General features: G+C 69.5%; 88 protein-coding genes and 2 pseudogenes (2 of these 90 cut by a window edge). 47 read left to right on the top strand and 43 right to left on the bottom strand.

All coding sequences use genetic code 11. The features are described from left to right. Together AC6CH2_RS09265 and AC6CH2_RS09260 are read right to left on the bottom strand one after the other, a co-directional pair. Positions 1-641: the 5' portion of an aspartate/glutamate racemase family protein gene (locus tag AC6CH2_RS09265; RefSeq protein ID WP_498268975.1), read on the bottom strand. Its footprint begins 73 nt before the window's first position; the window shows 641 of its 714 coding nt (coding positions 1-641); it begins with the start codon at positions 639-641; its stop codon lies beyond the left edge, outside the window. A 38-nt stretch (positions 642-679) separates the two neighbouring features. Next, complete coding sequence (locus AC6CH2_RS09260; protein WP_498268974.1) at positions 680-2,386, bottom strand: M20/M25/M40 family metallo-hydrolase; 1,707 nt, start codon at positions 2,384-2,386, stop codon at positions 680-682. Between the two features lie 429 nt (positions 2,387-2,815). On the opposite strand from AC6CH2_RS09260, the gene AC6CH2_RS09255 reads away from it, so the two are divergent. Then, on the top strand, positions 2,816-3,730 hold the full coding sequence (locus AC6CH2_RS09255) for a hypothetical protein (RefSeq protein ID WP_498268973.1): 915 nt from the start codon (positions 2,816-2,818) through the stop codon (positions 3,728-3,730). Here the strand turns inward: AC6CH2_RS09255 and AC6CH2_RS09250 are convergent. From AC6CH2_RS09250 to AC6CH2_RS09240, 3 genes are all read right to left on the bottom strand, one after another. Beyond that, a complete protein-coding gene (locus AC6CH2_RS09250; RefSeq protein WP_498268972.1) occupies positions 3,692-4,498 on the bottom strand; it encodes a transporter in 807 nt (268 codons plus the stop codon). The two genes, AC6CH2_RS09255 and AC6CH2_RS09250, sit on opposite strands and share 39 nt — an antisense overlap. Next, a complete protein-coding gene (locus tag AC6CH2_RS09245; protein ID WP_498268971.1) occupies positions 4,495-4,866 on the bottom strand; it encodes a hypothetical protein in 372 nt (123 codons plus the stop codon). The genes AC6CH2_RS09250 and AC6CH2_RS09245 overlap by 4 nt, the downstream gene beginning before the upstream one ends. 141 nt (positions 4,867-5,007) lie before the next feature. Then, positions 5,008-5,781 (bottom strand): rhomboid family intramembrane serine protease, encoded by a 774-nt coding sequence (locus tag AC6CH2_RS09240; RefSeq protein ID WP_435395812.1) that lies wholly within the window; start codon positions 5,779-5,781, stop codon positions 5,008-5,010. Positions 5,782-5,917: 136 nt separating this feature from the next. On the opposite strand from AC6CH2_RS09240, the gene AC6CH2_RS09235 reads away from it, so the two are divergent. After that, the gene (locus AC6CH2_RS09235) at positions 5,918-7,087 is read left to right on the top strand and encodes a class I SAM-dependent rRNA methyltransferase (RefSeq protein ID WP_031373977.1); all 1,170 of its coding nucleotides are present in this window, start codon (positions 5,918-5,920) and stop codon (positions 7,085-7,087) included. A gap of 1,430 nt (positions 7,088-8,517) precedes the next feature. Here AC6CH2_RS09235 and AC6CH2_RS09230 read toward each other — a convergent pair. Next, entirely contained in the window at positions 8,518-8,841 is a 324-nt protein-coding gene (locus AC6CH2_RS09230) for a hypothetical protein (RefSeq protein ID WP_435395813.1), read from the bottom strand. A gap of 255 nt (positions 8,842-9,096) precedes the next feature. Between AC6CH2_RS09230 and AC6CH2_RS09225 the strand changes: the two genes are divergently transcribed. Then, positions 9,097-10,440: a DNA recombination protein RmuC gene (locus tag AC6CH2_RS09225; RefSeq protein ID WP_498268970.1), complete on the top strand. Its 1,344-nt coding sequence runs from the start codon at positions 9,097-9,099 to the stop codon at positions 10,438-10,440. Positions 10,441-10,549: 109 nt separating this feature from the next. On the opposite strand, the gene AC6CH2_RS09220 is transcribed toward AC6CH2_RS09225, so the two are convergent. The 6 genes from AC6CH2_RS09220 to AC6CH2_RS09195 all read right to left on the bottom strand — a co-directional run bounded on the left by AC6CH2_RS09220 (position 10,550) and on the right by AC6CH2_RS09195 (position 15,129). Continuing rightward, positions 10,550-11,722 (bottom strand): MlaA family lipoprotein, encoded by a 1,173-nt coding sequence (locus AC6CH2_RS09220; protein WP_498268969.1) that lies wholly within the window; start codon positions 11,720-11,722, stop codon positions 10,550-10,552. Between the two features lie 130 nt (positions 11,723-11,852). Beyond that, complete coding sequence (locus AC6CH2_RS09215) at positions 11,853-12,152, bottom strand: STAS domain-containing protein (protein WP_498268968.1); 300 nt, start codon at positions 12,150-12,152, stop codon at positions 11,853-11,855. A gap of 2 nt (positions 12,153-12,154) precedes the next feature. After that, on the bottom strand, positions 12,155-12,814 hold the full coding sequence (locus tag AC6CH2_RS09210; protein WP_498268967.1) for an MlaC/ttg2D family ABC transporter substrate-binding protein: 660 nt from the start codon (positions 12,812-12,814) through the stop codon (positions 12,155-12,157). Continuing rightward, the gene (gene mlaD / locus AC6CH2_RS09205; protein ID WP_498268966.1) at positions 12,811-13,380 is read right to left on the bottom strand and encodes an outer membrane lipid asymmetry maintenance protein MlaD; all 570 of its coding nucleotides are present in this window, start codon (positions 13,378-13,380) and stop codon (positions 12,811-12,813) included. Before mlaD ends, AC6CH2_RS09210 begins: the two co-directional genes overlap by 4 nt. A 208-nt stretch (positions 13,381-13,588) precedes the next feature. Then, a complete protein-coding gene (locus tag AC6CH2_RS09200; protein WP_435397231.1) occupies positions 13,589-14,338 on the bottom strand; it encodes an MlaE family lipid ABC transporter permease subunit in 750 nt (249 codons plus the stop codon). Next, the gene (locus tag AC6CH2_RS09195; protein WP_435397230.1) at positions 14,338-15,129 is read right to left on the bottom strand and encodes an ABC transporter ATP-binding protein; all 792 of its coding nucleotides are present in this window, start codon (positions 15,127-15,129) and stop codon (positions 14,338-14,340) included. The genes AC6CH2_RS09200 and AC6CH2_RS09195 overlap by 1 nt, the downstream gene beginning before the upstream one ends. Before the next feature lie 416 nt (positions 15,130-15,545). Between AC6CH2_RS09195 and recC the strand changes: the two genes are divergently transcribed. The 3 genes from recC to recD are packed head-to-tail and all read left to right on the top strand — an operon-like array spanning position 15,546 to position 24,351. Continuing rightward, entirely contained in the window at positions 15,546-18,926 is a 3,381-nt protein-coding gene (gene recC / locus AC6CH2_RS09190) for an exodeoxyribonuclease V subunit gamma (protein ID WP_498268965.1), read from the top strand. Next, entirely contained in the window at positions 18,923-22,492 is a 3,570-nt protein-coding gene (recB, locus tag AC6CH2_RS09185) for an exodeoxyribonuclease V subunit beta (protein ID WP_498268964.1), read from the top strand. Before recC ends, recB begins: the two co-directional genes overlap by 4 nt. Then, positions 22,489-24,351 (top strand): exodeoxyribonuclease V subunit alpha, encoded by a 1,863-nt coding sequence (recD, locus tag AC6CH2_RS09180; protein WP_498268963.1) that lies wholly within the window; start codon positions 22,489-22,491, stop codon positions 24,349-24,351. Before recB ends, recD begins: the two co-directional genes overlap by 4 nt. A 1,170-nt stretch (positions 24,352-25,521) precedes the next feature. Here recD and AC6CH2_RS09175 read toward each other — a convergent pair. Further along, positions 25,522-26,676, bottom strand: coding sequence for a LysR family transcriptional regulator (locus AC6CH2_RS09175; RefSeq protein WP_498268962.1), 1,155 nt, complete (start codon positions 26,674-26,676; stop codon positions 25,522-25,524). A 421-nt stretch (positions 26,677-27,097) separates the two neighbouring features. Here AC6CH2_RS09175 and AC6CH2_RS09170 point away from each other — a divergent pair, with 421 nt between their 5' ends. The 8 genes from AC6CH2_RS09170 to folE all read left to right on the top strand — a co-directional run bounded on the left by AC6CH2_RS09170 (position 27,098) and on the right by folE (position 37,751). Next, positions 27,098-27,391, top strand: a complete 294-nt coding sequence (locus AC6CH2_RS09170; RefSeq protein WP_498268961.1) for a DUF2798 domain-containing protein — start codon at positions 27,098-27,100, stop codon at positions 27,389-27,391. Next, positions 27,388-28,329: an SDR family NAD(P)-dependent oxidoreductase gene (locus AC6CH2_RS09165; RefSeq protein ID WP_498268960.1), complete on the top strand. Its 942-nt coding sequence runs from the start codon at positions 27,388-27,390 to the stop codon at positions 28,327-28,329. Before AC6CH2_RS09170 ends, AC6CH2_RS09165 begins: the two co-directional genes overlap by 4 nt. Next, positions 28,326-29,543, top strand: coding sequence for an efflux RND transporter periplasmic adaptor subunit (locus tag AC6CH2_RS09160; RefSeq protein WP_498268959.1), 1,218 nt, complete (start codon positions 28,326-28,328; stop codon positions 29,541-29,543). Before AC6CH2_RS09165 ends, AC6CH2_RS09160 begins: the two co-directional genes overlap by 4 nt. 259 nt (positions 29,544-29,802) lie before the next feature. Continuing rightward, positions 29,803-32,970 (top strand): efflux RND transporter permease subunit, encoded by a 3,168-nt coding sequence (locus tag AC6CH2_RS09155; protein ID WP_498268958.1) that lies wholly within the window; start codon positions 29,803-29,805, stop codon positions 32,968-32,970. Beyond that, positions 32,963-34,414: an efflux transporter outer membrane subunit gene (locus tag AC6CH2_RS09150; RefSeq protein ID WP_498268957.1), complete on the top strand. Its 1,452-nt coding sequence runs from the start codon at positions 32,963-32,965 to the stop codon at positions 34,412-34,414. The genes AC6CH2_RS09155 and AC6CH2_RS09150 overlap by 8 nt, the downstream gene beginning before the upstream one ends. 356 nt (positions 34,415-34,770) lie before the next feature. Next, a complete protein-coding gene (locus tag AC6CH2_RS09145; protein ID WP_498268956.1) occupies positions 34,771-36,453 on the top strand; it encodes a GGDEF domain-containing protein in 1,683 nt (560 codons plus the stop codon). A gap of 150 nt (positions 36,454-36,603) precedes the next feature. Next, positions 36,604-36,945, top strand: a complete 342-nt coding sequence (locus AC6CH2_RS09140) for a hypothetical protein (RefSeq protein WP_498268955.1) — start codon at positions 36,604-36,606, stop codon at positions 36,943-36,945. A gap of 212 nt (positions 36,946-37,157) precedes the next feature. Continuing rightward, complete coding sequence (gene folE / locus AC6CH2_RS09135; protein ID WP_031371805.1) at positions 37,158-37,751, top strand: GTP cyclohydrolase I FolE; 594 nt, start codon at positions 37,158-37,160, stop codon at positions 37,749-37,751. Between the two features lie 274 nt (positions 37,752-38,025). Here folE and AC6CH2_RS09130 read toward each other — a convergent pair whose 3' ends face one another. From AC6CH2_RS09130 to gltB, 3 genes are all read right to left on the bottom strand, one after another. Beyond that, the gene (locus AC6CH2_RS09130; protein WP_498268954.1) at positions 38,026-39,555 is read right to left on the bottom strand and encodes an FAD-dependent oxidoreductase; all 1,530 of its coding nucleotides are present in this window, start codon (positions 39,553-39,555) and stop codon (positions 38,026-38,028) included. Further along, a complete protein-coding gene (locus tag AC6CH2_RS09125) occupies positions 39,552-39,776 on the bottom strand; it encodes a hypothetical protein (RefSeq protein ID WP_498268953.1) in 225 nt (74 codons plus the stop codon). Before AC6CH2_RS09125 ends, AC6CH2_RS09130 begins: the two co-directional genes overlap by 4 nt. 92 nt (positions 39,777-39,868) lie before the next feature. After that, the gene (gene gltB, locus AC6CH2_RS09120; RefSeq protein ID WP_498268952.1) at positions 39,869-44,338 is read right to left on the bottom strand and encodes a glutamate synthase large subunit; all 4,470 of its coding nucleotides are present in this window, start codon (positions 44,336-44,338) and stop codon (positions 39,869-39,871) included. A 531-nt stretch (positions 44,339-44,869) separates the two neighbouring features. Here gltB and AC6CH2_RS09115 point away from each other — a divergent pair. From AC6CH2_RS09115 to AC6CH2_RS09105, 3 genes are all read left to right on the top strand, one after another. Then, positions 44,870-46,135: a TCR/Tet family MFS transporter gene (locus tag AC6CH2_RS09115; protein ID WP_498268951.1), complete on the top strand. Its 1,266-nt coding sequence runs from the start codon at positions 44,870-44,872 to the stop codon at positions 46,133-46,135. A gap of 69 nt (positions 46,136-46,204) precedes the next feature. Further along, positions 46,205-46,441, top strand: a complete 237-nt coding sequence (locus tag AC6CH2_RS09110; RefSeq protein ID WP_498268950.1) for a hypothetical protein — start codon at positions 46,205-46,207, stop codon at positions 46,439-46,441. 79 nt (positions 46,442-46,520) lie between these two features. Further along, positions 46,521-47,585, top strand: a complete 1,065-nt coding sequence (locus AC6CH2_RS09105; protein ID WP_498268949.1) for a DNA topoisomerase IB — start codon at positions 46,521-46,523, stop codon at positions 47,583-47,585. A 296-nt stretch (positions 47,586-47,881) separates the two neighbouring features. Here AC6CH2_RS09105 and AC6CH2_RS09100 read toward each other — a convergent pair whose 3' ends face one another. Together AC6CH2_RS09100 and AC6CH2_RS09095 are read right to left on the bottom strand one after the other, a co-directional pair. Continuing rightward, a complete protein-coding gene (locus AC6CH2_RS09100; RefSeq protein WP_498268948.1) occupies positions 47,882-48,322 on the bottom strand; it encodes a barstar family protein in 441 nt (146 codons plus the stop codon). After that, positions 48,319-48,813 (bottom strand): guanyl-specific ribonuclease, encoded by a 495-nt coding sequence (locus AC6CH2_RS09095; RefSeq protein WP_498268947.1) that lies wholly within the window; start codon positions 48,811-48,813, stop codon positions 48,319-48,321. The genes AC6CH2_RS09100 and AC6CH2_RS09095 overlap by 4 nt, the downstream gene beginning before the upstream one ends. Positions 48,814-49,083: 270 nt before the next feature. Between AC6CH2_RS09095 and AC6CH2_RS09090 the strand changes: the two genes are divergently transcribed. After that, entirely contained in the window at positions 49,084-49,284 is a 201-nt protein-coding gene (locus AC6CH2_RS09090) for a KTSC domain-containing protein (protein WP_435394945.1), read from the top strand. Positions 49,285-49,362: 78 nt separating this feature from the next. Here AC6CH2_RS09090 and AC6CH2_RS09085 read toward each other — a convergent pair whose 3' ends face one another. From AC6CH2_RS09085 to AC6CH2_RS09070, 4 genes are all read right to left on the bottom strand, one after another. Continuing rightward, positions 49,363-49,785 carry an I78 family peptidase inhibitor gene (locus AC6CH2_RS09085; protein WP_498268946.1) on the bottom strand — a complete coding sequence of 141 codons (423 nt, stop codon included), beginning with the start codon at positions 49,783-49,785 and terminating at the stop codon, positions 49,363-49,365. Positions 49,786-49,904: 119 nt separating this feature from the next. Further along, positions 49,905-50,225 (bottom strand): I78 family peptidase inhibitor, encoded by a 321-nt coding sequence (locus AC6CH2_RS09080; protein ID WP_498268945.1) that lies wholly within the window; start codon positions 50,223-50,225, stop codon positions 49,905-49,907. A gap of 195 nt (positions 50,226-50,420) precedes the next feature. Continuing rightward, positions 50,421-51,515, bottom strand: a complete 1,095-nt coding sequence (locus AC6CH2_RS09075) for a ribonuclease H-like domain-containing protein (protein WP_498269111.1) — start codon at positions 51,513-51,515, stop codon at positions 50,421-50,423. 74 nt (positions 51,516-51,589) lie between these two features. Then, positions 51,590-54,109, bottom strand: a complete 2,520-nt coding sequence (locus tag AC6CH2_RS09070) for a DEAD/DEAH box helicase (protein ID WP_498268944.1) — start codon at positions 54,107-54,109, stop codon at positions 51,590-51,592. 167 nt (positions 54,110-54,276) lie between these two features. On the opposite strand from AC6CH2_RS09070, the gene AC6CH2_RS09065 reads away from it, so the two are divergent. The 3 genes from AC6CH2_RS09065 to AC6CH2_RS09055 all read left to right on the top strand — a co-directional run bounded on the left by AC6CH2_RS09065 (position 54,277) and on the right by AC6CH2_RS09055 (position 57,924). After that, positions 54,277-55,737: an Hsp70 family protein gene (locus tag AC6CH2_RS09065; protein ID WP_498268943.1), complete on the top strand. Its 1,461-nt coding sequence runs from the start codon at positions 54,277-54,279 to the stop codon at positions 55,735-55,737. Positions 55,738-55,911: 174 nt separating this feature from the next. Then, complete coding sequence (locus tag AC6CH2_RS09060) at positions 55,912-56,529, top strand: DUF938 domain-containing protein (RefSeq protein ID WP_498268942.1); 618 nt, start codon at positions 55,912-55,914, stop codon at positions 56,527-56,529. Between the two features lie 24 nt (positions 56,530-56,553). Continuing rightward, positions 56,554-57,924, top strand: a complete 1,371-nt coding sequence (locus AC6CH2_RS09055) for a hypothetical protein (RefSeq protein WP_498268941.1) — start codon at positions 56,554-56,556, stop codon at positions 57,922-57,924. Here AC6CH2_RS09055 and AC6CH2_RS09050 read toward each other — a convergent pair. After that, positions 57,834-58,454, bottom strand: a complete 621-nt coding sequence (locus AC6CH2_RS09050) for a YiiX family permuted papain-like enzyme (protein ID WP_498268940.1) — start codon at positions 58,452-58,454, stop codon at positions 57,834-57,836. The two genes, AC6CH2_RS09055 and AC6CH2_RS09050, sit on opposite strands and share 91 nt — an antisense overlap. 7 nt (positions 58,455-58,461) lie before the next feature. Beyond that, complete coding sequence (locus AC6CH2_RS09045; protein ID WP_498268939.1) at positions 58,462-59,004, bottom strand: GNAT family N-acetyltransferase; 543 nt, start codon at positions 59,002-59,004, stop codon at positions 58,462-58,464. A gap of 144 nt (positions 59,005-59,148) precedes the next feature. On the opposite strand from AC6CH2_RS09045, the gene AC6CH2_RS09040 reads away from it, so the two are divergent. Next, positions 59,149-59,976, top strand: coding sequence for a nucleotidyltransferase domain-containing protein (locus AC6CH2_RS09040; protein WP_498268938.1), 828 nt, complete (start codon positions 59,149-59,151; stop codon positions 59,974-59,976). Between the two features lie 157 nt (positions 59,977-60,133). Here the strand turns inward: AC6CH2_RS09040 and AC6CH2_RS09035 are convergent, their stop codons facing one another. The 3 genes from AC6CH2_RS09035 to AC6CH2_RS09025 all read right to left on the bottom strand — a co-directional run bounded on the left by AC6CH2_RS09035 (position 60,134) and on the right by AC6CH2_RS09025 (position 62,503). Continuing rightward, positions 60,134-60,760: a thymidine kinase gene (locus AC6CH2_RS09035; protein ID WP_435394933.1), complete on the bottom strand. Its 627-nt coding sequence runs from the start codon at positions 60,758-60,760 to the stop codon at positions 60,134-60,136. Positions 60,761-60,867: 107 nt separating this feature from the next. Then, positions 60,868-61,623 carry a hypothetical protein gene (locus AC6CH2_RS09030; protein ID WP_498268937.1) on the bottom strand — a complete coding sequence of 252 codons (756 nt, stop codon included), beginning with the start codon at positions 61,621-61,623 and terminating at the stop codon, positions 60,868-60,870. A 91-nt stretch (positions 61,624-61,714) separates the two neighbouring features. After that, positions 61,715-62,503, bottom strand: a complete 789-nt coding sequence (locus AC6CH2_RS09025) for a hypothetical protein (protein ID WP_498268936.1) — start codon at positions 62,501-62,503, stop codon at positions 61,715-61,717. 133 nt (positions 62,504-62,636) lie between these two features. On the opposite strand from AC6CH2_RS09025, the gene AC6CH2_RS09020 reads away from it, so the two are divergent. The 5 genes from AC6CH2_RS09020 to AC6CH2_RS09000 all read left to right on the top strand — a co-directional run bounded on the left by AC6CH2_RS09020 (position 62,637) and on the right by AC6CH2_RS09000 (position 68,539). Then, entirely contained in the window at positions 62,637-64,619 is a 1,983-nt protein-coding gene (locus tag AC6CH2_RS09020; protein ID WP_498268935.1) for a UvrD-helicase domain-containing protein, read from the top strand. Positions 64,620-64,923: 304 nt separating this feature from the next. After that, positions 64,924-65,949: a DUF4272 domain-containing protein gene (locus AC6CH2_RS09015; protein ID WP_498268934.1), complete on the top strand. Its 1,026-nt coding sequence runs from the start codon at positions 64,924-64,926 to the stop codon at positions 65,947-65,949. A 506-nt stretch (positions 65,950-66,455) separates the two neighbouring features. Further along, positions 66,456-66,956: a GNAT family N-acetyltransferase gene (locus AC6CH2_RS09010; protein ID WP_498268933.1), complete on the top strand. Its 501-nt coding sequence runs from the start codon at positions 66,456-66,458 to the stop codon at positions 66,954-66,956. Between the two features lie 56 nt (positions 66,957-67,012). Next, positions 67,013-67,501, top strand: coding sequence for a RidA family protein (locus AC6CH2_RS09005; RefSeq protein WP_498268932.1), 489 nt, complete (start codon positions 67,013-67,015; stop codon positions 67,499-67,501). Between the two features lie 126 nt (positions 67,502-67,627). Further along, the gene (locus AC6CH2_RS09000) at positions 67,628-68,539 is read left to right on the top strand and encodes an HAD family acid phosphatase (RefSeq protein ID WP_498268931.1); all 912 of its coding nucleotides are present in this window, start codon (positions 67,628-67,630) and stop codon (positions 68,537-68,539) included. Between the two features lie 266 nt (positions 68,540-68,805). Here the strand turns inward: AC6CH2_RS09000 and AC6CH2_RS08995 are convergent, their stop codons facing one another. From AC6CH2_RS08995 to AC6CH2_RS08980, 4 genes are read right to left on the bottom strand one after another with little or no spacing between them, the layout of a single operon-like run. After that, entirely contained in the window at positions 68,806-69,822 is a 1,017-nt protein-coding gene (locus AC6CH2_RS08995; protein ID WP_498268930.1) for a Csu type fimbrial protein, read from the bottom strand. After that, complete coding sequence (locus tag AC6CH2_RS08990) at positions 69,819-72,236, bottom strand: fimbria/pilus outer membrane usher protein (protein WP_498268929.1); 2,418 nt, start codon at positions 72,234-72,236, stop codon at positions 69,819-69,821. Before AC6CH2_RS08990 ends, AC6CH2_RS08995 begins: the two co-directional genes overlap by 4 nt. Further along, the gene (locus AC6CH2_RS08985; protein WP_498268928.1) at positions 72,187-72,939 is read right to left on the bottom strand and encodes a fimbrial biogenesis chaperone; all 753 of its coding nucleotides are present in this window, start codon (positions 72,937-72,939) and stop codon (positions 72,187-72,189) included. The genes AC6CH2_RS08990 and AC6CH2_RS08985 overlap by 50 nt, the downstream gene beginning before the upstream one ends. A gap of 13 nt (positions 72,940-72,952) precedes the next feature. After that, on the bottom strand, positions 72,953-73,453 hold the full coding sequence (locus AC6CH2_RS08980; RefSeq protein WP_435394922.1) for a Csu type fimbrial protein: 501 nt from the start codon (positions 73,451-73,453) through the stop codon (positions 72,953-72,955). A 324-nt stretch (positions 73,454-73,777) separates the two neighbouring features. On the opposite strand from AC6CH2_RS08980, the gene AC6CH2_RS08975 reads away from it, so the two are divergent. The 3 genes from AC6CH2_RS08975 (at position 73,778) to AC6CH2_RS08965 (ending at position 80,270) form a co-directional block, all read left to right on the top strand. Further along, positions 73,778-74,740, top strand: a complete 963-nt coding sequence (locus AC6CH2_RS08975; RefSeq protein WP_498268927.1) for a hypothetical protein — start codon at positions 73,778-73,780, stop codon at positions 74,738-74,740. A 384-nt stretch (positions 74,741-75,124) separates the two neighbouring features. Continuing rightward, positions 75,125-77,794 carry a glycerol-3-phosphate 1-O-acyltransferase PlsB gene (gene plsB, locus AC6CH2_RS08970; RefSeq protein WP_498269110.1) on the top strand — a complete coding sequence of 890 codons (2,670 nt, stop codon included), beginning with the start codon at positions 75,125-75,127 and terminating at the stop codon, positions 77,792-77,794. 1,174 nt (positions 77,795-78,968) lie between these two features. Continuing rightward, the gene (locus AC6CH2_RS08965; RefSeq protein WP_498268926.1) at positions 78,969-80,270 is read left to right on the top strand and encodes a hypothetical protein; all 1,302 of its coding nucleotides are present in this window, start codon (positions 78,969-78,971) and stop codon (positions 80,268-80,270) included. Between the two features lie 1,181 nt (positions 80,271-81,451). Here AC6CH2_RS08965 and AC6CH2_RS08960 read toward each other — a convergent pair. From AC6CH2_RS08960 to AC6CH2_RS08945, 4 genes are all read right to left on the bottom strand, one after another. Further along, positions 81,452-82,078 carry a hypothetical protein gene (locus AC6CH2_RS08960; RefSeq protein ID WP_498268925.1) on the bottom strand — a complete coding sequence of 209 codons (627 nt, stop codon included), beginning with the start codon at positions 82,076-82,078 and terminating at the stop codon, positions 81,452-81,454. Next, positions 82,075-82,704, bottom strand: a complete 630-nt coding sequence (locus tag AC6CH2_RS08955) for a hypothetical protein (RefSeq protein ID WP_498268924.1) — start codon at positions 82,702-82,704, stop codon at positions 82,075-82,077. The genes AC6CH2_RS08960 and AC6CH2_RS08955 overlap by 4 nt, the downstream gene beginning before the upstream one ends. Beyond that, positions 82,701-83,315, bottom strand: coding sequence for a hypothetical protein (locus tag AC6CH2_RS08950; RefSeq protein WP_435396715.1), 615 nt, complete (start codon positions 83,313-83,315; stop codon positions 82,701-82,703). The genes AC6CH2_RS08955 and AC6CH2_RS08950 overlap by 4 nt, the downstream gene beginning before the upstream one ends. Positions 83,316-83,407: 92 nt before the next feature. Next, a complete protein-coding gene (locus AC6CH2_RS08945) occupies positions 83,408-83,617 on the bottom strand; it encodes a YdcH family protein (protein WP_435396716.1) in 210 nt (69 codons plus the stop codon). A gap of 98 nt (positions 83,618-83,715) precedes the next feature. Between AC6CH2_RS08945 and ttcA the strand changes: the two genes are divergently transcribed. The 3 genes from ttcA (at position 83,716) to AC6CH2_RS08930 (ending at position 86,594) form a co-directional block, all read left to right on the top strand. Beyond that, positions 83,716-84,624 (top strand): tRNA 2-thiocytidine(32) synthetase TtcA, encoded by a 909-nt coding sequence (gene ttcA / locus AC6CH2_RS08940; RefSeq protein ID WP_498268923.1) that lies wholly within the window; start codon positions 83,716-83,718, stop codon positions 84,622-84,624. Positions 84,625-84,692: 68 nt separating this feature from the next. Beyond that, on the top strand, positions 84,693-85,604 hold the full coding sequence (locus AC6CH2_RS08935) for a recombination-associated protein RdgC (protein WP_498268922.1): 912 nt from the start codon (positions 84,693-84,695) through the stop codon (positions 85,602-85,604). Between the two features lie 198 nt (positions 85,605-85,802). After that, complete coding sequence (locus AC6CH2_RS08930; RefSeq protein WP_498268921.1) at positions 85,803-86,594, top strand: M48 family metallopeptidase; 792 nt, start codon at positions 85,803-85,805, stop codon at positions 86,592-86,594. 49 nt (positions 86,595-86,643) lie between these two features. Here AC6CH2_RS08930 and AC6CH2_RS08925 read toward each other — a convergent pair whose 3' ends face one another. Continuing rightward, complete coding sequence (locus tag AC6CH2_RS08925) at positions 86,644-87,510, bottom strand: alpha/beta fold hydrolase (protein ID WP_498268920.1); 867 nt, start codon at positions 87,508-87,510, stop codon at positions 86,644-86,646. Continuing rightward, positions 87,507-88,502, bottom strand: coding sequence for a ferrochelatase (gene hemH, locus AC6CH2_RS08920; protein WP_498269109.1), 996 nt, complete (start codon positions 88,500-88,502; stop codon positions 87,507-87,509). The genes AC6CH2_RS08925 and hemH overlap by 4 nt, the downstream gene beginning before the upstream one ends. A gap of 201 nt (positions 88,503-88,703) precedes the next feature. Between hemH and AC6CH2_RS08915 the strand changes: the two genes are divergently transcribed. From AC6CH2_RS08915 to AC6CH2_RS08890, 6 genes are all read left to right on the top strand, one after another. Next, positions 88,704-89,687 carry a hypothetical protein gene (locus AC6CH2_RS08915; protein WP_498268919.1) on the top strand — a complete coding sequence of 328 codons (984 nt, stop codon included), beginning with the start codon at positions 88,704-88,706 and terminating at the stop codon, positions 89,685-89,687. Between the two features lie 284 nt (positions 89,688-89,971). Beyond that, entirely contained in the window at positions 89,972-90,877 is a 906-nt protein-coding gene (locus tag AC6CH2_RS08910) for a lipid-binding SYLF domain-containing protein (protein ID WP_498269108.1), read from the top strand. 303 nt (positions 90,878-91,180) lie between these two features. Continuing rightward, complete coding sequence (gene tatA, locus AC6CH2_RS08905) at positions 91,181-91,414, top strand: Sec-independent protein translocase subunit TatA (RefSeq protein ID WP_435396723.1); 234 nt, start codon at positions 91,181-91,183, stop codon at positions 91,412-91,414. A gap of 49 nt (positions 91,415-91,463) precedes the next feature. Then, a complete protein-coding gene (gene tatB / locus AC6CH2_RS08900) occupies positions 91,464-91,958 on the top strand; it encodes a Sec-independent protein translocase protein TatB (RefSeq protein WP_498268918.1) in 495 nt (164 codons plus the stop codon). Continuing rightward, entirely contained in the window at positions 91,945-92,763 is an 819-nt protein-coding gene (gene tatC, locus AC6CH2_RS08895) for a twin-arginine translocase subunit TatC (protein ID WP_435396725.1), read from the top strand. Before tatB ends, tatC begins: the two co-directional genes overlap by 14 nt. Positions 92,764-92,774: 11 nt before the next feature. After that, complete coding sequence (locus AC6CH2_RS08890) at positions 92,775-93,494, top strand: RDD family protein (protein ID WP_498268917.1); 720 nt, start codon at positions 92,775-92,777, stop codon at positions 93,492-93,494. A 40-nt stretch (positions 93,495-93,534) separates the two neighbouring features. On the opposite strand, the gene AC6CH2_RS08885 is transcribed toward AC6CH2_RS08890, so the two are convergent. Then, complete coding sequence (locus AC6CH2_RS08885; RefSeq protein WP_498268916.1) at positions 93,535-94,467, bottom strand: BPSS1780 family membrane protein; 933 nt, start codon at positions 94,465-94,467, stop codon at positions 93,535-93,537. Between the two features lie 133 nt (positions 94,468-94,600). Continuing rightward, complete coding sequence (locus tag AC6CH2_RS08880) at positions 94,601-95,326, bottom strand: glutamine amidotransferase (RefSeq protein ID WP_498268915.1); 726 nt, start codon at positions 95,324-95,326, stop codon at positions 94,601-94,603. A gap of 101 nt (positions 95,327-95,427) precedes the next feature. Between AC6CH2_RS08880 and glyQ the strand changes: the two genes are divergently transcribed. The 3 genes and pseudogenes from glyQ to AC6CH2_RS08865 form a co-directional block, all read left to right on the top strand. After that, a complete protein-coding gene (gene glyQ / locus AC6CH2_RS08875) occupies positions 95,428-96,363 on the top strand; it encodes a glycine--tRNA ligase subunit alpha (protein WP_498268914.1) in 936 nt (311 codons plus the stop codon). 22 nt (positions 96,364-96,385) lie between these two features. Then, positions 96,386-98,257, top strand: a pseudogene (gene glyS, locus AC6CH2_RS08870) (glycine--tRNA ligase subunit beta); the annotation flags it as partial. Further along, a pseudogene (locus AC6CH2_RS08865) lies at positions 98,237-98,740 on the top strand (DALR anticodon-binding domain-containing protein); the annotation flags it as partial. The pseudogenes glyS and AC6CH2_RS08865, both read left to right, overlap by 21 nt. A 172-nt stretch (positions 98,741-98,912) precedes the next feature. Here AC6CH2_RS08865 and AC6CH2_RS08860 read toward each other — a convergent pair. Beyond that, the gene (locus AC6CH2_RS08860) at positions 98,913-101,813 is read right to left on the bottom strand and encodes a TonB-dependent receptor domain-containing protein (protein ID WP_498268913.1); all 2,901 of its coding nucleotides are present in this window, start codon (positions 101,811-101,813) and stop codon (positions 98,913-98,915) included. A 243-nt stretch (positions 101,814-102,056) separates the two neighbouring features. Between AC6CH2_RS08860 and AC6CH2_RS08855 the strand changes: the two genes are divergently transcribed. From AC6CH2_RS08855 to AC6CH2_RS08845, 3 genes are read left to right on the top strand one after another with little or no spacing between them, the layout of a single operon-like run. Further along, on the top strand, positions 102,057-103,979 hold the full coding sequence (locus AC6CH2_RS08855) for an autotransporter assembly complex protein TamA (RefSeq protein ID WP_498268912.1): 1,923 nt from the start codon (positions 102,057-102,059) through the stop codon (positions 103,977-103,979). Between the two features lie 30 nt (positions 103,980-104,009). Continuing rightward, a complete protein-coding gene (locus tag AC6CH2_RS08850) occupies positions 104,010-107,894 on the top strand; it encodes a translocation/assembly module TamB domain-containing protein (protein WP_498268911.1) in 3,885 nt (1,294 codons plus the stop codon). A gap of 60 nt (positions 107,895-107,954) precedes the next feature. Beyond that, the gene (locus AC6CH2_RS08845; RefSeq protein ID WP_498268910.1) at positions 107,955-108,491 is read left to right on the top strand and encodes a DinB family protein; all 537 of its coding nucleotides are present in this window, start codon (positions 107,955-107,957) and stop codon (positions 108,489-108,491) included. Between the two features lie 12 nt (positions 108,492-108,503). Here AC6CH2_RS08845 and AC6CH2_RS08840 read toward each other — a convergent pair whose 3' ends face one another. From AC6CH2_RS08840 to mutM, 3 genes are all read right to left on the bottom strand, one after another. Then, complete coding sequence (locus AC6CH2_RS08840) at positions 108,504-111,329, bottom strand: serine/threonine-protein kinase (RefSeq protein ID WP_498268909.1); 2,826 nt, start codon at positions 111,327-111,329, stop codon at positions 108,504-108,506. A gap of 111 nt (positions 111,330-111,440) precedes the next feature. Then, positions 111,441-112,013: an ECF-type sigma factor gene (locus tag AC6CH2_RS08835; protein ID WP_435396576.1), complete on the bottom strand. Its 573-nt coding sequence runs from the start codon at positions 112,011-112,013 to the stop codon at positions 111,441-111,443. 165 nt (positions 112,014-112,178) lie between these two features. Further along, positions 112,179-112,991, bottom strand: coding sequence for a bifunctional DNA-formamidopyrimidine glycosylase/DNA-(apurinic or apyrimidinic site) lyase (gene mutM, locus AC6CH2_RS08830; RefSeq protein ID WP_498268908.1), 813 nt, complete (start codon positions 112,989-112,991; stop codon positions 112,179-112,181). 64 nt (positions 112,992-113,055) lie between these two features. Here mutM and AC6CH2_RS08825 point away from each other — a divergent pair, with 64 nt between their 5' ends. Together AC6CH2_RS08825 and AC6CH2_RS08820 are read left to right on the top strand one after the other, a co-directional pair. Then, a complete protein-coding gene (locus AC6CH2_RS08825) occupies positions 113,056-113,949 on the top strand; it encodes a CHAD domain-containing protein (RefSeq protein ID WP_498268907.1) in 894 nt (297 codons plus the stop codon). Positions 113,950-114,226: 277 nt separating this feature from the next. Beyond that, on the top strand, positions 114,227-115,343 hold the 5' portion of the coding sequence (locus AC6CH2_RS08820) for a DesA family fatty acid desaturase (RefSeq protein ID WP_498268906.1). It continues 89 nt past the right edge of the window; 1,117 of the gene's 1,206 nt are visible here — the first part of the coding sequence; it begins with the start codon at positions 114,227-114,229; its stop codon lies beyond the right edge, outside the window.

Below are 115,343 nucleotides of genomic sequence, written 5' to 3'. Positions count from 1 at the left end.
ACATCGCCGGCGCCGATCAACAGGCCGATTTCGGTGCAGCCCAGGATCACGCCCTGGGCGCCGCGCGCGACCAGCCCGGCGATGACCTCGCGATAGGCCTGGCGCGACTCGTCGCGTATCCGCCCCAGGCACAGCTCTTCGTAAATGACCCGGTGGACCAGATCGCGGCCGGCCGCGTCGGGCACGATCACCTCGAGGCCGTGGCGCTCGATCAATCGCTGCCGGTAAAACTCTTGCTCCATGGTGAAGCGCGTGCCGAGCAGGCCGATCCGGCTCAGGCCGGCGGCGCGGATCGCCGCGCCGGTGGGGTCGGCGATATGCAGCAGGGGCAGGCCGGAGGCGGCTTCGACCGCATCGGCGACTTTGTGCATGGTGTTGGTGCAGATCACCAGCAACTGCGCGCCGCCGTCGCGCAAGCAGCGCGCGGCCTGGCCGAGCAGCACGCCGGCCGCGTCCCAGTCGCCGGCATGCTGCAGACGTTCGACCTCGGCGAAATCGACGCTGTACAACAGCAGCTTGGCCGAATGCAGCCCACCGAGGCGGTCGCGCACAGTCTCGTTGATCAGCCGGTAATACGGCAGGGTCGATTCCCAGCTCATGCCGCCGAGCAGGCCCAGCGTTCTCATCGCGATGTCGCTCATCGCCGCAGTATAGCCAAGCGGCCTGCGTGCTCGGCGACTCAGCGCGGCGCAGCGTCTTCGCCGGCCGCAGTGGGCGATGCGTCGAGAGTGCCGAAGCGCTGACCGAAGAAATCGCCGGCATTCCAGCGCGGCCGTTGCGGCGCGTCGGCGATCGACTGGCCGATGCGCGCGTTGAGCCGGGCCAGACGCGCGGCGTCGGCGTACTGGATCGGTTGGCTCGCGTCGTCGCCGGGCTGGTGATAGCGCTCGCGCAGGAAATCGCGCTGGTGCTTGCCGGCATCGACGCCCGACTGCTGCGCTTGCACGCCGCCGGTCAGGTACACCGCCGGCACGCCGGCGCGGATGAAGGCGAACTGGTCGCTGCGGACGAATACGCTTTCCTGCGGCGAAGGGTCGGGCGACAGGCTCACCCCGACCTCGGCCGCGGCCTGGTCGAGCACCGCCTGCAGGCTGGAATGCTCGACCCCGATCGGCACCACGTCGCGGGTCGGCACCAGCAACACCGGCATGTCCATGTTGACGTTGGCGACCAGCGAATCGCGCGGCACGGTCGGGTGCCGCGCGTACCACTCGGCGCCGAGCAGGCCTTTTTCTTCGGCGGTGACCGCGACGAACAGCAGCGAGCGTTTCGGCGGCGTTTGCGAACGCGCGAGCTGCTGCGCGGCTTCGAGCATGATCGCCACGCCCAGTGCATTGTCGAGGGCGCCGTTGTAGATCGCGTCGCCATGCACCGGCGCGCCGATGCCGATATGGTCGAGGTGGGCGCTGAACAGCACGTGCTCGCGCTTGAGCGTAGCGTCGGCGCCGGGCAGCACCGCGACCACGTTGCGCGACTCGGCCGGCTCGATCCGGGTCTGCGCCGACAATTCGATCGTGCCCGGCAGCTCGAAGCCGCGCAGCGTGCCCGCGCGCGCATCGCGGAACAGTCCCGCGGCGCTGCGGTCGCCGGTGTCGAGCAGGGCGCCGGCGCTGGCGGCGCTGACCTGGGCGATGACCTGCAATTGCGGGAAGGTGTCGAGCGGTCGCCCGTCGGCGTCGCGCAGGCGCATGCCGGGTCGAGCCCAGTTCTCGGCGCCGCGCGCCCAGGGCTGGCGCTGTTCCTCTTCGTCGGTAGACACGATCACCGCGCCGACCGCGCCGCGTTCGGCCAGGGCGGCGAATTTCTCGCGGAACGAGCTGTAGAACGCGCGCCGGTCGGTGTCGAAGCGCGGCGGCGCGCCGTGGAACAGCACCGCGATCTTGCCGCGCACATCGATGCCGGCGAAATCGTCGTGCTGCAGTTCCGGCGCCCGCACCGCCTGGCCGACGAACACCGCCGCCGCGGTCACGCGCGCATCGGTGCGGTCGAAGTTGAGCTGTGGCAGAAACTGCTCGCGGAACTTCAGCGCGGTGGCAGAGCCGTCGCGGCGTATCACCAGGGTGCCGCCGCCGTCGACGCGCTTCGCGCTCAGCATCGGTACCCGTTGGAAGTAGCGGCCGTCGTCGCCGGCCGGACGCAGTCCGATCGCGCGCAGGCGTTCGGCGACGTACAGCGCCGCCAGGTCGTAGCCGCGCGTACCGGCCTCGCGGCCTTCGAGCAGATCGTCGGCGAGAAAACGCAGGTCCGCTTCGATCCGTCGCGCGTCGGCGCCGGCGCTTTCGTCGTAGCCGTCCGCTGCCGGCGGCGCCGGCGCGGGGCGTTGGCAGGCGGCGAGGGCGGCGATCAGGCAGAGGCCGGCGACGGATCGGAAGGGCGAGTAGCGCATCGATTCCCCAAGCGATGAGGTCGCGGAGCCCCGCGACGGCTGCGCTTGCGACGCTATCACCGCAGGGTGGCGGCGCCAAGTTGGGGGATCGGGTCGTGGTTGGGGAGCGAGATAGCGCCAGAGCGAAGCAGAGCCGGAGCATCCCCTCGGCCGCCCTCCTCAAGGGGCTCGGTGCGTGCGGACTGCGGCCTCGGGGCACTCTGGAGCCGGGGCGTTTCTAGAGAGGCTATGACGATGCGATAACGGTCGCGAAAGTCGTGCGCCGGTGCGACTTGCAGCGATCGCGTTCGTCATGGCGCGGGGCCGAGCGTGACGCCCCGCGGAAGAGTGCGAAGGCGGTCGCAAAGACGCGATCTGCCGCGGAAAACCTGTCCGAGGGCAGCGCACGCCCGCGTTGGTCAGAAGGCTCACCCACAACAGGAGCCGATCATGTCCAACGCAAGCAAGCCCATCGTCGCCGCCTACTGCGAAGGCCTGTTCTCCAAGACCGGTGGCAGGGACTATATCGAGGGTCTCAAGGCGTCTGGTTTCAACACCGCGATCCTGGCCCTGGCGCATCCGCACTACCAGGACAGGTCGCCGCCGGCGCCGGACAAGTACAAAGGCGATCTGTACTACAACGATCTCGAAATCGTCTCCAACGGCCGGTACGTCGGTCCGCCGGAGTGGCTGCCGCTGGTCAATTCCCTGACCCTGGGCGCGACCGGCATCGAGCGCGTGTGGTTGTCGATCGGCGGCGGTGGGGTCGGCGACTACGGCAACATCCGCAAGCTGATCGCCGAGTTCGGCAGCGGCGAGAAGAATCCGCTGTTCCAGAACCTGGTCGCGTTGAAGAATACCTTCCCGGCGATCGAGGCCGTCGACCTGGACGACGAGGAGATGCAGGACCAGAAGCTGATCGTCGATTTCAGCCGCATGCTCGGCAAGGCCGGCTTCAAGGTCACCTTCTGCCCCTACTACAACCCCGAGTTCTGGGTCGGCTGCCTGGCCGAACTGCAGAAGACCGATCCCGGCCTGGTGATCGCGTTCAACCTGCAGTGCTATTCCGGCGGCGCCGGCAACAATCCCGAAGATTGGATCCAGGCGCTGCAAAAAACGTTTGGCAGCGGCTTCCCGGCCCGCTTCGTGATCCCGGGCCTGGCGACCGATTCCACCCCGAACCAGGTCCAGCAGCAGTTTGCGCAGTGGGCCAGCGACGGCATCGGCGGCGGTTTCCTGTGGACCTACGAGTCGTCCGGAACGCAGGCGCCGGACTACGCCTCGGCGATCGCCACCGGCCTCGGCACGGCTGCCGCCTTGCGCGGCTCAGTCGAAGTAGAACGACGCCCCCACCCCAGCCTGTAGATCGGGGCTGCCGCGGTCGAGGCCGAGGTCGAACGAGGCATCGAGCTGCACGCGCGGCGTGGCCATCCAGGTCACGCCGCCGCCGGCGACCGAAGTCGCCGACTCGCCGTCGGCTTTCGACACGCCGGCTTCGAGGTAGGCGCCGACGCGGTCGCTGAGCGCGAAGCTCAGGCTCGGCGACCAGGTCCAGGTGTCGCGGCCGTCGCTGCGGTCGAGGTTGAAGTACAGCGCGCCGGCGAGGCGCTCGTCGAAGTCGTAGCCGAGCGTGGTGCCGAGGGTGTACTGGGTGGCGCCGTTGCTGAAGTCGCGGTCGCCGCTGGCCGCGGTGACCGCGCCGAGCACCGCCCACGAGAACGCCTCGTGCGAAGCCGGCAGCGCCACCTTGATCGCCAGGCCGGTGTCGCCGGCGCCGTGGCGCGAGCGGCGGCCGTCGCCGTCGCGTTCGCGCAGCCGGTTGTAGGCCGAGGTCGCCAGCTGCAGCTCGACCCGGTCGCTCAGGCCCTGTCGCAGATTGGTGTTGGCGCTGTAGAGCCGGCTGCGGGCGCCGCCGTCGTCGTCGCGGACGAAATCCGGCAAGCCCTGCTCCCAGGCGAAAGCGCCGCGCGGCAGGGTGTCGGTCGAGAACGAGATGCCGGGCCGGTCGAACGAGGGCGGCTCGGCCGGCCCGGAGCTTTGCGCGATGGCCGGCGCGCCCGCGAGGGCGAGCGTCGCGGCGAGCGCAGCGTTCAGGCCTGTTCGTGCCGCGGCAGGCGCGGCGCTCGGCCTCACGGCTGGACCCACTGGCCGCGCTGCATCTCGCAGGCTTGCTTGATCCCGGCGATCTGCCTGGCGTTGCGCTTGTAGTAATAGATGCGCGCCTTGACGTTCATGGGCGAATCGCAGACCGCCACCGCGCCCGAGGGGCAGGCCGCGACCGGCCGCGCCGAGACCTGGCCGCCGATCTCCGCCAGGCCCGGCAGCGAGCTGTTGCATTGCGGCTGCCTGGCCTCGTCGGAAGCCGGCAGGTCGGTCTCGGTGCATTCGTTGATCATCTGGCCGAGGACCTGGCCTTCGATCATGCAGGCGCTCTTGGCGTGAACGAACGGCGAGGCGGCGAGCAATAGGCTGCACGCGAACGGGACAGTCAGGCGGCGCATGGTCGGCTCCAGGGAAGGGATCGCGGCGTCGCGCAGACCTGCCGTCGCGATGCCTGCGCCGATGCGGCCGCGACCGGACGGCCCGCCTGCGGACCCGGCGCCACTTTAGCGTCAGGCGGTGCGGAGCGCGTGGCGCGCAGCTCAGTCCTCGTGCCGCTGTCGCGACGGAAATTCCAGGACCACGCCGCGTTCGCCGTCGACCGGGCGGTTCCACAGCACCGGCACCCGTTGCGGGCTCGGCGGTTCCAGTTCGTCGTGGGCCGGCACCAGTTCTTCGTCCTCGTCCTCCCAGCTGTAGCGCTTGCGCGGCGGCAGCGGGTCGCGCAGGCGGAACAGGAAGGCGGCGACGACGCCGGCGGCCGCGCCGCCCAGGTGGGCCTGCCACGACACGCCGATCTCGCGCGGCAGCACGGTCAGCAGCATGCCGCCGTAGAGCAGGAAGGCGATCATCGCCGCGGCGATCGAGGGGCGGTCGCGACGCAGCAGGCCCAGGGTCAGGACCAGGAACATCAGGCCATGAGTGAGGCCGCTGGCGCCCAGGTGATAGCTGCCCGGATCGCCGAGCAGCCAGGCGCCGAGGCCGGCGCCCAGCCACAGGATCGGCAGCGCGCGCAGGGTCGCCTTCGGGTAGACCGCGCCGGCCAGGGTGCCGAGCAGCAACAGCGAGGTCGCGTTCGCGGCCAGGTGCTCGATCGAGCCGTGCAGCAGCGGCGCGGTCAGCAGGCCGACCAGGCCCTGCGCCGACCACGGCTGGACGGTGAAGGCGCGCACGTCGAACTGGCCTTGGGCGCTGAACACCGCCGCCAGCAGCAGGACGAAGGCCAGGCTGGCGTTGAGCGCCCGCACCAGACGGCTGCGGTCGGCCTTGCGCTGAGCCGGGGTGTCGGGGATCGGGGCTTCGGTGGGCAGGTGCATGTCACCGAGATTGGCACCGCCCGGAAGGAATACAAGCCGCGTTCGTCGGGCTGGTTTGTCCCGCCAGCGGGACGGCGGCCCGGGGCCGGGCGCGGGCCAGGCCGGGCAAGCGGCCCGGCCCCGGTAGAATGGCGGGATGAATAACGAACTCCCCACCGTACGCCTCAAGAACGCCTGGAAATCCACCCACCCCTGGATCTTCCAGCGCCTGGTCGACAAGCCGGCCCAGCGCCCCAAGCCGGGCTCGATCGTCAACGTGCTCGGCGTCGACGGCGACTGGATCGGCCGCGGCTTCTACAACGGCCACTCGCGCATCGCCCTGCGCATGCTCGAGAACGACCCCGACGTCGAAGTCGACGCCGACTGGTTCGCGCGCAAGATCGCCGCGGCCGTGTCGCTGCGCCGCGACGTGCTCAAGCTCGACGAGGTCAGCGACGCCTGGCGCGTGGTGCATAGCGAGGGCGACGGCCTCAGCGGCCTGGTGGTCGACCGCTACGGCGACCTGTTGGTGGTCGAGTACTTCAGCGCCGGCGCCTTCCGTCACCGCGAATGGATCTACGACGCGCTGCGCCAGCAGTTCCCGGGCTGCCGTTTCTACGCCTTCGCCGACGAGCACGTGCAGAAGCAGGAGAGCTTCGACTTCCGCGGCACCGAAGCGGTGCCGCCGGCGACGATCACCGAGTACGGCATCAAGTTCCGCGCCGACCCCGCCGGCGCGCACAAGACCGGCTTCTTCGCCGACCAGCGCGACAACCGCGAATGGCTGTCGCAGCAGGTCGCCGGCAAGCGCGTGCTCGACCTGTGCTGCAACACCGGCGGCTTCGGCGTGTACGCGAAGGTGCGCGGCGCCGAGGAAGTGGTCGGCGTGGACATCGATGCCGACGTGATCAACATCGCCAAGGCCAACGCCAAGCTCAACGGCGCCCAGGTCAAGTTCGTCCAGGCCGACATCTTTCCCTACCTGCGCGACGTCGCCAACGCCGGCGATCTCTACGACGTGGTGATCCTCGACCCGGCCAAGATGACCCGCGACCGCGAGCAGGTGATTCCGGCGCTGAAGAAGTACCTCGACATGAACAAGCTGGCGCTCGGCGCGCTCAAGCCCGGCGGCCTGTTCGCGACTTTCTCCTGCACCGGCCTGGTCAGCGAAGACCAGTTCCTCGACATGCTGCGCCGCGCCGCGTTCTATGCCGGGCGCACCGTGCAGGTGCTCAAGGTGTCCGGCGCGGGCGCGGATCATCCGTGGTTGGCGCAGGTGCCCGAGTCGCGGTACCTGAAGGCGGTGTTTTGTCGGGTGTTGGATTGAGTCGATCGACAGGCTTGTCGTATGGGGTCGGTGGTGCATGCCGCCGATCCGATCGATGGGCGATCCGGCGCGGTGCCGATTCGCGGCGCCTCGCGGCTTCACCTGTAGGAGCGGCGTAAGCCGCGACCAAGGGACGGATAGAAATCGCATCGCCGTCGTCACTCATCGAAGCCGTGAACCGTCGCGGGGAGTAGGAGCGACGCAAGTCGCGACCGCGCCGTATCCGGTTGCGGCGTTTCTTACCCAGGGCTTTGAAGCCACAGCAAGAGCAAAGCTTCCGCCCCCTGAAGGGTGCGGGTAACTTTCTCGTCCAAAGCAACAAAAGAAAGTCACCAAAGAAAAGTGCTTCTTCCTGCAAGGGCACCAGCCCGCACGATCGGTGCCGGCGCAGGGATGCTCCAGACAGGCCATCCTTGGCCTGCTTGCACACGGCCCGCATCCCTGCGGGCCGCCCTCCGGGTCTGCTTTTGACCGGCGAAGCGGCAAGCAAAGCCATAAAGCAAACCAGATCAAAATCTCGACAACGACAACGACAACGACAACGACAACGACAACGACAACGACAACGACAACGACAACGACAACGACGCCGCGTACCGACCACTGTAGGAGCGGCGTAAGCCGCGATCGCGCAATCCCAATCGCCTACGCCGCCGGCCGTAGATTCGCGGTCGCGGCTTGCGCCGCTCCTACCCTGCGAAAGCGTGCCGCTTCGATGGACGGCAATGGCTATGTCGTCTCGGCGCGTCCCTTGGTCGCGGTTCACGCCGCTCCTACAAGGGATGGCGCTGCGTTCCGATGCTCTACCGCCGGCTTCGGCTTGGCGCCGCCGCGCACTCGCGAAGGCCATCGCAGACCCGGAGGGCGGCCTGCTGGGATGCAGGCCGTTTTTCATCGGGACAAGGATGTCCCGTATGAAAAATCCCCGCGGATGCACCGTTCGTGCGGGCCTGTGATTCAAAACAAAGCATTTTTCTTTGGTTACCTTTCTTTTGTTGCTTTAGACAAAAGAAAGTAACCCGCCGCTTTAGCGGCGGAAGCGTTGGTTTGATCTTGATCCGCATTTTTCTGATCGAGGCGCCGCGAGATAAAAGCAACGATGTCGCGGCTTGCGCCGCTCCTACCCTGGCGAAAGGCATGCCGCTCCGACGAATGACGACTGCCTTGTTACCCCTGCGCGTTCCGCGGTCGCGGCTCACGCCGCTCCTACAGTTGGTTTGATCTTGATCCGCATTTTTCTGATCGAGGCGCCGCGAGATAAAAGCAACGATGTCGCGGCTTGCGCCGCTCCTACCCTGGCGAGAGGCATGCCGCTCCGACGAATGACGACTGCCTTGCTACCCCTGCGCGTTCCGCGGTCGCGGCTCACGCCGCTCCTACAGAAGGAGGCGACTCGTCGCGCTCCCAACGCAAGCGCATGCGCCCACGCCTCAATCCCGCCACCACAGCACCGCCGGCGGGTCGTCCGGCAAGGCGAACTCAAGGCGCTTCAGCGCGTCCAGGTCGAGGCCGGGCAGGTGCACGCTCATCGCGGTCGCGACTTCGCGGTAGCCCGGCCAGTCGGTGCGCAGTTCCAGGCTGTCGCCGCTGACGGTGCCCAGTTCGACGAAGATCAGCTTGCGGTCGACCACGTCGATCGCATAGCCGTCGATGCCGTCGATGTCGGTCCAGCGGATGCCGTGGACGCGGCCGGCGCCGTCGTCGCGCCAGATGCCGCGCGGGTCGGCGTAGAGCCGGGGAGCTTGCGGGTCCATGCATGCAGTCCTTGCGGTGGCCGGTCGGCGAAGCCGATCGGGGCGAATCCAGATTGGCACAGTTCCCTGGCACGGTTCGGTTCCGTACGGAACTCGGCGCCCCGGATTCAGTCGCGATCTGCGACCGGTTTCGCACTTCCTGGTCGGGCCCGGCCGCGGTTCCGACCGACGGCGGCGCAGATCGTGTGCGGTCTCCAGCGCGACCTAAGCGCTGGTGATCGCAGAGCCTGAGACTCACCCCGTTAGACTGGCGGCATGAATGACGTCTCTTTGTTGCTGATCCTGCTGCTGCTCGCCGTCGGGGCTGTGATCGTTCTATTGGTGGTCCTGCTGCTGCGCCGCCCCGAGCTACGCCTGGAGCAGGCCTTGCGCGAGGAGCAGCGCGACGGCCGCGGCGAACTGCGCCAACAGCTCGACAGCCTGTCGGCGCAGCAGGAAACCCGTATCGAGGGCTTCGGCAACCGGCTCGGCGATCTGACCGTGCGCACCGATCAGCGCCTGGATGCCTTGAGTCAGTTGCTGACCGAGGATGCGCGCAAGGGCCGCAGCGAGTCGGCCGAGCAACAGCAGCGCTTCGCCGAGCTGTTGGGCCAGCGCCTCAACGAGCTCACCCAGCGCAACGAGCAGCGCATCGGCGAATTGCGCCAGACCCTGGAAACGCGCTTGCGCGAGTTGCAGGTCGACAACGCCGCCAAGCTGGAGCAGATGCGCGCGACGGTCGACGAGAAGCTGCACGCGACCCTGGAGACCCGCCTGACCGAGAGCTTCGGCAACGTCACCCAGATGCTGGCCCAGGTGCACCAGGGGCTCGGCGACATGAACAAGCTGGCCTCCGACGTCGGCGGCCTGCAGCGCGTGCTGACCAACGTCAAATCGCGCGGCATCTTCGGCGAGGTGCAACTGGCGGGCTTGCTCGAACAGGTGTTCGCGCCCGACCAGTACGCCTCGAACGTCGCGACGGTGCCGGGCAGCAGCGAGCGGGTCGAGTTCGCCGTGCGCTTTCCCGGTCCGGGCGGCGAGGCGCCGGTGTGGCTGCCGATCGACGCCAAGTTTCCGCGCGAGGACTACGAGCGCCTGCTCGACGCGCAAGAGCGCCTCGATCTCGAGGGCGCGCGCGCCGCCGGCGACGCCCTGGAGCGCCGGGTGCGCGACCAGGCCCGCGACATTCAGAAGAAGTACGTGGCGCCGCCGGAGACCACCGAGTTCGCGATCCTGTTCCTGCCGACCGAGGGCCTGTATGCCGAAGTCCTGCGCCGGCCGGGCCTGGTCGAAATGCTGCAGCGCGACCTGCGCATCACCGTGGCCGGGCCGACCACCCTGCTCGCCCTGTTGACCAGTTTCCAGCTCGGTTTCCGCACCCTGGCGATCCAGAAGCGCTCGAGCGAAGTGTGGAAGACGCTCAGCGCGGTCAAGACCGAGTTCGGAAAGTTCGGCGAGGTGCTCGACAACGTCAAGGGCAAGCTCGATCAGGCCAGCAAGCAGATCGAACAGACCGGGGTCAGGACGCGCGCGATCCAGCGCCGCCTGCGCGAGGTCGAGGCGATGCCCGGCGATGCCGCGGCGCGACTGCTGGGGCAGGACAAGGACCTCGAAGAATAAGCCCGGTCCGCGTCAGCGGCCGGTCCTGCGAGGCATCCCAAACCAGAACGGCCCGGATTCGCATCCGGGCCGTTCGTCGTTGCGCGCTGCCGCGAGGCGATCGCGAACCTCAGCGCCCGCCGTCGGTCGGCATCACCGGCATCGCATCGGCCGGCACGCTCGGGTTGCTGTCGTCCTGCAGATATTCCGGCAGGGCGCTGTCGCCGTTCTTGTCGAGGCGGTCGCCGAAGATCTGGTAGTCGCGGCGTTGCGACCAGGAGTCGCGGACCAGGGCGTATTCGTCCTCGGCGCCGTCGCGCAGGCTGTCGAGCGGCAGCAGCTGGGCGCGCACGTCGACCAGTTGCAGGCCCTGCAGCGGGATCCGGATGCGGTCGCGTTCGACGTGGCGCAGCGGGCTCAGCGGCGCATCGCCGAGGGCGCCGAACGAGTCGCGCACGGTGCGCGGGCCGAAGAACGGCAGCTCGACATAGCGCGAGCGCTTCCACCCCCACACGCCCAGGGTCTGGCCGAAGTCTTCGCTGCGGTTGGGCAGCTTGGCGTCGCTGGCCGGGTCGAACAGGCCGCCGATGCCGAGGGTGGTGTTGAGCGCGAACCGGCCGAGCGCCTGCGCGGCCTGCTTGGGCTTGCCCTGCAGCAGCGCGTTGACGATCGACACCGGCTGGCCGAGGTTGTTGAAGAAGTTGCTCACGCCCAGGCGTACCGGACGCGGCACCACCTTGGAATAGGCGCGCGCGAGCGGACGGGCCACGCCGCGATCCACCGCCATGTTGAAGCGGTGCATCTTGCGGTTGTACTTCTCCCACGGGTCGAACGCGCCCGGCACCGAGGCCGGCGCCGGCAGGGTCGGGTCGGCGACCGGGTCGTACTCCTGCGACGGGGTGCCGTAGAGCGCATCGAAATCGCGCTCGGCTTCGGTGCGCTGGTCGTCGGCCGGGCCCGGCTCGACCGCGGCGGCGGCCGGCGGCGGCACGGCGGCTTCGACCGCCGGCGCATTCGGATCGGGCGGTGCCGATTGGACCTGGCTCGATTCGACCTGGGCGACGGCGTAGTCGAGAGCGGGCTCGGCCGTTGCAGCCTGCGTCGTATCGGCCGGCGTGGCCGCCGTATCGGCGAGCGCGAGCGCTTCGACGGATGGCGTCGCAAGCGCCGGTTCGTTCTGCGCCGTGGCGCTTACGGCGGTTGCTTCGGCGGCGGTCGGGTTCGCGTCCTGCGCGAAAGCCGGAACGGAATGCAGCGCGGCCAAAGCCAGGCCGAGCGAGAGTGAGAGTGCGTGGGGGCGCATGGTTGCAGTCTAGTCTTCCGGGACAACGGGTGGGGGCAGCCAGGCCGGATCCGTCGGCGTTGGCGACCGCAACAGGAGAGTTCTGCGACGGAGTTCGTGTATCAGCGACCGGAACTTGAGAGTCTGAAACTCAGCGACCGAAGCCGAGCGCGTCGTCGAGCCGGTAGGCCGCGCGCAACTCGCTCAGCCCGGCCGGCGTGCCGACCACTTCGACGCCTTCGACCTGCGCGGCCAGCTCGGCCAACAGCGCCAGGCCGGCGCTGTCGACGGTGCTCACCGCGCTCAGGTCGAAACGGCGCACGCCGCCGATCAGCGCGCGCGCCTGCGGCCACAGCATCGCCGCCGCGGCGCGGTCCAGCGCGCCGCTGAACATCAGCGCCTCGCCGTCCTTGCGCACGCCGGCGCCGTCGCGGGCCGTCGCTGCGCCCATGCTCAGTTGCCGCCCGCCTGGGCCTGCAGCTTGCCGGCCTTGAGGTCCTTGGCGACCTGGGCGATCGACTTCTGGCTCAGCGGGGTGTCGAACTGATTGCGGAAGGTCTGCACGAAGCTGACGCCTTCGACCATCACGTCGAACACCTTCCACTGGGCGCCGCTCTTGCGCAGCAGGTAGTCGACCGGAATCGGCTCGCCGCCCTGGCGCAGGAACTCGCTGGAGACCTTGACGATGGCGCCGCCGCGCAGCGGGGTCTCGGATTTGATCCGGACCTTGAGCTTGGTGTTGAAGTCGAGCAGGGCCGAGCCGTAGCGCTGCATCAGGCTGCCGGTGAGGGCATCGGCGAACGCGGCGACGTCGGCGTCCGAAGCGCCGCGGCCGTGCGTGCCCAGGACCAGGCGCGCGGCGTAGTCGCGGTCGAACACCTGGTTGAACTCGGTCGAGATGAACTGGCTGAGTGCGGCGCGGTTCTTGCTGAACTCGGCGCGGCGCGCTTCCAGGGTCGACAGGATGCGGGTGCTGTTGTTCAGCACCATCGCGCTCGGGGTGCCGGCGGCGGGGGCGGTGCCCGGCGCCGCGGTGACCTGGGCGAGGGCGAGCGTGGGAGCGCCGGCGAGCAGGGCCGAGGCGAGGACGATGGAGATCAGTGAACGCTTCATTGCTTGGTCTCGTCGGTGGAGGGGGCGGCTTCGCCCTGGAGATAGTCGGGAACGCCGGCGTCGGCGGGCTTGGCGGCCGAGTCGCCGGCCGCATTGCCGCCTTGTGCGCCACCGCCGCTGAACATGTACTTGCCGACCAGCTGAATCAGGTCGACGGCCGGCTGGGTCAGGTAGATCTCGTCGCCGGGCTTGAGGTTTTCCGGGTCGCCGCCCGGGGTCAGGCCGATATAACTTTCGCCGAGCAGGCCGCTGGTGAAGATGCCGGCGGCGGTGTCGGCCGACAGGTTCCGGTAGCGGTTGTCGATCGCCAGGGTCACGATCGAGCTGTACTTGACCGGGTCGAGCGAGATGTCGGCGACCTGGCCCACGGTGACGCCGCCGATCTTGACCGGCGCGTTCGGCCGCAGCGCGCCGATGGTGGTGAAGCGCGCGGTGATCTCGTAGCTGCTGCGGCCGAAGCCGAACTTGCCGTTGGTGGAGGCGATCGCCAGCACCAGCAGCGAAGCCAGGGCGAGCAGCAGGAATGCGCCTACGGCGAATTCGATGCGGGGACTGCGGACGGACATGGCATCACCTTGGGGATAAAGCCCGCGCGGTTCGGCGCGGCGATGTAACGGTTGGACTGGCTTGCGGGTCGATCGATCGGTGTACTGAGCAACAAGCAAAAACGGATCAATGAAGCCCTTCTCCCGCTGGGAGAGGGGGTGAGGGCGGTGCGCCTGCGCCGCTTCGACCTCGTCCCGTACCCTCATCCGGCCCTGCGGGCCACCTTACTTACTTGAACAGCAGCGCCGACATCACGAAGTTGAACATCAGCACCAGCAGCGAGGCGTTGACCACGGCGCGGGTGGTGGCCACCGAGGTGCCCTCGATGGTCGGCTCGGCGTGGTAGCCGACATACGCCGCGACCAGGGCCGCGGTCGCGCCGAACACCGCCGACTTCACGAAGGCCATCAGGAAGTCGTCGTAGAAGTCGACGCTGTCCTTGAGCACCTGCCAGAAGATCCCCGACTCGATGCCGATCACGTGCACCGACTCGAAATAGCTCGCGCTGATGGCCAGGCTGCAGAAAAAGCCGGTCAGCAGCGGCACGCACAGCACCGCCGCCCAGAAGCGCGGCGCCACCGCCTTGGCGATCGGGTCGATCGCCATCAGGCCGAGCGCGGTGATCTGGTCGGTCGCGCGCATCAGGCCCAGTTCGGCGGCGATCGAACTGCCGGCGCGGCCGATGAACAGCAGCGCGGTCAGCACCGGCCCCAGCTCGCGGTACATGCCCAGGCCGAGCATGGCGCTGACCTGGTTGGCCGCGCCGTAGGTGTCGAGCGCACGATAGCCCAGCAGAGTCACCGATAAGCCGACGAACGCGCCGCCAACGGCGATGATCGGCAGCGAACGTGCACCTATCTTGTAAATTTCGCGGGTCAGCTCGCGGAAGAAGTCGCGGGTCGGCTTGGACGCGCGCAACACCGACAGCGAGAACAGGCCGGCACGGCCCAGCGAGCGGGTCGCAGCGATGAAGGGCATCAGGCGGCCTCCGTGGTGGTGCGCGGTGCGGCGTCGAACCCGATCGGGCCGTCGGGTTCGCCGAGCAGGAATTGACGCACCAGCGGGTCCTGGCTGCGTTCGAGTTCGCTCGGCGTGCCCGAGAACACGATGCCGCCGTTGGCGATCACGATGGCGTGGTCGGCGACCGGCAGAGTCTCGTGGACGTGGTGGGTGACCACGATGCTGGTCAGGCCGAGGGTGTCGTTGAGGCGGCGCACCAGACTCATGACCACGCCCGAGGCGATCGGGTCCAGCCCGGTCAGCGGCTCGTCGTAGATCATCAGCGGCGGGTCCAGCGCCAGCGCGCGCGCCAGCGCGACCCGGCGCGCCATGCCGCCGGACAGTTCGCGCGGGAAGGCGTCGGCGGCGGCGTGCAGGCCGACCGCATGCAGCTTCATCAGCACCAGGCGCTCGATCAGCGCCTTCGGCAGGCGGGTGTGCGCGCGCAGCGGCAGGGCGACGTTCTCGGCGGCGGTGAGATCGGTCAGCAGGCCGTTGCCCTGCAGCAGCACGCCGATGCCCTTGCGCAATTCGAGCAGCTCGCGCGGGTCCTGCGGCACGCGCTGGCCGAACACCTCGACCGTGCCCGCGGCGGGGGCGAGTTCGCCGGTCAGGGCCGACAGCAGGGTCGACTTGCCGCTGCCCGAGGGGCCCAGCACCGCGACGATGCTGCCGCGCGGCACCGACAGATTGATCCCGCGCAGCACGCTGCGGCCGCCGCGATCGAGGCGGAGGTCGGTCAGGCGGACGATGGGCGGTTCGGTCGTCATGCGGTAAGACAGTCCGTGCGAGGGCGATGAGACGGTCGGACAAGCGCTGCAAAACGGCGCAGCTTGGCCCAGCCAGCCTGAACCGGGGTCGAGCGTCGGCCATTGTCGCAGGTTAGGCGGCCTCGCTCGCAGCGGTGGCGAGACGGAGCGTTCGGCCGTAATGCGGCCGGGCCAGGGTGGGCGCTGGGGATTAAGACGGTTTTAAGGGTGCTGGGGGGCGGGAGCCGGAGCGGGAGTGAGAAGCGAGGAGTGAGGAGTGAGGAGGTGAGGAGGGAGTAACTAGTGGGGAGGAACTAGGAACTAGATCCCTATCGGAGAGGGGGCAGGGGGATTGCTCTTGCGCTTGCGCGCTTGTCATCGCGCAACCGCCACAACCGGCGGCAGCGCTTCCGGCGCCCTTGCGGCAAGATGGCGGGATGCCCGCGCGCGCCGATTTCCGTCTCTACCATTCCAATGCGCTGGACGTGCTGGCCGGTCTGCTCGCGCAGGAGCTGCGCACGCCCGCGCCGGGGCAGCCGCTGCTGGCGCCTGACGTGATCCTGATCCCGCAGGTGGCGATGCGGCGCTGGCTGCAGGCGACGTTGGCGCAGGCCTACGGCATCGCCGCGAACCTGGAATTCCTGACCCCGGGCGAATTCGTCCAGCGTGCGCTCGACGCCAATGCCTCCGACGAGGACTTGGCCCATCCCGGCGAGGACCTCGACGCCCAGGCCCTGCGCTGGCGCCTCTACAGCGTGCTGTCGCAGCCGGCGCAGCTGCGCGAGCCGGCGCTGGCGCCGCTGCGCGCCTACCTCGACGGCGACGACCCGCTGAAGTCGTGGTCGCTGTCGGGCGAACTGGCCTCGCTGTTCGAGAAATACCAGGCCTGGCGCCGTGACTGGCTGCTGGCCTGGGACGCCGGGCGTGAGCGCGACGATCCGCAGGCGGCGCTGTGGCGCCGGGTCGCCGCCGGCCGCCGTTACCGCGCGCGCCGCATCGACGATTACCTGGCCCGGTTCCAGGGCGAGGCCGGCATCGCCCGGCCGCCGCGCGGGCTGCCGCCGCGGCTGTTCGCCTTCGCCACGCTCAATGTCTCGCCGGACGTGCTGCGGATGATCGCGACCCAAGCGATCGCCGGCACCCTGCATTTCTATCTGCCGACCCCGACGCGCAAGTACTGGGGCGACCTGGGCACCCTGGCCGAACGCCTGCGCCTGGGCGAGGACGCCGCCTTCGGCGACGACGACAACCCGCTGCTGCAGGCCTGGGGCGCGGCCGGCCGCGATTTCATGGCGGTGCTCGGCGGCTACGAGGTCGTGCACCCCTCCGGCGAAATCGCCGCCTACGCCGATCCCGAGGAGAGCCGCCACGACGACCCCTCGCGCGACAGCCTGCTGCAGCGCCTGCAACGCGACCTGTTGCATCGGCGCGCGCTGCCGGCCGTGCCGTGGCGCGAGCGCGTCGATCGCGCGGATGCCAGCCTGCAGGTGCACGCCTGCCACACCCGCTTGCGCGAAGTGCAGGTGTTGCACGACCAGTTGCAGGGCCTGCTCGATCCGAACTCGGCCGAGGGCCGGCGTTTCGACCCGCCGCTGCAGCCGCGCGAGATCGCGGTGCTGGCGCCCGACATCGACCCCTACGCGCCGCACATCGCCGCGGTGTTCGGCGGCCTGGCCGGGCGGCCGGGCTTCATTCCGTATGCGCTCGCCGACGCCAGCCCGCTCGCCTCCGAACCGCTCGCGGAAGTGTTCCTGCGCCTGCTGGCCTTGCCGGTGTCGCGATTCGGACTCAGCGAAATCCTCGACCTGCTGGCGACGCCGGCGATCGCCGACCAGGCCGGCCTCGACGGCGCCGGCCTCGAACGCCTGCGCACCTGGCTGCAGAACGCCGGCGCGCGCTGGGGCATCGACGCGGCTCACCGCAGCCGCCACAACGCCCCCGGCGACGACGCCTACACCTGGGCGTTCGCGCTCGACCGTCTGCTGCTCGGCCACGCCGCCGGCGACGGCGCCGCGGCCGACGAGATGATCGCCGGCATCGCGCCTTACGCCGAACTCGAAGGCGCCTCGCTGGATGCGCTGGATGCGTTGATCCGTTTGCTGCGGGTGCTGGCGCGCTTCGAGCGCGCGCTCGATGCCGAGCTGAGCCCGGCGCAATGGGCCGACCGCCTGCTCGGCCTGCTGCGGGCGATGCTGCCCGAACGCCCGCGCGACCCCACCGACCAGCGCACCCTCGAACGCCTGCGCAACCTGATCGAAAGCTTCGCCCGCGATGCCGGCAAGGCCGGCTTCGACGGCACGGTCGGCGCCGAAATCGTGCGCAGCCATTTCCGCGCCGCGCTGGCCGAGGCCGACACCCGCGCGCCGCTGCTGACCGGCGGCGTCAGCTTCGGCCGCATGGTGCCGATGCGGTTGATTCCGTTCCGGGTGATCTGCCTGCTCGGCATGAACGACGGCGACTACCCGCGCCGCGACCCGGCCGGCGGCCTCAACCGGCTCGCCGCCGAACTCGGCACCGCCGCGCGCCGCCACGGCGACCGCTCGCTGCGCGACGACGACCGCTTCTTGTTCCTGCAGTTGTTCGGCGCCGCCTCCGACACGTTCTATCTGAGCTACCTCGGCGCCGATCCGCGCGACGGCAGCCAGCGCGAACCCTCGACGTTGGTCTCGGAACTGCTCGACGTCGCCGCGCGCTATCACGCCGATCCGGCCGCGGCGCGCAACGAGTTCGTGGTGCGCCAACCGCTGCAGCCGTTCGCCGCGGCCGCGTTCGGCGCCGGCGAACGCGAGCCGGAGCCGCGCCGTTTCAGCTATCGCGCCGAATGGCGGCCGGCGGTCGATGCCGGCGCGCTGGGCCTGCGCGGCGAGATCGGCCCCTGGCTCCACGAACCGCTGCCGCCCGACCCGGACGCGGCCGACGACGGCAGCGTGGCCTACCAGGACCTGCGCAGCTTCCTGCGCGACCCGCCGACCGCGTTCCTGCGCCAGCGCCTGGGCTTGCGTCTGCCCGACGAGATCGACGCCGGCGACGACGTCGAGCCGCTGGTGCTGCCCGGGCCGGGCCTGTTTCGCCAGCAACTGCAGCGCGCGGTGTTCGACGACCTGATCGCCGGCGGCGGCCGGATCGATCGCGACCGGCTGCAGGCGAGCCTGCGTGCCCGCGCGTTGCTGCCGTCCGGCCCGCTCGGCCGACGCCAGCTCGATGCCTTGCTCGGGCAGGTGCGGCCCTACGCCGATGCCTTCGCGCGTTGGCGCAGCGGCGAGGCCGAGGCGCTGCCGTTCGAACTCGACCTCGGCGACGCGCGCCTGCTCGGCCGGCTCGACGATGTCTATGCCGGCGGATTGGCGCGGCTGCGTTTCGACAGCCTGCACGGGCCGTCGCAGATCGCTCATGGTCTGGATTGGCTGGTGCTGTCGGCGCTCGGCGACCGCCGTCCGCTGGCCCAGTTCGCCCAGACCGACCGCGGGCCCGGCCCGCATCTGCGCGAAGCGCTGGCGCCGCAGCAGGCCCAGGCGGCGTTGCGCAGCCTGCTGCGCCTGCGCGATTACGGCCTGCGCGCGCCGCTGCCGTTCCTGCCGCGCGCCGGCTGGCTCTGGTACGAAGCCGCGAGCCAGGACAAGGACGGCTGGGGCAAGGCCGAGAGCCAGTGGCACGGCAGCCCGCGCACCTGGGGCGAGGCGACCACGCCGGGCGCGCGCCTGGCCTTGCGCGGGCGCGATCCGTTCCGCGATCCAGTGTTGGGCGAAGAATTCCGCGAGATCGCCAGGCTGGTGTTCGGCGCCGTGGTCCACGGCCGCGACGAAGGCGGCGGCGCATGAGCGCGCCGCGCGATCCGTTCCTGGACCTGCCGCTCGACGGCCTGCGCCTGATCGAGGCCAGCGCCGGCACCGGCAAGACCTACACCCTGGCGACGCTGGTCACCCGTCTGGTGATCGAGCGCGGGCTGCGCATCGGCGAGGTGCTCGCGGTGACCTTCACCGACGCCGCCACCCAAGAGCTGCGCGAACGCCTGCGCCGCCGCCTGCTGTTGGCCGCGCGCATCGCCGCCGACGACCCGGCCCTGCCGCGCGACGGCGACGACGGCGAACGCGCGCTGACCCGCAGTCTGGTCGAGGCGCAGGCCGCGCAGGAAGGCGCCGCGCCGTTGCGCGCGCGCCTGGCGCGCGCCGCGCGCGAGATCGACCTGGCCGCGGTGGTCACCATCCACGGCTTCTGTGCGCGAGTCCTGGCCGAGCACGCGCTCGAGACCGGACAACCGTTCGCGCCGCCGGAGATGATCGGCAGCGAACGCGAACTGCACGACGAGATCGCGGTGGACCTGTGGCGCGCCTTCGGCAGCGACGCGACTGCGGCCGAACTGTTGTCGCTGCAATGGCCGGGCGGCCCGCCTTCGCTCGCGGCCGATCTGGGCCCGCTGCTGCGCACCGCACAGTTGCTGCCGCCGGTGCCGGCGATGTCGGAGGATCCCTTGCCGGCGCTGCAACAGGCCGCGCAAACCTTGAGCGCTGTGTTCGCCGAGCACGGCGAAGAGGCCTGCGCGCGGCTCGACGCCGCGATCGCCGCGAAGGTGCTCAACGGCAACAGTTACCGGGCCAATCTGCCGCGCGAGTTGTGGCTGCTGCTGAGCCAGTGGTGCGCGCACGGCGATGCCGGCCAGGCGCTGGATCCCAGGATCGAGCGGTTGACCCCGGCGACCCTGGCCGCGCGCACCAACAAGGGCAAGGAGGCGGCGACGCCGTCGTCGCCGCTGTTCGACGCCGTCGCTGGCTACCTCGATGCCGCCCAGCAGCGTGCGCAGTGGCTGGCGGCGCAGGCGGTGGCGCTGGTGCACCGGGTGCGCGAGCAGGCCGGCAAGCGCCTGAGCGAACTCAAGCGGGTGCGCCGGGTGCAGAGCTTCGACGACCTGATCGCCGACGTGGCCGCGGCACTGGAAGGGCCGCACGGCGAGACCCTGGCCGAACGCCTGCGCGAGCAATACGCGGTCGCCCTGGTGGACGAATTCCAGGACACCGACGCGCGCCAGTGGCGGATCTTCGAGCGGGTGTTCGGCGCGCGCGCGCTGTTCCTCATCGGTGATCCCAAGCAGGCGATCTACGGCTTCCGCGGCGGCGACGTGCACACCTATCTGGGCGCGGCCCAGCGCGCCGAGCAGGCGCCGCCGCTGGATCACAATTTCCGTTCGCGGCCGTCGCTGCTGCGCGCGGTCTCGGCGCTGTACGCCCAGGCTGGCGAAGCCGCCTTCATCGATGCAAGGATCCGCTTCCGCGAAGTCCGGCCCGGCGGCGCGGTCGCCGATGCCGACCTGCAGCGCGACGGGGCGGTCGCGCCGGCGCTGACCCTACGCCGGCTGCCGGCGCCCGACGACGGCCGCAAGAAAGCCGAATGGAATGCGCCGGAGTCGCGCGAACTGGCGACCCGCGCCTGCGTCGCCGCGATCCACGCCTGGTTGCGCGACGCACGCGACGGCCGCGCCAGCATCGCCGGCCGGCCGGTGCAGCCGGCCGACATCGCCGTGCTGGTGCGCAGCCACGACGAGGCCGCGCGGATCCAGCAGGCCTTGATCGCCGCCGGCATTCCGGCGGTCGCGGCGGGGCGGCGCAGCCTGTTCGCGACCGAACAGGCGCTGGACGTGTTGAGCCTGTTCGATGCCTTGCTGCACCCTGGCGACGGCGGCCGCCTGCGCGCCGCGCTCGCGACCGCTTTGATCGGCCTCGACGCCAGCGCGATCGCGCGGCTGTCCGAGGACGAGCCCTGGCAGCGCGACTGGCAGTTGCGTGCACTGGGCTGGCGCGAGCGCTGGCAGCGGCACGGGCCCCTGGCCCTGATCGCCGACCTGTGCGCCGAGCAGGCGCCGCGCCTGCTGACCCTGGCCGATGGCGAGCGCCGCCTGACCAACCTGATGCAGCTCGGCGAAACCCTGCAGGAAGCCGATACCCGCTCGCTCGGCCTGCACGGCCTGTGCGACTGGCTGCGCCTGCGCATCGCCGAGGCCGACGACAGCGACGAGAAACAGCAACTGCGCCTGGAATCGGACGCGCGCCGGGTGCAGATCCTGACTCTGCACAAGAGCAAGGGCCTGGAGTTCGGCCTGGTGTTCCTGCCGTTCATCGCGATCGGCCGTGAGCCGCGCGGCGGGCGCTTGTGCGAATACCCCGACCCGGAACTCGGCCGCGTGCTGCAGTTGCAGACCGAAGTGGTCGACCCGCACGCGCCCGACTGGGACAGCGCGCGCGAACGCGCCGCGCTCGAAGCGCGCTCGGAAGACGCGCGCCTGCTGTATGTCGGCCTGACCCGCGCGCGCCATGCGCTGTGGCTGGCGAGCGGGCCCTTGTACCTGGCCGCGGCCTCGCCGTTGCGGGCGATGGTCGCCGACCCGGAGGCGCTGGCCGCCGGCCAGGCCGACGCCATCGTCGTCGACGACGGCGCGCTCGAAGCCGCGCCGGCGCCGCTGTTGCCGGCCGCGACCGGTGCGGTGCCGCCGGCGCGGGTCGCCCGCCGCAACCCGGCGCGCGACTGGTGGGTGTACAGCTTCACCCAGCTCACCAACGAGGACAGCGGTGGCGAGGCCCCGCTGGTGGCCATGGACGAACGCGGCGCCGAGGACGAACCGGAGACCACGCCGGCCCTGCTGACTCCGGCCGATGCGCGCTTCTCCGGCAGCCGCTTCGGCAATGTCGTCCACGACGCGCTCGAACGGGTCGACTTCGGCGCCTGGCGCGGATGGACGCCGGACCGGGCCGAGCCGCCGGGCGAGGGCGAAGTGCTGGCCTCGGCTCTGCGCGCCGAGGGCTATACCGAGGCCGACCTCGACGAAGGGTTGCCGGTGCTGGCTTCGCTGGTCGGCCGGACCCTGACCGCGGCGCTGCCCGAGGGCGCGCGCCTGTGCGAGGTGCCCGAGCGCGAGCGACGCGCCGAAATGGAGTTCCACTTCGCGCTCGAATCGGCGCCGATCGACGCCCTGCTCGAGGCGATGCATGCGCACGGCTGGTTGCGCGAGCGCCATGCCTTCGGATTGCGGCGCCGGCTCGAGGGCCTGATGACCGGCAAGATCGACCTGGTCTACGTCCACGACGGCCGCTATTACGTGCTCGACTACAAGACCAACCGGCTCCCTGCCTACGACGCCGCGCACGTCGAGCGCGCCATGGACGAAAGCGAGTACACCCTGCAATCGCTGATCTACACCATCGCCCTGCACCGCTGGCTGCGCTTCCGCCTCGGCGAGGGCTACGACTACGCGCGCGATTTCGGCGGCGTGCGCTATCTGTTCTGCCGCGGTCTCGATCCCGAAGATCCGGCCGCCGGGGTGTACGCGCACCAGCCGGCGCGCGCCCTGGTCGATGCGGTCGATGCCTTGTTCGCCGGACGCGGAGGCGCGGCATGAGCCTGCTCGACACGCTGTACCGCGAAGGCGCCCTGCGCACGATCGACCACGCGCTGGCGCAGGCGCTGCGCCGGCTCGACCGGGACACGCCCGATGCGGTGCTGGCCGCGGCCGCGTTGGCCTCGCAGGCGATCGCTCACGGTCACGCCGCGTTCGATCCGTCGAGGCCGTGGCTGTTGAGCGATGCGGCGATCGACTGGCCGTCGGCCGAGGAATGGCTGGCGGCGTTGCGAGATTCGCGCTGGATCGCCACGCCGGCCGACGGCGCGCCCGCGCATCGCGATGCGCCCCTGGTGCTGGAACGCGGCCTGCTGTACCTGCGGCGTTATCGCGAATACGAACGCCGGCTTGCTGCCGGCCTGCGCCGGATCGCCGGATCGGCGCCGCCGGCGCCCGACCTCGCCGCGCTGGCGCCGTTGTTCGCCGCGCTGTTTCCGCAGGCGCGCGACGACGACCGCCAGGCGCGCGCGGCCGCGGTGGCCTTGCTGCAATCGCTGCTGCTCGCCACCGGCGGCCCCGGCACCGGAAAGACCACGACCATCGCACGCCTGCTGCTGTTGCTGATCGCGCAGGCGCGGCTCGAAGGCGCGCCTGCGCCGCGAATCGCGCTGGCGGCGCCGACCGGGCGCGCCGCCGAGCGCATGGCCGAGAGCCTGCGCGCGGCGGCTTTACGGCTGCGCGAGTTCGACGGCGTCGATGCGGCCTTGTGCGAGGCCTTGCCGGTCGAGGCGAGCACCCTGCACCGGCTGCTCGGCAGCGTGCCCGACAGCCCGCGCTTCATGCACGACGCCAGCCGGCCCTTGCCGTTCGACATCGTCGTGGTCGACGAGGCCTCGATGGTCGACCTGCCGCTGATGTGCAAGCTGGTCGAGGCGGTCGCCGACGGCGCGCGCCTGATCCTGCTCGGCGACCGCGATCAACTGCCCTCGGTCGAAGCCGGCGACGTGCTCGCCGCGATCGTCGATGCCGCCGGCGACGACGACGGGCTACCGCCCGCGCTGGCCGAACGGTTGCGGCCCCTGCTCGGCGAGGCGTTGAAGATCCAGCCCGACCCGACCCCGCTCGGCGCCTACCGCGTGCACCTGCGCCGCGGCTATCGCCAGGCCGAGAGCCTGGACCTGGCGCCGCTGGCCGAGGCCACCCGCACCGGCGACGCCGACGCGGTGCTGGCGTTGTTGCGCGGCGGCCGCCTGGCCGGCGTGCAGTTCCACGAAGACGTGCACGACCCGCTCAGCGGCCCCGGCCGCGAACTGCTGCTGCCGACCTGGCGCGCGCTGGCCGGCACCGTCGACCCGCTCGAAGCGCTGGCGCTGGCCGCGCGTTTGCGCCTGCTGACCGCCTTGCGCGACGGCGGCCAGGGCGCGGCGCCGTTGAACGCGCGCATCGAGGAAGCCCTGGCCGGCGCGCACCGCCCGCCGTACTTCCATGGGCGCCTGTTGCTGATCACCGAGAACAGCTACCGCCACGGCCTGTTCAACGGCGACATCGGTGTGTGCCTGCGCGCCGACGCGACCGCGCGACCGCCCGGCGCGCGCGAGCACGACACCGGCGCCGCGACCACGGTGGCCTGGTTCGCCGGCGGCAGCGACGGCGCACGCGGCTTCCATCCCTCGGCCCTGCCGGCGCATGGCGGTGCGTTCGCGATGACCGTGCACAAGGCCCAGGGCTCCGAATTCGACAGCGTCTGGCTGCAACTGCCGCGCCAGGACGCGCGTCATCTGTCGCGCGAACTGCTCTACACCGGCATGACCCGCGCGCGGCAATCGCTGCACATCGCCGCCAGCGAACCGGTGCTGCGCCAGGCCCTGTCGCGGCACGCGGCACGGGTGTCGGGATTGGCCTGGCGGCTGGGTGGGTGAGGGATTGATCGGACCTGTGTTGGTCTGTGATTGGGGGCGGGCCTCGAGATCAGGCGACTAGCCTTTCCTGCAAGTCGAGCGACTGGCTTTTGCCGCCTTTGAAAAAGACGGGCAGGGGATTTGCCTCCGCCTCCGCCGTTGTCATTGCCGTTGCCGCTGTTGCTGTTGCTGTTGCTGTGCGCAGCATCGCACTAGCGAAGGCTAAAGAAGATCCAAAGGGCGGCCCGCAGGGATGCGGGCCGTTTTTCATCGGGACAAGGATGTCCCGTATGAAAAATCCCCGCGGATGCACCGCTCGTGCGGGCCCTTGATTCAAAGAAAAGCATTTTTCTTTGGTTACCTTTCTTTTGTTGCTTATGACAAAAGAAAGTAACCCGCCGCTTTAGTGGCGGAAGCTTTGGGTTTGATCTTGATCTGTTTGATCCTGATCTTTCTTGAGCCGTGCGCCGCAAGACCGGCGCAGCGATGTCGCGGCTTGCGCCGCTCCTACCCCGGCGAAGGTACGCCGCTTCTACGCATGCCGACGGCCTCGTGGTTTCTGCGCGTCCCGTGGTCGCGACTCACGTCGCTCCTACAAAGGCCGAGCCTGCGACGCAATGCCGCGAATCCATCCCTGTAGGAGCGACGTAAGTCGCGACCGCGCCGCCACGATCTCGCGCCGATGCCGGCGGCAGCCCGTCAGGGTAGGAGCGGCGCAAGCCGCGACCGCGCAACCGGCGGCTGTTGCGCCTCTGGCTGCGGAGCGGAGAAGCAACATCAAGATCTAAAGCTTCCGCAAGGTCTAAAGCTTCCGCCCCCTAAAGGGTGCGGGTAACTTTCTTTTGTCCAAAGCAACAAAAGAAAGTCACCAAAGAAAAGTGCTTTTCCCTGCAAGGGCACAAGCCCGCACGATCGATGCCGACGCAGGGATGCTCCAGACAGGCCATCCATGGCCTGCTTGCGCACGGCCCGCATCCCTGCGGGCCGCCCTATGGGTCTTCATTTGACCGGCAAAGCGAAGTCGCAAAGCAAAGCCGCAATGCAAGCGGATCAAAATCACGGCAACGGCAACGGCAACGGCAACGGCAACGGCAACGGCAACGGCAACGGCAAGCTGCCGCCTGGATGCGGCATCGCGACGACGGCGCCGGTCCGGATCAGCTCGCCACCGCACTCACCCCAGCGCCACCCTCACACCAACGCCGCGTCCTCATCGCTCGGGGTGTCGTCCTTGCGCGCGACATCCCCGGTCGGCTTGGCGTTGCGCGCCGGCGATTTACTGCGTACGTCGACGGCTTCGGCGATCGCCTCGATCGCTTCCACCACCGGCACGGCGATGGTGCGCTGGTCGTTGGCTTCCTTGGCCAGGCCGTGGGCAAGCGCGGCTTCGGCTTCCTCGGAGGCCTTGCGGAAGCGCTTGGCGTCCGGGCACAGCACCTGCATGTAGTCGGCGTCGAAGTTCAGGCGCTCGACCAGGAAGTCGACGAAGGCCCGGACCTTGGGAGATTGCACCTGCCCGCGCGGGAACACCGCGTTGAACTCGTACTCCGGGCCGGTCCAGCCGGCCAGCACGCGCTGCACGTAGCCCTGTTCGGCGAAGGCCTTGACGGTGACGTCGGCGGCCAGCATCAGCGCTTCGCCGCACAGCAGGGCGCCGCGCAGCGGGCCCGGGTCGTTGGCGACCATGACCGGGTCGATCACGTAATCGACGTTGCGCTCGCCGTCGTTGAGGGTCCACACGTATTCGTTGTTGCGGCGCGACTTCGGCATCGCCAGGGTGCGGTGGTGGCGCAGGTCGTCGGGGTGCAGGGGCTCGCCGTGGCGGGCCAGGTAGTTCGGGCTGGCGTAGATCTGGGTGCGGAAGACCGCCAGGCGGCGCTTGATCAGGTTGGAGTCGGGCAGGTCGCCGACCCGCAGGGCCACGTCGATGCCCTTGTCGATCAGGTCGACGGTGTCGTTGCTGAGGTTCATCTCGACCCGCACTTCCGGGTGGCGCGCGTGGAACTCGCCGAGCAGCGGCGCGATCCAGGTGATGCCGACCGAATACGGCGCGGTGATGCGCAGCCAGCCGCGCGGGCCGCCCTGCAGCTGGCCGACCGCGCTCTCGGCCTCGGCCAGTTCGCGGGCGATGCGCTGGCAGTGCTCGAAGTACAGGTTGCCGGCCTCGGTCAGGCCGAGCTTGCGGGTCGTGCGATGCAACAGCTGCGCGCCGAGCCGGGTTTCGAGTTCCTGGACCTTGCGGCTGACCGTGGTCTTGGGCAGGCGCAGGACGCGGGCGGCGGCGATGAAGCTGCCGCTTTCGACCACCTTGACGAAGATCAGGGTGTCGTTGAGATCGTGAGCCATGGGCGATGGCCTCCGTAGGAGTGTGGATCGAACGGGAGCCTGCCGCGCGCCGCGCCTTGCATCGGCGTTGCGGGGTTCCCGTCAGTTCAAAAACTCGGCGCCGAAAGCTGGACGCCCAAAACACGACGCATATAGCAGGTGCGGTTGCGGGTGACGGCTGTCATGGCGCCTTGCTGACCCCGCCCACTGCCTGGGCGGAGCGGCGGCGGCGACAGTAACGGCATCGTCGCGGGCTGCGAGCAAGCTCGATCCCCGCGTCCCCCTCGGCCCTGCCGTCATGTCTGGGGCCGGTCACGGGGCATTCAAGGAGGCAGAGAGGGCATTGGCCCGATGTCGGGACAATTATTCCCTGAATCAGTGGCTAATCAAGTGCCGTCCGTCTCTCTACTCTTTGCCGCAGATCGACACGAGTCCCCCCGCCATGTTGACCCCCCGACAAGCCCGATTCGCATTTCTACCGCTGATGCTGGTGGCCATGTCCGTCCTGATCGGGCTGGCCGTGGTCGTGTTCCGTCAAGGCCTGGCGCAAGGCGCCGAAGAGGCCTGGATGCTGGCCTGGGTGCTGGCCTTCATCATCGCGCTGCCCTCGGCGATGCTGCTGATGCCGGCCGTCAGCGCGGTGCTCGCGCATTACACCCGAGGTCATTCCGGCAATGACACTCGTCATGGGATCATCCCGATGACGGGAGAGAAAGTCCCGGGAGCGGGACAATGAAAGCCCCTTTGGTTGTACTCGGTGCCACCGGCGGTGTCGGTCGCGGGGTCGTCCAGGCCGCCCTCGACGGCGGTCGGCCGGTCATCGCGGTCGCCCGTCAGGCCAGCGAACTGAAAGTGCTCAAGGCCGCCTACCCCCACGCCGACCTGACCACGATCGCCGGCTCGGTGAGCAACGACCCGGCCGGCGCCAAGCTCGCCCGCGCCCTGCGCAAACTCGGCCGTCCCCTGGCCGGGGTGGTCGCGGCGGTGTGCGGCAGCGCCGAACGCGGCCGCCTGCTCGACAACCCGGCCGAGTTCCTGCGCCGCAAGCTCGACGAGGATCTCCTCCCCCACCTCGCCGCAGCGCGCCACCTGCTGCCTTTGCTGGCCGAACACGATCGCGGCGGCACCTACGTGCTGATCGGCGGTCCCGGCAGCGAGCACCCCTGGGCCGGTTACGGCCACCGTTCGATCGGTGCCGCGGCCCTGCGCATGCTCGCGCGCGTGCTGCACGACGAAGCGCGCCAGCTCGCAGTGCGGGTGCAACTGCTCGCGGTCGACACGCCGGTGTGCACCGAGTTCAACCAACGCAATGCCTGCCCGGAATGGCCGAGCGCCCTGTCGGTCGGCCAGCGCGCGCTGGCCCTGATCGACCACGACCCCGACAGCGAGCCGCCGCACGCGGTGGTGCCGTACGCCTCGCGCGTGGCGCCGCCGCCGCAGTTGCCGCCGCGCGCCGCGCGCGTCCCCCCAGCGCCCGCCAGCCGCTCGCCAGCCGGTGCCCCCGCCTATCCCACCACCGTCCGTCCCACCCCTAAATCGGCTTCAACCGATGCGTGTTCGCAAGATCCGGACAGCACCGCCGAGGAAACCGCGCAACGCTGTCTCCAGGACGCGCGCGCACTGTTGAAGTCGTTGACCTCCAAGAATCCCAAACAGGAACCCACCCCCCGATGAGCACCAGCAACTACTTCGCCCGTTCCGGCCGCGCCGGCGTCGGGCTCTCCGTGCTCGCGCTGGCCGCGAGTGTCGTCATTGCCTTGGCCGTGGTCGGTTGCGGCAGCCAGGCCGCCACCCCCGAAGGCGCGCCGCCGCCGCCGGACGTCAGCGTCGCCCAGGTGCTGACCAAGCAGGTGCGGCAGTGGGACGAGTTCACCGGCCGCGTCACCGCGGTGGAATCGGTCGAACTGCGGCCCCGCGTCAGCGGCTACGTCGAGCGCGTCGCCTATGAGGAAGGCCAGGAGGTCAAGAAGGGCGATCTGTTGTTCGTGATCGACCAGCGCCGGTACCGCGCCGAGCTCAACCGCGCCCAGGCCGAACTGGAACGCGCGCGCGCCGAAGCGCGCCTGGCCCAGACCCAGGACAAGCGTGCCCAGACCCTGGTCGAGGCCAAGGCGATCTCGCGCGAAGAGTTCGAGACCCGCCGCGCCGCGACCACCCAGGGCAACGCCTCGGTCCGCGCCGCCGAAGCCGCGGTGGCCTCGGCCCAGCTCGATCTGACCTTCACCGAAGTGCGCGCGCCGATCAGCGGCCGCGCCGGCCGCGCGCTGGTCACCGCGGGCAACCTCGCCCAGGCCGACCAGACCCTGCTGACCACGCTGGTCTCGCAGAACCCGATGTACGTGTATTTCGAAAGCGACGAGCAGACCTACCTGCGCTACAAAGAACTGGCCCGCAAGGGCGAGCGCGCCGAGAACAAGAACCCGGTCCGCATCGGCCTGGCCAGCGAAACCGGCTATCCGCACCAGGGCACGGTCGACTTCACCGACAACCAGGTCGACCCGCGCACCGGCACCATCCGCGCCCGCGCGGTGGTCGACAACGGCGACCGCATCTTCACCCAGGGCCTGTTCGCGCGCGTCCAGCTCGAAGGCACCGGCGACTTCAAGGCCATGCTGGTCGACGACAAGGCCGTGCTCACCGACCAAGACCGCAAGTACGTCTACGTGCTCGGCCCGAAGAACGAGGCGGTCCGCAAGGACGTCGTCCTCGGCCGCATGATCGACGGCCTGCGGGTGGTCAACTCGGGCCTGGCGCCGACCGACAAGGTCATCGTCCACGGCGTGCAGAAGGTGTTCTTCCCGGGCATGCCGGTGGCGCCGAAGACCATCGCGATGGGCGCGCCGGCACCGGCGCCGGCCGCGCCGGGCGCGGCGGCCGGAGCCTTGTGACCGACCGATGACGGACGCGCCGCGGCATCCGCCGCGGCGACGCTCGAACACTAGAAACCACGAAACCCCCAGGCCGCCGTCCCGCGAATGCGGGCCTGCAGGCCTCCGGGCGAGAACGCTTGAAGTCTCCGGATTTCCGCCCGCGCGGCAACGACGGGCAAAAAACGAGCGCTCTCATCGGGTTTCGGCAATCAAGGCCCGCGTCCCCACGGCGCGGGCCGGGAATCATGCGGCTCAACGCCGCGCCAAGGAATCCGTCATGGACTTTTCCAAATTTTTCATCGATCGGCCGATCTTCGCCGCGGTGCTGTCGATCGTGATCTTCGCCGCCGGCCTGATCGCGATACCGATCCTGCCGATCAGCGAATATCCCGAAGTCATCCCGCCGTCGGTGATGGTGCGCACGGTGTACCCGGGCGCCAACCCCAAGGTCATCGCCGAGACCGTCGCCACGCCGCTGGAGGAAGCGATCAACGGCGTCGAGGACATGATGTACATCAAGTCGGTCGCCGGTTCCGACGGCGTGCTGGCGATCACCGTCACCTTCAAACCGGGCACCGATCCGGACGACGCGGCGGTGCGCGTGCAGAACCGGGTCAGCCAGGCGCTGGCGCGACTGCCCGAGGACGTGCGCCGGCAAGGCGTGACGACCCAGAAGCAGGCGCCGGTGTTCCTGATGGTGGTGCACCTGACCTCGCCCAACGGCAAGTACGACACCCTGTACCTGCGCAACTACGCGCGCCTGCACGTCAAGGATCAGCTCGCTCGCCTGTCCGGCGTCGGCGACGCGCAGATCTTCGGCGGCGGCGACTATGCGATGCGCGTGTGGCTGGACCCGGACAAGGTCGCCTCGCGCGGCCTGACCGCCGGCGACGTGCTGCGCGCGATGCGCGAGCAGAACGTACAGGTCTCGGCCGGCCAGCTCGGCGCCGACCCGATGCCCAACAGCGACTTCCTCACTCTGATCAACGCCAAGGGCCGCCTGCAGAGCCAGGAAGAGTTCGGCAACATCGTGGTCAAGAGCGGCACCGACGGCGAAATCGTCCGCCTGTCCGACGTCGCCCGCCTGGAACTGGGCGCCGGCGACTACAGCCTGCGCTCCCAGCTCGACGGCAAGAACGCGGTCGGCATCGGTATCTTCCAGTCGCCCGGCGCGAACGCGCTGCAGATCCAGGAGCAGGTGATCGCCAACATGGATCGCCTGTCCAAGACGTTCCCGGACGGCATCAAGTACGAAGCGGTGTACGACACCACCATCTTCGTGCGCGACTCGATCAAGGCGGTGGTCACGACCCTGCTGGAAGCCATCGCGCTGGTGGTGCTGGTGGTGATCCTGTTCCTGCAGACCTGGCGCGCCTCGATCATTCCGTTGCTGGCGGTGCCGGTGTCGGTGGTCGGCACCTTCGCCGCGCTGTACCTGCTCGGGTTCTCGATCAACACCCTGAGCCTGTTCGGGCTGGTGCTGGCGATCGGCATCGTGGTCGACGACGCGATCGTGGTGGTGGAAAACGTCGAACGCAACATCGAGGAAGGCCTGACCCCGCTCGCGGCGGCGCACCAGGCGATGAAGGAAGTGTCCGGCCCGATCGTCGCGATCGCGCTGGTGCTGTGCGCGGTGTTCGTGCCGATGGCGTTCCTGTCGGGCGTGACCGGCCAGTTCTACAAGCAGTTCGCGGTGACCATCGCCATCTCGACGGTGATCTCGGCGATCAACTCGCTGACCCTGTCGCCGGCGCTGGCCGCGCGCTTGCTGCGCCCGCACAGTGCGCCGAAGGATGCGCCGACCCGTTTGATCGACCGCCTGTTCGGCTGGCTGTTCCGTCCGTTCAACCGCTTCTTCGCCTCGAGCTCGCAGAAGTACCAGGGCGCGGTCTCGCGCACGCTGGGCAAGCGCGGCGCGGTGTTCGTGGTGTATGCGGTGCTGCTGGTCGCGACCGGCCTGATGTTCAAGGTGGTGCCGGCCGGCTTCATCCCGCTGCAGGACAAGCTGTACCTGATCGCCGCGGTGAAGTTGCCGGAAGGCTCGTCGATCGCGCGTACCGATGCGCTGCTCAAGAAGGTCACCGACGTCGCCGCCAAGATCGACGGCGTGCAGAACACCATGGCCTTCCCGGGCTTGAACGCGGTGCAGTTCACCAACACGCCCAACACCGGCGTGGCGTTCCTGCCGCTCAAGCCGTTCAGCGAGCGCAGCCGCACCGCGGTGGAGATCACCGCCGAGCTCAACCAGAAGATCGCCGGCTTCCAGGAGGGCTTCACCTTCGCCCTGATGCCGCCGCCGATCCTCGGCCTGGGCAACGGCGCGGGCTACCAGTTGTTCATCGAAGACCGCAGCAACCTGGGTTACGGCGCCTTGCAGAACGCGGTCAGCGCGTTCCAGGGCACGGTCATGCAGACCCCCGGCATGGGCTATGCGAACACCACCTACCAGGCCAACGTGCCGCAGCTCGACGCCGAAGTCGACCGGATCAAGGCCAAGGCCCAGGGCGTGCCGTTGACCGACCTGTTCGACACCCTGCAGACCTACCTGGGTTCGGCCTACGTCAACGATTTCAACCAGTTCGGCCGCACCTGGCAGGTGATCGCCCAGGCCGACGGCTCGTTCCGCGACAGCGTCGAGGACATCGCCAACCTGCGGACCCGCAACGACCGCGGCGAGATGGTGCCGATCGGCTCGATGGTCACGGTCAAGCAGACCTTCGGCCCCGACCCGGTGCTGCGCTACAACGGCTATCCGGCCGCCGACATCGCCGGCGACGTCGATCCGCGCGTGATGTCCTCGGCGCAGGCCATGGACGTGGTCAAGGACGTGGCCGCCAAGGTGTTGCCGCACGGCATGGAAATCGAATGGACCGACCTGAGCTACCAGCAGGCCAGCCAGGGCAATGCCGCCTTGATCGTGTTCCCGCTCGCCATCCTGCTCGCCTTCCTGGTGCTGGCGGCGCTGTACGAAAGCTGGACCCTGCCGCTGGCGGTGATCCTGATCGTGCCGATGTGCATGCTGTCGGCCCTGGCCGGCGTGTGGCTCACCGGCGGCGACAACAACGTGTTCGTGCAGGTCGGGCTGGTGGTGCTGATGGGCCTGGCGTGCAAGAACGCGATCCTGATCGTCGAGTTCGCCCGCGAACTCGAACTGCAGGGCAAGGGCATCGTGGAGTCGGCCCTGGAAGCCTGCCGCCTGCGCCTGCGCCCGATCGTGATGACCTCGATCGCCTTCATCGCCGGCACCGTGCCGCTGGTGCTGTCGCACGGCGCCGGTGCGGAAATCCGCTCGGTCACCGGCATCACCGTGTTCGCCGGCATGTTGGGCGTGACCCTGTTCGGCCTGTTCCTGACGCCGGTGTTCTACGTCGCCCTGCGCAAGCTGGTCGGCCAGAAGCTGGTCTCGCACGGCGAACACACCCCTTTGGAGAAAGTCCATGCGTAAGTTGACCTTGCCCGCGGTGGCCGTGCTGACGCTCGCCCTGGCCGCCTGCGCCGTCGGTCCGGACTATGTCCGGCCGACCCTGGCCACGCCGGAAGCGTTCGCCCGCGCCGACGCGACCGCCGCCACCGACGGCACCGCCGTGGCCGATGCCAACGCCGAGTTCTGGCAGGGCTTCAACGACCCGCTGCTGACCCGGCTGGTCGAGGAGTCGCTGTCGGCCAACCACGACCTGCGCATCGCCCTGGCCAACTACGACCGCGCCAATGCGTTGTTGCGCGGCGCCAAGTTCGACCGTTTCCCGACCATCACCGGCAGCGCCAGCGGCAGCGAATCGCGTTCGAGCTCCGACCAGATGCCGGGCGCCTCCAACGCGGCGCGCGACAACGAGAGCTACAGCGTCCAGGCCAATGCGAGCTGGGAGCTCGACCTGTTCGGCCGGGTGCGCCGCAACATCGAGTCCGAGCGCGCCGAAGCCTGGGCCGGCGCGGCCGACCTGCAGGCGATGCAGGTGTCGATCGTCGGCGAGGTGGCGCGCAGCTACGTCGAGCTGCGCGGCCTGCAGGAACGCCTGCGCGTCGCCCGCGTCAACGCCGACAACCAGAAGGAAACCCTGCGCTTGGTGCAGGCGCGCTTCGACGCCGGCCGCGGCACCGAGTTCGATACCTCGCGTGCCCGCGCCCAGCTCGAAGCGACTCTGGCCCGGGTGCCGAACCTGGAAGCGCAGGTCGCGGTCACCCAGCATCGCCTCGCGGTGCTGACCGGCCAGACCCCGGACGCGTTGATCGCCACCCTCGACGAGGCCGCGGCCCTGCCGTCGCTGCCGGCCCGGCTGGATGCCGGCACCCCGGGCGAGCTGCTGCGCCGTCGTCCCGACGTCGCCGCGGCCGAGCACCGCCTGCACGCGGCCACCGCGCGCATCGGCGTGGCCACCGCCGACTTGTTTCCTCGCTTCACCCTCAGCGGCCTGATCGGTTCGCAGGCGATCGACACCAGCGCCCTGTTCGAACGCGCCAGCGAAACCCGCCTGGTCGCGCTCGGCATCGACTGGTCGTTCCTCGACATCGGCCGCGTGCGCGCGCGCATCAAGGCCGCCGATGCCACCGCCGAGGGCGAACTCGCCCGCTATCAGCAGAGCGTGTTGCTGGCGCTGGAAGACACCGAGAATGCGTTGGTGCGTTATGCACGGGCGCGGGTCGAGGATCAGCACCTGGAACGGGCGGCGCTCGACAGCGCCAAGGCCGCCCAGCTCGCACGCGTGCGCTACGAGGCCGGCGCCGCCGACCTGTTCGAAGTGCTCGACGCCGAACGTACCCAGTTGCAGGCCCAGGATGCGTTCGCCGATGGCCGTACCCGCAGCGTCACCGGCGCGATCGCGCTGTACAAGGCGATGGCCGGCGGCTGGCCGGGCCGCGAGCCGGTGCGCGAGGGCGTGGCCCGGCGTTGATGGTTCCCCTTGACCGACGATAAAGCGGGCGCGGCGGGGCTCCCTTCCCCTCTCATTCGCCGTGACCCGTCGTCGGTCTTTTTATTCCGCTCCGGCCGGTCGCGCGACCGGCCGGGGTTTTCGTATGGGTTGCCGATGCTTTAGCTGGGCATTCCGGCCTTCGCGGGAATGACGGATCGCGATGACGGAGTGGCGGGGCGCGGGGTCTTTCACCGCCGGGCCGCCCATCGAACGTCGTCGCCAAGCCGCATCCGCCCCCGCCGGGCCCTCGACCGAGCGCTCCTCCGCGGCTCATGCAGCCCCGCGCCGACTCGGGCTAGACTGCGCAGCTTCATGGTGCGGGAGCGGATCCGGGTATGCGCATGGGCCTGTGGGCGCTGCTGATCGCGTTGGCCTGCGCCTGTCTGCCGGCCGCCGCGCAGTCGCTGAAAGTCGAAGTGCTGCTGACCGACACCGACCTGCAGGCGCCGCCGGTCGGCGCGCCGGTGATCCGCCAGCTGGTCGCCGAGCGGCCCGACGAATCGATCCGTTTCAGCCTGCCGCGCCGCGACGAGGGCTATTGGCTGCGCCTGACCAGCCAGCGCGCGATCGGCAAGTACGAAGGCCAGCTGCTGGTCCTGCGCGGTCCGCGCGCGATGGGCCCGCTGCTGTATTACCCGCCCGGCGCCGGTCCGCGCGAAGTCGAAGACGCCGAACACGGCGGCGTGCCGCTGATGCGCCGCGGCTGGGTGCTGGCTTTGCCCAACGGCTGGCCGCCGTCCTCGGTCGCCTACCTGCGGATCAAGGGCCGCGCGGCGATGAGCGAGATCCGCCTGTCGTTCGCGAGCATTCCCGAGCTGGCCCGGCAGGAGCGCGGCGACGCCCGCTTCATGGCCGCGGCCTTCACCGCGATGATGCTGATGGCGGTGGCGATGGTCGGGGTGTGGGTCGCGTTCCGCGACTTCGTCTATCTCGGCTACGGCGCCTACCTGGCCTGCATCGCCACCTATCTGCTGCTGTTGTCCGGCGACGCGTCCGAGATGTGGGGCCTGGCCGGGCTGGCCAGCGAACCGGCGATCGGCTGGGCGCTGGCGACCCTGGCGACGATCTTCCAGCTCGGCTTCAGCCTGCGCTTCCTCGACCTGCCGCGGCTGATGCCGCGCACCGCCTGGGTGCTGCGCGCGATCCAATGGGCCAACATGTTCTGGCTGCTGGTATTGGTGATCCTGCGCGAGCATTCCTACGGTTGGTGGTACATCGGCGGCAACCTGTTGTTGCTGCTCGGCGTGCCGTTGATGCTGGTGATCGCGGTCGCGGCCTGGCGCAAGGGAGCGCCGTACGCCGGTTATTACCTGCTGGGCTGGACCCCGATGCTGGTGTTCGCCGCCGCGCTCGCCGCCAACGCGCTCGGCCTGCGCGACGCCGAGTGGGCCGAACGCGGCCTCGCCCTGACCGCGGTGCTGGAGTCGGCCGTGCTCGCGCTGGCCCTGAGCCAGCACGCCGCCAACCGCCATCGCATCCTGCTGCTGGCGCGGCAGTCGGTCGAACGCGACCCGCTGACCGGCGCGCTCAATGCCCAGGTGCTGGAACAGATGCTCGAAGCCTGGTCCTCGCCGGGCAGCCTGAACGTCAATACCTACGGCCTGTTGCTGGTCGACCTCGACGGCTTCGGCGAGGTCAACGCGCGCTACGGCCGCGCGGTCGGCGACGCTCTGCTGCAGCAGGCCCTGTCGCGCATGCGCGGGGTGTTGCGGCCCGACGACACCATCGCGCGCATGGCCGGCGACTGCTTCGGCATCGTCAGCGAATGCGAACGGGTCGAGTGCGAGCTGCTCGCGCGTCGCCTGGCCGAGACCTTCGCCCAGCGCCCGTTCCGCATCGACGGTCACGAAATCACCATGAGCGTGAGCATCGGCCTGGCCATCTCGCAGCGCGGCGAGCAGGTCGCTGAGCTGTTCGAGCGCGTGCGCCAGGCCTTGCGCAGCGCCACCGTCGCCGGCCGCAACGCGGTCAGCGTGGCTCAGGGACGCGACGTCGCGACCGCCTTGCCGGCCGAATGATCCTCACACGGCGCTGACGCCGCTGAGCGCGGCGCCACCGGCATCTGAATACCGGCGCCTGCGCGACCGGTCTTCACCTGCATTGCATCGGCAAGGGCCTAGCGTGGTCGCCATGGACGCAGGTGGCGTCCGTGGAACCCGATCCAGGCCATGAAACATCACGATGCAAAGGGGGTCGGTGCGGCAGCGGCCGAGGCGATCGACCCTGGCGAATACCGCGAGCATTTCCAGCGCGAGTATCGCTTCGCGTCTTACTACAGCGCCGGCCGCGAGTGGCCCGATTACGAGCCGGCCTACCGCTACGGCTACGACAGCTACCTCGACCGCGGCGGCCGCCGCTTCGAGGAGGTCGAGGACGAACTCGGGCGCGAATGGGACCGCCATCGCGCCAGTTCGCGCCTGCATTGGACCGAAGCGCGCGAGGCCGTGCGCGACGGATGGCATCACATCGAGCGCAATCTGCCCCACGCACTCGACCGGTCGCTGCGCTGACGGCTCGCGCGATGACCACCGCTCCCTAGGCGCTCTCCCCCGGGGAGTCTACTGGTCGCCCCTCCGGGCGGCCTTTTTTTTGCCGGCCGTGGCGGTTCGCCGGCGCGCGGGCGCGGCGATGGCGGCCAAGGCAACCCGGCGTTGCGCCGGCGCACTCGGCGTGCGCGGCGCGGTGGAGTAGGATGCCCCTCCCACCTGCAAGAGGCCGGACCATGGCCGACAACGACAGCAAGCCGTCCCGCGAACAGGCCGAAGCCGCCGTCCGCACCCTGCTGAGCTGGGCCGGCGAAGATCCCGCCCGCGAAGGCCTGCTCGACACGCCCAAGCGCGTGGTCGAGGCCTACGGCGATTGGTTCAGCGGCTACGGCGACGATCCGCGCGAGTACCTGGCGCGCACCTTCGAGGAGGTGGCCGGCTACGACGAGATGATCGTGCTGCGCGACATCGAGTTCGAAAGCCATTGCGAGCACCACATGGCCCCGATCATCGGCAAGGCCCATGTCGGCTACCTGCCCAGCGGCAAGGTCGTCGGCATCAGCAAGCTCGCTCGCGTGGTGGAGACCTATGCGCGGCGTTTCCAGGTCCAGGAAAAGATGACCGCGCAGATCGCCCAGTCGATCCAGGACGTGCTGCAGCCGCTCGGCGTCGGTGTGGTCATCGAAGGCGCCCACGAATGCATGACCACCCGCGGCGTGCACAAGCGCGGCGTCAGCATGATCACCTCGAAGATGCTCGGCATGTTCCGCGACGACGCCCGCACCCGCGCCGAATTCCTGCGCTTCATCGACGTCGGTCCGGGTCGCTGAGTTCTTGAGGCAGGGGCTGATGCCCCTTGCCCTCATCCGGCCTTCGGCCCCCCTTCTCCCGCTTGCGGGAGAAGGAAAGCACGCCACTCCCGCTTGCGGGAGAAGGAAAGCAAGCGACTCCCGCTTGCGGGAGAAGGAAAGCACGCCACTCCCGCTTGCGGGAGAAGGGAAAGGTAAGCGCTGTGGTTTCGATTGCGCGGCGGCCGGTCACCCGCTTCCAGTCCCTCTCCCGTTGACGGGAGAGAGATTGGGGTGAGGGCGACCGCCGAGCCGCTCAACCCGCCTGGGCGAGCCGCTCGTCCCGGGCCGCCACCGGCGCCTGCACGCTCAACAGCGTCACGATCCCCGCTGCCGCCTCGCGGCCTTCGAACGCCGCGGTCACCACCAGGTCGGCGCCGCGCACCGCGTCGCCGCCGGCGAATACCTTCGGGTTCGTGGTCTGGTACGGCAGTCCGGTCGCGCTCTTGCGCCGCGTCGCACAGCTTTCGCTGGTCGCCAACACCTTGATGCGGCCGTTGTCGGTCAACTCGATGCCCTGCTGCGCCAGCCAGGCCGGCGGGTCGGGCTGGAAACCGAAGGCGATGATGACCACGTCGGCCTCGAGCACCGACTCGCTGCCCTCGACCACTTCCGCGCGCTGGCGGCCGCGCGCATCCGGCGCGCCCAGCCGGGTCTCGGCCACCCGCACCGCATTGACCGCGGTGCCGTCGCCGAGCAGTTCCAGCGGCTGGCGATTGAACAGGAACTCCACGCCTTCTTCGCGCGCGTTGCCGACCTCGCGCGCCGAGCCGGGCATGTTGGCCTCGTCGCGCCGGTACACGCAGCGCACCTGCGCCGCGCCCATGCGCACCGCGCTGCGCACGCAATCCATGCCGGTGTCGCCGCCGCCGAGCACGACCACGCGCTTGCCGCGCAGGTCGGGCAGTTCCAACTGGTCTTCCCAACCGGCGATCGGTTGCGAACGCACCCTGTCGCCTTCGCTGTGCACGACGCGGCCGTTCTGGACCAGGAACGGCAGCGCCGGCAGCACGTTGCGCAGGTCCTGGCCGGGCAGGCCGCCGTCGGTGTAGCGGTACGACCCCAGGCCCAGGAACACCGCGTCGAACTGGACGATCAGATCGTCCAGGCTCAGGTCGCGGCCGATCTCGACGCCGAGCCTGAACTGCACGCCCATGCCTTCGAGCACCTCGCGGCGCTGGCGCATCACCGACTTTTCCAGCTTGAAGCTGGGGATGCCGAAATGCAGCAGCCCGCCGATGTCTTCGTAGCGGTCGAACACCACCGCCTGGATGCCGGCGCGGGCCAGGCGGTCGGCGCAGGACAGCCCGGCCGGGCCGGCGCCGACGATGGCGACGCGCCGGTCGCTGGGCTTGACCGCCGACAGGTCCGGGCGCCAGCCGCTGGCGAGCGCGCTGTCGACGATGTACTTCTCGACCGCGCCGATGGTCACCGCGCCGAAGCCGTCGTTGAGGGTGCAACTGCCTTCGCACAGGCGGTCCTGCGGGCAGACGCGGCCGCAGATCTCCGGCAGCGGGTTGGTCTCGTGGCACAGCGCCGCGGCCTCGTGGACGCGGCCTTCGCGGGCGAGCTCGAGCCAGTTCGGAATGTAGTTGTGCAGCGGGCAGGCCCAGCCGCAGTAGGGGTTGCCGCAGTCGAGGCAGCGGCCGGCCTGCTTCTTGGCTTCGGCTTCGGCGAAGCGGCCGTACAGCTCGCTCCAGTCGCCGTCCAGGCGCAGTTGCAGGGGGATGCGCGCGGGCATTTCGCGCGGCGCATCGCGGAATTGGAAGACGGGCTTCTTGCTCATGCCGGCTGGACCCGTTGGCGTTGTCGACAGAGGATGGTGCGGTTCGCGTGAGCGGCAAGGGCCACCGCAAATTTCGCCTGGCTCCCCTTTTGCAAAGGGGGAAACCCGATCGGATGTTTCGTCTTCGAGCCGAGCCGCTCGGTCGGTTTTACCGTCGGGGAAGAAAGGCGCTGGCCCGAATGTTCAAAACGCGAAATGCCGATCGTCGCCGTACCCGTCATTGCCGTCTCCGTTACTGCCTTTGCCGTTCCCCCCGTCGCAAAAGGGGTGCAGGGGGGAGTCGCTCCCGCCGTTGCCGTTTCCCGAAGCGTCATCACGCCGCACTCCTCAAAGTCTCGGCCAGCGACTCCAGGCTTGCCGCCTTGGGCTTCACCAGCCAGAACTTGCCCATGTAGTCGCGCATCTCGTCGAGGATGCGCCGCGCCCAGGCGCTGCCGGTCAGGGCGACGTGGGTTTCGAGCAGGTCGTGCAGGTGCGAGCGGTGATGCTCGAAGCCGTCGGCGGAAATGCGCAGGATGTCGATCAGCTCGTGGTTGTAGCGGTCGACGAAGTCGCGCTCGGTGTCGAGCACGTAGGCCATGCCGCCGGTGAAGCCGGCGCCGAAGTTGAGGCCGGTGCGGCCGAGCACCGCGACCACGCCGCCGGTCATGTATTCGCAGCAATGGTCGCCGGCGCCTTCGACCACCGCGGTCGCGCCGGAGTTGCGCACGCCGAAGCGTTCGCCGGCGCGGCCGGCGGCATACAGCTCGCCGCCGGTGGCGCCGTACAGACAGGTGTTGCCGAGGATCGGCGTTTCGTGGGCGACGTAGCGCGCGCCGCCCGGCGGGCGCAGGACGATGCGGCCGCCGGCCATGCCCTTGCCGACGTAGTCGTTGGCTTCGCCCGACAGCTCGAAGTGCAGGCCCCCGGCCTGGAACGCGCCGAAGCTCTGCCCGGCGGTGCCGCTGAAGCGCAAGGTCAGCGGCGCGTCGCTCATGCCGCGGTCGCCGTGCAGGCGGGCGATGCGCCCGGACAGGCGCGCGCCGATGCTGCGGTCGGTGTTGCGGATCCTGTAGCTGTACTCGCCGCCGGACTTGTTCGCGATCGCGTCGGCCAGATCGCTTTCGAGTTGCGCCGACAGGCCCTCGGGCGCTTGCGGCGGGGCCGGCATGCCGCAGTGGCCGCCGTGGGCGAGCCCGGAACCGGCGAGCAGGGGCGCCAGGTCGAGGCGCTGCTGGCGCGCGCTGTCGCCGGCGCTCTGGCGCAGCAGGTCGGTGCGGCCGACGATTTCGCCGAGCGTGCGCACGCCGAGCGAGGCCAGCCAATGCCGCACTTCTTCGGCGAGCAGGCGGAAGAAGTTCTCGACGCGCTCGGGCAGGCCGGTGAAATGGTCGCGGCGCAGGCCCGCGTCCTGGGTCGCCACGCCGGTCGCGCAGTTGTTGAGGTGGCAGATGCGCAGGTACTTGCAGCCCAGCGCGATCATCGGCGCGGTGCCGAAGCCGAAGCTTTCGGCGCCGAGCAGGGCGGCCTTGACCACGTCGAGGCCGCTCTTGAGGCCGCCGTCGGTCTGCAGGATCACCCGCTCGCGCAGGTCGTTGGCGAGCAAGGCCTGGCGCGCTTCGGCCAGCCCGAGTTCCCACGGCGTGCCGGCGTAGCGGATCGACGACAGCGGGCTGGCGCCGGTGCCGCCGTCGTGGCCGGACACGGTGACCAGGTCGGCGCCGGCCTTGACCACGCCGGTGGCGATGGTGCCGACGCCGGCGTGCGAGACCAGCTTGACCGAGATCAACGCCTGCGGATTGACCTGGCGCAGGTCGTGGATGAGTTGCGCCAGGTCCTCGATCGAATAGATGTCGTGATGCGGCGGCGGCGAGATCAGGCCGATGCCGGGCATCGCGTAGCGCAGTCGCGCGATCAGCTCGTTGACCTTGTGCCCCGGCAACTGGCCGCCTTCGCCGGGCTTGGCGCCCTGGGCGACCTTGATCTGCAGCACTTCGGCGTTGACCAGGTATTCCGGGGTCACGCCGAACCGGCCCGAGGCGATCTGCTTGATCTTGGAGACCTTGTCGGTGCGATAGCGCGCCGGGTCTTCGCCGCCTTCGCCGGAGTTCGAGCGCCCGCCGAGGCGGTTCATCGCGATCGCCAGCGCTTCGTGCGCTTCCGGCGACAGCGCGCCCAGGCTCATCGCCGCCGAGTCGAAACGGCGCACGATGGCCTCGACCGGTTCGACCTCGTCGAGCGGAATCGCGGCGGCGGCATCGGTGTTGAGTTCGAGCAGGTCTCGCAGCGCCGCGGTCGGGCGTTCGTTGACCGCTTCGGCGTAATGCTGCCAGTCGGCCCAGTCGCCGCTGGCGACCGCGCGCTGCAGGCGGGTGACCACGTCGGGGTTGAACAGATGGTATTCGCCGCCCGGCGTGTACTTCAGCAGGCCGCCGATCTCGGGCAGGCGGTTGGCGTCCCAGCCCAGGTCGGCCAGGGTCTGGTTGTCCTGCTGCAGCAGCTCGAAGCCGGCGCCGCTGATCCGCGAGGGCGTGCCGGCGAAACACAGCTCGACCACCTCGCGGTCCAGGCCGATGATCTCGAACAGCTGCGCGCCGCGGTAACTGCCGATGGTCGCGATGCCCATCTTCGAGATGATCTTGAGCAGGCCCTTCTTGATCGCGCGACGGTAGCTGCGGCCGATCTGCGCGACCTCGCCGTGCTTGGTGCGCAGGATGCCGCGCGCACCGAGGTCGTGCAGGGTCTGGTAAGCCAGGTAGGGATAGACCGCGGTCGCGCCGAAACCGATCAGGCAGGCGAAGTGGTGCGGGTCGCGCGCGGTGCCGGTCTCGATGATCAGGTTGGCTTCGCAGCGCAGGCCGACCCGGACCAGGTGCTGGTGGATCGCGCCGGTCGCGAGCAGCGCGTGCATCATCAGGCATTCGCGGCGCGGGCGGCGGTCGCTGATGATCAGCAGCACGATGCCGTCGCGGGTGGCTTCCTCGGCTTCCAGGCACAACCGCTGGATCGCCGCTTTGAGGCCTTCCTCGGCGCTGTAGTTCAGGTCGATGTAGCGGTGCGACTGGTCGTACGGCGCCATCGACAGCAGCTGGCGCAGCTTGCGTTGCGCGAGCACCGGCGAATTCAGGTGGATATGGCCGACGTTGCCCGGGCCGTCGACGAAGACGTTGCCCTCGCGCCCGATCTGGGTCGCCAGCGACATCACGCAGTCCTCGCGCAGCGGGTCCATCGGCGGGTTGGTGACCTGGGCGAAGGCCTGGCGGAAGTGGTCGTACAGCGAGCGCACCTGTTGCGACAGCACCGCCATCGGCACGTCGTCGCCCATCGAGCCGGTCGCCTCCTGCTCGATCTCGGCGAGCGGGCGCAGCACTTGCTCGCGTTCTTCGCGGGTCAGCTGGAACAGCTTCTGGAAACCGGCCAGGGTGTCGTGGTCGAAGGGCTCGGCGGTCAGGTTGGGGTCGATCAACTCGCTGTGCAGGTAGGTCATGCCCTGCTTGAGCCAGCGCTTGTACGGCGCGCGGGCGCGGTTGATGCGGTCGATCGCCTCGGAGTCGAGCAGCTCGCCCTGGTACAGGTCGGCGGCGATCATCTCGCCGGGGCCGAGCTTGCCCTTGGCTTCGATCTCTTCGACCGGCAGTTCCCACACCCCGGCTTCGGAGGCGATCAGGAAGTGGCGGTCGCGCGAACGCAGCCAGCGCGCCGGGCGCAGGCCGTTGCGGTCGAGGGTGCAGGCGGCGTAGCGGCCGTCGCAGGTGACGATGCCGGCCGGGCCGTCCCAGGGTTCGGTGTTGAGCGCGTAGTACTCGTAGAACGCGGCGAGGTCGGCGTCCTTGTACTCCAGCGACTGGGTCGCCGGCGGAATCAGGATGCGCATCGCCTTGAGCAGGTCCATGCCGCCGGCCTGCAGCACCTCGAGCATGTTGTCGAGGCTCTGCGAGTCCGAGCCGTCGGTGCCGACGACCTGGTCGAACTCGCGCAGGTCCAGCACCGGCGTGCGCCAGGCGTGCGCGCGCGCCTGCGCCCAGGCGCGGTTGCCGGCGATGGTGTTGATCTCGCCGTTGTGGGCGAGCAGGCGGAACGGCTGCGCCAGCGGCCAGCGCGGCGTGGTGTTGGTGGAGAAGCGCTGGTGGAACACCACCGCGCTCGCGGCGAGTTCCGGGCGTTGCAGGTCCGGGTACAGCTGCATCAGCCGGTCCGGCAGCACCATGCCCTTGTAGCCGATGCTGGCCGAGGACAGGCTGACCACATAGAAGTCGCGGAAAGCTTCGGCGTCGGTCTGGCGCAGGCGCTGTTCGGCGCGGCGGCGCGCCAGGAACAGGGAGCGCTGGAAGCCGGCCGGGTCGAACGGCGCGGCGGCATCGACGAAGATCTGCTCGATCCGCGGCATGGTCTGGCGGGCGAGTTCGCCGCAGGCCGCCAGATCGACCGGCACCACCCGCCAACCGGTCACGCGCATGCCTTCGCTGCGCAGGGTTTCGTTGAGTACGTCGCGGGCCTGGGCGGCCAGCGCGGTGTCGCGCGGCAAAAACACCAGGCCGGAAGCGAAGTGTGGGCCCGGGCGGATGTTGGCCTCGCGGGCGATCAGGCGCAGGAAAGCGTCGGGATGGCGAATCAGCAAGCCGCAACCGTCGCCGCTGAGCCCGTCGGCGGCGACGCCGCCGCGGTGAGTCATGCGCGAGAGCGCCTCGAGGGCGCGGTCGACCAGGGCGCGGCTGGGGCGATCGTCGAGTTGCGCGATCAGTCCGAAACCGCAGCTGTCCCGCTCGTCGCGGGGGTCGTACAGACTTTGTTGCCTGGCTTGCATCGCATCTCCGGACCGGTGGGGTGTTCCGTGGATCGCTAGCTCGCTATCGCTTTACGTTGTGGTCTGACCGGGTCCTTGCGTCGATGTTCTAAAACTGGTCCCTGGAGGCGGTTCCCCAACGCGAAGCGATGTTCGCGATATCGATTGGTGGCTTGGCGGTGTTGCGGGAGGTTCGTGGTGCGGCATCGGTTCGACGCGTGGATCTGCTGCGCGCAGGGCGCATCCGCCACTGGCGCGGGACTGATCCCGCACCGGCAGTCTCAAAACCGAGCGTGTTTCGACTAAACCACAAATTGTGCGATGCGGCAATTCGCCCCGCGGCGCGGATTCTGACCCGCTGACACGCGCCCGCGGCTGTGAGCGCACGCGCTCACACACGATTTTGTAAGCCAATGATCCGGATGGAAAAATTCTCGATTCGCCGAGCAATTAGTAACGTACGAAACCATCGCGCGATGACAAACGTCCCTGCCGCGCATCCGCTGCCGCGCTAGACTGCGCCACTCGCAAGGCTTTCGCCCTCCGGCACCCATGACCTCTCCCTTCGCTCCTGCTTCGGGCGCGCGTCGTGCTGCGCTCGTCTTCATCTTCATCACCGTGCTGATCGACGTGCTGTCGTTCGGCCTGATCATTCCGGTGTTGCCGCACCTGATCGAGGACTTCGTCGGCGGCGACACCGCCAAGGCGGCGTACTGGGTCGGCCTGTTCGGCACCGTGTTCGCGCTGATCCAGTTCGTGTTCTCGCCGATCCAGGGCAGCCTGTCGGACCGTTACGGTCGGCGCCCGGTGATCCTGATCTCCTGCCTCGGCCTGGGCCTGGACTTCATCCTGATGGCGGTGGCCAACACCCTGCCGCTGTTGCTGATCGGCCGGATCATCTCCGGCATCACCGCGGCCAGCTTCACCACCGCCAACGCCTACGTCGCCGACGTCACCCCTCCGGAACAGCGCGCCAAGAGCTTCGGCATGATCGGCGCGGCGTTCGGCGTGGGCTTCGTGGTCGGCCCGGTGATCGGCAGCCAGCTCGGCGCGATCGACATGCGCCTGCCGTTCTGGTTCGCCGCCGGCCTGGCCCTGCTGAACTTCTTCTACGGCTGGTTCGTGCTGCCCGAATCGCTGCCGCCGGAAAAGCGCACCGCGCGCTTCGACTGGGCCCATGCCAATCCGTTCGGCTCGCTGATGCTGCTCAAGCGTTACCCGCAGGTGTTCGGCCTGGCCGCGGTGGTGTTCATCGCCAACATGGCCCACTACGTCTACCCGAGCATCTTCGTGCTGTTCGCCGGCTATCAATACCAGTGGGGCCTGGACCAGGTCGGCTGGGTGCTGGCGGTGGTCGGCGTGTTCAACATCATCGTCAACGTCGGCCTGATCGGCCGCGCCGTCGCCTGGCTCGGCGAACGCCGCACCTTGTTGCTCGGTCTGGCTTGCGGGGTGATCGGCTTCATCGTCTACGGCAGCGCCGACACCGGCCTGGTGTTCCTGCTCGGCCTGCCGATCAGCGCGCTGTGGGCGATGGCGGCGCCGGCGACCCAGGCCCTGGTCACGCGCCAGGTCGGCGCCCACGAGCAGGGCCGCATCCAGGGCGCGTTGATGAGCCTGGTGAGCCTGGCCGGCGTGGTCGGGCCGGCGATCTTCGCCAGCAGCTTCGGCTACTTCATCGGCAAGTCCGCGCCGATCCACCTGCCGGGCGCGCCCTGGTACATCGCCGCGGCCCTGCTCGGCATCGGCCTGCTGATCGCCTGGCGCTATGCGCGAGTGCCGGCGCAGGCGCCGGCCGCGGCCGACGCGGTGGCCTGAACCAACGACACTGGCGGGGCTGCGAGGCATCGGCGAAGGTCGCCTGCACCATCCCCACAGGAGCTTCGCATGCGTGTATTCACCGGCCTCGCCGTTCTGACCGCCGCCGCGATGCTCGGCGCCTGCAGCGGCGTCGAGTACCGCGACACCAACGCTGCGGTCGATGCGCGCCCGGAATGCGCGAGCGGCCCGACGCGTCCCGGCGAGACCCCGCCGGCCTGGTGCGAGCGCAAGCTCGAAGCGAAGTGGGACTCGCGGGGCGGGTCGGAAAAGGTCGACTTCAAGAAGCAGGACGACGAGCGCTGAGCCGCGTGTCTTCATAGCGTCGGCCTTCGGGCCGCGCGTCTTGGCGCGGCCTTGACGGTCGGCCCCGTATTGCTGGGGCATGAGCGAACGCGCACCGTCCGCCACCGTCAATCGCCGCGCCGCGCGCGCGGCCGGCCTGCGTTACGTCAACGACGGCGAACCCGGGATCGAGCGGCGCCGCGCCGGCCGCGGTTTCGCCTACCGCGATGCGCGCGGCCGCGCGGTGCGGGCGGCGAAGACCCTTGCGCGGATCCGCGCCCTGGCGATCCCGCCGGCCTATACCGAGGTGTGGATCTGCAGCGACGCGCGCGGTCACATCCAGGCCACCGGCCGCGATGCGCGCGGACGCAAGCAGTACCGCTATCACCCGCAGTGGCGGCAGCGCCGCGACGAGGGCAAGTTCGAGCGGGTGATCGCATTCGGCCGCGCCCTGCCGGCGCTGCGCCGCAGCGTGCGCCGCGACCTGAAGTTGCCCGGCTTCCCGCGCGACAAGGTGCTGGCGATCGTGGTGGCGGTGATGGCCGAGACCCTGCTGCGCATCGGCAACCACGAGTACGCGCGCAGCAACCGTTCGTTCGGCCTGACCACCCTGCACAACCGCCACGTCGAGTTCCTGCGCGACGGCCGCGCGCGCTTTCGTTTTCGCGGCAAGAGCGGGCTGGCCCAGGAGGTCGATCTCGACAACGCCAAGCTGACCCGGTTGGTGCGGCGGTGCCAGCAACTGCCCGGGCAGGCCCTGTTCCAGTACCGCGACGACGACGGCCGGGTGCAGCCGGTCGATTCCGGCGCGGTCAACGACTACCTGCAACGCGCGATGGGCAGCGATTTCAGCGCCAAGGATTTCCGTACCTGGGGCGGCACCCTGGCGGCGTTCCGTCGCCTGGCCGCGATGCCCCTGCCCGAGCCCGCGCGCGGCGGCGCGCCGAGCGAGCGCGCATTGGCGACGGCGCAGAACGCGGTGATCGGCGAAGTCGCCCAGGCCCTGCGCAACACCCCGTCGGTCTGCCGCAAGGCCTACATCGACCCGGCGGTGTTCGCCGGCTGGCGCGAAGGCCGCCTGGCGCGCTACGCCGACGGCGCCCGCGGCGAGCTGCAGTGGGAACGCGCCGCCTTGCGGTTCCTGAAGCAGGCGCGGCGCGGCTGATATCGCGGCCCGGCCCTAAAGGGTAGGAGCGGCGCGAGCCGCGACCGCGGACCCCGCAGCCGGCGGGCAGCGGCATCAGTACGGGCTATTACGTGGTCGCGGCTCACGCCGCTCCTACAGGTCACAGATCGCAGCGCACGTGCCGATCGCGACGCAACCAAAGGGTAGGCGCGGCGCAAGCCGCGACCGCGAACCTGCGGCCGGCAACGTTCGCGCGAGCGGCGGCGTGGCCGCGGCTCGCGCCGTCCTACTCCAAAGCAGTGATGTCGCCGGAAGCCGGCGGCATCAGGACTCGCTCACGGCGCCATCTGCTCGAGTTCGGCCTGCGGCAGCGGCAGCAGCGCCCAGAACGGCACCCGCGACTTCGCCCAATCCTGGGCCGCATCGTTGAGGATCTCGACCAGGGTCGTGGCGTCGTCGGCATGCCCGGCCTGCCAGGGGCCGGCGTGTTCGATCAGCAGCAGATAGCCCGGCGCCGGCCACCACGACAGGTCGTTGACGCAGTCGTTGAGCGCATCCCAGTTGTGACCGAACCAGGCCGGGAATCGCAGGCCCGCGGCGATGCGCGCCAGCGCGTCGTCCTTGCCCGTGCAACCGGCGAAGTCGACCCGGGCGACCGCGAACTCGAGTTCGGCTGCGGCATCGGCCAACGCGCGCGCGTCGCGCGCGTCGATGAAATAGGCGCCGGCCTGGGCCGGGTCGGCGAGCAATTCGCGCGGATCGATCGAGCCGCTCACCGTGCGCCCCCGTCGGTCCGCAGGTCGAAGCGGGTGAAGCTGCGGTAGTGATCGCCGGTGTAGTAGTACTCCGACGGCGGGCGGCCGCCGGTGACGATGCGGCGCGCCCCGCGGTCCGCAGAACCCGGCGTTTCCACCGTGTACTCGCGGTAATAACCGCGCGGTTGGCGCGGCAGGCGCTGTTCGCGGTTCTGGAACACGCCGCCGTCCTGTCGGTGCTCGAACGGGCCGCCGCTGGCGATGCGGCGCAAGGTGTCGTTCGCTTCCGGCGGCAGCGCGATCGAAGCGACCGGCAGGGCCTCGTCGTGGCCGCGGGCGGCGTCCTCGCGCCTGGGCTCGACGCGCCCGGCCTTGTCGCGCGCCGCGGGCTGCGAGTTCGCTACCGGTGCATGCGAGGGCGCGGTTGGTTGCGGCGACAGCAGGCCGCGTTGGCTCCAGGCCCACAGGCCGATCACGGCCACGGCGGCGATCAGCCAGAGATTACGGCGCATCGGAGACTCCTGGCGGACGACGCCGGCAGTTTAGGTCATGGGACCCGGCCGCGCTCGCGGCTTCGACAGGCGACACCCCGATGCGTGCGGCCGTTCGATCATCCATCGCGCTGCGCCCCGTCGCGGCCCATGCGACGGCCTCGTGGTCTCATGGTGGGGATCGAACGGCGCGCTCGACTCGCGTCCGGCGAACCGGGCGATCCACCCGGGCGATCCACCTGGACGATCCACCTGGACGATCAACCACTCACTCGCAAGGAGATGCAGGCAATGGAGATGATCCGTGTTTCTTCCTCGGCCATCGAGGCGATCGGCTACGACCTTGCCACCGGGTTGCTGAGGATCCGCTTCGTCGAGGGCCAGGACTACGATTTTCACGGCGTGCCCGAGAGCGTCAGCCTGGGCCTGATCGCGGCCACCTCGAAAGGCGGCTATTACCACGCCCACATCCGCGATCGTTACGCCAGCTGAGCAGCGTCGGCGCGCGCACGCCGGCGAACCGGATTCGCCGGCATGCGATGAGGCCCGGAGTCTAGGCAGCTACTGCGATCAACCGCAGCCGATGTCGACGATGACGTTGTTCTCGTCGACATGGACGTTGACGCGGCCGTCCAGGTACTCCTTGGTGATCATCTGGCCCGGCTTGAGCACCCGCACGGTGTGGCCGCCGGCGCTGGTCTTCGCCTGCTCGACGGTGGCCGCATCGGCGGTCTTGCCGACCAGGCCGGCCTTGGCGGGCGCGGCATTGCAGGTCGGACGCGACGGCATCGGAGAGGGCTCGCCGGAGGCGACGTTGCCGGGGTTCTGAGCGCCGGCGGGTTCGACCGCGGCGCTCGGCATTTCATCGGCGGCGCGGGGGCCGGCGCAGGCGGCCATCGCCAGCGGCAACGACACCGCGAGCACGGCGCTGGACAGCAGACGATGCAGGGGCAGGCGGTGCTGAGATTGCGACAGAGCGGTCCGGTTCGACATGGCCAAGTCCTTCGCTGGATGCGCGCGCGGCGCGATGGCCCGAGCCTGCCCCGGTACAGCTGTGCCCAGGGTTAACGCCGGCCGCGGATGCCGCGATCCGCGACCGCGCGCACAGGCCCTTAGCCGCAACGCAGGCCGGTGATGGCGCCGCGCTCGTTGACGTCGATGTTGAGGCGGTCTTGCTGGAAGTCCATCGTCGCCGCCATGCCCGGGGTCAGCACGCGCACGGTGCGGCTGCCGGTCTCGACGCGGACGCGTTCGACCACGTCGGCGCTCGGGGAGCGGCCGATGGCCCAGCGCGCGGCTTCGGCGTTGCAGGCGGCCGGGCTGATATCGGTCGGCGGGATCGGCGTGGCGCAGGCGGCGAGCGCCAGGGTCAGGGCGGCGCCGGCAATGAGCGAACGGAATCCGACGAGGCGGTCAGCGGGGTGCAGGGACATGGCGAGGCTCCGGGACTTGGTCGCTGGCAGAGTGCGACCGGTGGCGTGTGCGGCGTATGAAGGCCGCGGGCCGCGCAGTGTAGCCGGGCCGTTCGCAGCGCAGATGACGTCTCCTCGCCGATGCCCGGGGCGCGGACCGGCACGTCGCCGTCCTGTCGCCAGCCCTGCGTCAACAATGTCTTACACGCCCATCGCTCATACCGGCAAGGCCGCCTGCGCCTCGACCAGCTTCAGCATCAGCTGGGCCAGGGTCACCACGTCCTGGTGATTGTGCGCGGCGACGCGGTGCAGCAAGGCCGAACTGCCGCCGCGCAGGAACTGCAGCCACGCGGCCGGCGCCTGCGAACCGGGCAGATCGTCTTCGCGCACGATTCGCAACAGTTCGCGTTCGATGGTCGCGAGCTTGCAGTTTTCCCACACGCCGCGATACAGGCGCCGGGTCGGGAACAGCAGGTCGACATGGTCGAGCCCGGCCAGCGGGTTGGCGATGCGGGCGAGGCGATAGCGCGTATTGAGCAGCGGCGCGTCGTAACAGCGGCCGTTGTAGCTCGACAGCACCGTGTCCGGCCTCAGCCATTGCGCGAAGGCGCGCAGCATCGCCGGTTCGGCGGCGAGGGTGGCGATGGTGAGCTGGCGGATGCGCAGGCCGTCGCCATGCGCCTCGTGGCGATGCCAATCGGCCGCACCGATCATGAAAGCGCGGGTGCCCGTGCCGCCGGCCAGACCGGTGGTCTCGGTATCGAAAAACATCAGACGGCGCGGGTCGAGCGCATCGTCGGGCCGCTTGGCGAAGGCCAGCGACAGCGCGGCCTGCGGCACCGGCAAGCGCAGGTGGACCTCGGTGAAGAACAGGCCGGGCGAGATTTCACGGCCGGGCACCGAGCGGTCGGCGACGGCGTGCAGTACTGCAGGCCGCGACTGCGGCGAGGCTGCCTGCGGCGATGACGCGCCCGGCTTGCGCTCGCGTTGCGCGATCAGCCGGCGCAGCGCGTCGAGGTCGGGGCGCACAGAGCGAATCTCCGGCAACCCGTCTTTTCCGAACAGCGGCGCGCCGGCGTCGGAGGGGCCAGGGCGAACCGCTCCCGGCGCCTTGCCGTCATGAGGTGGGGTACCGGCCAAGGGCGTAGAGGGACGCGTGCCGTCGAAGCGCGAACGAGGCAGAGTTGCGCCGGCTTTCGATGCTTCGATAACCGCATCGTTCGTTTCCCGCGCAGCCGCTTCCCGCGCAGCGACGCGGCTCCCCGCTTCGAAAAACAGGGATTGGGGAAGATTTGCTTTACCTTCCGGCACGCCCGCATCGACCGGTGCCGCATCCGCCCGCCCGGCCTGCCGCTGCAGCATCCGCAGCTTGGCGATATCGATGCTCACGCGTCCCCGCTCTTGACGAGTTCGCTCTCGACGAGCTCGCCCTGATCGAGCTGGCCTTCGCCGAGCAGACTCAGCACCCGGCGCGCCAGCGATTTCGGCGTATTTTCGCTGCGGGTTTCGTCGACCGCCAGGATCGGGCCGACGCAGGCCGGGCAGCCGGCGCGGCAATCGCAGCGTTCGATCAGTTCGCGCGCGCGCGCCACCAGTTCGGCCTGGCGCAACCACAGCGGCTCGCTGAGACCCACGCCGCCCGGGAAGTTGTCGTACAGGTAGACCGTCGGCACGAACTGCTGCACCTCCAGCGAGGCCATCGAGCCGCCCGGCACCAACTCGTGACCATTGCCGCGCAACTGCCCGCGCCCGCCGGCGTCCTGGGTCGCGAACCAGGCGCCGTCGCCGTTGCCGACCGACTTCTGCAGGTCGCGCGCGTCGGCCATCACCGCGACCGTGGCGACCACGTGCAGGGCATGGGCGGCGCCGAGAAAGCCGTCCAGCGCGTCCTGTTTCGAGTCGAAGCGCGACAGCAATACGCCTTGCGGCAACTGCCACCACACCGCGGTCGTATGCAGCTCCTGGTCGGGCAGGTTGACCGGGCCGTAGCCGATGTTCTCGTGGGTGTAGTAACGGATTTTCTTGTAGCCGGCGACGCGCCGCACCACGTGGACCTCCCCGTGGTGGCTGTCGCCGCGCCCGGCTTCGCCGCCGTCGAAGCGGTCCAGCACCTTGAGCTTGGTGTAGTCGATCGAGTCGGTGTAGTAGTCGACGTGGGTGCGGGTGACGTAGGCCTTGCGGCCTTCCCAGTCGAGGCGCTCGACCTGGTAGGGCAGCGACTGGATCATGTGGATCGCGCCTTCGTACAAGGTCAGCGCGGCGGCCGAGTAATCGACCTCGGCGATGATCGCCTGGCGGCCGTCGCTGCGGTCGACCACGACGAAGTTGCCGTCGGCGACCGAGCGCAGGCTGACCGCATTGGCCGGGTAGCTGTCGGCGATCCACTCCCAGCGTTCGCCCTCGCGATGGACCACGCCGGTCTCGGCCAGCGCCTGCAGGTACACCTCCGGGTCGATCGGGCCGAACGACTCGCCGTGCTGGAACGGCAGCTCGAAGGCGGCGCAGCGGATGTGGTCGAACAAGATCAGCGGCTGGTCCGGGGCGATCCGCGCGTGCTCGGGCGGGGCGTCGGCGAAGAAGTCCGGATGCCGCACCACGTATTGATCGAGCGGTTGCGAATTGGCCACCAGCACGCCGAGCGAAGGCTGCTGGCGCCGCCCGGCGCGGCCGAAGCGTTGCCAGGTCGCAGCGACCGAACCCGGATAGCCGTTGAGCACCACCACGTCCAGGCTGCCGATGTCGACGCCGAGTTCCAGCGCCGAGGTCGAGACGATGCCGTCGATGCGGCCGTCGCGCATCGCCCGTTCGGCCTCGCGACGCTCGGTCGGCAGGTAGCCGCCGCGGTAGGCGCGGATGCGCGCGGGCTTGCGCGGGTCGTGGTCGAACACGTCCTTGAGGTATTTGGTCAGCACCTCGACCATCAGCCGGGTCTGGGCGAACACCAGGGTCTTGAGTCCTGCCTTGATCGCGATGCGGGCGATGCGGTTGCTCTGCGAGCGCGCCGAAGCGCGCAGGCCGAGGTCGGGATTGACCACCGGCGGGTTCCACAGCAGCACGTGCTTGTCGCCGGTCGGCGCGCCGGAATCGAGGATCGCGCGCACCGGCCGTTCGATCAGCGCCTGCGCGTGCGCCTGCGGGTTGCCGATCGTCGCCGAGCACAGGATGAACTGCGGCGCGACCCCGTAGAACGCGCAGATCCGCTTGAGCCGGCGCAGCACGTCGGCGACGTGGCTGCCGAACACGCCGCGGTAGGTGTGGATCTCGTCGATCACGACATAGCGCAGGTTTTCGAAGAACTGCGCCCACTTGGTGTGATGCGGCAGGATCGCCTGGTGCAGCATGTCCGGGTTGGAGACGACGATGTCGCCGTGCAGGCGGATCGCCTGGCGCGCATCGCCGGGCGTGTCGCCGTCGAAGGTGAAGGCCTTGACCCCGAGGTCGCCGGCGCGGTTGAGTTCCAGCAGTTCGGCGACCTGGTCCTGCGCGAGCGCCTTGGTCGGGAACAGATACAGCGCCTTGGCGCCCTGGGTCATCGCCGCGGCCACCACCGGCAAGGTGTAGCACAGCGACTTGCCCGAGGCGGTCGGGGTGACCACCGCGACGTGTTCGCCTGCCTGGGCCGCGTCCCAAGCCTCCGCCTGGTGGCTGTAGAGGCGTTCGATGCCGCGCGCGCGCAGCGCCGCCTTGAGCGGCTCCGGCAAGGCCTCCGGCAGCGGCGCATAGCGGCCCTCGCGGCCGGGCAGGGTGAAGCGTCCGGTGATGCGGTCGCGGTAACGGTGCTGCAGGCGGTCGGCCAGCGCGCCGCCGTGGCGTGCGTCGACGGCCTCGTCGGCGCGGGCCAGGGCGCGCTGCGCGGCCGCGGCCGGGACGAGGTCGCGAGGGGACGGATCGATCAGGGCGGACATATCGGGGCGGGGCGACGGCTGCAGGGACGGAGTCTCGTTGTACGTCGTCGTGGTCTCAAGCTATGAGACGGCGTTGAACCAGGAGGCCGATGCGGTGAACGATTCAGTTCAAAATCCTCGCCAGCCGGTATCCTCTTGCGCCGCCAGCACGCCCCACGCCTCGTCCCATGAAGATCGGTATCGATTTCGGCACCAGCTATTCGGCCGCCGCGGCCCTCGTCGAGGGCGAGGTCCGCACGATCCGGTTCGGCGAGGAGCGCCAGTTCCGCACCACGGTGTACTTCCCGGAGGCGGTGCCGGACCCGAGCCAGTTCGAGCTGACCGACGCGCTCGAAGCCGAGGTCGAGGCGCAGGTGCGCAATGCGCGCACCCAGCAGACCCGTGCGATCAACGAGGCGCAGGCGCGGCGCGAGCACGCCGCGCGCTTGCCGGTGGAGCAACGCGAGGCGGCGCTGGCGATGATCCCGACGCCGGCGCAGCGTTCCGAGCCGGACCTGCGCCGCGACGCCATCCGCGCGGTGCGCCGGCAGTGGCTGGAGCAGCAGGTGCGCGAGGCGCGCGCCTCGGCGGCCTCGTTGCAGAACGCGGTTTACGGCGAGGAAGCGGTCGAGGCCTACCTCAGCGAAGGCTTCGGCAACCTGGTGCAGTCGCCCAAGTCGATGCTCGGCTACCAGCTCGCGCCGCACGTGCGCCAGACCATCGTCGGCATCGCCGGCTACATCCTCGAACACATCCGCCTGACCGCCGGCCAGCAACTCGGCGCCAACGTGCGCCGCGCGGTGCTCGGCCGCCCGGTCCAGTTCCGCAGCTCGCTCGGCGCGGCCGGCGGCGACCAGGCCCTGGAGATCATGACCGAGGCGGCCGCCAGCGCCGGCTTCGACGAGGTCAGCTTCCTCGAAGAACCGGTCGCAGCGGCGCTGGGCTATCACGCCCAGAGCGCCGAACGTCACCGCACCCTGGTGGTCGACATCGGCGGCGGCACCACCGACATCACCCTGGCCGAAGTCGGCGGCCCGCAGGCGCCGGTGGTGCTGGGCTCCTGGGGCATCGCCCGCGGTGGCGTCGACGTCGACCTGTCGCTGAGCCTGTCGCGCTTCATGCCGCTGTTCGGCAAGGGCGCGACGCGGGTGCCGGCGCACCATTACGTCGAGGCCGCGACGGTCCACGACGTGGTGCGCCAGCGCGAGTTCCAGCGCCGCGACAGCTACCACGAAGTCGACGCGCCGTTCGGCCCGCGCCTGATCTCGCTGCAGCAGGCCGGCAACACCACCCGCCTGAGCCGGGCGGTGGAATCGACCAAGATCCAGCTGAGCGCGCAGGGCGACAGCCGGGCCGCGCTGGACTACATCGAGCGCGACCTCGCCCTGGCCTCGACCGCCGAGGACCTGGCCCGCGCCGCCGATCCTTTCCTCGGCAACCTGGCCGAACTGCTGCGCGAGGTCGGCGCCGAGATCGCCGCCGAGCACGGCGCGGCGCCGGCGGCGGTGTTCCTGACCGGCGGCATGTCGCGCGCGCCCTATGTGCGCGAAACCGTGCGCCAGTGCTTCCCGAACGCGCGCCAGGTCGCCGGCGACGCCTCGCTCGGCGTGGTCTCGGGGCTGGCGTTCGCGGCGGCGCGGGAAGCTTGAGCGACGAAGTCCGGCGCCAAGCCGGCCGACCGTCCTCGGAACACGCCCAGGCCTATGGCAAGGTAGGGGCACCGCGTGTGCCGCCGATCTCAACGATCGCCGCTTGATCCGCATTGCGATACGCAGCGAAGACGTGCTCGGATGGGCCCGGGTCAGAGAGGAAGGATCGCCGCCATGAAGCCCCATTCCCCCTCCTGCGACCGCAACCGCGATCCGATCCTCGCGGTGTTGCGCGAGCATTTCGCCGGGCGCCGGCGGGTGCTGGAGATCGGCAGCGGCACGGGGCAGCATGCGGTGTACTTCGCCGCGGCGATGCCGTGGCTGAGTTGGCAGTGTTCGGACCGCGCCGAGTACCTGCCCGGCATCGCGCTGTGGCTCGACGAGGCGGGGTTGCCGAACACGCCGCCGGCGGTCGGACTCGACGTGGCCTGGCCGCGATGGCCGGGCGAGGGCGAGGCGCCGCGCTTCGATGCGGCGTTCAGCGCCAACAGCCTGCACATCATGGGCTGGTCGCAGGTCGAGGCCTTCTTCGCCGGGCTCGGCCGGGTGCTGGCGGCGGACGCGACGGTCGTGGTCTACGGGCCGTTCAATTACCGCGGCGAATTCAGCAGCGACAGCAACCGCGAGTTCGACGGCTGGCTGAAGGCGCGCGACCCGCAGTCGGGGGTGCGCGACTTCGAGGCGGTCGATGCCCTGGCCGCGGCCATCGGGCTGCGTCTGGTCGCCGACCGGGCGATGCCGGCCAATAACCGTTGCCTGGTGTGGCGTCGGTCGCCGCCGCACAATGCCTGATCCCTCGGCTACCCGGCTCCGGCCATGACGCCTCGCCTGCCTTGCCTGGCCCTGTTGTCGTTGCTGTTCTTGCCGGGCTGCGGCCGTGACTCGGTGCCGGCATCGCCCGAGACTGCAACCCACCCCCCGACCCAGACCGCCGACGCGCCGTGGCGGGTGTCGGCCTGGCCCTTGCAGGTCGACGCGGCGGCGGCTCAACCGGATCTGATCGCCACGCCCGATGGACGAGTGTGGCTGTCGTGGATCACCGGCGAGGCCGGCAAGTTCGCCTTGCGCTACGCCGTCGCCGACCGCGACGGCGGTTGGCCGCGGCCGCCGCAGTCGATCGCGGTGGGCGAGGACTGGTTCGTCAATTGGGCCGACACCCCGCATCTGGCGGTGAGCGCGGACGGCGCGGTGTGGGCGCATTGGCTGCAGAAATCCGCGCAGGCGCCGTACGCCTACGACGTGGTGCTGGTGCGCTCGGCCGACGGCCGCGCGCCGTGGTCGGCGCCGCTCAAGGTCAATACCGACGGCGGCCAGAGCGAGCACGGTTTCGTCTCGATCTGGCCCGACGGCGCCGACGCGGTCGGCGTGGCCTGGCTCGATGGTCGCCACAGCAACAGCGGCGAGTCCGGCCACGGCGGCGGCCACGCGGCGGGCTCCGGCGCGATGAGCCTGCGCAGCGTGCGGATCGGCGCCGACCTGCATCGTTACGATGAGGTCGAACTCGACGCCATGACCTGCGATTGCTGCCAGACCGACGTGGCGATGACCGCGCGCGGTCCGCTGTTGGTCTATCGCGACCGCAGCGAGGGCGAGGTGCGCGATATCGCCGTCACCCGTCGCGACCGGAGCGGTTGGACGCAGCCGAAGCCGGTGCATGCCGACGGCTGGGTCATGCCGGCCTGCCCGGTCAACGGACCCTCGGTCAGCGCGCGCGGCGAAAGCGCGCTGGTGGCCTGGTACACCGCCGCCGGCGACACGCCGACGGTGCAGGCGGCCTACAGCGACGATGCCGGCGATCGCTTCGGCGCGCCGCTGGTGCTCGACCGCGGCGAACCGGTGCAGGGACGGGTCGACACCGCGCTGAGCGCCGATGCGGCGTGGGTGCTGTGGCTGCGCGAGGAGCGCGGCGGCCAGAGCCTGCAGCTCGCGCGCCTGGCGCCGGACCTGTCGCGGGTGCGCCAGCGCATCGAGGTCGCGCGCCTGCAGGGGCGCGGCCGCGGCACCGGGTTCGCGCAGATGGCGATGACCGACGCAGCGGTGCACGTGGTCTGGACCGACTATGTCGGCGGCGCGGCGGTCCTGCGCGGAGCGCGGGTTCAGCCCGAGGCGACGGTGGTCAGCAAGGGCGAATCGAACATCGCCGCCGGCGATATCGCCGGTTCGGCCAGCGGCACCCGTTCGCCGTAACGCTCGCGCAGCTTGGCCTTCACCGCCGGGTCGTCGAGTTTGAAGCTGCGCAGCGGCTGCAGCGCGCCGATGCGCACGCCCAGGGCGCGGTCGTACAGCTTCCAGACCAGCTCCGAGCAATAGATGCGCTGGTCCGACCACTCGAACGTCAGGTCGTAGCGGCGTCCGCGGAAGGTGTCCGCGGCATCGCGCAGCTGGCTCGCCTGCTGCGCGTTCAAGGGCGTGCGCAGGCGCTTGAGCACGTAATGGCCGCCTTCGCCGCGCGCGATCCAGCGCTGCAAGGGGGTGTAGGCGACCGGGTCGATCGCCTCGAACACGTAGGGCCGGCCGTCGCGATGCAGGATCATCCCCATGTGGCTGTAGCGCGAGCCGGTCGCGCGCTGGATCGCCTGGCTCTGCGAAGAGCGCGAGACGTGGAAGATCAGGTCGCCGTCGCGTACCTGCGGCGGCCGCGCCTCGGCGCAGCCGGCGCCGGCCAGGGCGAGCAGGGCCGACAGCAGCGCGCAGGCCACGGCAGGAAGTTTCGTCATCGCCGGCTCAGCCGGCCGTCGCCGGCGCGGTCGAGAACAGCCGCAGTTCCTTGGCGTCCTCGCTCATGCGGACCATGCCCTCGAAGCGCAGGCCCAGCCGCTCCAGCACTTTGATCGAAGGTTGATTGTCGGGGTCGGTGATCGCCAGCACCCGCGACAGCGCCAAGGCTTCGCGCGCATGGCGCAGCACCGCCTCGCCGGATTCCAGCGCATAGCCGCGCGACCAGTGGCGCGGCAGGAAGGCGTAGCCCAGGTCGGGGTCGGGCAGGGTCTCGCGCCGCAGCAGGCCGCACATGCCGATGACCTCGCCGCTGTCGCGCAGCTCCACCCGCCACAGGCCATAGCCGTTGCGCGCGTAGCTCTGCGACGGGCCGTCGAGGATGTAGCGGACGGCGCCGTCGAGATCGCGCACGCCGCGGTCGCCGATGTTGGCGATGAAGGAGGGTTCGTTGAGCAGTTCGAGGATGAAGCCGGCATCGTCCGGCGTGAGTTCGCGCAACAGCAGGCGTTCGGTCTGGATCGGCGCGGTGGACGGCATCTTGGGCTGCATCGGCGGCATCGGTTCGCTGGGGTGCGGCGCGCTCGTCGCCGCCGGGGTCGGTGCACGATACGCCAGCGCGTGGCCTCCGCGCAGCATCGGAACGCGCCCGGGTTTGCGCTACCCTGCCGGGCCACGCACCGGCAGGTCCCGACCATGGATTCCAGCGACGCGGTCCAGAACATCCACCCGGTTTCGGACGAAAAGCGGCGCGCGGTGCTCGCCGCCCTGGAGGCGGTCGAACGCGAGCACGACGTGCGCATCGTCTATGCCTGCGAATCCGGCAGCCGCGGCTGGGGTTTCTCATCGCCCGACAGCGACTACGACGGCCGTTTCGTCTACGTCCATCGCCGGCCCTGGTATCTGACGGTCAACGAACGCACCGGGCCGGGCGAGCCGCAGCGCGACGTGATCGAGCTGCCGATCGACGACGAACTCGACATCAGCGGCTGGGACCTGCGCAAGGCGCTGCGGCTGCTGTCCAAGTCCAACCCGACCCTGTCGGAATGGCTGCGTTCGCCGATCGTCTACCGCGAGGACGGCACGCTCAGCGCCGGACTGCGGACCCTGGCCGACGAGTTCTACTCGCCGGTCGCCGCCTGGCACCATTACTTCAGTCTGGCCCACGGCACCTTCCGCGCGCACCTGGGCGGCGAACACATCCGCACCAAGAAATACCTGTACGTGCTGCGCCCGGTGCTGGCCTGCCAGTGGATCGAACGCGAGCAAGGCCCGCCGCCGATGGCGTTCGAGGATCTGCTGGAACGCCTGTTGCCCGACGGCGAAGTGCGCGAGGCGATCGAGGCCTTGCTGGCGCGCAAGCGCCACAGCGCCGAGGTGTCGGCCGGGCCGCGCGTGCCGGCGATCAGCGACTTCCTCGCCGCGGAGCTGGCGCGCATGCAGGGCCTGGGGCAGGGCTTGCCGCCGGGCCATGGGCGGGCGGACCGGCTCGACGAGTTTTTTCGGTCGGCCTTGGTGGATTAGGCGAGGCTGCTAGGGGGCGCCGGCGGTCGAGGGTTCGCGGTCGCGGCTTGCGCCGCTCCTCCCCAGGAGCGACGCCAGCAAGGGTAGGAGCGGCGCGAGCCGCGACCGCGCCGATGCGATGACCGCGCAAGCTTCAGTGCGCGAACCGCTGGCCGCCTTACCTGGACAGCTGCAGCGACTGCTGCAAAGGCTCGATCGTGCCCTCGCCGCGCATGACCTTCTTGTACTCGGCGCGCGACACCGACACGTAACGGTCGTTGCCGCCGATCTCGACCTGCGGCCCGTCCTGCACGGCGCGGCCGGCTTCGTCGACGCGCACGGTCATGGTCGCCTTCTTGCCGGAGTGGCAGATGGTCTTGATCTCGGTCAGCTCATCGGCCCAGGCCAACAGATACTGGCTGCCTTCGAACAGCTCGCCGCGGAAGTCGGTGCGCAGCCCGTAGCACAGCACCGGGATGCGCAGGTCGTCGACGATTTCGCTGAGTTGCCAGACCTGCGAGCGGGTGAGGAACTGGGCCTCGTCGACGAGCACGCAATGCAGTTGCCCGTGCGCGGCGATGTCGGCGCGGATCAGCCGTTCCAGGTCGGCGTCGTGGCCGAAGGCGACCGCGTCGGCGCGCAGCCCGATCCGCGAGGCCACCGTGCCGCTGCCGGCGCGATCGTCCAGGCGCGGGGTCAGGATCGCCACGCGCATGCCGCGCTCCTGGTAGTTATGCGCCGACTGCAGCAGCGTCGTGGTCTTGCCGGCGTTCATCGCCGAATAATAGAAATAGAGCTTGGCCATGGCCGCAGTTTAGGGCGCGGCGCGGCGCCGCCACAGACTTGACGCGCGGCGCCCGGGCACTGAAGGGCGCGGCCCGCCCATTCAGTCGGGCCGCGCGCGGTGTCGCGTCAGCGGGGACGCGGCGGGTCGTTCGTGCCCTGCGCGGCGGGCGGCGGCGCCGCGGCGCCTTCCGGATACATCGCCTCGACATCGCCGATGTTGACCGTGCCGCCGAGTTTCAGCCGCCACAGCCGGTCCTGGCGCTGCCAGTACTGCTCGGCGTTCCAGTTGGCGTCGGCGTACAGCCCGCCGGTCGGGGCGACCGCGCCGGAGGCGTCGCGCTGCCCGGCCAGCACGCCGACGTCGGTGCCGATGCGGCTGCCGGTGATCTGGTTGCGCAGGCGTTGCAGGCGGCGGGCGTAGCGCGGCTTGACCGTCGGGTCGCCGTACTCGCGATACAGCGCCGGGCCCTGTTCGAGCGCGCGCTGGCGTTCGGCCGCGCTGAGCTGCGCCCAATAGCGTTCGCGCAGGCCGATCAGGTCGCGGTAGCCGCGTTCGGCGGCGAGGTCCATCCAGACATAGGCCAGGGCGCGGTCGGCCGGCACGCCTTCGCCCTTCCAGTACATCTCGGCGACCAGGCCCTGCGCGGGCTTGTCGCCGAAGTAGCCGGCGCGGCGAAAACGATCGAAGGCGATCGCGTGATGGCCGCGCCGATACGACTGCAGGCCGAGCTGGCGGTATTCGACGTCGGGATGCAGATGCATGTAGCCGACGTCGGCCAGCGCGGCATCGGCGGCCGGGTCGGGCCCGGTCGGCGTCGCCGCCGGACTGGCGCCCGCCGCCAATGAGAGAGCGAACAGCCCCACGATCAGACGTCCCGTCACGGCATGCGCTCCGGTGCTCGCGCCGGGCGGAGGGCCGGCGCGGCGGCGAGGGTAGCAATCCCGGGCCGAGCGCGCAGCCGCGTCGCGCGCTTCAGGGGCGCTGACCGCTCATGATCTGTTCCAGGGTGCCGACTTCGACGCTGCCGCCGCTTTGCCAGACCGCGTCCTCGACCGCCCAGTAGCGGCGAGTGTCCAGGCGCCAGTCGGCGTACATCGGGCGCAGGTCGAGCGCGTCGCCGGGGTCGAAAAGGTCCGAGCCTCCGCGCGAGGCGAACACGCGCAGGTTGCCGGTGCTCAGGCCGGCCGGGCTGCCGGTGATGCGGCTGCGGGCGCGGGCGACTTCGCGCTCCATGCGCGGCTTGGCGACTTCGTCGGCGTACTCGTCGAAGATCGCCACACCCGCCTGCAGGGCGCGCCGGCGTTCGCTCTCGTCGAGCTCTTGCCAGATCTTCTCGCGCAGCAAGACGAATTGCGGGTAGCCGCGCTCGGCGGCGAGGTCGGCCCAGGCGTAGGCGAGGGCGCGGTCGTGCGGCACCCCGAGGCCGTGCCAGTACATCAGGCTGAGCCGGTGCTGCGAATACTTGTCGGCATAGCGCGCGGCGCGGCGGAAGAAACGCGAGGCGTCCTGCCACTGCCCGTGGCCGGCCGCGTTGGTGCCGTACAAGCGCCACAGTTCGTTGGGGTGGGTCGCCGACAGGCGCTGGCGGGAATCGAACTCGCGGTGGCCGATGCGGTCGGTTTCGGCGCTGGCCAGCCGTTCCGGGGTCGCCTCGACCGGCGTCGAAGCGGTGGTGGGCGTGCCGGCGGGCGCCGCGCCGACGGCCAGAGTGGCCAAGGCCAGGCCGATGCCGGTCAGCAGGGCGACGAGATCACGGGTCATGGCGAGCTCCGACGAGGCCCGGTGCGGTGCGGGCCTGCGCCGCCCAGCCTACTCCAGCCGCCCGCTCCGGTCGTAGCGGCCGGGCGGTTAGACTGTGCGGCCTGACCGGCCCTTGCCGGCGATCCGATACTCCATGCACGGTCTCAATCCTCCCCAGCGCGCCGCCGTCCTCAACACCGAAGGGCCCTTGCTCGTGCTTGCCGGCGCCGGCAGCGGCAAGACCCGCGTCATCGTCGAGAAGATCGCCCACCTGATCGCGTCCGGCCGCATGCCGGCCAAGCGCATCGCCGCGATCACCTTCACCAACAAGTCCGCCAAGGAAATGCGCGAGCGCGTGGCCAAGCGGATCCGCGGCGACGGCGCCGACGGACTGACCATCTGCACCTTCCATGCGCTGGGGCTGAAGTTCCTCCAGTACGAACACGCCAAGCTCGGCCTGCGCCGCGGCTTCAGCGTGTTCGACAGCGACGACAGCAACGCCCAGATCAAGGACCTGCTGCCGGCCGGCAGCAAGCCCGACGTGATCGACGAGATGCGCAACCTGATTTCGCGCGCCAAGAACTCCGGCCTGTCGCCCGCCGAAGCCATGCGCGAATCGCGCAGCGCGCGCGAGATCGAGGCGGCGACGGTGTACGAGATGTACCAGGCGCGCCTGACCACCTTCAACGCGGTCGACTTCGACGACCTGATCCGCCTGCCGGTGCAGTTGCTCGAAGCCGACCCCGAGGTGCAGCTGGCATGGCGCGAACGCATCGGCTACCTGCTGGTCGACGAGTGCCAGGACACCAACGACGCCCAGTACCGGCTGCTCAAGGCCCTGGCCGGTCCGCGCGGCCTGTTCACCTGCGTGGGCGACGACGACCAGTCGATCTACGCCTGGCGCGGCGCCAACCCCGACAACCTGCTGGAGCTGGGCAAGGACTATCCGAACCTGCAAATCATCAAGCTCGAACAGAACTACCGCTGCAGCAACCGGGTGTTGCGTGCGGCCAATGCGCTGATCGCCAACAATCCGCACGAACACCCCAAGACCCTGTGGAGCGACCAGGCCGACGGCGAGCGCATCCGGGTCTGGGAATGTCGCGACAGCGCCCACGAGGCCGAGAAGGTCGCCGCCGAAATCCAGTACCTGGCGCAGAAGAACGAGGCGATGTGGGCCGATTTCTGCATCCTGTTCCGCGGCAACCACCAAAGCCGCGCGCTGGAAAAAGCGCTGCAATTGCTGCGCGTGCCCTATCACCTCAGCGGCGGCACCGCGTTCCTGGAGCGCGGCGAGGTCAAGGACGCGCTGTCCTGGCTGCGCCTGATCGCCAACCCCGACGACGACGCGGCCTTTCTGCGCGCGGTGACCTCGCCCAAGCGCGAGATCGGTGCGACTACCCTGGCCAAGCTCGCCGAGATGGCGCAGCACGCGCAGCTGCCGATGTCGCGCATGGCCGAATCGATCAACGCGATCAAGCAGCTCAGCCCGCGCGCCGGCACCGCGCTCGACGGCTTCGTGCAGATCCTGCGCTTCCTGCGCGCCGAAGCGCAGCGCATCAGCCCCGGCGAACTGGTCGGCGTGCTGGCCGAGCGCAGCGGCCTGCTGGCCTCGATCCGCGCCCAGTGCAAGGACGAGGCCTCGTTCCAGCGGCGCAAGGAAAACCTCGGCGAGCTTTCGGGCTGGTTCGACGGCGGCAAGGGCGCGGGCCCGGGCGAACTGGCCGCGCAGCTGGCGCTGCTGTCGCATGCCGACAAGGGCGAGGCCGGCAACCAGGTGCGGCTGATGAGCCTGCACGCGGCCAAGGGCCTGGAGTTCCGTTACGTATTCATCGTCGGCGTCGAAGACGGCAACCTGCCGCACGACGCCAGCCTCGACGAAGGCCGCCTCGACGAGGAGCGGCGGCTGATGTACGTGGGCATCACCCGCGCCAAGGAAGCGCTGTACCTGTCGCATGCGCGCGAAACCCAGCGCTGGGGCGAACGCATCCGGCTCAAGCCGAGCCGCTTCATCGACGAACTGCCCGCGGCCGAACTGCAGCGCGACGGCGCCGACCCGGTCGCCGACGCGGCGCGCAAGCACGAGCGCGCGAACGCGGGGTTCGCGGCGATCAAGGCGTTGCTGGAAAACGGTTGAGTCCGGGGCGTGCCGGAGCGCCGAGAAAGTCCCCTGCCCCCTGCTGGAAGGGTGGCGTGATGCAGGCAGCCCCCACAACGCCGAGCCGACCTAGCGACACGGCGACGGAACGCGCCGACACCTGGCCCCCTTTGCAGAAGGGGGCAGGCGCCTGCATCGCGCCGACGTCAGCCGCGTGGCGGCTGCCCGGGATTTGCGGTTCGCGCGCAACACCCGGCGGCCTGCGCAAAGCGCAAACCCCGCCACGCCGGCTGCGGTCGAATCGGCTAGTCTTTGCCGCACTCGTCCACGAACGCGCAACGACATGGCCCTGTTGATCAACGCCTACTCCACGCTCGCCGCGCCGCCGGCGCCGGATTTCCTCGCCGCGCCGCCGGCCTATCGCGACCGCAGCGATGCCGAACTGGTGCCGCATCTGCAGGGCTTCGTCGGCTACGTGCTCGGCACGCTTGCGGACGGCATGGACGCGCGCACCTTCGCGGTGATCCGCCATCTGCAGCGGGTCCAGAGCCATTACAGCTTCGAGGTCGAGGACGGCGCGTTCGAGGCCCTGGCCTCGTGGGCGCAGGCCGCGAACGCGGTCTGCTTCCTGCCCGACGGCTCGGTGCGCGACCCGGCCGGGCAAGTGCTGGTCAGCCAGGGCGAACCCGCGGTCGATGCCGATTCGGCGCTGCCGTATCCGGCCGACGCGCGCGAACGCAAGGCGCGCAGCGAAGCCGAATTGCAGGCGCTCGGTGCGACCGTGCCGGCGCATCTGCCGCCGGTGCTCGGCGCCGGCGAAGTGCGCCTGCGCACGCCGGAGGAGGCCATGCGGCGCATGCTGGCGCTGACCGCGGTCGCGGTGCGCGCCGAATCGCTGGGCAGCGACCCGCTGTCGGCGGCTGAAATCGCCCTCAAGCTCGGCCCGGGCGTCGCCGCGCTGACCCCGGCCGAGCGCGAATTCATCGATGCTCAAACGCCCGACGAGGAAACCTGGGCCAATCACGGTTGGCGCTACGAAAGCGCGGCGTTGCTGCAGTGGGCGCTGCGCCTGACCGAGACGCTGCCGCCGCCGACCGCGATCTGCGATGCCGGCGAGGTCGCCCAGACCGCGATCGAACACGCCGACGAAGCCCGGATCGCCGCCGCGCGGCTGCGCCCGGTGCCGGAACTGCTCGACGCCCTCGATGGGATCTATCGCCGTCATTGGCTGGTCCGCCAGGCCCGCCTCGACGAAAAAGCGCCGCCGGCCGACCTGCACCCGAGCATCGTCTACGAGCGCCATTACGCGCTCAACTGGCTGCTGCGATTCGACGAGCAGGAGTGGGACGAGGTGGGGACGCCTACTTGAGGTCGGGAACGAGTCGGGAGGAACGAGTAACGAGTCGCAGCAGTTGTCGCATCGCTCTCGTTACTCGTTGCTGACCACTCCTCAGGCGAGAAGTGAGCCAAGAGGAGTGAGTAGCGAGTGGAAGCAGCTGACGCTTCACTCCTCGCTATTAACTTCCAGTTCCTAGCCACTAGTTCCTGAGTTCCTCAGGCGAGAAGTGAGTGAAGAGGGGTGAGTAGCGAGTCTCAGCAACTGCCGAATCGCTGGTGCTCCGCCTTCGTTACTCGTTCCTGATCACCAGTTCTTCAGGCGAGAAGCGAGCCAAGAGGAATGAGTAGCGAGTCGAAGCAGCGCCCTCGTCGCTCCTCGCTACCAACTTCCAGTTCCTAGCCACTAGTTCCTAAGTTCCTCAGGCAAGACGTCCTCGCTCCTCTCACTCCTCACTCCTCTTGACTCACTTCTAGCTCCAGATTCCTGCCCCCTAGTTCTTCGGCCCCCACCCACCTCCAGCCCCCCAGCCCGCCGCCATGCCCCTCTACACCGTCCGCGACGCCACGCCCGCCGATCATCCGGCGGTGCTCGCGCTCAATCTCGAATCCGAGGCCTTGATGAGCCCGCTCGACGCGCAGCGGCTGGCCGATCTGGACCGGCAGGCGGTGTATCACCGGGTGGTCTGCGACGGGGACGCCGTCGTCGCGTTCCTGCTCGCGTTCCGCGAAGGCGCCGACTACGACAGCCCGAACTATCGCTGGTTCTCCGAGCGCTATCCGGCGTTCCTTTACGTCGACCGCATCGCCGTCGCCGCCAGCCACCGCGGGCGCAAGCTCGGCGGCCTGCTCTACGACGATCTGTTCGGCTTCGCCCGCGAACAGGGCTTCGACCGGGTCGTCTGCGAGTTCTACATCGTGCCGTTCAACGAAGCCTCCAGCCGCTTCCACGCGGGCTACGGTTTCGGCGAAGTCGGCACCCAATGGGTGGCCGGCGATACCAAGCAGGTCTCGCTGCAGGTCGCGCCGGTGCCGGCGTAGGCAACGAAGCCCGCCGAAGCCACTGTCCCAATCGAAACCCAACTGCCGGAGCGGTCATGCGCCTAGCCCTGTCGATCCCATTGTTGCTCGCCGTCGCCGCGCACGGCGCCATCGCCGGCGAAACCCGCAAGCCTGAGTTCCTGAACAAGCCCGAATTCCTGCGCTCGCCCGACCCGGCCGCGGCCAAGCTGCCGTTCTCCGAAGCGGTGCGCAGCGGCGACCTGCTGTTCCTGTCGGGCCAGATCGGCACCGTGCCCGGCGGCGATAACGCGCTGGCCCAGGGCGGCATCGCCGCCGAAGCCGAGCAGACCCTGCGCAACGTCCGCCAGGTACTCGAACGCCACGGCGCCTCGATGAGCGATGTCGTCAAATGCACGGTGTTCCTGGCCGACATCGCCGACTGGCCGGCCTTCAACGAGGTCTACCGCAAGCACTTCAATGCACCGTTCCCGGCACGCAGTGCCTTGGCCGCGTCCGGGCTCGCCCTGGGCGCGAAAGTCGAAGTGGAATGCATTGCCCAGGCGCCGCCGCGCGAGCGCCGCTGACCGGCCGGGCCGCGGGAGCGCGGAAGAGCTCCGCAGCGCCCTGAACCATCGCGGCCGAGCCGGCAATCGACAGGGTTTTGCCGCGGGGCCTACACTCCCCGCTTTGCCACGACCGAGCGCCCGCGCATGCAGATCCGCGCCTTGCCCCTGACCGTCCTCGCCTGCGCGCTCGCCCTGAGCGCGTGCAAACCGGCGACCCCGCCGGCCGCCCCCGCGGCTTCGGCGGACACCAAGCCCGCCCCGACGACCGCGCCGGCCGCGACCAGCGCCGACGACAACCTCAACGCGGTGCTGTGGATGCAGCGCTCGGTCGAATACCGCGCCACGACCGAGACGGTCTATCGCGCGGCCGCCGACAAGCTCGACACCGCGCTCAAGCAGCCCAACTGGGATGCGCTGGTGCCCGACGAGCGCGGCAACCCGGTCAAGGGCCTGAAGCCGGCCGTGATCATGGACGTCGACGAGACCGTGCTCGATAACTCGCCTTACCAGGCGCGCCTGGTGCGCGACGGCAAGGAATACGACGAAGTCACCTGGGACGCCTGGGTCGCCGAGAAGAAGGCCAAGCCGCTGCCGGGCGTGGTCGATTTCGCCAAGGCCGCGCAGGCCAAGGGCATCACCATCCTGTATCTGTCCAACCGCGCGGTGCACCTCAAGGAAGCCACCTTGGCCAACCTGCGCAGCGCCGGCCTGCCGGTCGCCGACGACCAGGTGTTCCTCGGCCTCGGCACGGTGGTCGAAGGCTGCGAGCAGAACGGCAGCGAGAAGAATTGCCGCCGCCTGCTGGCCGGGCGCCAGTACCGCGTGCTGATGCAGTTCGGCGATCAGCTCGGCGACTTCGTCCAGGTCGTCGCCAACACGGCGGAAGGCCGCGACGCTTTGCTGCAGCAGTACCACGACTGGTTCGGCGAACGCTGGTGGATGCTGCCGAACCCGAGCTACGGCTCGTGGGAGGCGATGACCTTCAACAACGACTTCAGCCAGCCGCGCGAGACCCGCCGCCAGGCCAAGCGCGCCGCCCTCGATCTGGCGCCGTGACGCGGTCTCAGGCGTATTGGCGACGATTTATTCATATAAATCAGTAAGTTACATCGCAACACTTCAGGTGTTGCATTAACTTTGGCGCGGCGTTAGGCTGCGCCCATCCCGGTGCCAGCCGGGGCCATGCCACAACTCGTAATCTTCCGGCGCAAGCCGGCTTGAAGGAGGCCTTGCGCCTCCTTTTTCTTTTCGTTTGCGCCGCGTGCGGCCACGCGCCGTGGGTATGTGCATCGCGACGCAAGGCCCATCCGTCGGCGATGCGCTCAGTACGTCACCGTCACCGTGACGGTGTCGCTGTAGCTGCCGATGCTCGGGGCTTGCGCGCCGACGCGGCCGTACACCGGCAGCGATTGCGCGCCGCCGCTGCCGGTGCCGGCCAGGGTGTCGCTGCCGAGAGTGTTGCCCCAGCGCAGGGTGCGCGTGCTGTTGCGATACAACTCGTAGACCACGAACTGGCCGGCGCCGTTGCGCATGCGCCGGGTCGTGCCGCTGGCGTACAGGCCGTTGTTGAGGCCGATCTGCCAGGGGGTGCGGCCGCTGCAGACCAGGCCGATCGAGGTGGTCTGGTCGACGTTCGAGGTGATCGGGCCGGGCACGTTGCCGAAGGCCAGGTTGGGCACCGGCTTGGGCGTCAGGGTGCAGCTGTTCGGCACCGACCCGTTGACGGTGAAAGGGAATTGGCTGGGAGTGCCTGCGCCGGTGCCACCCGCGATGCACGAGGCGGGCATCCCCGGAGTACCGAGCAAGGCTTCGGCATAGCGGAACTCGATCAGGGTGTCGGCGGCGGCGGTGAAGCGATTGACGTAAGTGCCGGCATTGAGCCCGGACTGGGCCGGGATGCGGCCGTACAGGGTCGCGTTAAGGGTCTGGCTGCCACCGAGCAAAGGCACGGCATAACTGAATTCCAATAGCAACGGATTGGGCACGGTGGCACTACCGCGCGAGCCCCAGATCGCAGTGCGCGCGGGATCGGTGTAAAGCTGCATATTCATCGGATCGCCGAAGCCGTTGATCATGCGGCGCGGATTGAGCGTGCCGCCGCCGTCGGTGCCGCTGCGGATGCTCAGGCACATGCTGACTTTGGCATTGGCGAGCAAGGACAAGCCAAAGGTGTTGCAGGTGACGCTTAAGGTGGCGGTCGCATCGGTGACGCCGCCGCTGGTCGGCGCGAAATTGAGATTGGTCATCGTGCCCGTGCAGGTCGTCGCCGCCGATGCGGGACGCGCGAACAGCGACAACACCAGCAACAGGCACAAGGCCGCGATGCGTAGACCATTCATGGCGACACCTGCTTCTGGCAGATCAGCGGGCCGATGCGCGGCACGCCGCCGCCGGCGGGATAGTCGAAGCGCACGCTGCAGGGCCCGTCGGCGGTATCGACGCGCACGGCGTTGTGCTCCTGCAGATTGTCGAAGTAGGTTTCGCCGTCGTAGCCGACCACTACGTTCGCGCTCGCATTCGAATCCGCATTCGCGCCCGCGTCGAGCCGCACGCGGCTGCCGACCGGCAAGGGTTCTCCGCGGGCATCGTGCAGCACCACCACCGCGGCGCGGATTTGCTCGATGCCGAAGCGCACCAGGGTGCCGGACCGGTCCTGGGGCGTGGCCTGCACTTCGACCCGGTCCAGGCGCAGGTCGGCCGGCAGTTCCATCGGGTCGATCGCGATGCGGTTGCGTTGCCAGGCATTGAGCGGCGTCACCAGCAGCATGCCGTCGCGGTCGGTGCGGCCGATCGGGCGGTTCTCGAGCAGCACCGGCACGTCGGCGCGGCCGTCGGTCGATACCACCGCGAACGCGTCGCTGACGTTGCGCGCGGCGAAGGCGTGGCCGCCCATCCACACCAGCGAGCCGCTGGCGCTGGCATAGCCGTAGTCGACATCGCCCTGGCGCGCGAGGCCGAGGCTGTAGCGCCCGAACGCGGTCAGCCAGCCCGCTTCGGCCAGGCCGCCTTCTTCGCCGTCGCCGCCGCGCGCCTGCAGGCGCCAGCCGAAGCCGCCGTCGCCGGGCATCGGCCGGCTCAGGTCGAGCACCGCCTGGTCGCGGCCGCGGTTGCGCTGCACCGAGGCGCTGAGCTGCAGGCTGCGATCGAAGTTCATCGAGAAGCCGAGGTAGACGTTGCGGTCTTCGGAGCGGTCGAGGTTCTGGTTGTAGGACAAGCTGAAGGTCGCGCCGCTGCGGAAGTTGCGCGACCAGGTCGCGCTGCCGTAGCGGGCCGGGGTTTCGCCGCGATAGAGCAGGCGCACGTAACTCAGGCCGATGCTGCCGAGCCGGGTATCGTTCCAACTCGCCACCGCGCGCTCGCTGACCCGCGGGGGAGCGAGGCCGTAGCGCGAGGCGACGTCGCGATACGCGCCGTGCGTGCGCTGGGTGTCGGCGGCGAGGTTGAAGCGTCCATTGCTCCAGTTGTAGGCGGCGGCGTACAGCCAGCCGGCCTCGTGGCGATGGTCGTGGCGACTCTGGCCGTGAGCGAGCGAAGCGCTGACCACGCCGGCGCGGCCGAGCAGCCAGATCCCGCCGAGGCCGCCGTTGACCACGCCGTCGCCGCCTTCGGCATGCGCCTCGACGGTGAATTCGTCGCTGACGCCATAGCGCAGGTCGGCGCTGGCGAGCGGCTCGTTGCCGTAGGCGAACGAACGCAGGGCGTAATCCTCGCGCGCCAGGCCCAGGCTCAGCGACCAATCCGACAGGCCCTTGGCCAACAGTTGTTGGGCGGCATAGAACGGGAAATCGATCTGGCGGGTGCGGCCGAAGGCGTCGGTGACGACCAACTGTGCATTGCCGGCGCCGGTGATGCCGGGAATGGTCGCGAGCTGGAACGGGCCCGGCGGCAGCTCGCCGCTGTACTGGCGGATGCCGTTGACGTACAGGTCGACCGCCGAGGGCACCGCGACTTCGCCGAGAAGAGTCGGCAGCGGCGTGGTGATGCGGTACGGCTGCAGGCCGAAGTCGCGGCCGATGCGCACGCCGCCCAGGCGCAGCGGCCGGGTCCAGTCGAGTTGGCCGCTGATCACGTCGCCGACGCTGACGCTGACCATCGAGCCCGGCGAGGACCAGCGCCAGCTGCTGTCCAGGCGCACCGATTCGGTTCGCCGCGATTCGCCCTCGCTGCGATGACTGCGGGTCACCGCGGTCTGGCTGAAGACGCCGCGGCCGAGGCCGAACGCACGCAGCTCGGCGAAGGCGCTGGTGCTGTCGCCGTGGTCGTCGCGGCTGCTGTAGAAATCGTAATTGAGCAGCAGGCCGGGTGAAGCGCTCGCATCGGGGACATCGGTGCCCGGTGCGTTGAGGCGGGTGGTGGCCAGCGACAACAGCGACAGCGGCGCGTCGATCGCGACGCGCTGCAGCGCCGCGTCGTAGCGCACGGCGACGCCGGGCAGGCTGTCGGGCGCCAGCGACTCGGCCTCGCCGCGGCCGTCGAGGACGAAGCCGATCTGGCGCAGGGTGGCGACACTGGCGAACAAGCGGCCGTCGCGCAGCTCGAACGGTTGCGGCGTGCCGTAGGCGGTCTGGTTGAGGCTGACTTCGAGATAGAGCTGCAGCGGTGCGCTGGCGGCGTTGCTCTCGCCGGCGCGGGCCAGGATCAACGGCGGCAGTTCCGCCGCAAGGCTCGCGGACGATGCCAGGAGCAGGCCGGCGGACACGGCTTCAGCGAGCCGGCGGGTCCAGCGCCAGCGTCCGCTCGGTCGATTCGCCATTGATCCTCGCCTTGAAGGTGCCCGGCGCGCGCAGCAACTCGGCCGGCGCCGCCAGCGTCCAGCGCATGCCTTGGCCGGCCAGGGCGTAACCCAACAGGCCCGACCCGATCGGATGGCGGCCTCCCTGTGCGTCGACGAAAACCAGATCGGCCAGTTGCGCGTGCTGGCCGCCGCGGTTGCGTACGCTCAGGCGCGGCTGTTCGCCTTCGAAACTTAGTTGCGCGCGCAGCTCCGGCGCGCTCGGCGCCTCGCCGCCCGGCGCGAGGAACACCGGCACCGAATAGCGCAGGACGAATTGCAGGCCGCCTGCTTGTTCGCGATCGCCGGGCGGCAGTTCGTCGACGATCAGCCGATAGCTTTCTTCGGCCGCGGGTGGTGCGCCGAGCCGGATCACCCGCACCAACTGGCGCGCTCCGGGCGCCAGTTCCAGCATCGGCGGGCTGATCGCCAGGGCACGGGTGGCCTCGAAGCGTTCTTCGTTGTTTTCCTGGACCCAGCGGAACACCCGCACCTGCGCCTGCAACGCTTTGCTGCCGGTGTTGCTGAGCCACAGGCCGTCGGCGCGCTGCTTGGCCTGCAGGGTCAGGATGGTGGGCGTGACCTGCAGCCCGGTCGCGGCGACCGGCGCCCATGCCAGCGCGCCCCATAGCGCCGCGGCGGCGAGAGCGGCGCGGACGGCATGAACGAGCCGGCGGCCGTTCATCGTCCGGTCCTGCTCAGTAGGTCACCGTGGCGGTCACCACGTCATTGTAAGTAGCAGCGGGAAAGTTCGCGCTCGGGGTCCTCCCGTAGACCGGCAGGTTCTGCGCCGCGCCGGTGCCGGTGCCCGCGAGGACGTTGCCGCCGCCGCCGGTGGTGCTGCCCCAGACGTCGCCGGCGCCGCGCGCGGCGGCGCGATACAGCTGGTAGGGCACTTCATTGGTGCCGTCGCTCATCGCGCGGCTGTTGACGTCGGCGCCGTTCTGGCCGTTGTCGAGCGCGATCGTATACGCCGTGCCCGGCGTGCAGTTCACGGTCAACTGGCCCTGCTGGTCGACGTTGGTCGCGGTCGAGGCGACGCTGCCGAAATTGACGTCGGTGGCCGCGACGGTGTGGATGTCGCAGCTGCTCGTGATGGTAATGGTGACGTCGAACTGGGTGGAGTCGTCGGCGGCGTAGGCGGGTGCGGTGCCTGCGAGAAGGAGGGCGGCGAACAGACGGGTCGAGGTAGGACGCATGGATCGGTGCTCCTGCGCTGATTGCGCTCTGACGTTCCGGCGTTTTGCCGGTCTGCCTGGTTAAGAACGCATAAAACATGCCATTCAGGGCAAAGTAGCCGGACATATGCGGACAAACGGTGACTCCGGTCACGCGATATGAGCTAAGGCCTATTCAGTAATATATTCGTGATGCGAATCACGTTTCTTCGGTGATGCCGCTGCCACGCTCGACCCGACGCAGCACGTCAACTAATGTGCTTCGTGGTCACTGCCGCGAGTGACGCTTGTGTCGGCCGGGGTGCGCCGCCAAGATGCCCGTCCGCGACTGGGGAGCCGCACCCGATGCCCAACGTCCGACGCGCATGTATCGCGCTGTTGTCGACCGCTGTCCTGTTGGCGGCGGCCGGCTGTGAGCGCGCCGCGCCGCCGACCGACCCGGTGCCGACCCTGCCGGCCCAGGCGGTGACCCAGTTGGTCGCCGACCTGCGCCGCAACGATCTGGCCGCCTACGCCCGCCATGCGGTGACGCCGGAGCTGCATGCCCGGCTCGAGACCGCCTGGAGCGAGGGCCGCACGGTGTGGCCGCTGACCGAGCTGCCGCTGGACGACCGTTTCCCGAGCTTCATCGCCGCGCTCGCCGCCCAGGACGCCGAGCGCAGCCTGGTCGCCACCTACCGCCGCCAGTTCGCCGGCGCCGACAAAGAGCTGCACTCGGCGGCCAAGACCATGGGCCTGTTCGCGATCCAGTACGTGCGCAGCGAGGCCGCCTACAGCGACACCGAGCGCGACCACCACGCGCAATTGATCGCCGCGCTCAGCGCCTGGGCGCAGGCCGCCCCGCTCGGCGATTCGGCGCGGGCACGGGTGGCGATTCCGCAGTTGGTTTCGGCGGCGCGCGCGACCGGACTGGCGGCGCCGGACGCGTTCGCACGCACCGGCATGGACCGCAGCCTGCGCCGGCTCGGGCCCTTCGTCGAGCGGCTCAAGCAAGTGGTGAACACGTACGGCCTCGACCTCGATGCCGCCCTCGCCAGCGTGCAGGCCACCCTGGCCGAACAGACCGGCGACCGCGCACGCGTGCGGGTGCGCTACCGACTCGCCGGCGAACCGGTCGATGCCTATGTCCTGGTCGAGCGCCGCGACGGTCGCTGGTACCTGAGCGACGTGCTGCGCCACGCCGAGAGCGAAGCCCAGGCGCCGCCGAAGCCGGCCCGGGCCGAGCCGGCGGCGGCCAAGCCCAAGTCGTCGCAGGCGAACGCCGCGGCGGCACCCGCGCACGCGGCTCCCCCCGTGCAGGTGCGCTGAGCCCCGTCCGGCCTGAGTTTCGCCGCATCGGCGAGGCCGGCGCAGGGCATATGCAGTCCGATCGGGCGGCCCGATCGGTCAGGCGCGCTCCGAGGTCGAATAGGCATAATGACCGGGATGCCGAAACAAACGCCCCTGCCTTTCCCCGACGCCGCTTCGGCCGAATCCGCACGTACGTCGGCCGATGGCGTCGACCCGGCGGCCGACCCGGCGACGGCCGATGCCGGGCCCGCCGGCCTGCCGCCGCACCGGGCGAGCCCGCCCGCCGATGACGCGGTCGAGCCGGCGTCCGCGACCGGACCGGCTGTGACGCCGCCCGCCGAGCCTGCCATCGAACCGCCCGCCGACGCCGCACCCCAGCCCGAACCTGTGTCCGAAACCGTAATCGAGCCCGTGACCGAATCCGCCGCCGACCGCGAGCCCGCCGCCGCGCCAGCGCCCGCCGCCGCCGCGGTCGAGCCCGAGCCCGCCCAGCCCGAACTGCCGATCGCCGCGCCGCCCGCGGCCGCCGCCGAGCCGCGCCCGCGCGCGCAGCCGGCGCACCGCCCATGGTGGGCGCGACTGCTCGGCAAGATCATGGCGCCGTGGGTGTCGCTGACGATCGAGCCGAAGGCGCCGTCCGAACACATCGCCGAGGAGTGGCACGGCCGCCCGGTCTGCTACGTGCTCGAAGACTACGGCCTGTCGAACGCGCTGATCCTCGAACGCGCCTGCCGCGAGAGCGGCCTGCCCTCGCCGCTGCAACCGTTGCCGGGCGACCCGCTCGGCCGCAAGCGCGCCTATGTCGCGCTGTCGCGGCGCCACGCCGGCACCCTGGCGCCGTCCGGTCCGCCTTCGGCCAAGACCCATTCCGGCTCGCTCGCGCGCCTGCTCGATGCGCACCGCGACGACCCCGCGCTCGACGTGCAGCTGGTGCCGGTATCGATCTTCGTCGGCCGTGCGCCGGACCGCAGCAGCGGTTGGTTCTCGGTGCTGTTCTCGGAAAACTGGACCCTGGTAGGCCGCTTCCGCCGCCTGCTCGCGATCGCCCTCAACGGCCGCCACACCATGGTGCGGTTCTCGCCGCCGGTGTCGCTGCGCGGCATCCTCGACGAAGGCCTGCCCTCCGAACGCACCGTGCGCAAGCTCTCGCGCGTGCTGCGCACTCACTTCCGCCGCATCCGCGCGGCGGTGATCGGCCCCGACCTGTCGACCCGGCGCATGCTGATCGACCGCGTGCTCGCGTCCGATCCGGTCAAGGACGCGATCGCCGACCAGGCCCGCCGCGACGGCAGCGACAGCACCGAAGCGTGGAAGAAAGCCCACGCCATGGCCTACGAGATCGCCGCCGACTATTCGCATCCGGTGGTGCGCTCGCTGAGCTTCATCCTGACCCCGGTGTGGAACCGCATCTACCGCGGCGTGCTGGTGCATCACCTCGACCAGCTCAAGCAGGACGCGCCCGGCCACGAAGTCGTCTACGTGCCCTGCCACCGCAGCCACATGGACTACCTGCTGCTGAGCTACCTGCTCTACACCAAGGGCATCGTGCCGCCGCACATCGTCGCCGGCATCAACCTCAACCTGCCGGTGGTCGGCACCATCCTGCGCAAGGGCGGCGCCTTCTTCATCCGCCGCAGCATTCGCGGCAGCGCCCTGTATTCGGCGATCCTCAGCGAGTACGTCGCCCAGCTGGTGTCGGGCGGCTATTCGATCGAGTACTTCATCGAAGGCGGGCGCTCGCGCACCGGCCGGCTGCTGCCGCCGAAGGGCGGCATGATCGTGATGACCGTGCGCGGCTTCCTGCGCCAGCCGACCCGGCCGGTGCTGTTCCAGCCGATCTACGTCGGCTACGAAAAGCTCATGGAAGGCAACAGCTACCTCGACGAGCTGTCCGGCAAGCCGAAGGAAAAGGAATCGATCTGGCAGTTGCTGTGGGGCATCCCCAAGGTGCTGCGTTCGAACTACGGCCAGGTCGTGGTGAACTTCGGCGAGCCGATCCGGCTCAACGACATGCTCGCCCGGCACGCGCCCGAATGGGACGGCCGTCCGCTCGACGAGGAAGACAAGCCGAGCTGGCTGTCGGCGACGGTCGATGCGGTCGCCGAGCAGATCCAGGTCAACGTCAACCGCGCCGCCGACGTCAACCCGATCAACCTGCTCGCGCTGGCCCTGCTGTCGACGCCCAAGCACGCGATGGGCGAGGCCGACCTGCTCGCGCAGATCGCCCTGTCCAAGACCTTGCTGGCCGAGCTGCCGTACTCCGACCGCGTCACCGTCACCCCGCACACGCCGCAGGAAATCGTCGCTCACGGCGAAGAAATCAACGTGCTCGAACGCATCGCCCATCCGCTCGGCGACGTGCTCGGCGTCGACGGCGACGACAAGGCGGTGCTGCTGAGTTATTTCCGCAACAACGTCCTGCACCTGTTCACCGCGGCTTCGTGGATCGCCTGCTGCTTCCAGCACAACCGGCGCATGAGCCTGGCCGGCGTGCTGCGCCTGGGCCGCAGCGTCTATCCTTTCCTGCAGGCCGAGCTGTTCCTGCCGTGGACCGAGGACGAATTCGCCGAGCGCCTGGTGCGCACGGTCGATGTGTTCGTCCGCTCCGGCCTGCTCGAACGGGTCAGCGACGACGACGGCGGCATCCTCGCCCGCAACGCCGGCCAGACCGACGAAGTGTTCCGCTTGCGCGCGATCGGCCACTCCCTGCAGCAGGCTTTCGAGCGCTACTACATCGCCATTTCGGTGCTGGTGAAGAACGGTCCCGGCACGATGTCGGCCGGCGAACTCGAAAGCCTGTGCCAGCTCGCCGCCCAGCGCCTGTCGCTGCTGTACGCACCGGCTGCGCCGGAGTTCTTCGACAAGACCCTGTTCCGCGGCTTCATCCAGAAACTGCGCGAGCTGCGCCTGGTCTGGCCCGACAGCGAAGGCAAGCTCGCCTTCGACCAGCGCCTGGACGCCTGGGCGAAGGACGCCAAGGTCATTCTCGGCCGCGAGTTGCGGCACACCATCGAGAAGATCAGCCCGGAGATGGCGGCGAAGCCGGCGGCGCAGGACCCGGCGAGCGCCTGAGGGCGTTGGCCGCTCCTCCGTATATCTCTGAAGGTCTCGTTTCCCCTGTGGCGGCGTAAGCCGCGACTGCGCATCCCCGTGGCCTGTCGATAGCGATGCTTCTATGTTGCCGTTGCCGTTGCCGTTGCCGTTGCTGTGCCGTTGCGGTTGCGGTTGCCGTTGCCGTTGCCGTTGCTGTGCGCAGCTTCGCGCTAGCGAAGGCCATAGAAGACCCGGAGGGCGGCCCGCAGGGATGCGGGCCGTTTTTCATCGGGACAGGGATGTCCCGTATGAAAAATCCCTGCGGATGCATCGAACGCGCGGGCCTGTGATTCAAAACAAAGCACTTTTCTTTGGTTACCTTTCTTTTGTTGCTTATGACAAAAGAAAGTAACCCGCCGCTTTAGTGGCGGAAGCTTTGGGTTTGATCTTGATCCTGATCTTTGATCTTTGATCTTGATCCCCGATGAGAGGTATGCCGCAAGACCGCCGCAACGATGTCGCGGCTTGCGCCGCTCCTACCCTGGCGAAAGCGCACCGCTTCGACGGATGACGACGGCCTCGTCATCTCTGCGTGTTCCGCGGTCGCGACTTACGTCGCTCCTACAAAGGCCCGGCCCTGCACGCAATGCTGCGTAGCGATCCCTGTAGGAGCGGCGTAAGCCGCGACCGCGAGGCCTCGATCTTGCACCGATGCCGACGGCAGCCCGTTAGGGTAGGAGCGACGCAAGTCGCGACCGCGTCGTCACGCGCTGCTGCGTCAACGGCCGTAAGGCGGTGAAGCCAAGGCAAGATCTAAAGCTTCCGTCCGCTGAGGCGGCCGGGTTACTTTCTTTTGCTGAGCCCAAAAGAAAGGTAACCAAAGAAAAGGGCTCTCCCTGCAAGGGCACAAGCCCGCGCGATCGCTGCCGACGCAGGGATGCTCCAGACAGGCCATCCCTGGCCTGCTTGCGCACGGCCCGCGTCCCTGCGGGCCGCCCTACGGGTCTGCTGTTGACCGGCAAAGCAGCGGATCAAAATCTCGGCAACGGCAACGGCAACGGCAACGGCAACGGCACCGACACCGACACCGACACCGACCTTGGCTCGACCGCCGGACCGGTCCGGATCCGGCCGGCCGGTCCGCCGACCCCGGCCACTGCCAACCGCGACGACAGCCGGGTACCATCGCCGGGTTCCCGCCCGGCTGCCGTCGATGTCCACGTCCTCGCTGTCCACGCCGACGCTGTCGGTACCTTCATCGTCTTCCGCCGACTCCGGCGCCGTCGGTGCATCCGCCCGGGGCAGCGCCTGGCTGGAGATCCCGCTGCTCTCTGCGCGCTTGCTGTGGCGTCACTGGCCGGCGCTGGCGTTCTGGTTCTTCGCCCAGCGGGTCTGCTACGACTTGCTGATGGGGTTGGCGGTCAAGCTCGGCGAACGTTCGGTGCTGCTGTCGTTCGCGGTGCTGTCGGTGCTGATCGTGACCCAGCTCGCCGGCACCATCCTGATGTTCCAGTCGCTGCGGCCGTCGCTGCCGATGCTCGCCGGCGGCGCGACCACCCCGGACACCGCGGCGGTGCGCAAGCAATGGATCACTGCGCTGGCCATCGCGATGCTGCCGTTCTTCGCCTATTACGCCGGCTGGGGCCTGCTGGAAGACCTGCGCCGCAACTTCCGCACCGCCTATGTCTTCAGCGTCTGGGACAAGGAAAACCTCAACGAGGTGCTCAAGCTGAAGGGTTTGTGGATCGCGCTCGCGGTGGCCTGGGCGGTGCGCTGGTTCAGCAAGCGCCGCGCGGAAGCCACCGGGCATGCGCTGTGGAACGTGGTCGCAACCAGCTGCGAGGCCTATTGGGTGTTCGTCGGCGTCGCCGCGATCGCCCAGGCCGTCAACGGCCTGAAGGACTGGTGGCACGAGCGGGTGGTCTACGCCGCGGTGACCCAGTGGTGGGACGACCCCATGTCGGCGTTCAAGCTGCTGGCCCCGGCCAAGCGCGGCATCGTGCCGGTGTGGGACTACGTGAGCACCGCGGCCGGTGCGGTGGCGCTGCCGCTGATCTGGCTGGCGATCACCGCGATCATCTACGGCATCGACCTGCGCCGCGCGCAACGCCTGGATGCCGCCGACGAAACCCTGGGCAAGGTCAGCGCACGCTTCAAGGCCATGCATTTCAGCTTGCGCATTCTCGCCGACAAGGCCAGCGCCGGCTGGACCAGCAAGGGCATCCCGGTCGTCAACAGCCTGCGCCTGGTGCTGCGCGCCGGCCTGCCGGCCCTGTTGACCCTGTGCGTGTGCTGGCAGCTGCTGTCGTTCATCGACTCGTGGTCGTGGCGCCTGATGGAGCACGTGGTGGGGCCGCAGGATCGCGAATGGCAGAGCGTGGTCGGCCAGCCCTTGGCGGTCTTCCTCAATACGCCGTTGTCGTTCCGCACTTCGTTTTTTACCGATGTATTGCGGGTCGTATTGTTGGCGGCGACGTTCGATCGCGCCATCGCGAGGTTGCCGCGCGCGGCTTGAGTTCTGGCCCTTAGCCGTTGCTGTTGCCGTTGCTGTGCCGTTGCGATTGCCGTTGCCGTTGCCGTTGCTGTGCTGTTGCTGTGCGCAGCTTCGCGCTAGCGAAGGCCATAGAAGACCCGGAGGGCGGCCCGCAGGGATGCGGGCCGTTTTTCATCGGGACAGGGATGTCCCGTATGAAAAATCCCTGCGGATGCATCGAACGCGCGGGCCTGTGATTCAAAACAAAGCACTTTTCTTTGGTTACCTTTCTTTTGTTGCTTATGACAAAAGAAAGTAACCCGCCGCTTTAGTGGCGGAAGCTTTGGGTTTGATCTTGATCTTGATCTTGATTTTGATCTTTGATTTCGCTCGTTTGAGCGATGCGCCGCAAGACCGTAACGACGATGTCGCGGCTTGCGCCGCTCCTACCCTGGCGAAAGCACGCCGCCTTCTACGAAGGCCGATGGCCTCGTTATCTCTGCGCGTTCGGTGGTCGCGACTCACGTCGCTCCTACAGGGATAGATTCGTAGTGACACGCAGGTGCGGCGGCTCCAGGGTAGGAGCGGCGCAAGCCGCGACCGCGCAACCGGCGGTTGTTGCGCCTCTGGCTGCGGAGCGGAGAAGCAACATCAAGATCTAAAACTTCCGTCCGCTGACGCGGCCGGGTTACTTTCTTTTGCTGAGCCCAAAAGAAAAGTAACCAAAGAAAAGGGCTCTCCTTGCAAGGGCACCAGCCCGCACGATCGGTGCCGACGCAGGGATGCTCCAGACAGGCCATCCATGGCCTGCTTGCGCACGGCCCGCATCCCTGCGGGCCGCCCTACGGGTCTGCTGTTGACCGGCAAAGCAGCAGATCAAAATCTGGGCAACGGCAACGGCAACGGCAACGGCAACGGCAACGGCGTTCCGGTTCAGGGTAGGCGTCCAACGCCGTTATGGTTGCGATTCGTGGTCGCGGCTTGCGCCGCTCTTACCCAGGGACCCGAGCTGCGGGGACGTGTCGTGAAGCCGCAAGGACGCGGTTGCGGCTTGCGCCGCTTCCGCCGAAGAGGCCCCGATCTGCAGAAGGCGAAGGTGCGAAACCGCAGGGCCGTGGTCGCGGCTTGCGCCGCTCCTACACAGGCAAGGACGGTGCGGACGAGGTAGTACCCATCAGCTCGCACGAATCAGCCAGGCGAATCGAAACCAAGAATCTAAACGGTCAAAGCGCGAAGCGCAGGTAACGGCCCTTCGAGGTCTGCGAGTTGCGCAGGTCGATCCGCGCCTGCAATCCGTCGAGCCGCTGCGTGCGCGGCAACAGATAGGCGTGCTGGAAACGGAATGGGCGGCCCGGCAGGGCGATGATCGACTTGTATTGCGCGTCCTGTCCGCTGCCGCAGGTGGTCGGCAGCTTGGGGCCTCTCAGCCGCGGCAAGCCGGCCGGGTTCGCGTCCCATAGCCGGCCCTGCGCATCGGAGACTTGGCCCTTGCACAGGTCGAGGTGCTTGGCCTGGGTGCCGGAATCGGCGATCACTTCGAACTGCAGCAGCAAGACCCCGGCGTCCTTGCGCACCGAGCCGCCGATGCGCGGATCGCGCGGGGCCAGGGCTTCGGCCGAAACCAGGCGCCAACGCGCGCCTTCGTAGCGCGCCCACTCGCCCTTGGGCACGTCGATGGCGTGCGAGGGGTGGCGGTTCTGGTACGCCTGCAAGGCCTCGCGGTAGGGCGCATAGATCGCCCAGGCGCCCAGCACCAGGGTGCCGAGCAGCCACAGGGCGTTGCGGCGCCACCATCCGCCCGGCGAGGCGCTGCGGTCGAGGTCGCTGGAATCGGGCATCGTGGCGTTCATGGGCGCAGGTCCAGTACCGGCTTGGCTTCGGCCATCAGCTTGCGCGCGCGCGCCGCGTCGATGCCCAGGTCGACGTCGACCAAGCTGTCGCCGCCGTTCGGCAGGCCGTTGCCCCAGTAGAACTGCAGGTGCGCGCCCTCCAGGCGGTCGACCGGCACTTCGAAGAACCAGGCGCCGCTTTCCGGCAGCCCGGGCGCGACCACGCGTTCGCGCAGGTTGACGCCCTTGAGCTTGGGCCGGTCCTGGCTGGAAGCGACATAGGTCAGGCCGTCGCGGGTGCGCAGTTGCGCGCCGACGTAGCCGCTGCGCTCGAGCGCTTCGACTTTGGCGACCACCGACATCCATACCCCGGGGGTGCGCAGCAGATAATCCTCAGGATGACTGTAGTCGCCCTTGAGCAGGTAGGCGTGCGCGGTCTTGAAGCCGCTGACGTCGACCGCGAAGTTGCGGCCTTCGACCCGGCCGAGCCCCTGCGCACGCTGCACCAGCGGCGTGTCGCGCTGTTCGTAGCTGGACTCGCCCTTGCGCAGGGCGACCACCGCGATCAGGGCCAGGACGATCCACAGCGCGTCGCGCCAACGCCAGCGCGGCAGCCGCCAGGCGCGGTGTGCGGCGGGCGCGCTCACGGCGCCACCGCCCGGTCGCGCAGGTCCTGCACGGCCATCGCGTACTTGGCGGCGGGCTTGCCCTGGACCCAGGCGCCCTCGTCGTTGAGATAGGCCTTGGCCTTGTAGGCGCGGGCGAACACGCCGAAGGTCGCCTGCGGCGTATAGACGTAATTCTTCGGCAAGGTCCAGACCAGGTCGATGCGTTGCTTCAGGCGCGGATGCAGGTCGCCGGCGACGGAGTGGTCGTCGGACCGCATCAGCAGGTCGGACTCGATCGGTTCGCGCTTGCTGGACACCAGGATCAGGTCCTGCTGCGGGTAGCCGAACGCGCTGAAGCTGCGCGGCGTGCGGTTTTCGACTTCGACCTGCAGCACCAGATAGGTCTTCGGGTTGTAGGCGTCGACCCGGCCGCCGGGTTTGTAGCGCGCGACCCAGGCCCGCAGCGGCGTCACCGCCAGGGCGCCGCCCTGGTAGCGGTGGCCGGCCTTGTATTCCGGCAGGGGCTTGCTCTTGGCCTGGCCGAAACCGCCGAGCGCGGCGGTGGCGACGACGGCCACGAGCGCCAAGGCCGCAGCGCCCTGCCACCAGGGGTTGCGTGCCGTCTGGACCAGTTCGTCCTTGTTCGCCATGCCGCTGTCTGCCGATCGAGTGGCCGCACCCTATCACAGGCCGAAGGCGGTGCAGCGAGCGCGGTCTCGATACGCGATGCGGCCGCCGCGGTTCAGGCCGGTTCGTCGGGAATCAGCGCGCTTTCGAGCCGGGCGATGCAGTCCTTGAGCCAGAGCTTGCGCTTCTTGAGGCGCTTGACGGTCAGTTCGTCGGCCTGCGGATCGAGGGCCAGGCGGTCGATGGCCGCGTCGAGATCGCGATGTTCCTGGCGCAGCTCGGCAAGCTGGCGGGCGGTCTCGGAGGGATCGGCGCTTACGGTCATGCGCACCAGCTTAACGCGCCGCCATGACCGACGTCATCGGCCGTCCGGCCGGCGCGCGGGCGATGTTCACCGACCCGTAGCGTAGAATTGGCGCCCTCATGAGCATCGTCCTGCCCCTCGCCGAACCCACCCGTCCTGCCCGCGCCGACGCCCGCCGCGGCGGCGAAGGCGAACGCCTCGCCACCCGCCTGCGTCACCAGGTCGGCCGCGCCATCGCCGACTTCGGCATGATCGAAGAGGGCGACAAGGTCATGGTCTGCCTGTCCGGCGGCAAGGACAGCTACACCCTGCTCGACATTCTGCTGCAGCTGCAGAAGAAGGCGCCGGTGAAGTTCGAACTGGTCGCGGTGAACCTGGACCAGAAGCAGCCGGATTTCCCCGAGCACGTGTTGCCGGCCTATCTCGAATCGATCGGGGTGGCGTACAAGATCCTCGAGCAGGACACCTATTCGGTGGTGACCCGGGTCGTGCCCGAGGGCAAGACCATGTGTTCGCTGTGCTCGCGCTTGCGCCGCGGCGCGCTGTACACCTATGCCGAGGAGCAGGGCTTCACCAAGATCGCCCTGGGCCATCACCGCGACGACCTGGTCGCGACCTTCTTCCTCAATCTGTTCTTCCACGCCAAGCTCAGCGGCATGCCGCCCAAGCTGCTGTCCGACGACGGCAAGCACGTGGTGATCCGGCCGCTGGCCTATGTGCGCGAGGACGACATCCTCGATTACGCCGCGATCAAGGGCTTCCCGATCATCCCGTGCAATCTGTGCGGTTCGCAGGAGAACCTGCAGCGCAAGCAGGTCAAGCGGATGATGGACGCCTGGGAGCGCGAGACGCCCGGCCGCATCGAGACCATCTCGCGCGCGCTCGGCGACATCCGTCCCTCGCAGCTGAGCGATCCGAAACTGTTCGATTTCCTCGGCCTGGGCCGCGCCGGCGGCGTGCCGGCCGCGGACGCGCCGGTGTGGCTGGACGAGGCGCCGGCCGACACGAACCAAGCGCAGGCTGGATGAGGCGCCGCTCCGCAAGCGCGGCGCCACGCCGCCGATCCCTAATACTTTCCTTATTCCCGGCTGCCTAGATGTTCTTTCGCAATCTGACCTTCTTCCGCTTTCCCACCACCCACAAGTTCGACGAACTCGACAAAGGCCTCGAAGAGTGCCGGCTCAAGCCGGTCGGCCCGCTCGAGCTGTCCTCGCGCGGTTTCATCTCGCCGTTCGGCCGCGACGCCGAGGACGCGATGATGAGCAACCGCATCGGCGATGCGATCTGGCTGACCGTCGGCGGCGAAGACCGCCTACTGCCGGGTTCGGTGATCAACGACATGCTGGCCAAGAAGCTGGCCGAGATCGAGCAGAAAGAAGGCCGCAAGCCCGGCGGCCGCACCCGCAAGCGCCTCAAGGACGAGCTGATCGTCGACCTGATGCCGCGCGCCTTCATCAAGCCCAGCCGCACCGATGCGATGATCGATCTCGAACACGGCCTGGTCATCGTCGACACCTCCAGCCGCAAGTCGGGCGAGAACGTGATCAGCGAGATCCGCCGCGCGATCGGCAGCTTACCGGCCTTGCCCTTGAACGCCGAGATCGCCCCGCGCTCGATCCTGACCGGCTGGGTCGCCGGCGAGGAGCTGCCCGACGGCATCAGCCTGGGCGACGAATGCGAACTGCGCGACCCGGTCGACCAGGGCGCGGTGGTCAAGTGCCAGCGCCAGGAACTGGAGAGCGACGAGATCGCCAAGCACCTGGAAACCGGCAAGCAGGTCACCCGCCTGGCGCTGACCCTGGACGACCACGTTTCGTTCGTGATCGGCGAAGACCTGGTGGTGCGCAAGTTCAAGCTGCTCGACGGCGCCGTGGATCAGCTCGAACACAGCGAAGGCGACGGCCTGCGCGCCGAACTCGACGCGCGCTTCGCGCTGATGAGCGCGGAAGTGAAGCGCCTGTTCCGGGTGCTGGAATCGGCGCTGAAGCTGAGCAAGGTCGAAGCCTGATCCACGCGCCGTCCCGGACGGCGTAAGCCCCTCGTCCGCTCGCGGGAGAGGGGTTGGGGCGAGGGCACGTATGCGGCCAGGGCGTCGAAAGCCTGCCCGCCGGGTCGGACCGCGCCGCATCCCGCCGTCCGGTTTCTTCGTTGCCGCTTCCGCGCAACGCCCGCGGCGTTATGCTTCGGCCATGGCGGTCCCCCACCCATGACGAGCCTCCGGCGCCTGCTGACCGGCCAGCCGCAAGCCGCGTCGCGCACGGTCTCGCGCGAAACCCTCGCGATCGATCTCGGCAACGGCCGCATCGTCGAAGTGTTGCGGGTGCGCGATCCTCGCGCGCGCCGGATCAAGCTCAGCGTCGACGAGCGCGGTCCGCGCCTGACCTTGCCGATGCGCGCCAGCGAAATCGCCGGTCAGCGCTTCGTGATCGAACACGGCGACTGGCTGCTGGCGCAGATCGCCCAGGCCGGCAGCGATGCGACCCGCCTGCAGCCGCACGTCGAGGCGACGATCCCGCTACGGGGCGCGCAGTGGCCGGTGCGCTGGCAAGTCGCGCGTTACCTGCGTCTGCAACTGAGCGAGGACGCGGTCGACATCGCCGCGCCCGAGGCGCTCAATGCGGTCGCGTTGCAGCGCGCCCTGCGCGATTTCTACGAAGGTCAGGCGCGCGCCGACGTCGGCCGCTGGCTGCCGAAGTACCTGCCCGGCCTGCCGCGCGCGCCGTCGCGGCTGCGCTATCGGGTGATGTCCTCGCAATGGGGCTCGCTCGCCCCCGACGGCGGACTGACCCTGGACCTGTCGCTGGTGCTGGCGCCGCCGCCGGCGTTCGAGTACGTGCTGGTGCACGAGCTCTGTCACCTGATCCATGCCGACCATTCGCGCGCGTTCTGGCGCGAGGTCGAGGCGCGTTGCCCCGATTGGCGCGATCAGCGCGAGTACTTCCGCGCCTGCGGCCGCAGCCTCAAGGCCGGCCTGCGCCGCCTGGTCGCGGCCGACTGACCCGCCGTCACGCAAGCCGGCGCTCGGCCGGTGCGGCTCGTCGGCGCCGTCAGCCGCCGAGAAAAGCGCGCAGCAGTTCGCCGACTTCGCGCGGCTGCTCCATGTGCAGGTGATGGGTCCCGGCCAGCACGTGCATCTCCCCGCGCGGCAGCAGGGTCGCGCGTTCGCGGCGCAGTTCGTCGGGCATGTAGGGCTGGGCCGGGTCGGCCCAGACCATGCAGGTCGGGCTTTCGATCGCCGCGATCAGCGAGCGCATCTGCGCTTCGCTCATGCGGATGGCCGTGGCCAGGGTCAGGCGCGGATCGCTGCGCCAGACGAAACCGCCCTGGCGGTCGTCGCTGCGCACCGGCGCCACGCCGCGTTCGACCAGCAGGCGCGCGACCGGTTCGCTGAGGCCGTTGGCGGTCATGCGCGCACGCACCGCGGTGGCGATGTCGCCGAACACGCGCAAGCGCTTGCCGGCCAACGCGGCCTGGCCGGCGAAGGCTTCGCGCAGGCGCGCGGCGACCCGGTCCTCGGGCTCGGCCAGCGAGCCCAACGCCTCGATCAGCAGCAGCCGGTCGACCCGTTGCGGCGTGGCCGCGGCGATCACGCTGGCGGTGGCGCCGCCGAGCGAATGGCCGAGCACGTGGAAGCGATCCCAGCCGAGCGCGTCGGCGACCGCGAGCGCGGCGCGCGCGGCGGCGATCAGGGTGTAGTCGGCGGCCGGCGGCAGATGCGCGCTGGCGCCGTGGCCGGGCAGGTCCGGGGCGACCAGGTCGAAGCCTTCGAACCAGGGCGCGATCGGCACGAAGCTCGCGGCGTTGTCGAGCCAACCGTGCAGGGCGAGCAGGCGCGGCGCGCCGATATGGCCGTTGCGCAGGCCGGCGAGGCGGCCGAACACGCTGTCGACCGCGAATTCCTGCAGCGCCGTCATCGGCCCCAGGCCCCGAGTTCGCGCCGGGCGATGCCGGCCAGCAGCGCAGCATGCGCCGGCGATTCGTTGAGGCAGGGGATGTAGCGCAATTGGCCGCCGTGTTCGGCGAAGTCCTCGGCCAGCATCATCGCGACCTCTTCCAGGGTTTCCAGGCAGTCGACCGCGAAGCCCGGGGCGATCACGTCGACGCGCTTGATGCCGCGGGCGGTCAGCGCCGACAGCGTGTCGACGGTCGAGGGTTCCAGCCAGCGTTCTCGGCCGAAGCGCGATTGGTAACTCAGGGTCCAGGCTTCGTCGGGCAGGTGCAGGGCCTCGGCGATGGCGCGCGCACTGTCCCGGCATTGGCGGGCATAAGGATCGCCGCCGTCGACGAAGCGCTGCGGCAGGCCGTGGAACGAGAACAGCAGATGCTCGCCCGGGCCGTGGGTGGCACGGTGACGATGGATCGAATCGGCGACCGCCGCGACCCACTCGGGGTCGTCGTGATAGTGGTCGACCATGCGCGTCGCCAGACCCTCGGCGCGACCGAGCACGTCGCCGACCGAGGCGGTGGTCGAGGTCGAATACTGCGGATACAGCGGCAGCGCCAGTACCCGCCGCACGCCCTCGGCCTGAAGCCGTTGCAGCAACTGCTTCCACGAGGGTTGGCCGTAGCGCATCGCGTGCAGTACGCGCACCTCGGGCAGTTCGTGCTGGACGGCCTGGGCCAGGCGGCGGGTGTGCACGGCCAGCGGCGAGCCTTCCGGCAGCCAGACGCTGGCGTATTTGTTGGCGACCTTGCCGCTGCGCAGCGGCAGGATCGCGAAATGCAGCAGCGGGCACCACAGCCAGCGGCTCATGTCGACGACGCGGCGGTCGTGCAGGAATTCGGACAGATAGCGGCGCACGGCGCGCGTGTTCGGCGCCTCGGGCGTGCCGAGATTGACCAGGACCACGGCGGTATCGGCGGTGGGGGGGCTGTCGCGGTCGGCGAGGCTGGCGGTTGCGGGCATGGACATAGGATGACACCCGTCGCCCCGCCAGCGAAATCTCCGCGGGATCGAAGTTTTCGATCGCAGCGATAGGAAGGCCGCGCGCAGCGGCCGGCCGGGCCGCTGCGCGTGTCGACCTTGCCGAGTCTGGCGGTGGCTGCGGTGCGCGGGATCGCGCTAGTGTCTTGCCGTGAGCGCATGGCGGTCCGGGAGTACGAAGGCATGTTCGAGAAAGCGTTGATGTCGGGTCTGGTCGCCGCGGCCTGTGGCATGCCGGCGGCCGCGCAGCAATTGCCCGAGCGCGACTATCGGCCGCCGATCGGCGCGCCGGCCTATGCCGCCGGGCGGGGGCCGACCGTATGCGTCGACGAGGCCCACCATAATTTCCACACCCTCGAGGGGCGCTATTGGTCGTTCGGCGAGCTGCTGCGGCGCGACGGCTATGCGGTGCGCCCGCTGCGCGCGCAGTTCGCGCGCGCGGCCTTGGCGCCGTGCGCGATCCTGGTGATCGCCAATGCCCAGCCCAGTGCGGCGGAGTGGAGCGACTATCCCTATCCGACCCCGTCGGCGTTCAGCGCCGCCGAGATCCGTGCGGTCCGGCACTGGGTGCGCGCCGGCGGAAGCTTGTGGCTGATCGCCGACCACATGCCGCTGGCGGGCGCGGCCGCAGGGCTTGCGGCGGCGTTCGGAGTGACGTTCAACGACGGCTTCGCCATGCCCGGCTACGACGCCGATCCGGCACGCCGCGCCGAGATATTCCAGCGGCCGAGCCTGTTCCGCGTCGACGACGGCAGCCTGCGCGGGCATGCGATCGTGCGCGGCCGCAACGAATCCGAAGCGGTCGCGCAGGTGCGCAGCTTCACCGGCCAGGCGTTCCGGGCGCCGGCGAACGCCGAGCCGCTGCTGGTTCTGCCGCAGGGCTATGTCTCGCTGATGCCGAAGCGGGCCTGGCGTTTCGACGCCGACACCGTGCGCGTGCCGGTCGGCGGCTGGTTGCAGGGCGCGGTGATGCGGGCGGGCAAGGGGCGCGCGGCCTTTCTCGGCGAAGCGGCGATGTTCAGCACCCAGGTGCAGGGCGCCGGACGGCGCCCGATGGGCATGAATGCGCCCGGCGCCGAGCGCAATTACCAGTTCACCTTGAACCTCGCTCACTGGTTGTCGGGCCTGCTCGATCCGGCGTCGGCCTCGCCGAAGCCGACGCGTTGAGCGACGGTGTCCTAGGCCGGATCGCGTACGAGGGGCCGCACGCGGCGCGAGCCCGTGGCCGAAATTCCGCGACGATTCATCGCGGTGTCGCTAGCCTCGCCCTGGGCTCGGTCCTGCGATCGGGTCCGTTACGATGAACGTGCCCGCTGCGCGTTCGCGACCTGCCGAACCGCGCCGCGAGCCGCGCCAGGTCGATGCGACGTACCGTCGAGCGCGCCGAGCATGTTCTACTTCCGAACATGATTCACTGCCGCTGTCCGCCGGAGTCCCCCATGTCCCGTTCCTTGCCTCGCGTCCTGAGTCTGAGTCTCGCCCTGAGCCTGGGTATCGCCGCCACCGCCGCCGTGGCCGGCCCGACCGAGGATCAACGCGCACGCGATGCGGTGCGCGTGCTCGGCGACATCCAGCAGATTCCCGAATCCTCGATCCCCGACAAGCTGTTCGACGAGGCGCGCGCGATAGTCGTGGTGCCCGACACCTTGAAGATCGGCCTGGTGGTCGGCGGCCGCCGCGGCCACGGCCTGGTCTCGGTCAAGAACCCCGATGGCACCTGGTCGAACCCGAGCTTCGTCAAGCTCACCGGCGGCAGCTTCGGCTTCCAGGCCGGCGTGCAGTCCTCCGACATCGTGCTGGTGTTCCGCGGCGACCGCGGCCTGGATTCGATCGTCAACGGCAAGGTCACCCTCGGCGCCGACGCCAGCGTCGCCGCCGGCCCGGTCGGCCGCACCGCCGCGGCCGCCACCGACGGCCAGCTCAAGGCCGAGATCTGGTCGTGGTCGCGCGCGCGCGGCCTGTTCGCCGGCATCGCCCTCGACGGCGCCGCGCTGTCGATCGACGACGACGCCAACCAGGCCGTCTACGGCGAAGGCAGCACCCCGCGGATGATTTTCGAGGGCCGCGCCAACGGCCAGCCGTCCACCGCCGTGGTCGATTTCCGCGACCGCCTCGAAGAAGCCAGCGCGACCGCGCGCGCCAACCGCACCGCCGAGGACCAGCGCCCCGCGCTCGGCGCCACGGTGTATCCCGAAGGCGGCACGGCGCCTGCCCAACCCGCTCCGGCCGAACCGGCGCGGGTGCGCCTGGCCCCGGCCCAGCCGGCCCAGCCGGCCCAGCCGCAGCCCGTTCAGGGTCAGCCGCAGCCGTTCGAGACCGTGCCGGCCAACCCGGCCAAGGTCGAACCGCTGCCCTGATCCGTCGCTGCCCGGATCGGTGCGGACCGCTTCGGACCGGTGCGGATCCGCTCATAAGACGGGCGCATGACGGTTCGGCCGCGGCCGCAGCCGCGCCGGTGCGTGACCGCGGACGCATTGCCCGCAACCGGCCGCGGTCGATCTCGTTCGAGCGGCCGGGGTCGCAACCTTCTGTTACAAAGGTTGCGGTATCCTCACGGACCCGGTTGCGCGCAGCGGCATCGCGCCGGCCGCGGACGCGCTGATCGGACCAGCCGGCTTGAGGTTCTCATCCACTATCAACGGGTTTAACGGGACACCGCCATGGGCAGCATGAGTTGGATTCACTGGGTCGTCGTCCTGCTGATCGTCGTTCTGGTTTTCGGCACCAAGCGTCTGGGCAACATCGGCAAAGACGTCGGCGAAGCCGTGAAGGGCTTCAAGAAGGGCATGCACGACGACGACAAGCCGACGCAGCAGCTCAACGACGAAACGCGTAACGACAACGCCTCCGACAAGACATCGTCCTCGCGCAACGACGAGCACACCCCGCGCTGACGCTCGCGGCCCCGACGCGCTCCGCCCTTCCGCAGGCCCGCCCCAGACCATGTTCGACATAGGCTTCTCGGAAGTCTTCGTGATCGCGATCGTGGCTTTGATCGTGCTCGGTCCCGAACGCTTGCCCAAGGCCGCGCGTTTCGCCGGCCTGTGGGTGCGGCGCGCGCGCGCGCAGTGGTATTCGGTCAAGTCCGAGCTCGAGAACGAGATCGCCGACGAGGACCTCAAGCGCAGCCTGCGCCAGGCCCAGGACGACCTGCGCGACGCGCAGGGCCAGTTGCGCGACAGCGGCCGGGCCATGCGCGATGAGGTCGATGCGATGAACCGCAGCATCGCCGCGCCGGTCGGCGCCGCCGCCCGCCCGGCCGAGAACGCCGCCGCCGGCGCGCACGACCCCTCGCCGACGGCCGATGCGGCCGCCGGCGATGTCGCGGCGACCGAAGCCGCACCGGTCGAAGACGCGCCGCCGACCCACGACTACGCCAGCGCCGCCTTGCCGGACTATCGCCCTTCTCCCAAGACCCCGACCGATGAGCGACGCTGACTCCCGCGCGCCGCAGGCCGGCGGCCCCGCCGACGAAGCCTCGCCCGAACCGCGCCTGCTCGATCACCTGATCGAACTGCGCGCGCGCCTGTTGCGCGGGGTGACCGGCCTGATCGTCGTGTTCCTCGGCTTCCTGCCGTTCGCCAACAAGCTCTATCACTACCTGGCGACGCCGCTGCTGGCCAAGCTGCCGGCCGGCAGCCAGCTGATCGCGGTCGAAGTCGCCTCGCCGTTCTCGGCGCCGCTCAAGCTGGCCTTCTTCGCCGCGCTGATGGTCACCATGCCCTGGCTGCTGTACCAGGCCTGGGCCTTCGTCGCGCCCGGCCTGTACCGGCGAGAAAAGCGCCTGGCCCTGCCGCTGCTGGTGTCGGCGCTGGTGCTGTTCTACGCCGGCTGCGCGTTCGCGTTCTTCCTGGTGCTGCCGTCGGTGTTCGGGTTCCTGGTCAAGGTCACCCCGGTCGGCGTGGCGATGATGACCGACATCAACGCCTACCTGGATTTCGTACTGATCCTGTTCCTGGCCTTCGGCATCAGTTTCGAAGTGCCGGTGGCGCTGGTGATCCTGGCCCTGCTCGGCTGGGTCACCCCGGCCCAGCTCAAGGAAGCGCGCGGCTACGCGGTGGTCGGCATCTTCGTCATCGCCGCGGTGATTACGCCGCCGGACGTGGTATCGCAGCTGATGCTGGCGATTCCGATGTGCATCCTCTACGAGATCGGCATCATCGCCGCGAAGTGGGTGGCCTCAGACCGTCGCGACCGCGACGACGAGGACGATGCCCCGACCGGGGACGCGCGCGACCGATGAGTGCGGCGCCCATGAGCGCGCGAACCGCGAGCGCGCCGGCGGCGAATCTGTCGGCGGGGTTCTGGCCGCGCTACGCGGCCTGGTCGCTCGATGCCGCCGCGGTCGCCGCGGCGACGAGCGTCGTCGGCGCCGGCCACTGGCTGGCCCTGGCCGAATCGGCCCGGCGCGCCTATGCGGCGATGGCCGCGCGCACCGCCGAGGTGATGTCGGCGGCGGTGCTCGACGACCTGTCCTTCGGCGGCTTCGCCCAACGGCTGATCGCCGACCCGGCCCTGCACGCCGCCGCCACGACCACGGTCGCCGCGCTGACCGCGCTGGTGCTCGGCTGGGTCCTGGCCTTCGCCCTGTTAGGCGCGGTCTACGAGATCGGTTTCGTGCTGACGCCGTGGCAGGCCACGCCCGGCAAGCGCGCGCTGCGCCTGCGCGTGACCGGCATGGACGGACGGGCGCTGGGCGCCGGCCGCATCGCCTTGCGCTATTTCGGCGGCGGCCTGTCGTGGCTGAGCTTGAACATCGGCCATCTGCTGGCGATGGCGAAACCGGACTACCGCGCCTTGCACGATCGCCTGGCCGGCGCGCGGGTGGTGCGCGACGGCGAGCCGGGGATGCCGCTCTGGGGCTGGGCCTGGGTGGCGCTGCAGTTGTCGGCGAGCTTGTTCGCGCTGGCCCGGTTGTTCGGCGCGATGCAGGCGACGATGGATGCGGCCGTGTACCAGGCCGGCGGCCTGTAGTGCTGGTTCTGGTTTGTAATTCGCGAGCTCCCGCGCGGGCTCAAGCTTCCAGCTGGCCCGGGCGCGGCGTCGACGAAGTCCCCGGCGCGGCCGGCTGCTCGCCCTGGCCGAACACGTCGCGCCAGGCGTAGTAGCAGGTGCCGACCATGACCACCACCACCACCGCGCCATAGGCCAGGTACAGCGATGCGGCGAGCAGAGCGCCGAGCACCGGGTGGACCAGGCTGCCGACCTGCACCAGCACGATCGCGATCACGCTGGCCAGCACCGCCGACACCACCACGCCGAGCACGAACAGCATCGCCGCGAGCAGATAGGCGCCGAGGTTCCACAACGATGCGCTGAGGCTGTGCTTGACCGCGTCCGACAGGCTGAGCCCGGAGAACATGATCAACGGCACCGAGATCAGCAGGATCGCGTTGCTGAAGTAATTGAACAGGAACTGCACCAGCATCATCAGGCCCGGGTGATCGGGCTCCGGCGCGGTCGCGACATGGCCGCTGAGCGCGCCGCGCATCATTTCCAGATACTGCGGCCAGTAGTCCTGGCCGGCCAGCCACACCACCAGCGCGGTGCTGATCAAGGTCAGAGCGATCTGGATCAGGCCGAGCAGGGCGAGCGGGCCGACCTTGCCCAGGCGCAACGGCGCGAACAGGTCGCGCGCGCGCGTCGGCCGCCCGGCCTCGGCTTCGCGGATCACGTGCATCAGGCCGGCGAGCAGGATCGGCAGCGCCAACACCAGGGCGACGAACATCGGGATCACCGCGGTCACGATGCTGGCCATGTCCGGGTTGGCGCCGCCGGCCAGACTGCGCGCCGGGCTCGCCAGCACCAGCGCCAGCAGGTAGAGCACCGCCATGAACAGCAGCGCCGCGCCGAAGATCGCGCGCGGATTGCGCGTGCCCAGGTTGATCGCGCGGATCAGCCATTGCACGCCGTGGGTCAGCGGTACCTTGCGCATCGGTTGCGTCATCGGATCGGTCCTGGCCTCGCGGCCGCCTTGCTGGTGATTGCGGTGGTGCGCGCGAGCTGCGCGCGCACGAGATTAAAGCCGGCGACGCGGCAGCGAGCGAAGCCGGAGCCGCCGGCCCGCACGCCCGCGGCGCTCAACGCCCGTGCAGCGTGCGCGCATGGCCGACGAAACGCCGCAGCACGCGCCGCGCGAACGGCGTGGCGCTGACGCTGCCGGCGATGCTGCGCGGACAATGGCCTTCGCTGCGCAGCGCGTCCTGGCGCGCCCGCACGTAGCCGCGCATGTGCGTGGCGCTGAATTCGGGATGGAACTGCACGCCCCAGGCGCGATCGCCCCAGCGGAAGGCGTGGCAGGCGTCGTGGGCCGAGCGCGCCAGCACGGTGGCGCCTTCCGGCGGGCGCAGCACGGTCTGCAGATGGGTGGCCTGGGCCGGGAACTGGCTCGGCAGGCCGGCGAACAAGGGGTCGTCGCCGGCGCTGGCGTGCAGCTCCAGGCCGATCGTGCCCATCTCGCGGCCGGCTGGGTGGTTACCGACTTCGCCGCCGAGGGCGTGGGCGAGCAACTGGTGGCCGTAGCAGATGCCGAACAGCGGCAGGCGCGCGTGCGCGGCCTCGCGCAACCACTGCGCGCTGCGTTCGCTCCAGTCGGCGCGGTCGGTGACCATCGCGCCCGAGCCGGTGACGATGGCGCCGGCGAAGCCCTCGCGGCTCGGCAGGGCTTCGCCGTGCTCGACGTCGACCACCACCGCCTCGTCGCGCTCCAGCCCGGCGGCGACCCGGATCCAATGCGGAAAACCGCGGTGGCGGCGCATGGAGGCGACCGGCTGGCCGGTCTCTAGGATCAGGAAGGGCGGATTCACGGCGTGGCGGCAGGCGGGAAACGGTGCGAAACCAGGGGGAAAGCCCTGGCGCGCAAGGCTCGTCGCTATACTAACCCGCTTTGCTGCACTGCGATGAGACCATGGCCGCGAGCGACCACCCGACCCCGCTGATCACCTTCCAGAGCATGATCCAGCGCCTGAACGCCTTCTGGGCTGAACAGGGCTGCGTGCTGATCCAGCCGCTCGACCTCGAAGTCGGCGCCGGTACCTTCCACCCGGCGACCTTCCTGCGCGCGCTCGGTCCGGAGCCGTGGAACGCCGCCTACGTGCAGCCTTGCCGCCGCCCCACCGACGGCCGCTACGGCGACAACCCCAACCGCCTACAGCGCTACTACCAGTACCAGGTGGCGATGAAGCCCAGCCCCGACAACATCGTCGAGCTGTACTTCGATTCGCTCAAGGCGCTCGGCGTCGACCCGATGGTGCACGACCTGCGCCTGGTCGAAGACAACTGGGAATCGCCGACCCTCGGCGCCTGGGGCCTGGGCTGGGAGGTCTGGCTCAACGGCATGGAAGTCACCCAGTTCACCTACTTCCAGCAGGCCGGCGGCCTGGAGTGCAAGCCGGTGCTCGGCGAGATCACCTACGGTCTCGAGCGCCTGTGCATGTACCTGCAGAACGTCGACAACGTGTTCGACCTGGTCTGGACCTACGGGCCCGATGGCGTGCCGGTGACCTACCGCGACGTCTACCACCAGAACGAAGTCGAGCAGAGCGCCTACAACTTCGAGCACGCCGACGTCGCCGAGCTGTTCCATCGCTTCGACGCCTGCGAGGCCGAAGCCGCCAAGCTGATCGGGCTCGGCCTGCCGCTGCCGGCCTACGACCAGGTCTGCAAGGCCAGCCACTCGTTCAACCTGCTCGATGCGCGTCGCGCGATCAGTGTGACCGAGCGCCAGCGCTACATCCTGCGCGTGCGCAAGATCGCCCAAGGCGTGGCCGAGGCGTATCACGCGCAGCGCGAGAAGCTCGGTTTCCCCGGCCTCAAGCGCGCGTCGGAAGCCGCAGCCGCCTGACGCTTCGAAACTCATCTCCCGCATGCGGGGGATGGGGCGGGGCGAGGGCCGGCATGAAGTCCGCCGGCCTCGCACCGAACACCTGCAGTTCGCTCAAATCACCCACCTCGCCGCAGCAAGCGCGGGGCGTCTTCACCGAAGACGAAAACGCAAAGGCATCCGCATGAGCACGACGCAACCTCTACTGATCGAACTGGGCACCGAGGAACTGCCGGTCAAGGCCCTGCCGGGCCTGGCCCAGGCCTTCTTCGACGGCGTGCTGGACGGTCTGCACAAGCGCGGCATCGGTTTCGATCGCGAAGGCGCCAAGCCGCTGTATACGCCGCGCCGCCTGGCCGTGCGCCTCAACGGCGTGGCCACCCAGCAGCCCGAGCAGAAGAGCGAAGTGCTCGGCCCTTATCTCAACATCGCCCTCGACGCCGAGGGCCAGCCGACCAAGGCCTTGCAGGGCTTCGCCCAGAAGGCCGGCATCGACTGGAACCAGCTCGAACGCACCAGCGACGCCAAGGGCGAGCGTTTCGTCCACCGCGCGACCAAGCCCGGCGCCGACACCGCCAGCCTGCTGCCGGAGATCGTGCGCGAGGCGCTGGCGGCGATGCCGATTCCCAAGCCGATGCGCTGGGGCGACCACGACTACGGTTTCGCCCGGCCGGTGCATTGGCTGGTGCTGCTGCTCGGCAGCGAAGTGGTGCCGGCGCAGGTGCTCGGCGTGCGCAGCGACCGCATGAGCCGCGGCCACCGCTTCATGCACGACAAGCCGGTCTGGTTCAGCGCGCCCGAGGACTATGTCGAGTCCCTGCGCAGCGCTCACGTGCTGGTCGACGCCGACGAGCGCCGCGAGCGGATCGTGCGCGAAGTCGCCGCCGCCGCGCAGCAGGCCGGCGGCCATGCGCGCATCGACGAGGGCATCCTCGAAGAGGTCAACGGCCTGACCGAGTGGCCGGTCGCCATCGTCTGCGGTTTCGAGCGCGAATTCCTGGCGGTGCCGCAGGAAGCGCTGATAGCGACCATGGAAGCCAATCAGAAGTTCTTCCCGGTGCTCGACGCGCAGGGCCAGTTGACCGAACGCTTCATCGGCATCGCCAACATCCAGTCCAGGAACGAAGCCGAGGTCCGCAAGGGCTACGAGCGGGTGATCCGTCCGCGCTTCGCCGACGCCAAGTTCTTCTTCGACGAAGACCTCAAGCAGGGTCTGGAATCGATGGGCGAGGGCCTCAAGACGGTGACCTACCAGGCCAAGCTCGGCAGCGTCGCCGACAAGGTCGCGCGCGTGGCCGCACTGGCCGAGGCGATCGCGCCGGCGGCCGGCGTCGACCCGGCGCAGGCCAGGCGTGCGGCGGAACTGTCGAAGAACGACCTGCAGTCGCGTATGGTCAACGAATTCCCGGAACTGCAGGGCATCGCCGGCCGTTATTACGCCCAGGCCGCGAACGAACCGGCCGAGGTCGCCGCGGCGATCGACGAGGCCTATATGCCGCGTTTCGCCGGCGACGCGATCGCGCCGTCTTCAATGGGTCGTGTTCTTGCAATAGCCGAGCGCCTAGACACCATCGCGAGCGGTTTCGCGGCTGGGCTGAAGCCTACCGGAAATAAGGATCCATTCGCATTAAGGCGTAACGCACTGGGGCTAGTCAGGACGATCATTGAAAGTGGTACTGCTCAGAACGACTACGGATTTATCTACCATGCGGCTTCTGCTGCGCTATTTTCCGTTTTTGTTAAGGATGTAGAGGAGCGAAAGGTCGCTGATCTCGCATCTCAGATCGAAGACATCAAAAAACATGGCGCAGTGCGACGTGGCGAGGGGCAAAGGCCGCTTCCGGCAGATATCAAGCAAGTGACACGGAAAGAGGTCAATGATCTTGCTGGCCAAATTTATGACTTTGTTGTGGATCGTCTAGAAAGCTATTACGCGGATGCCGATATCTCTGTGCAGCAATTTGAATCGGTAGCGCATGCGCTGCCTACTTCGTTTCTCGACTTCGACCGCCGCCTCAAGGCCATCGCCGAGTTCGCCAAGTTGCCCGAGGCCGAGGCGCTGGCCGCGGCCAACAAGCGCATCCGCAACATCCTCAAGAAGGTCGACGGCGAGGTGCCGACCGCGATCGACCCGGCGCGGTTCGTCGAGGACGCCGAGCGCGAGCTCGCCGAAGTCGTCGATGCCGCGATCGCCGATACCGACCCGTTGCTGGCGCAACGCGATTACGTCGCGGTGCTCGGCCGCCTGGCCCGCCTGCGCCCGCAGGTCGACGCCTTCTTCACCCACGTGATGGTCAACGTCGACGATCTGGCGGTACGCAACAACCGCCTGGCCCTGCTCAAGCGCCTGTCCGACCGGCTCGGCAGCGTCGCCGCAATCGAGCATCTGTCGATCTGACTACGAGCACATCGCAGAAAGCGAAAGGCCGGCGCAAGCCGGCCTTTTTGTTGGGGCGGGTTGAAAGCCATGCGGCAGGCGAATCGCCGGCCCGAACCGGGCTTCGAGTCCCATAAAAAAGGAGCCGGCTTGCGCCGGCTCCGTTCTTGCGCTGCAAGTATCCGAGTGGAACTCAGAAGAACTTGTAGTTCACGCCGACGTAGTAGGCGCGGCCGATCGCGTCGTACAGCGCCGAGCCGAAGCCCGTGCCGAACAGGTTGACCGGCGGATCGGAGTCGAACACGTTGGTCACGCCGGCGTAGAGCTGCACGCCGGTGTCCTTGATCGTGTAGCTGCCGCGCATATCGTGGAACACGCCCGAGCCGGCCGAGATCACGTTGGTCTGACGCGGATTGGACGCATAGCTCTCGTTGGTGACGCGCAAGCCGCCCGAAGCGAAGCGCGTCGACCAGTTGACGTCCCAGTTGTCGCGGCTGTAGCCGGCGCGCAAGGTCGCCTTCCACTCCGGGAAACCGAGGGTCTTGTTGTCGTCGCTGAACTCGGACGGGTCTTCCTGGAACGGATAGCTCTTGTAGTTCAGAACCTTCGTCGCGTTGAGGTCCCAACGCATGCGGCCGCCCCAGAGATCGTGGCTGTAATACACCGCAATATCGACGCCGTCGGTCTCGATCGCCGAAATGTTCTGGTTGATCGAAGTCAGGAACTCGATCTGACCGTCCGGTCCACGGCGAGCGTTGCGGCAGTAGATGTTGTCGATGCCCGTCGGCGAATCCACGCAGCGGTCGGCGACCGTCTGGAAATCGGGTGCCGAGATCGCATTCTCGATCTTGATTTCCCAGTAATCGGCGTTGATGCCGAAGCCTTCGAGGAAGGTCGGCGTGAACACCAGGCCTGCGGTCCAGCTGCGGCCGGTTTCAGCGTCGAGATCCGGATTGCTGCCCGACAGACCTTCGTTGGTGGCGGTGAACTCGTCGGTGAAGTTGGCCGGCAGGCCCAGCGCGGCGCAGTTGCGGGCGCGCACGGCGGGATCCTTCGCGTTCGGGATTTCCTGCACGTCGCAGGGGTCGTCGACGAAGCCGAAGTTCTGCGATTGGCCACCGAACAGTTCGTCGATGCCGGGCGCACGTACGGCGGCGGACATATTGCCGCGCAGACGCAGGCTGTCGTTGAACGCCCAGTCGAGGTTGTAGCGCCAGGCGCGGGTGCTGCCGACGGTGTCGTACTTGGAGTAGCGCGCCGCGCCGCCGACGGTCAGGCTCTTGATCGCCGGCAGGTCGGCCAGCAACGGCACCGCGACTTCGGCCCAGATTTCCTGGACGTCGTAGCTGCCGCGCGAGCTCGGGATGGCGTTGAGGAAGGTCTCGCCGGCGATGTCCAGCGGATCGTTGATCGCCTGGCTGGTCTCACGACGGTACTCGACACCGGTGCCGAAGCTGACCGGACCGGCCTTGAGCTCGAACAGGTTGTTGTTGGTCAGCGAACCGCCGGCCACGAACTGGGTCAGGCGCGTCTTGGAGATCGTGGTGACGTTGAACCAATCCGCTGCCGCCGGGCTGATCGCGCCGGCGCCGAACACCGAGAACGGGATGCAGCTGGCAGCCACTTCGGGCGAGATGATGCCGTCGGGCGTTGCGGTATTGAAGTAATACGCTTCGTTGACCGCGGTAGGATCGATCTTCGAGCGGCAGACGATCTGTCCGGTGTTCGGATCTTCCACCGCATCGAGGCCGGCGTAGAAGCGCTCCATGTGGCGGTTGTTGAGGTTGCGGCGACGTTCGTGGGTGCGGCCATAGTTGACCGACACGTCGTACAGCCAATCGCTGGTCAGCGCGCCTTCGACGCCGAACACGACGCGGGCGGTCTGGCGGTCGGTGTCTTCGCCGCGCAGGCCGGCATCGACGTCGTTACGGGTGACGTTGATGGAATCGCGCGCGCCCATGAGGGCCGCCAACTCCGGCGTCACATAGGCGTTGTCGGCCATGATGATGTGCGGGTTGGTGCTGCCCGCGAACGCCGGCGAGAAGAACGACTTGGTGTGGACCTTGCTGTACATGCCTTCGAAGTACAGGCGGTGATCCTGGTTCAAGTCGAAGCTGGCCACCGAACTGACCGTGGTGCGCTTGTAATCGGGCTGCAGCAGGACCTGCTGGTTGCCGTCGGAGCGATCGCAATCGACGCAGTTGCCGTTCGCGTCGGACAGACCGGTGAAGCGCTGCTTGCGCACGCTGCCGTTCGGGTCGAAGACGTAACGCAGGGCGCGGTTGCCGGTGGCGCCGAGCGAGAAGGTGCCGCCCTCGGTGAGGGTGTAGTTGCCGCCGTTCGGCAGCAGCACCTGATCGGTCGCGCCGCCCGGAGTGCGCACAGTGCGGTAGGCCTGGTTACCGAAGCGGTCCTTGAACCACAACGGATCCTGGTTGCTGTGCTCGATCGACACGGCGACGTTGCCGCGGTCTTCTGCGAAGTTGGTGCCGGCGGTCAGCGAAAACAGGCGCTCGGTGAAGCCGCCGTGCTGGCTGTCGCCGATCTGGAAGTGAGCGTTGGCGCCTTCATACTTCTTCTTGAGGATGAAGTTGACCACGCCGGACACGGCGTCGGCACCGTACACGGCCGAAGCGCCGCCGGTAATGACTTCAACGCGCTCGACCCAGTCGGCCGGGATCAGGTTGGTGTCGACGGCGGTGGTGCCGGCGGACGCGCCAACCATGCGGCGACCGTTGACCAGCACCAGGGTGCGGGACGTGCCGAGGTTGCGCAGATCCTGCATGGCCACGCCGGCGGTGCCGATGAAGCGGCCCGAGTTGCCCATCGTGAACGTGGTGGCCAGCTGCGGCATCGTCGTCAGCAGGTCGCCGATATTGACCGCGCCGGTCGCTTTGATGTCCTCGGCGGTCAGGACGCTGACCGGGGCCGGGGAGACGACGTTCGGGTTGGAGATGCGCGAACCGGTAACGGTAACGGTTTCGATCTTGGTGACGTCTTCATTCGAAGCCGTTTCCGCCTGCTGTGCATAGGCGGGCGCGATGGCGCCGACCAGCGCGGTGCAAACAGCAGTGGTGAGTATTTTTCTATTCACGAAATGGACTCCTGAAATATGCAGTGACATTGCTTCCCTACCGTGTGGCTTCCCTGTGGATGGAAGTGGTGGTTTGGCTGTTTCTAGGAGACCCCGATGAGCCCGCCGCGCAGCCCCCAGCGCATGCGGTCAGTTCCCCTGAGGCCGAAATTACGACTTCTTAACGGCAGATGCAATTAATCTGCAAAGTGGCTGAACAAAATTCGTAAGCAATACAAGCCTTTACCGGTTATCCTGCTCGCTATGCCATTGATCCCCCGCCTTTTTTTCGCCGTCGCCCTGGTTCTTGGAGTCGCCGGCGCGGCCCGGGCGGCCAAAGTCGGCAAAGTTGAGATCGTCGGCCTCGATGAGGCCATGACCCAGAACGTCCGCGTGTCCCTGTCCCTGGTCGATACGATCGGCAAGGACGTGTCCGGGCGCCGCCTGGCCTATCTGCTGCGCGAGGCCGAGAACGAGGCGCGCGAGGCCCTGGAGCCGTTCGGCTATTACTCGCCGACGATCAAGGTCGAGGATTCCCGGGGCACCCGCCGCCGCGATCCGGCGCTACCGGCCGACTCCAGCCCGGCCGATGCCGGCACCGATCAGGACGCGGCCACCCAGGACCCCGCCAGCCAGGACCCGGCCGCCCCGGCCGCCGCCTCGGCGGCGACCCCGTCGGTGCCGATCACCGTCACCCTGACCATCGACAAGGGCGAACCGGTCAAGGTGCGGCGCTCGGACGTCGCCATCCTCGGCGCCGGCAGCGACGACCGTTACCTCAAGCAGGACCTCGAGGCGTTCCGGCCCGGCCCGGACCAGGTCTTCAATCACGAGCTGTACGAGGCCAGCAAGACCAAGATCACCCGGCGCCTGGCCGAGCGCGGCTACTTCGATGCCGATTTTTCCTCGCGCCGGGTGGAAGTGACGCGCGCAGAACGTGCCGCCGACATCGATCTGGTCTGGACCAGCGGCCAGCGCTACGACATGGGCCCGATCACCTTCGAGCAGACGCCCAAACGGATCATCCGCGACAGCCTGCTCGAGCGCCTGGTGTATTGGGAACAGGGCAGTTACTACCACCAGGGCAAGCTCGACCGCTTCCGCGAGTCGCTGTCGCGGCTGGACTACTTCGCCAGCATCGACATCGAGCCGCAGCCGGACCAGGCGGTCGACGGCCAGGTGCCGGTCAAGGTGACCCTGACCCCGGCCAAGCGCAGCATCTACACCGCCGGCCTGAGCTACGGCACCGTCAGCGGCGCCGGCGTGCGCCTGGGCCTGGAGCGGCGCTACCTCAACGACCGCGGCCACAAGGCCCTGGCCCAGGTCGACTTCGCCCAACGCCGCAAGACCGCGACCCTGCAATACCGTATCCCGGCTTTCGCCTGGCTCGACGGCTGGTACACCTTCAGCCTGCAAGGCACCGACGAGCAGACCGACTACATCGACTCGCGCCGCATCGAACTGGTCGCCAGCCGCAGCGGCAAGATCAACCAGCGCTGGACCGCGACCGCCTCGGTGCACGGCCTGCGTGAGCGCTGGGCCTATGCCGACGAGGACGACGACGATCCGACCACGCCGGTCGAATACCGCTCGGCGACCTTCCTGTATCCCTCGTTCCGGGTCGAGTACGTCGATGCCGACGACCGGCTGTATCCGCGCAACGGCATCGCCGCCACCGCAATGCTGCGCGGCGGCCTGGAAAGCGTCGGTTCGGATGCGAACTTCCTGCAGCTGCACACCACCGCGCGCTGGTACAAGGGCCTGGGCCCGCGCAGCCGGCTGATCGCCCGCGGCGAACTCGGCCACACCTTCACCGATGCCTTGGTCGACATGCCGCCGACCCTGCGCTTCTACGCCGGCGGCGACCGCAGCATCCGCGGCTACGAATGGCGCGAAGTCGGGCCGCGCATCCCGGCGGGCGAGGGCCGCAAAGCTTTCGCGCTCGGCGCCAAGAACGTGGTCACCGGCAGCGTCGAGTACGAGCAGTACTTCAACGACAGCTGGGGCGCGGCGGTGTTCGTCGACAGCGGCAGCGCGTTCGACAACACCCCGAAGCTGCGCACCGGCGTCGGCGTGGGCCTGCGTTGGCGCTCGCCGGTCGGCCCGTTGCGGGTCGACATAGCACGCGGCCTGGACGACCCGGATTCGGGTTTCCAGCTGTATCTCAACATCGGCGCCGATCTCTAAGGCACGCGGCCAGGACGACCCTGCAACGACATGAGCGATACGCCGAAAACTCCCGAACAACTGTTGCTCGAACGCCGCCAGCGCCGCCGCGCGGCGGCCAAGCGCTGGGCCTGGCGCAGCGGCATCGTCGCGGCGATCGCGACCCTGGCGATCGCATTCGGCGTGTACTGGCTGATCAGCACCATCGCCGGCCGCGACCTGTTGCTGGCGCAGATCGTCGCGCGTCTGCCGGCCGACTCGACCTTTACCTGGACCGCGGCCGAAGGCCCGGTGTCGGGGCCGCTGACCCTGCGCGGCGTGCGCTTCACGTACAAGGGCACTGTGTTCACCGCCGAGCGGGTCTTCGTCGATCCGGCATTGCGTCCCTTGCTGGGCCGCAAGCTGCGCCTGGACGCGCTGCAGGTCGAAAACGCGACCCTCGACCTGCCCAAGAGCGACGAGCCCTTCGAGCTGCCGAGCTGGCCCGAGGTGCTGCCGCAGATCGAACCGCCGCTGGCCTTGCAGGCCGACGACGTACGCATCGACGGCTTCAAGCTCAGTCAGGTCGGCGAGCCGTTGATCGAGGTGCGCCGCCTGCGCGCCGGGCTCGATGCGCAGTCGGGCAAGCTGCATGTCGAGAAAGTCGAAGCGATCACCGACCGCGGCCGTTTCACCATGCACGGCGAGTACGAACCGCGCAACGACTTCAAGACCGACCTGGTCGCCACCGCGGTGCTGCCCAGCGCGCCGGGGCGCACGCCGCCGCGGCTGGGCCTGGTCGCGCGCGGCGATCTGTCGCGCATGGACGTCGCCATCGCCGGCGCCGCCCCCGGCCCGGTGCGCGCCAGCCTGACCCTGCGCGGCAAGGACGATCCGCGCTGGCAGTTGCGCGCGCGCGCCGATGCGCTCGACGTCGGCCTGCTGCTGTCGCCCGACGCCAAGCCCAGCGACACGCCGATGGCGCTGCGCTTCGACGCCGGCGGCGTCGGCGGCAAGGCCGATCTCAACGGCGAGTTCCGCCAGGGCGACCTGGCGGTAACGGTGCTGCCCTCGAAGATCGCGCTGAAGGACCAGGTGCTGGACGTGCAGCCGCTGGCGTTGAAGTTGCTCGACGGTACCGCGACCCTGCGCGGCCATGCCGACTTCACCGATGCCGAGAACGGCCGGTTCAAGTTCGCCGTCAACGCCGATAATTTGCGTTGGGGCGGCCAACCCGCGGCGACCACCGCGAGCGCGGCTGCGCTGGCCAAACCCTCGCGCGCGCCGCAGGCCCCGGCCACGCCGGCGATCGTGCTGGAGAACGCGCAGCTCGGTTTCGCCGGCACGGTCAAGGCCTGGGCCGCGATCGGCCACGCCCGCCTGCTGCGCGACAAACAGGCCGCGACGGTCGAGTTCGACGGCCGCGGCGACGACCGGCGCATGAGCCTGAAGACGCTCAAGGCGAAGATGCCGACCGGCCAGCTCGACGGCAGCGGCGACATCGCCTGGGCGCCGGCGCTCGGTTGGAACCTCGAGGCGACGCTGTCGGGTTTCGACCCGGGTTATTTCGCCCCGGAATGGAAGGGCGCGGTCGACGGCCAGCTCGCCAGCACCGGCGCTACCCGCGACGACGGCGGCCTGGAAGTCCGCGTCGATGCCGAACGCCTCGGCGGCCGCCTGCGCGACCGGCCGCTCGGCGGCCGCGGCCGGTTCGCGATGCACGGCGCGGCGACCGGCAAGAGCGACGACGCCTACGAAGGCGAGGTCGCGCTCAGCCTCGGCGGCAGCCGCGTCGACGCCAAGGGCAAGCTCGCCCAGGCGATCGAACTCGACGCCAGACTCGCACCGCTGCTGCTCAACGATCTGCTGCCGAACACCGCCGGCAGCCTCAAGGGCACGCTCAAGCTCAGCGGCGCGCGCGATGCGCCGAACATCGACGCCGACCTCACCGGCAGCGGCCTCAAGTACCGCGACTACACCGCGGCGAGTTTCAGCGCCAAGGGCCGCCTGCCCTGGCGCGGCCGCGGCGGCGAACTGGCGCTGCGCGCGAGCGAGCTCAACGCCGGCCTCGCGCTGTCCTCGCTCAGCGTCGATGCGCGCGGCGCGGTCGAGTCGCTGCAACTGCAGGCGCAGGCCGACAGCGAGCTCGCCCAGCTCGCACTGGCCGGTCACGCCGACAAGCGCGGGGCGACTTGGCAGGGCGCGCTGGCCTCGCTGCAGCTGACGCCGAGCAAGGGCGCGTCGTGGCGCTTGCAGCAGGCGGCGCAGTTCCGTTGGGACGGGCGCAACGGCGCGTTGTCCAACGCCTGCCTGGCGTCGAGCAGCGGCGGCTCGCTATGCGCCAGCGCGGACTGGCCGCGGCGTGGTCTCGACATCAAGGGCCAGGGGCTGCCGTTGTCGCTGGCCCAGGCCTATCTGCCCGAACGCAGCGACAAGCGGCCGTGGCTGCTGCGTGGCGAAATCGCGCTGGACGGCGCGCTGCGTCCGGTCGGCAACGGTTGGCGCGGCCAGGTCGAGGTCACTTCGAGCGGCGGCGGCCTCAAGTTCAGCGAGCGCGCGCGCCGCGAGTTGCTGCGCTACAACGCCCTGTCGCTGAAGGCGACGTTCGACCCGAACAAGCTCAACGCTGAACTCAAGGCGGGCTTCAACGACGACGGCCACATCGACGCCAGGATCGCCACCGGCTGGGACGCCTACGCGCCCTTGTCGGGCGAGGTTTCGGTCGACACCGACGAACTGACCTGGCTGGAGATGTTCTCGCCCGACATCGTCGAGCCCAAGGGACGCCTGGAAGGCCGCATCAGCCTGGCCGGCACGCGTTCGCAGCCGCTGCTCGGCGGACAGGCGCAGCTGAGCCAGTTCACCACCGAACTGCCGGCGCTCGGCATCGTCCTGCAGAACGGCAACGTCCGCCTCGACGCGCAAAGCGACGGCAGCGCGCGCATCGCCGGCAGCGTGCGTTCCGGCGAAGGCACCTTGAACATCGACGGCACGCTCGGTTGGCAGGGGGACGACACGCCGTTGGTGCTGAACCTGCGCGGCACCAACGTGCTCGCCTCCGACACCCGCGACCTGCATGCGATCGTCAACCCCGACCTGACCGTGCGCTACGCCGCCAAACAGCCGTTGCAGGTCACCGGCACGGTCACCGTCCCGACCGCGCGCATCGACCTGGAGCGCCTCGACCAGGGAGTGTCGGTGTCCGAGGACGTGGTCGTGCTCGATCCGGTCGATCCCGAAGACACCGGCGCCTCGCCGCTCGACCTCGACCTGACCCTGGTCGTCGGCGAGCAGGTCAAGCTCAACGGCTTCGGCCTCGACGGCAAGCTCGGCGGCCAGATGCGGGTGCGTTCGCGTCCCGGTCGCGAGATGACCGCGAACGGTGCGCTCAACGTCGAGGGCCGCTACACCGCTTACGGCCAGAAACTGCAGGTCACCCGCGGCCGCCTGGCCTGGAACAACGGCCCGGTGTCGGACCCGATCCTCGACGTGCGCGCCGAACGCGAAGTCGGCGCGGTCACCGCCGGCGTCGACATCAGCGGCCGGGTCAGCTCGCCGCAGGTCAACGTCTGGTCGAACCCGGCCAGTTCGCAGTCCGAGGCGCTCGCCTACCTCGCGCTCGGCCGGCCGCTGTCGTCGGTCAGCGGCGACGAAGGCCGCCAGCTCAACGCCGCCAGCGCCGCGCTGTCGGCCGGCGGCGGCATGCTCGCCTCGCAGCTCGGCGCCAAGATCGGCCTCGACGACGCCGGCGTGATGGAAAGCCGCGCGCTCGGCGGTTCGGTGCTCGGCGTCGGCAAATACCTGTCGCCGCGCCTGTACGTCGGCTACGGCGTGTCCCTGCTCGGCACCGGCCAGGTGCTGACCCTGAAGTACCTGCTGCGCAAGGGCTTCGACATCGAGATCGAGTCGAGCACGATCGAGAACCGCGCTTCGATCAACTGGCGCAAGGAAAAGTAAGCCGATGGCGTGCGCGGACCGCATCGACTCCCTCGGTGCGACGGCAAGGAGTTACCCACGATGACGCTGCGCGAGCATGCCGTGCTGATGGCCGGCTACAACCGCTGGATGAACGACAAGGTTTACGCAGCGGTTTCGCGGCTGCCGCCCGATGCGGTGGCCGAGGACCGCGGTGCGTTCTTCGGTTCGATTCTCGGCACGCTCAATCATCTGCTGGCGGCCGATCTGATCTGGCTGCACCGCTTCGCGAACCATCCTGCGCGTTTCGCCGCCCTGGATCCGGTTCGCGGCATGGCCCATCCGCTCGGCATCGACCAGATCCTGCACGATCGTCTGGCGCCGTTGCAGGCGCAGCGCCGCGAACTGGATGCGGCGATCGAAGCCTGGGCGGCGGAGCTGGGCGATGAGGATCTCGACCACGTGCTCAGTTACGCCAACATGAAAGGCATCGTGTCGCGGCGTCCGTTCGCCGGCTTGGTGATGCATTTTTTCAACCACCAGACCCACCACCGCGGCCAGGTCACGACCTTGTTGACCCAGGCCGGCCAGGATGTCGGCTCGACCGATCTGATGATGCTGGTGCCGGCGCTGGAGTGAGGCCGGGCGGGCTCAGCCCGCGCACTGCGCGCGCAACCGTTCCACCTCGCGCGCGACCTCGCTGCCGTCCGGGCGGGCATCGCCGATGCTGCGCAGCAGGCCGTCGAGGGTCGCCCGCGCCTGCCCGCGTTGCGGCCCGCCGCAGCGCACGTGCGCGGCATAGGCCTGGGCGCGCCAGCCGAGTTCGCGCAGCGTCTCGTCGGTGGTCGGCAGTTCCGACAGCGAATCCAGGTGGGCGAGCGCGGCGGCGTCGCCGGACAGCGCCTGGACCTGGGCCAGGTCGAGTTCGGCGTGGCGGGTGTTCGGATGGCGCTCGCCGTAACCCTTGCGGGTCAGGCTGACCGCGCGTTGCAGATGGTCGATGCCGCGGTCGCGTTGGTCGAGCGCGATCTCGACCTCGCCGAGCAGGCGCTCGGTGTCGCCGATCACGCCGTGTTCGGCGCCGAACTCGGCCACCCGCAGTGCGCGGATTTCGTCGAGCAGCAGCCGCGCCATGGTGTGGCGGCCGGTCGCATGCAGCACCGTGGCCTGGGCGAACAAGGCCTCGGCGAGACGACCGCGGTCGAGGTGCTTGCGCGAGATCGTCACCGCATGGTCGAGCTCGCTCAGGGCGCGGTCGACGTCGCCGCGTTCCCAGGCGACCAGGCCCAGGCTGCTGTGCAGACCGGCGAGATCGGAATGGTCGGCGCCCAGGCGCGGCGTCAGCACGTTGCGCAGCTGTTCCAGTTCGATCTGCGCCTGCGCGTATTGGCCTTGTTCGATATGGAAGGCGGCGAGCTGGCGGCGCACGGCCAGGGTCGCCGGATGCTGGCCGCCGTTGACCTCCAGGGCGATCGCCAACGCTTCCCTGGCATCGCGCTCGGCGTCGTTGAGTTGGCCGAGGTCGTGGCGCAGTGCGGCCAGGTTGCGGCTGATCTCGACCTGCAGCGGGTGGCGGTCGCCGACGCTCTGCTGCAGCCGCCGGCGCGCCTGCTCGAAGCCCTGCAGGGCCTGCCGGCTTTGTCCGGCGTCGGCCTGCAGGCTGGCGAGATCCATCAGGTTCTCGACTTCGCCGACCTCGCCGTTCTCGAGTATTTCCCGGCGCAGCGCGAGCGAGCGTTCGAACAATTGGCGTGCGCCCTGGCGTTCGCCGTTGGCCTGGCGGCAACGGCCGAGTTCGGAATAGAACTCGCTGGCCTGATTCGGCAACTGCGCCTGTTCGCGCCGGGCCAGGTCGAGCCCGGGCTGCATCAGCGCGGCGCACTCGCGCGGCTGGGCGAGCAAGCGCAGCACCTTGCCGCGCTGGGTGATCGACTCCAGGCGCAGGCTTTCGGGAATGTCCTGGTCGGTACTGGCGATGATGCTGGCCTGGCGGTCGAGCAGCGCGCGCGCTTCGTTGTAGTCGCCCAGGCTGGTGCGCATGCGCGCGATCACCCCGAACAGCTCGGCGCGTGCGCGCGGCTGCCGGGCGAGTTCGCGGGTGCCGCGGATCACCGAGGCGTCGAGCAGGCCGCGCAGGTCGAGCGCTTCGCCTTCAGGCGTGCCGCGCGCGCTTTCGAACAGGCCGACCATGAAGTCCTGCATCGCCTGGGCGCGGCTGGCTTCGCCGACCGCTTCGCGCGCCTGCCAGGCCACAATGCCGAGCGCGGCGCTGAGCACCACCGCGACCAGGGCCGCGGTCGCCAGCGCCCAGCGGTGGCGGGCGACGTACTTGTTGAAGCGGTAGCGCAGGCTCTGCGCCCGCGCCAGCACCGGCCGGCCGGACTCGAAACGCTGCAGGTCCAGCGACAGCGCCTCGACCGAGGGATAGCGCTGTTCGGGCCGCTTCGACAGGGTCTTGAGGACGATGTTGTCGAGGTCGCCGCTGAGCTGGCGGGCGAGGCGGCGCACCGAGTTCGGGTCGACCTCGGCATCGTCGGTGTCGACGTAGCGCAGCACCGCCTGCGAGGGCCGCAGCGGGTCGGCGGCGAGGATCGCCTCTTCCCACTCGGCGTCGGTCTGGCGCTTGAGGCGGTAGGGCTTGGAATCGGTCAGCAGCTCGTACAGCACCACGCCGAGCGAATACACGTCGGTCATGGTGGTGACCGGCTCGCCGCGCACCTGTTCCGGCGCGGCGTAGTGCAGGGTGAAGGCGCGCGCGCCGGTGCGGGTCTGCTCCGGCAGCGGCACGTCGTTGCTGTCGAGCAGCTTGGCGATGCCGAAGTCGAGCAGGCGCACGTCGCCGGCCGGCGTCACCATGATGTTCGACGGCTTGAGGTCGCGGTGGACGATCAGGTTGGCGTGGGCGTGGCTGACCGCGTCGCAGATCTGCTGGAACATGCGCAGGCGCTTGTCGAGCGGGGTGCGCTGGTTGCGGCAGTAGTCGGTGATCGGCTCGCCTTCGACGTACTCCAGGGCGAGGTAGGGCAGGCCGTCGCGGCTGATGCCGGCGTCGAGCAGGCGGGCGATGTGCGGATGCGCCAGGCGAGCGAGGATCTGGCGCTCGCGGGTGAAGCGGGTGCGCAGGTTGGTGTCGGCCAGGCCGGGACGCAGCAGCTTCAGCGCGACCCGGCGCTGGTACAGGCCGTCGGCGCGCGAGGCCAGCCAGACCTGGCCCATGCCGCCTTCGCCGAGCAGGCTTTCCAGGCGGTAGGCGCCGACTTCCACGCCGGGGCGCATGCCGGTGTTCTGCGGCGCGACCAGCGGCTCGGACAGAAAATCCTCGTGGCCGTCTTCGAGCGCGATCAGCCCGGCGAGTTGATCGGCGAGCTCGGCGTCGTCGGCGCGCAGCTCGCGCAGGCGCTCGGCGCGCGCGGCCGGTTCCAGCTCGAGCAGCGCGTCGAGCAAAGGGGACAGGCGTTGCCAGCGTTCGGCGTCCATGCGCGGTCAGTCGGTGGCGATACGACGGTCGTCGGCGATGTGGATCATGGCCAGGCGCATGGGATGCGGGCGCGCTGCACGGCGGTGACGGAACGCGGCACGCGCCGTGCGTCAGCGATTGGGCTCGTCTTGCAGCGAGGCCAGCAGGAACAGGCGGGCCTTCTGCCAGTCGCGGCGGATGCTGCGTTCGGAGCGCTGCAGCAGCGCGGCGATTTCGAGTTCCGACAGACCGGCGAAATAGCGCAGTTCCACCACCTGGGCCAGGCGCTGGTCGACCGCGGCCAATTTGGTCAGGGCGGTGTCCAGGCCGAGCGTGTCCTCGTCCAGGCGCAGGCCGCCTTCGACGTCGTCGGGCAACTCGGTGACGCGGTGCAGGTCGCCGCCGCGCTTCTGCGCCAGGCGCTGGCGCGCGTAGTCGACGACCACGCTGCGCATCGCCGAGGCGGCGTAGGCGAAGAAATGCGCGCGATCGTCGAACTGGGCTTCGCGGCGGCCGACCAGCTTGAGGTAGGCCTCGTGCACCAGCGCGGTCGCATCCAGGGTCTGGCCGTGCTGGCCGGCGAGCTGGCGCCGCGCCATGGTGTGCAACTCCTGGTACAGAGTCGCGAGCACGCGATCGAGTGCGCCGCGGTCGCCTTCGCGGGCGGCATCCAACAGGATCGTGATGTCAGCGCTTTCGGCCATATCGCCCCTCGACTCGGCGGAGACTATAGCGCGTTCATCTTCATATGATAGCGACGGCGGTGGCATCGCCCCGGCGGCGGCCGCGCCGTCCGTCCGGAATCGGGGGGCCGGACCCCCGTGGCCCCCGCGCCCGGACGGGCCTGCCGGCGCCCGGGCCGCCGCGCTTCAGCGTTGGCAGTGCCCGCACCAGACCGTGGTGCGCTGGCCGATGCTGGCCTGCTTGAGCGGCCGGCCGCAGCGCGGGCAGGGCTCGCCGCCGCGCCCATAGGCCGACAGCTCCTGCTCGAAATAGCCCGGCGCGCCGTCCGGGCTGATGAAGTCGCGCAGGGTGGTGCCGCCGCGCTGGATGGCGTAGGCCAGGATGTCCTTGATCGAAGCCGCGAGCGCGGCATAACGCTCCCGCGAGACCTTGCCGGCCGCGCGCAGCGGCGACACCCCGGCCGCGAACAAAGCCTCGGCCGCGTAGATGTTGCCGACCCCGACCACCACCCGCTGGTCCATCAGGAAGGTCTTCACCGGCGCCTTGCGGCCGCGGCTGAGCTCGAACAGATAGTCGCCGTCGAAGGCCTCCGAGAGCGGTTCCGGGCCGAGGTCGCGCAGCAGTTCGTGGGTCTCGCCGGGCGCCTGCCACAGCAGGCAGCCGAACCGGCGCGGGTCGTTGAAGCGCAGCACCCGGTCGGAATCGAGCAGCAGGTCGACGTGGTCGTGCGCGCGCACCGGCGTGTCGGCGGGCAGCACGCGCAGGCTGCCGGACATGCCCAAGTGCAGCAGGGCGCTGCCGGCGGCGGTGTCGAGCAACAGGTACTTGGCGCGGCGGCGCACCGCGTCGATGCGTTCGCCCGGCAGGGTGTCCTCGATCTGCAGCGGGATCGGCCAGCGCAGGTTGGGGCGGCGCAGGATCGCGGTGACGACGCGGCGGCCTTCCAGGTGCGGCGCCAGGCCGCGCCGGGTGGTTTCGACTTCGGGCAATTCAGGCATGCGGCAAGGGTACTATCCCGGCCAGGCCGCGCATCGTTCGATGGCCGGAACCGGGAGTCGCTTCATGCCGCACGCGCCAGCGTCCGAGGAAGCCGTCGCAAACGGGGCGGGGTTAGCCGCCAGGGCGCCCGAGCCCGAGGCCGCGCCGCCGCCGGGCCGGCGCCTGCGCAGTTTCGCCAGCGCCGAGATCGACATGGCGCTCGACGCCCTGGGCTGGCGCGGCAATCGGATCCATGCCGGCGTGCACCTGGCGCGCAAGGGCTTGCGCCGGGTCCGCGCCACGGTCGCGCTCGGCGGCGGGGCGCTCGGTCCGGGCGCGGCGCTGGTCGACCGCGAACTGCGCCGGCTCAACCGTAACTTGTCGGTGCTGCGCGACGCGCACGCGCTGGTCGAAACTCTGGATCGGCTGCTGCGCCTGCCGCTGGAAGCCGAGGTCCGCACTTTGTTGCGCCGTGCCCGCCGCCGTGCCGCGCAGGCCCGCGCGCAGGTCGCGCGCCAGGCCCGCGCCGAAGACCCCGACCTCGGCGCGCGCCGCTCCTTGTTGCGAGTGCTGCGCGCCGCGCTGCGCGCTTTGCCCTGGGACGGCCTGACCGCGGAAGACTGGCGCGGCGCGGTCACCGCGAGCCTGGCGCGCGTCGCGCGTTGCGCCGAGCGCGCGCGGCGCAGCGGGCTCGACGAGGATTGGCACGACTGGCGCCGGCGCGCGCGGCGGCTGTCGCAGCAGCAGCGCGCGCTGAAAGCGGCCAGGCTCGGCCGCGACGCGCCGAAATTCGACAAGCACACGATCGAGCGGCTGGGGGCGGCCCAGGACCTGAACCTGCTGCTCGACCATTGCGGGCGCCGTTCGGTGTTCGGCAAGGCCGACCGCGGCGCCTTGCGGCGCTACGCGCAGGGCGAGCTGGCGCGGTCGCGCGGGGAGATCGTGAACGCGGATGCGACCGAGGGCGGCCCGGAATAGGGGCATTCGCGAGGCCTGCCCTCACCCCGGCCTCTCCCGCGATCGGAAGAGGCGCCAAGCCGAATGCGGGGCAGGCCGACCGATCTCGCGACCGCCGGTCGGCCGGCGCCAGCTGAACCCCTTCAGCCGCGCCCGCTGCGGCGCGCCTTGCCCGTTGGAATAAACGACCCCATCACATCGCAGAGCCGTACCGGCGCGAAGGGTCCGCGCCTGGTGGCATCATCTGCCCAGGACCGGCCGCTTCGGGCCGGCCCCCGTGGTCTGTCGGAGTTTCGAAATGCCCGCTTCCCTGATCGATTTCCTCGCCGGCGGCCTGGTCCAGGCCGGCTTCTGGGAGCTCGCCGCGTACTTCCTCGCGGTCACCCAGCTCACCATCATGTCGGTGACGCTGTATCTGCACCGTTCGATGGCGCACCGCTCGGTCGATTTCCATCCCGCGTTGGCGCATGTGTTCCGTTTCTGGACCTGGCTGACCACCTCGATGATCACCAAGGAGTGGGCGGCGATTCATCGCAAGCATCACGCCAAGTGCGAGACCGAGGAAGACCCGCACAGCCCGCAGTTCAAGGGCATCGACACGGTGATGTGGCGCGGCGTCGAGCTGTACCGCGAAGCGCGCGCCGAGCGCGAGGACATCGAGAAGTACGGCAAGGGCTGCCCGGACGACTGGATCGAACGCAAGCTCTACACCCCGCACGCGACCATGGGTCCGGTGCTGCTGCTGTTCCTCAGCTTCGCCCTGTTCGGCTTCGCCGGCGTGGCGATCTGGGCGCTGCAGATGGTGTGGATTCCGTTCTGGGCCGCCGGCGTGGTCAACGGCCTCGGCCACTGGTGGGGCTATCGCAACTTCGAGACCACCGACACCGCGACCAACCTGACCCCGTGGGGTTTCTGGATCGGCGGCGAAGAGCTGCACAACAATCACCACGCGTTCCCGAGCTCGGCCAAGTTCGCCCTGCGCAAGTGGGAGTTCGATATCGGCTGGACGGTGATCCGCGGCCTGCAGGCGTTGCGCCTGGCCAAGGTGCTGCGGGTCGCCCCGGCTCTGGACGTGCGCCCCAACATCGCCATGCCCGACACCGAAACCCTGCGCGCCTTGCTCGCGATCCGCTTCCAGGCGATGACCGACTACTACCGCAGCGTGACCTTGCCGAGCCTGCGCGAAGAAGCCGCGCAGGCCGGCGACCGCATGCGCACCCTGCCGCGCCGCCTGCGCAAGGGCCTGGCCGATGGCGGCCGCTGGCTCGACGACGGCGCGCGCGCGCGCCTGCAGAGCTGGATCGACGAGCGTCCGCGCATGGCGACCCTGGCCGAATTCCGCCAGCGCCTGGCGCAGGTGCTCGACGACCGCTCGCACGATGCGCAAGCGACCTTGAACCGTCTGCACGCCTGGT

The organism is Lysobacter sp. GQ73, assembly GCF_059758755.1.
The sequence above is the reverse complement of the archived record's forward strand: the minus strand, read 5'-3'. Positions and strand labels throughout refer to the sequence as shown.

Excerpts from the sequence above, each read along its gene's own strand:
- AC6CH2_RS08915 (WP_498268919.1), top strand. The coding sequence starts at position 88,704 with ATGTTCGAGAAAGCGTTGATGTCGGGTCTGGTCGCCGCGGCCTGTGGC.
- AC6CH2_RS09165 (WP_498268960.1), top strand. The coding sequence starts at position 27,388 with ATGAAAGCCCCTTTGGTTGTACTCGGTGCCACCGGCGGTGTCGGTCGC.
- recD (WP_498268963.1), top strand. The coding sequence starts at position 22,489 with ATGAGCCTGCTCGACACGCTGTACCGCGAAGGCGCCCTGCGCACGATC.
- AC6CH2_RS08850 (WP_498268911.1), top strand. The coding sequence starts at position 104,010 with ATGAGCGATACGCCGAAAACTCCCGAACAACTGTTGCTCGAACGCCGC.
- AC6CH2_RS09125 (WP_498268953.1), bottom strand. The coding sequence starts at position 39,776 with ATGACGGGTACGGCGACGATCGGCATTTCGCGTTTTGAACATTCGGGC.
- tatC (WP_435396725.1), top strand. The coding sequence starts at position 91,945 with ATGAGCGACGCTGACTCCCGCGCGCCGCAGGCCGGCGGCCCCGCCGAC.
- AC6CH2_RS09105 (WP_498268949.1), top strand. The coding sequence starts at position 46,521 with ATGAGCGAACGCGCACCGTCCGCCACCGTCAATCGCCGCGCCGCGCGC.
- AC6CH2_RS08960 (WP_498268925.1), bottom strand. The coding sequence starts at position 82,078 with ATGAACGCCACGATGCCCGATTCCAGCGACCTCGACCGCAGCGCCTCG.
- AC6CH2_RS08840 (WP_498268909.1), bottom strand. The coding sequence starts at position 111,329 with ATGGACGCCGAACGCTGGCAACGCCTGTCCCCTTTGCTCGACGCGCTG.
- AC6CH2_RS08885 (WP_498268916.1), bottom strand. The coding sequence starts at position 94,467 with ATGACGCAACCGATGCGCAAGGTACCGCTGACCCACGGCGTGCAATGG.
- AC6CH2_RS09170 (WP_498268961.1), top strand. The coding sequence starts at position 27,098 with ATGTTGACCCCCCGACAAGCCCGATTCGCATTTCTACCGCTGATGCTG.
- AC6CH2_RS09065 (WP_498268943.1), top strand. The coding sequence starts at position 54,277 with ATGAAGATCGGTATCGATTTCGGCACCAGCTATTCGGCCGCCGCGGCC.
- AC6CH2_RS09260 (WP_498268974.1), bottom strand. The coding sequence starts at position 2,386 with ATGCGCTACTCGCCCTTCCGATCCGTCGCCGGCCTCTGCCTGATCGCC.
- AC6CH2_RS09155 (WP_498268958.1), top strand. The coding sequence starts at position 29,803 with ATGGACTTTTCCAAATTTTTCATCGATCGGCCGATCTTCGCCGCGGTG.
- AC6CH2_RS08965 (WP_498268926.1), top strand. The coding sequence starts at position 78,969 with ATGTCCACGTCCTCGCTGTCCACGCCGACGCTGTCGGTACCTTCATCG.
- AC6CH2_RS09225 (WP_498268970.1), top strand. The coding sequence starts at position 9,097 with ATGAATGACGTCTCTTTGTTGCTGATCCTGCTGCTGCTCGCCGTCGGG.
- AC6CH2_RS09060 (WP_498268942.1), top strand. The coding sequence starts at position 55,912 with ATGAAGCCCCATTCCCCCTCCTGCGACCGCAACCGCGATCCGATCCTC.
- AC6CH2_RS08855 (WP_498268912.1), top strand. The coding sequence starts at position 102,057 with ATGCCATTGATCCCCCGCCTTTTTTTCGCCGTCGCCCTGGTTCTTGGA.
- AC6CH2_RS09010 (WP_498268933.1), top strand. The coding sequence starts at position 66,456 with ATGCCCCTCTACACCGTCCGCGACGCCACGCCCGCCGATCATCCGGCG.
- AC6CH2_RS09070 (WP_498268944.1), bottom strand. The coding sequence starts at position 54,109 with ATGTCCGCCCTGATCGATCCGTCCCCTCGCGACCTCGTCCCGGCCGCG.
- AC6CH2_RS09235 (WP_031373977.1), top strand. The coding sequence starts at position 5,918 with ATGAATAACGAACTCCCCACCGTACGCCTCAAGAACGCCTGGAAATCC.
- AC6CH2_RS09230 (WP_435395813.1), bottom strand. The coding sequence starts at position 8,841 with ATGGACCCGCAAGCTCCCCGGCTCTACGCCGACCCGCGCGGCATCTGG.
- AC6CH2_RS09080 (WP_498268945.1), bottom strand. The coding sequence starts at position 50,225 with ATGTCCCTGCACCCCGCTGACCGCCTCGTCGGATTCCGTTCGCTCATT.
- recC (WP_498268965.1), top strand. The coding sequence starts at position 15,546 with ATGCCCGCGCGCGCCGATTTCCGTCTCTACCATTCCAATGCGCTGGAC.
- AC6CH2_RS09245 (WP_498268971.1), bottom strand. The coding sequence starts at position 4,866 with ATGCGCCGCCTGACTGTCCCGTTCGCGTGCAGCCTATTGCTCGCCGCC.
- tatA (WP_435396723.1), top strand. The coding sequence starts at position 91,181 with ATGGGCAGCATGAGTTGGATTCACTGGGTCGTCGTCCTGCTGATCGTC.
- AC6CH2_RS08890 (WP_498268917.1), top strand. The coding sequence starts at position 92,775 with ATGAGCGCGCGAACCGCGAGCGCGCCGGCGGCGAATCTGTCGGCGGGG.
- AC6CH2_RS08935 (WP_498268922.1), top strand. The coding sequence starts at position 84,693 with ATGTTCTTTCGCAATCTGACCTTCTTCCGCTTTCCCACCACCCACAAG.
- mutM (WP_498268908.1), bottom strand. The coding sequence starts at position 112,991 with ATGCCTGAATTGCCCGAAGTCGAAACCACCCGGCGCGGCCTGGCGCCG.
- AC6CH2_RS08995 (WP_498268930.1), bottom strand. The coding sequence starts at position 69,822 with ATGAATGGTCTACGCATCGCGGCCTTGTGCCTGTTGCTGGTGTTGTCG.
- AC6CH2_RS08945 (WP_435396716.1), bottom strand. The coding sequence starts at position 83,617 with ATGACCGTAAGCGCCGATCCCTCCGAGACCGCCCGCCAGCTTGCCGAG.
- AC6CH2_RS08925 (WP_498268920.1), bottom strand. The coding sequence starts at position 87,510 with ATGACGGCGCTGCAGGAATTCGCGGTCGACAGCGTGTTCGGCCGCCTC.
- AC6CH2_RS09085 (WP_498268946.1), bottom strand. The coding sequence starts at position 49,785 with ATGTCGAACCGGACCGCTCTGTCGCAATCTCAGCACCGCCTGCCCCTG.
- AC6CH2_RS08990 (WP_498268929.1), bottom strand. The coding sequence starts at position 72,236 with ATGGCGAATCGACCGAGCGGACGCTGGCGCTGGACCCGCCGGCTCGCT.
- AC6CH2_RS09175 (WP_498268962.1), bottom strand. The coding sequence starts at position 26,676 with ATGGCTCACGATCTCAACGACACCCTGATCTTCGTCAAGGTGGTCGAA.
- folE (WP_031371805.1), top strand. The coding sequence starts at position 37,158 with ATGGCCGACAACGACAGCAAGCCGTCCCGCGAACAGGCCGAAGCCGCC.
- AC6CH2_RS08975 (WP_498268927.1), top strand. The coding sequence starts at position 73,778 with ATGCCCAACGTCCGACGCGCATGTATCGCGCTGTTGTCGACCGCTGTC.
- ttcA (WP_498268923.1), top strand. The coding sequence starts at position 83,716 with ATGAGCATCGTCCTGCCCCTCGCCGAACCCACCCGTCCTGCCCGCGCC.
- AC6CH2_RS09255 (WP_498268973.1), top strand. The coding sequence starts at position 2,816 with ATGTCCAACGCAAGCAAGCCCATCGTCGCCGCCTACTGCGAAGGCCTG.
- AC6CH2_RS09215 (WP_498268968.1), bottom strand. The coding sequence starts at position 12,152 with ATGGGCGCAGCGACGGCCCGCGACGGCGCCGGCGTGCGCAAGGACGGC.
- mlaD (WP_498268966.1), bottom strand. The coding sequence starts at position 13,380 with ATGTCCGTCCGCAGTCCCCGCATCGAATTCGCCGTAGGCGCATTCCTG.
- AC6CH2_RS09240 (WP_435395812.1), bottom strand. The coding sequence starts at position 5,781 with ATGCACCTGCCCACCGAAGCCCCGATCCCCGACACCCCGGCTCAGCGC.
- AC6CH2_RS09220 (WP_498268969.1), bottom strand. The coding sequence starts at position 11,722 with ATGCGCCCCCACGCACTCTCACTCTCGCTCGGCCTGGCTTTGGCCGCG.
- AC6CH2_RS08980 (WP_435394922.1), bottom strand. The coding sequence starts at position 73,453 with ATGCGTCCTACCTCGACCCGTCTGTTCGCCGCCCTCCTTCTCGCAGGC.
- AC6CH2_RS09130 (WP_498268954.1), bottom strand. The coding sequence starts at position 39,555 with ATGAGCAAGAAGCCCGTCTTCCAATTCCGCGATGCGCCGCGCGAAATG.
- AC6CH2_RS09015 (WP_498268934.1), top strand. The coding sequence starts at position 64,924 with ATGGCCCTGTTGATCAACGCCTACTCCACGCTCGCCGCGCCGCCGGCG.
- tatB (WP_498268918.1), top strand. The coding sequence starts at position 91,464 with ATGTTCGACATAGGCTTCTCGGAAGTCTTCGTGATCGCGATCGTGGCT.
- AC6CH2_RS09090 (WP_435394945.1), top strand. The coding sequence starts at position 49,084 with ATGGAGATGATCCGTGTTTCTTCCTCGGCCATCGAGGCGATCGGCTAC.
- AC6CH2_RS09095 (WP_498268947.1), bottom strand. The coding sequence starts at position 48,813 with ATGCGCCGTAATCTCTGGCTGATCGCCGCCGTGGCCGTGATCGGCCTG.
- AC6CH2_RS08930 (WP_498268921.1), top strand. The coding sequence starts at position 85,803 with ATGACGAGCCTCCGGCGCCTGCTGACCGGCCAGCCGCAAGCCGCGTCG.
- AC6CH2_RS09005 (WP_498268932.1), top strand. The coding sequence starts at position 67,013 with ATGCGCCTAGCCCTGTCGATCCCATTGTTGCTCGCCGTCGCCGCGCAC.
- AC6CH2_RS09050 (WP_498268940.1), bottom strand. The coding sequence starts at position 58,454 with ATGACGAAACTTCCTGCCGTGGCCTGCGCGCTGCTGTCGGCCCTGCTC.
- gltB (WP_498268952.1), bottom strand. The coding sequence starts at position 44,338 with ATGCAAGCCAGGCAACAAAGTCTGTACGACCCCCGCGACGAGCGGGAC.
- AC6CH2_RS09035 (WP_435394933.1), bottom strand. The coding sequence starts at position 60,760 with ATGGCCAAGCTCTATTTCTATTATTCGGCGATGAACGCCGGCAAGACC.
- AC6CH2_RS09195 (WP_435397230.1), bottom strand. The coding sequence starts at position 15,129 with ATGACGACCGAACCGCCCATCGTCCGCCTGACCGACCTCCGCCTCGAT.
- AC6CH2_RS09020 (WP_498268935.1), top strand. The coding sequence starts at position 62,637 with ATGCACGGTCTCAATCCTCCCCAGCGCGCCGCCGTCCTCAACACCGAA.
- AC6CH2_RS09055 (WP_498268941.1), top strand. The coding sequence starts at position 56,554 with ATGACGCCTCGCCTGCCTTGCCTGGCCCTGTTGTCGTTGCTGTTCTTG.
- AC6CH2_RS09150 (WP_498268957.1), top strand. The coding sequence starts at position 32,963 with ATGCGTAAGTTGACCTTGCCCGCGGTGGCCGTGCTGACGCTCGCCCTG.
- hemH (WP_498269109.1), bottom strand. The coding sequence starts at position 88,502 with ATGCCCGCAACCGCCAGCCTCGCCGACCGCGACAGCCCCCCCACCGCC.
- AC6CH2_RS08845 (WP_498268910.1), top strand. The coding sequence starts at position 107,955 with ATGACGCTGCGCGAGCATGCCGTGCTGATGGCCGGCTACAACCGCTGG.
- AC6CH2_RS09145 (WP_498268956.1), top strand. The coding sequence starts at position 34,771 with ATGCGCATGGGCCTGTGGGCGCTGCTGATCGCGTTGGCCTGCGCCTGT.
- AC6CH2_RS08835 (WP_435396576.1), bottom strand. The coding sequence starts at position 112,013 with ATGGCCGAAAGCGCTGACATCACGATCCTGTTGGATGCCGCCCGCGAA.
- AC6CH2_RS09045 (WP_498268939.1), bottom strand. The coding sequence starts at position 59,004 with ATGCAGCCCAAGATGCCGTCCACCGCGCCGATCCAGACCGAACGCCTG.
- AC6CH2_RS09040 (WP_498268938.1), top strand. The coding sequence starts at position 59,149 with ATGGATTCCAGCGACGCGGTCCAGAACATCCACCCGGTTTCGGACGAA.
- AC6CH2_RS08985 (WP_498268928.1), bottom strand. The coding sequence starts at position 72,939 with ATGAACGGCCGCCGGCTCGTTCATGCCGTCCGCGCCGCTCTCGCCGCC.
- recB (WP_498268964.1), top strand. The coding sequence starts at position 18,923 with ATGAGCGCGCCGCGCGATCCGTTCCTGGACCTGCCGCTCGACGGCCTG.
- AC6CH2_RS09210 (WP_498268967.1), bottom strand. The coding sequence starts at position 12,814 with ATGAAGCGTTCACTGATCTCCATCGTCCTCGCCTCGGCCCTGCTCGCC.
- AC6CH2_RS08825 (WP_498268907.1), top strand. The coding sequence starts at position 113,056 with ATGCCGCACGCGCCAGCGTCCGAGGAAGCCGTCGCAAACGGGGCGGGG.
- AC6CH2_RS09115 (WP_498268951.1), top strand. The coding sequence starts at position 44,870 with ATGACCTCTCCCTTCGCTCCTGCTTCGGGCGCGCGTCGTGCTGCGCTC.
- AC6CH2_RS08950 (WP_435396715.1), bottom strand. The coding sequence starts at position 83,315 with ATGGCGAACAAGGACGAACTGGTCCAGACGGCACGCAACCCCTGGTGG.
- AC6CH2_RS09110 (WP_498268950.1), top strand. The coding sequence starts at position 46,205 with ATGCGTGTATTCACCGGCCTCGCCGTTCTGACCGCCGCCGCGATGCTC.
- AC6CH2_RS09160 (WP_498268959.1), top strand. The coding sequence starts at position 28,326 with ATGAGCACCAGCAACTACTTCGCCCGTTCCGGCCGCGCCGGCGTCGGG.
- glyQ (WP_498268914.1), top strand. The coding sequence starts at position 95,428 with ATGGCCGCGAGCGACCACCCGACCCCGCTGATCACCTTCCAGAGCATG.
- AC6CH2_RS09025 (WP_498268936.1), bottom strand. The coding sequence starts at position 62,503 with ATGACCCGTGATCTCGTCGCCCTGCTGACCGGCATCGGCCTGGCCTTG.
- AC6CH2_RS09000 (WP_498268931.1), top strand. The coding sequence starts at position 67,628 with ATGCAGATCCGCGCCTTGCCCCTGACCGTCCTCGCCTGCGCGCTCGCC.
- AC6CH2_RS09200 (WP_435397231.1), bottom strand. The coding sequence starts at position 14,338 with ATGCCCTTCATCGCTGCGACCCGCTCGCTGGGCCGTGCCGGCCTGTTC.
- AC6CH2_RS09140 (WP_498268955.1), top strand. The coding sequence starts at position 36,604 with ATGAAACATCACGATGCAAAGGGGGTCGGTGCGGCAGCGGCCGAGGCG.